Raw genomic sequence first — 95,822 nt, forward strand, 5'->3', positions numbered from 1 at the left:
ATTCGGGCGCACGCCTCCTTGCCTTTATCGAGCGTGCGCGCCGTACCAATGACATGCGCGCCGCACAAGGCGAGCACGCGCATGGTCTCGAATCCGATGCCGGAGTTGCATCCAGTCACGACCGCAACCTTGCCTGTGAGCTCCAGACCCTTCGTGACTTCCTCGGCCGTTGAATCGCGATTGCATCGAGCTGGCGCCGTGGTTGCCTGCGTCGTGAAAGGCAGGTGAGCCGCGACGCCAGCAATCGCGACTTGTCGAATGAAAGCGCGTCGATGCATGCAATCTTCCTTGGGATCCGGCGGATTCAGGGGATGTCGTACGATACAACGCGCCGGGCTGGCGAGCGAGCAACATACGACGCAAGCATCGTGCGTATCTGAAACTCCTGTCAGGCGCGCTTCTTACCAAGCTTGCGCGCAAGCTTGGGTTTGGTCGCGAAGATGCTGCGTTTCTCGGGCTGGGTCTCCGGCGGCGTCTTTGCTTCGTATTCGCACAGATCGAGAATCACGCACTCGGGACATTTCGGTTTGCGAGCGATGCATGTGTAGCGGCCGTGAAGGATCAGCCAGTGATGCGCGTCGTGCGCGTACTTCGGTGGCACGACCTTCAGCAAGTGATCTTCAACCATGCGCACGTTGTCGCCTGGCGCGAGGCCGGTGCGATTCGAGACGCGGAAGATGTGCGTGTCGACCGCGATGGTGGGATGACCGAAGGCGGTGTTCAAAATCACATTGGCGGTCTTGCGGCCGACGCCGGGCAGGGCTTCCAAGGCTTCGCGCGACTCGGGAACCTGGCCGCCGTGCTGTTCCACCAGGATCTTGCAGGTTGCGATCACGTTCTTGGCTTTGGTGTTGAACAAACCGATGGTCTTGATATAGCGCGACAGTCCTTCCACGCCCAGTGCCAGGATGGCCTGCGGCGTATTGGCATGTTTGTACAGTTCGCGCGTGGCGAGATTGACGCTCTTGTCGGTGGCTTGAGCGGACAGGATCACGGCGATCAGCAACTCGAACGGCGTGGAATATTCCAGCTCGGTGGTCGGCTTGGGATTGGCGGCTTTGAGGCGCTCGAAGATCGCGGAGATTTTCTTTCGGTTCATGCGTCGAGCCAGCTTCAGGTCGGCGATTCATCATGTCCATTCATCATGCCGACTCATCATATAGAGAAGAGACAATCCGAGCGAGCGGCTCGCGAGTCATGCAATCTCGTCGAAGAGCTGGTTGCGCGCCGATGTTTGATCCCGAAATGGAATGTACGCGTCACGCGCCGCTGTTATGTCCGTTCAGTGAAAATTGAGCTCGATGGGTTGGCGCAGTGCGCAATTTCTACTATCATGTCTCCAGACGGCTGCAGAATCGTGGCCATAACACACGAGCGGCCGGATTATGCATCCGGCACGCCGATCTGTGACCGCACGCAGCGAGTACGCGCGCGGCGGCACTAACAACAATCTGGTGGCATGCTCACCCCGAATTGCGGGTATGCCTTAGCCGAAGCGGCGTCGATCCTCTTATCGGCGGTGGTTCGTTGACAACTCAAAGTCCGCTGGCGCGCGCCTGACCGCACGCGCATCGAGCAGTGGGCCTTCCGAGTGGACTTGCCGAAGTCCCGAATCCTGAACAAGGAGGCTTGTCGATGACAATGAGCAAACGGCTGCTCGCGCTGAGCGTGGGTTTGGCCTCGATTTTCACGGCGTGGGCCAGCGCCGATACGCTGACCATCGCCACCGTGAACAACGGTGACATGATCCGCATGCAACGCCTGGCGGTTGAATTCACGCGCCAGTACCCCGAGATCGAGCTGCGCTGGGTCACGCTGGAAGAGAACCTGCTGCGTCAGCGCGTCACCGTCGATGTGGCCACCCAGGGCGGCCAGTACGATGTGATGACGGTCGGCAACTATGAAGTGCCGATCTGGGCTGCGCAGAATTGGCTGGTGCCGCTCGAGGATCTCGGCGAGGACTTCGCGAGCGACGACCTGCTGCCTGCCATCGCCGATTCTCTGTCCTATGAAGGCAAGCTCTACGCGGCGCCTTTCTACGCCGAGAGCGCGCTCACCATGTATCGCACCGATCTGTTCGAGCAGGCCGGTCTGACGATGCCGAAGCATCCGACCTGGAGTTTCATTCGCGAGGCCGCCGAGAGAATCACCGATCGCGACAACGGCATGTATGGCATTTGTCTGCGCGGCAAAGCCGGGTGGGGCGAGAACATGGCGTTTGTTTCTTCGCTGGCGCACTCCTGGGGCGGTCGCTGGTTCGATATGAACTGGCAGCCGCAGCTGCAATCCACGGCCTGGCGCGACGCCGTGTCCTTCTATGTGGGTCTGTTGAGGGAGTACGGCCCGCCGGGCGCGTCGACCAACGGTTTCAACGAAAACCTGGCGCTGTTTCAGGGCGGCAAGTGCGGCATCTGGATCGACGCTTCGGTGGCCGCGTCCTTCGTTTCGGATCCGCGGCAATCCTCGGTTCACGATCGAGTGGACTTCGCATTGTTTCCTTCGCGCGTCCAAGTGCAGAACCATGGCAACTGGCTGTGGGCCTGGAGCTTCGCCATTCCAGCGGCCTCGCAAAACATCGATGCCGCCAAGCGCTTCGTCGCCTGGGCGACCGGCAAGTCCTATCTGCGCTTGGTTGCGGCTGAATCCGGCTGGGCGGACGCGCCGCCTGGAACGCGTCAGTCGCTGTATGCGAGCGCGGAGTATCAGCAGGCCGCGCCGTTCGCAGACATCGTATTGCAAGCCATCGAAGCGGCCGATACCCACAGCCCTTCGGTGCTCGAGACGCCGTACGTCGGCGGCAATTTTGTTTCCATCGCGCCCTATCAGGGGATCGGCACCGTGGTCGGTCAGCAGCTCTCGGCCGCGGTGGCGGGGCAGATAACCACGCGCGAGGCGTTGGCCAACGCGCAGTACGTCGCCGAGCGTGAGATGGCTCGCGCCCGTTATATCGACTAGCCCGCTGTCGGGCCCCCCTTTCGAGGAGAGACATGGCTAGCATCCACTCCCGGGCCACGGCCCGCCTCATGCTTTCGCCAGCGGTGATCCTGCTGCTGGTCTGGATGGCCGCTCCCCTGGTCATGACGCTCTGGTACTCGTTGCACGACTATCAGCTGCTCATGCCGCGTGGCAATCCGTTCCTCGGACTGGAGAACTACGCCTACTTCCTGAGCGACCCGGGGTTCCTGCAATCGATCGGCAATACTTTCATGTTGGTGATGGGCGTGTTGTTGATCACTGTGGTCTGCGGCGTTGGGCTCGCGCTGTTGCTCGATCAGCCCATGTACGGCCGAGGCGTCGTGCGCGTGCTGGTGGTGGCGCCATTCTTTGTCATGCCCACGGTCTCGGCGCTGGTGTGGAAGAACATGTTCATGAATCCGGTGAACGGACTGTTCGCGTGGATGGCGCAAATGTTCGGAGCGGACGCCATCGACTGGCTGGCGCAGGTGCCGCTGCTGTCGCTCACCTTGATCGTCGCATGGGGCTGGTTGCCGTTCGCAACGCTGATTCTGCTCACGGCGCTTCAATCACTCGATACGGAGCAGAAGGAAGCGGCGGAGATGGACGGTGCGAACGCATGGGCCCGATTCCTTCACATCACGCTGCCGCATCTGTCGCGCGCGATCACTGTGGTGATTCTGATCCAGACCATCTTTCTGCTGTCGCTGTTCGCCGAGATCTTTGTCACCACCAATGGCGGGCCGGGCACTCAGAGCAGCAACCTGGCCTATCTGGTGTATTCGCATGCGCTGCTGCGTTTCGACGTCGGCAGCGCGTCGGCCGGTGGCGTGATCGCGGTGGTGGCGGCGAACATCCTGGCGCTGTTGCTCATGCGCCTGGTGGGCAAGAGTCTGGAGGTCTGAAGTGACGGCGCGCGCAACCGACCGCCAGCGCAAGCTGGCCTTCACCTTCGTTGCCTGGGCCGTGGCGACGTTGATCTTCTTTCCCATTCTGTGGACCGTGCTCACGTCGTTCAAAACCGAAGCCGACGCCGTGGCGATCCCGCCGAAGTTCCTTTTCTTCGACTGGACCACCGACAACTATGCGGAAGTGTGGGAGCGCACCGACTATCTGCGGCACTTTCGCAATTCCGTGATCATTTCACTTGGTTCCTCGCTGATCGGTCTGTGCATCGCCATTCCCGCCGCGTGGGCCCTGGCGTTCTCGCCAACGCGGCGCACGCGCGGCGTGCTGATGTGGATGCTGTCGACCAAGATGTTGCCGGCCGTCGGCGTGCTCGTGCCGATCTATCTGCTGTTCAAGCGCGCCGGTCTGCTCGACACCCGCACCGGCCTGGTGATCGTGCTCATGCTCAGCAATCTGCCCATCATGGTCTGGATGCTGTTCACGTACTTCAAGGAGATTCCTCGGGACATCCTCGAAGCGGCGCGCATGGATGGGGCGACGCCCGGCCGCGAACTGCTGCATATTTTGACGCCCATGGCGTTGCCTGGCATCGCCTCGACGCTGCTGCTCAATGTCATCCTGGCGTGGAACGAATCCTTCTGGACGTTGAATCTCACCGCGGCCAGCACCGGCCCGCTGACCGCATTCATCGCTTCGTTCTCGGCGCCCGAAGGGCTGTTCTACGCGAAGCTGTCCGCGGCCTCGACGCTGGCGATCGCGCCCATCGTGATCCTTGGCTGGCTGTCGCAGAAACAACTGGTGCGCGGCCTGACGTTCGGCGCGGTGAAATAGGGGAGCCACGATGACCAGCATTGCACTGAAGAATGTTTCCAAGCGCTATGGCGCACACGAGGTCATTCCGGGACTCGACCTCGAGATCGAGGCGGGCGAACTGGTGGTGTTCGTCGGCCCTTCGGGCTGCGGCAAGTCGACGTTGCTGCGGTTGATCGCGGGGCTGGAGGATGTGAGTTCCGGTCAGTTGCTCATCGACGGTCGCGACGCCACCCGGCTGCCGCCGGCGCAGCGCGGCCTCTCCATGGTGTTCCAATCGTATGCGCTGTATCCGCACATGAGCGTGCGCGACAACATCGCGTTCCCGCTGAAGATGGCGCGCCGGAGCAAATCTGTGATCGAGCGCAAGGTGAACGATGCCGCGCGCGTGCTGAACCTGCAGGAATATCTGGATCGCAAGCCGCGGGAGCTTTCAGGCGGTCAGCGCCAGCGTGTGGCCATCGGTCGCGCCATCGTGCGCGAGCCGGTCGCATTCCTGTTCGACGAGCCGCTGTCGAATCTCGACGCCGCTCTGCGCGTCAACATGCGCATGGAGATCGCCGGGCTGCACCAGCAACTCGGCGCGACCATGATCTACGTAACACACGACCAGGTCGAAGCGATGACACTCGCCGACCGTATCGTGGTGTTGAACGCCGGCAGAGTGGAGCAGGTCGGCACGCCGTTGGAACTCTATCGCAGTCCCGCCACGCTGTTCGTCGCGGGCTTCATTGGCTCGCCGCGCATGAATCTGCTCGGCGGCTTCGAGGCGCGCCAGTATGGCGCAGCCACGATCGGCATACGCCCCGAGCACGTGGCGCTCTCGAGCAGCGAGGGTCGCTGGCGCGGCAAGGTGAGTCTCGCCGAGCATCTCGGTTCCGACACGTTTGTTTATGTGGATGTCGACGGTTTGGGAACGATCACCGTTCGCACCACCGGCGATGTCGATGTGCGACCTGGCGATTCACTCTGGGTGACGCCTGAGGAGACCTGCCTGCATCGTTTCGACGAGCACGGCCGGGCCATCCGCCAAGGACCCCCTCAACGCCACTGAAGGCATCAACCCACAGAGGTGACGAATCCTGATGATCAATTTTCTCGGCAAGCGAATCGAAAGCGCCATCTTCGACATGGATGGCACCATGTTCGACACGGAGCGGTTGCGTTTCCAAACCATCCGCCAGGCTTCAGTGGAGCTGGCGGGCCGGCCGATCGAGGATCGCACGCTGATCGGCTCCCTGGGGCTGAGCGCGGTGCGGGCCGAGGCTCTCGCGAAAGAGCATTACGGCGAGGACTATCCCTATCGCGAGATCCGCCGTCGCGCCGATGAGCTGGAGCTCGAGCACGTGCGAACTCACGGTGTACCGGTGAAGGTCGGTCTGTTGCAGGTGCTGGAGCGGCTTCGCCGCAGCGGTCTCACCATGGCCGTGGCGACTTCCAGTCGCCGCGCCATCGCCGAGGAATATCTGATCAATGCCAATGTTCTGAAGTACTTCGACATCACCGTGTGCGGCGATGAAGTGCAACGGGGCAAGCCCAACCCGGAGATCTTCCTGCGCGCCGCCGCCGAGCTGAGCCGCTCGCCGGAACATTGCCTGATGGTGGAGGACTCGGAGAACGGCCTGCTGTCGGCCAGCGACGCCGGTGGCCAGCCGATCCTGATTCACGACATCAAGCCGCCGCGTCCGGAGATCGAAGCGCGTGCGTTCCGCAGCTATCCGAGCATGTTGGACTTCCTGTCCGATCTCGCGGGCTGCGTGCCGAAGCTCGGCGTGCCGGCGGTGACTGATCCGTTTCCGCAAGCGATCAATCAGATGCGCGTCGGCATCCACGGTTTCGGCGCGATGGGCGGCGGTTATCTCACGCAAGTGTTCTCACATTGGGATGGCTATACGCGCCCGTGCGAAATCGTCGGTGTGACCGGGGATCGCTTGCTGCACGATGCGGTCAATGCTTTCGGCAAGATCAGTGTGCGCTATGGCAAGTATGCGTTCGATCAGACCATCGATCGGCTGCGGCTGATTCACATGGCCGACGAGGACGCCATCGTGAAGATGTATTGCGACTCGTTGATTGTCGGTCTCGCGTTGCCAGAGCAGGCCATCCGGCAACAAGCGCGCTTGATTGCGCGCGGCTTGCTGCGCAGGTTCGAGCAAGGCTTGGGCGAGTTGACCATCCTAGTGGTGCTCAACAAAGTCGGCGGCGCGAGCTTCGTCCGTAGGCACATCGAGGCGGCGCTGCTCGGGCTGACCAGCTCGGCGGAATGCGCGAAGATTCTGTCGAACACGCATTTCTCGGAGTCGGTGGTGAGTCGCATCGTCACGCGCCTCGGGCGTGAGTCGCTGCTGCGGCAGTTGCGGATCAAGACCGAGCTGTTCGAAAAGAATCTGGCCGAGGCGCACAAGGCCGATGACGCGGCTGCGCAGGCGCCGGGCGATGTGGCGCATCCGGAGATCGAGCGGCGCGTCAGTCTGTTGCGAGACGCGTCGCGTCCGGCGCAGGCGCTCAGCGATCTGCACCTGATCCTGTTCAATAGCGAACCCGACATGCTGCTGTATGCGCAAGGCGGCGGGGCGGTGCTGCGCCAGTTACGGCAGGTGAAGACGGTCGAGGATATTGCCCAGATCCAGACGATCAAGAATCGCCTCTGGAACGGCACGCATGCCATCGTGGCCTGGTATTCGAGCCTGCTCGGCTACTCGACCATCGGACGTGGCATGGGCGATGAACGGGTCGTGGCGCTGGTCCAGCAGCTGATCGAAAACGAGATCAAGCCGGCGCTGCTGCGAGAGACGCCGGAGCTCGAAGGCGTGATCACCATGCTGATGCGACCGTTCATCGAGCGTTGCCGCTCCTCGTTCAAGGACCCGTGCAAGCGGGTGGGACGCGATCCGTTACGCAAGCTGCGGCGGAGCGAGCGCATCCTCGGCAGCATCGCGCTTGCGCGCAAACACGGCATTGCCACGCCGGGGCTGGAGTTCGCCATTGCGCTTGCGATTCGTTATGCGTTGAGCGATGAGGCCCACGAGGATCTGGAATGCGAACTGATCCGGGGGATCTACTCGCGTACGCCGAGCGTCGAGGCGGTGCTGACCTATCGTGGCAGCTACAACGGTCATCCGTATCAAGGTCTCGATCCGGTGGCGGATGCTTCGTTGATCGCAGCAGTGACGGATCATTTCGAGAAGCTCGCTGATCGGAACAGTCCGCATTGGCAATGGCCGCTGGCGGCCAGGCGACGCTTCACGGATAATCGCGACCTCGAATCCACCGCGGCGGCGAACGACGCCATCATTCCCGTGACCGCGTGCGCCTCGTGATCCACTGACTGGTATTTCAATCCTGCTGACGTAGCGGCGTTGCTTCGCATCGCCGCCGCGTCAATTCTCCAAACTCTCACATACGCGTTGACGCGCGTCCACCCGGCGCGTCCATACATCCCCGTTTATCTCATGTTGAAATCTCTGCACCAGGAGTGGTTCGCCAATGTTCGCGGCGATCTGCTCTCCGGCACCGTCGTCGCACTCGCGCTCATTCCCGAAGCGATTGCATTCTCACTGATCGCGGGCGTCGACCCTAAAGTGGGACTGTATGCCTCATTCGCCATCGCCGTCGTCATTGCGTTTGCGGGCGGTCGGCCCGCCATGATCTCGGCGGCAACCGGCGCAATGGCGCTGGTGATGGTGACGCTGGTGAAGGAGCACGGATTGCAGTACCTGCTGTTCGCCACGCTGCTGACGGGCGTATTGCAGATCATCGCCGGTGTGCTCCGCCTGGGCTCGCTGATGCGCTTCGTGTCGCGGTCGGTGATCACGGGTTTCGTCAACGCGCTCGCCATCCTGATCTTCATGGCGCAACTACCCGAGCTGGCCGGAGGCAACTGGATGGTCTACGCGATGGTCGCGGCCGGGCTCGCCATCATCTATTTATTTCCATACCTCACGCGTTCCATACCCTCGCCCCTGGTGTGCATCGTCGTACTCACCAGCATCGCCATCTGGCTGGATGTAGACGTGCGTCGCGTCGGCGACATGGGAGAGCTGCCGGATGCCTTGCCGATCTTCCTGTTGCCGCAAGTGCCGCTCAACTGGGAGACCTTGCTGATCGTGCTGCCCTATTCGGTGACGCTTGCCGTGGTGGGCTTGCTCGAGTCGCTCATGACCGCCGCCATCGTCGATGACTTCACCGACACGCCGAGCAACAAGAACCGCGAGTGCGCCGGCCAGGGCGTCGCGAACATCGCCTCCGGCCTGTTGGGCGGCATGGCTGGCTGCGCCATGATCGGCCAGTCGGTGATCAACGTGAAGTCTGGCGGTCGCGGCCGGCTGTCGACCCTGACGGCGGGCGTGTTTCTGCTGGTGCTGATCGTGTTCCTGAGCGACTGGGTGGAGCGCATCCCGATGGCCGCGCTGGTGGCCGTCATGATCATGGTTTCGATCGGCACGTTCCGGTGGGACTCGCTGCGCAATCTGCGCGTGCATCCGAAGAGCTCGAGCATCGTGATGATCGCCACGGTCGTGGTGGTAGTGTTCACCCACGATCTGGCCAAGGGCGTGCTGGTCGGGGTCCTGCTGAGCGGCGTGTTCTTCGCTCGCAAGGTCGGGCAGGTGCTGCATGTGGATTCCAGCACCGCCGATGCGGGCAAGGCCCGCAGCTATGTGGTCGCCGGTCAGGTGTTCTTCGCGTCGGCCGATGCGTTTGTCAAAGCGTTCGATTTCAAAGAAGCGATCGAGCGAGTGCGCATCGATGTGTCGCGCGCGCATTTCTGGGATATCACTGCGATCACCGCGCTTGACCGGGTCGTGCTGAAGTTCCGCCGTGAGGGCACGACAGTCGACATCGTCGGCATGAATGAAGCGAGCGCGACGCTGGTCGGCAAACTTGCGGTGCATGACAAACCCGATGCCGAGCGCCTGGTGGGGCACTGACGGGTAAGCGGCGTGTCTCAGGCGCTGTCTTGCTTTCGGCGAGACAGCCAGTTACGAGCGGCGATCAGCAGCCCGAGCGAAATGAATGCGCCGGGCGGCAGCATGGCGAGCAGGAAGCCCATGTCGACGCTGAAGACCGCGAGCTCCATGCGTTCCGCCCAGCTTCCCAACAGCGCGCTCGCGCCATTTAACAGCGAGCCGCGGCCGACGAGTTCACGAGCGAAGCCGAGCGCGAGCAGACTGAGCGCGATGCCGATGGCGATTTGCACGCTGCGTGCGATGGCTTCGCCGCGGGTTCGGTCGGGCGCCTGTATGTCGTCGATCACGACGATGTTCACGGCCAGCAAGGACAGGAAGACGCCGAACGACTGTCCCAGGTCGTGAAAGAAAGCCCGCATCAACAACTCGGCCGCGGTCACCAGGCCGGCGGTGATGAGCAGGCTCGCCGGCAGCACGATGCGATCGTCGACCCAGCGGCGAATGCCGCCCATGAGCAGGGTCGCGAGCGGAAGCAGAATCAGAACGACGCCGCTGAAGCCCACGGCCTTGACGACCGTGTCGCTGACGGCGAGTAAAGGACACAGCGCGAGCAACTGGATCGTGCTGTTGAATGCGACGGGGCTGCGATCCATGTGAGCTCTGCGCTCGGCGCCGCCGCCCGGCGCAACATGGGTGACCATGTTCGGATCCGGCGTGCTCATTGCGGCTTGCCGTCCTGATACAAGCGATCCTCGTTGCCCCGGTAGTACTCCAACGTGCGACGCACTGCTTTTACGATTGCGCGCGGGGTGATGGTGGCGCCAGTGAACGCGTCAAAGTCGCCGCCATCGCGACGCACGCTCCAGCGCTGCTGTGGCGGATTGCTCAGCGACAATCCGCGGAAGCGATCGAGCCAGCCGGCGTCGCGATTTTCGAACGCATCGCCCAAGCCCGGGGTTTCATTGTGGCGGATCACCTGCACGCCGAGCAGCTGGCCGCCCGGCGCGATCGCCACCAGCAGTTCCAGCGGACCGCGATAACCGTCCGGTGCGATCGAGCGGAGGGCGACTGCAACCGGCGCTCCTGCCTTGCGCATGCGATAGGCCGTCACCGGGCCCGCCGTGCCGAGCAAGTCGGGCGCGCTGACTTCAGTCGTATCGGTCAGCGGATCGTTGTCGTAGTTCTGAGGCGCAACGAGCGCGTCCAGATGTTCCTTGATCCACGCTTCCTGATTGCGCGCGATGCGCTCGCGGGTGACGTTTGCGATCACGACCAGCCCAATCGTAAACACCGCGGCGATGATGGCCAGGGTCGCCGCGGGGCCGGCGATGTTGCGCTTGTCAGCGGGCGTGGCCATAGATGCGAGGAATCGTATAACGATCGATCAGCGGCACGGATAGGTTCATCAGCAGCACGGCGAACGCGACGCCGTCCGGATAGCCGCCCCACGTCCGAATGACGTAGGTCAGCAGGCCGATGCCTGCACCATAGATCAGCCGACCGCGATCGCTGGTCGCCGCCGAGATCGGATCGGTGGCGATGAAAAACGCGCCGAGCACGCTCGCGCCCGAGGTGAGATGAAAGATAGGGCCCGCGTAGGCGCCGGGATCGACGACGTACATGAACGAGGCGCACACGACGATGGCGCTCAACATGGCGACCGGAATGTGCCAGCGAATGACCCGAAGCGCGAGCAGCGCGATGCCGCCCGCGAGCGTCGCAAGATTGATCCATTCCCAACCACGCCCGCCCCACGTGCCGAAGATCGGCGCCGCCTGCGCTTCGGCCATGGTCATGCCCATGTTCAAATTCGTGCGTAGTGCATCGAGCGGCGTCGGCGAGGTGACTGCATCCCACGTCAAGCGCGATGGCAGCGAGCCGGTGAGAATGGTGCTCAATGTTTCACCGACTGTGAGTTTGACCTGCTCGATCTCCATGCCCGCCGGCGGCAGCCATTGCAGCAGTTGCACAGGAAACGAAACCAGCAGCACGGCGTAACCCACCATCGCGGGATTGAACGGGTTCGCGCCCAGGCCGCCATACAAATGTTTGGCGAGCAGGATGGCGAACGCCGTGCCGCTCACGATGAGCCACCAAGGCGCAAGCGGCGGCAAGCACAGCGCCAGCAAAATCGCTGTGAGAATGGCGCTGCCGTCTGTCAGGAACGGCGCCACGGGTTTGCGCCTCAGTCGCAACGCCACCGCTTCGGCGATCAGCGCAGTCACCGATCCCAGCGCAATCTGCACCAACAGCCCGACACCGAAGAACGCAACGTGCAGAACCACCGTCGGCACAAGTGCATAGATGACGATGCGCATGACGCGCGCCACGCCCGTGTGCGCGACGACGTGCGGTGCGGGTGCGGTGCCGAAGGTCATGATGAGGACGGTCCGATCTTCGGGCGTCGCTTCTCAGCGAGCTTCGCACGATGCTCCGCTTCCAGGCGCTCAAGACGAGCATTGCGAGCGTGGAAACGGGCGCGAGCGGCGTCGGCATCGCGGCGGCTGTCGAGCTCGCGGATCAGCACTGGCTTGGTTTCGCGAAAGCGCTCGGCGAGTGGGATCTGGCTCGGACACACGAAGTCGCAGCAGCCGCATTCGATGCAATCGAGCAGGCCATGGCGCTGCAACTGCTCGCTGTCGTATGGATGCAAGTACCAATGCAACTGTTGCGGAAGCAGATAAGCCGGGCAGACATACGAGCAGGCGCCACAACGAATGCACGGCATCTCGGCGCCGCGTGGCTGCAGATCGAGCGCCGAGGCGGCGACGATGCAGTTGGTCGCTTTGATCACGGGCAGATCGTCATGAGGCAGCGGTGCGCCCATCATGGATCCACCCATGATCAGACGTGACATCCGCTCCGTATAACCGCCGCCGTCTGCGATAAGGCTCGCAAACGGTGTGCCGATGCGTGTCTCGAGATTGGCCGCGTCACGTACGCCGTCACCGGTGACGGTGACGATGCGACTGATCAACGGCTGACGATCGCGAATCCAGCGCGCGATGGCCGCGGCCGTGCCGACGTTCTGGCACACGACGCCGATGTCGGCGGGCAGGCCATCGTGCGGCACCTCGACGCCAAACACGGTCGAGATCAATTGTCGCTCGCCGCCCGCTGGATAGATGGCGGGCACGACCTTCAGGCGGATTCGCGAATCGCAGGCTTTCTCGATGGCGGCGCTCAGCGCTTTCTGCGCTTCGGGAACGTCGTCCTCGATGGCGATGGTGCAATGAGTTGCGCACAGCGCATGTAACAAGGCGCGCGCGCCAAACACGATGTCATCGGCGCGCTCGCGCATCAGCACTTCATCGCAGCTGATGTACGGCTCGCATTCTGCGCCGTTGAGCAACAACTGCGGGCCATTCTCGCACAGCGAGCTTTCGAGCTTGTTCGCGGTCGGAAATGCAGCTCCACCGAGCCCGACAATGCCGCCACGCGCGATGTGCTCGCAGGCTTCCTTGGGCGAGATCTGTTCAAAGTCGGATACAGCCGCTGCATTGTCGAACGGCTCATCACGGCCATCGTTCGAAATCACGATGCTCAGCGTGGGCGCACCGAGCCGATGAGGCGCCGGCCGGGGCTCGATGGCGATCACTTCGCCGGAGGCGGGCGCATGCAGCCATGCGCTGATCCCCGGCGCAGGCTGCGCGATGGGCTGAAACATCCGAACCCGGTCGCCCACCTTCACCAGCGGCAGGGCGGGCAGGCCCGAATGCTGATCGAGCGGCAGCACGTAGTGTGCGCTCAGGCTGGCCGCGCGGATCGGATGTTTGGTGGATCGCGCCTTGTGAGCTTCGATGCGCAGGCCGCCGCGGATTGCCTGCCTCGGGATCATTGCACGACGCCCGGTGCGGGGCGCATGACGATGCAGTCGACAGGGCAGGGCGGAATGCACAATTCACATCCCGTGCAGTCGGCGGCGATGACCGTATGCATGTGACGTGACGCGCCGACGATCGCATCGACGGGGCAGGCCTGAATGCACTTGGTGCAACCGATGCACACGCTCTCATCGATGAACGCCACGGCGGGATAGTCCGGCACCGTGCCGAACTCCTTGCCGACCGGCTTGGGCTCGACGCCCATCAATCGCGCGAGCGCTTTGGCGGTGCGCTCACCGCCGGGCGGGCATTGATTGATATCTGCCGCGCCTTGCGCGATCGCTTCAGCGTAGGGGCGGCAACCGGCAAACGTACAACGCCGACACTGCGTCTGCGGCAGCAGCGCGTCGATGCGCTCAACCAGCGACGGCTCGCTAGCGTTGCTTGCGGTCGCCACTGTGGCGATACCCGCGAGGGCGGCCAGCACGGCGATTGTGACGAGCGCAGTGATCATCGCGAGCGCATTATTCCTGGATCAGTCCAGTGAAGCCCATGAACGCCAGCGCCATGATGCCGGCGCTCACCAGCGCCAGCGGCGCGTCCCGAAACACGCCCGGCACGTCGGCATGTTGCAATCGTTCATGCATGGCGGCGAATGCCAGCAACAAAAAGCCCAAGGCGGCCGCGGCCACGATGGAGAATCCCACGGCGTCGATGATGTTTTGCATGCGTGAATCCACCATCAGGGCCACGCCGAGCACCGCGGCGTTGGTCGACAGCAGCAACGTGAAGCCGGGACGCTGCGGGCGCAGGCGACCGTCCCGTCGCAGCAGCCACTCGACGAGCGGCACTACGGTGAGCGTGATGGCGACGAAAACCAGGGTCCGCAAATAGCCCAGCCCGTTCGGCTCCAGCAGCGCTGTCGAGAGTGACCAGGTGATCGCCGCAACGGTCGGCACAGCGATCAGCGATGCCACGGCCAGCGCTTGCGCACCCTTGTATGTGCCCGTGATCGCTTCGAACGGCCGCCACGCAGGCATGCGCGTCAACGCCATCACGTTTACGAGCACGGCGCTGAGCAGGATGAGCAGGAGCGCGGACATGGTGTGAGCGATGCCACCGCGAGGGCTATTTCACCTTCATGCCTGCGGTCGCGCCAGAATCTGGCGAGAGCAGGAAGATCTCTTTGCCGCCCGGGCCGGCGGAGAGCACCATGCCCTCGGAGGTGCCGAAGCGCATCTTCCTGGGCTTGAGATTCGCCAGCACCAGCGTGAAACGCCCGACCAGTTGCTCCGGCGCGTAGGCCGAACGAATGCCGGAGAAGATCGTGCGCTGGCTGTCGCCGATATCCAGCGTGAGCTTGATGAGCTTGTCCGAGCCTTCCACCGCTTCGGCCGCGAGCACCTTGGCGATGCGCAGGTCGAGCTTGGTGAAATCTTCAATCGCGATTTCGGCCGCTGGAGCATCGGCCTGCGCCTTGGCTTCAGCCTGGGCCGGCGTCTTCGACGCGATCGTTGTGACCTTTGCCGTCGGCTTCACTTCCGGCTCGCCGGTATCGAACAGCGCCACCAGCTGCTTCGGATCCACGCGCTGGAGCAAATGTTCGTAAGCGCCGATCTCATGCCCAGCCGCAAGCCAGCTGTGCTGGCCCCAGCGCATCTGCGCATCGTCCAGCCGCAGGAAGCCTTGCACCTTGCGGGCCGTTTCCGGCAGCACGGGCGACAGCAGCACGGTCAAGTACCAGAAGAAGTTCAGGCTGGTCGAGCACACCTGATGCAGGCGTTGCTCTTCACCCGCCACCTTGGCCAGTTCCCACGGCTTGGCCGCATCGATGTATTGATTGACGCGATCGAGCAGCGTGCCAATCTCGCGCATGGCCTTGCCGAACTCGCGGCCCTCATACAACTCGCCAATCCGCTTCCAGCATTCGCTGTCGCTGGTGAAATCCTGCTGCAGCTGTTGCGCCGCCGGATCGAGTGCGCCGAGCTTGCCGCCGAAACGTTTGGTGATGAAACCTGCGCAGCGGCTGGCGATGTTGACGTACTTGCCCACCAGGTCCGAGTTCACCCGCGCGACGAAGTCGTCCGGGTTGAAGTCGATGTCCTCGACGTAGGCATTCAGCTTGGCGGCGAGGTAGTAGCGCAGCCACTCAGGATTCATGCCGAGGTCCAGATAACGCACCGGGCTCAAGCCCGTGCCGCGCGACTTGGACATCTTGGCGCCGCCCACCTGGATGAAGCCGTGCACGAACACATTGTCCGGAATCTTGCGGCCCGCGAACTTGAGCATGGCCGGCCAGAACAGCGTGTGGAAATAGATGATGTCCTTGCCGATGAAATGGATCTGCTGCACGTCCCCGGCCTGTAGAAACTCCTCGAAACTGCGCGGCTCGCCGTTGGCCTTGGCCTTGCCGCTCGAGAAATAGTGCTTGAGCGAGGCCAGGTAGCCGACCGGCGCGTCCAGCCACACGTAGAAATATTTGCCCGGCGCATCCGGAATGGGGATGCCGAAGTAGGGCGCATCGCGCGAGATGTCCCAGTCGCCCAGCTCCTGATCGCCCTTGCCGCTGAGCCATTCGCTGGCCTTGTTGGCCACCGAGGGTTGCAAGCGTCGGGTCCACTCCTTGAGAAACTCCACGCAGCGCGGATCGGACAGCTTGAAAAAGAAATGATCCGAGCTCTTGCGCACCGGCTTGGCGCCGGACAGGGTCGAGTAGGGATCGATCAGGTCGGTCGGCGCATACACCGAGCTGCACACCTCGCAGGCGTCGCCGTACTGATCCTTGGAATGACAGTTGGGGCACTCGCCCTTGATGTAACGATCGGCCAGGAACATGTTCTTCACCGGGTCGAAGAACTGTTCCACCGGCTTGTGATAGATCAGCCCGTTGGCCTTGAGCGCGCGATAGATGTCCTGCGACAGCTCGATGTTTTCGGGCGAGTGGGTCGAGTGCCAGTGATCGAAGCTCAGCAGAAAGCCGTTCAACGAGCGCGGCCGACCGGCGGCGATGCGGCCGACCAGTTCCTCCGGGGTGACGCCTTCGGCTTCGGCCTTGAGCATGATGGGCGCGCCGTGCGCGTCGTCCGCACCCACCCAGTGGACCTTGTGTCCCTGCAGGCGCTGGAACCGCACCCAGATGTCGGCCTGGATGTACTCCATGATGTGGCCGATGTGGAATGGGCCATTGGCGTACGGCAGGGCCGTGGTCACGAAATAATTACGAGGTGCGGCAGTCATTTAGGCGCGGGAGGACGGCGGCAAAGGACCGAAATTATGCCACGAAGCCCACCACTAGCGGTGATTGCTCGGGCTACCACGGGCTGTGGTTATTGTCGGCAGCCGGCGCGCTGACTGGCGTTTTCCGGCCAGTCAGTACTCACTAGTCAGCAGTCGCTTCTCAACCCATGTCCTTGTACTGCTCGAACTTGGCCTTGTTGATGGCCTTCAGGTACGCCGATTTGCCGCTGATGATGGCTTTGTCGAGCAGGTCCTGGATGGCGCTGTCCATGAGCCGCATGCCGTAGGCGGCGCCGCTTTGCATGGCGTTCTCGAGCTGGTCGAGCTTGCCCTGGCGGATCAGGTTGGCCACCGCCGGAGTGTTCACCAGGATCTCGTGGGCAGCGACGCGGCCGGGCTTGCCGGCGCGGGGAATCAGCTGCTGGGAAATCACACCGCGCAGCGAGGTCGAAAGCATCGCGCGTACGTGCGATTGCTTATCGGCTGGGAAGGCGTTCACGATGCGGTCGACCGTCGGCGCGGCGCCGTTGGTGTGCAACGTGCCCATCACCAGGATGCCCATCTCGGCCGCCGTGACGGCGATGCTCATGGTCTCGTAGTCGCGCAACTCGCCGACCAGAATCACGTCCGGATCCTCACGCAACGCCGAGTGCAGCGCTTCGGCGAATGACGGGCTGTGCGTGCCGATCTCGCGCTGGCTCACCAGACAGTTCTTGCGTTGATGCACGAACTCGATGGGATCTTCAATCGTGAGGATGTGACCCTTCAGGCGCATGTTCATGTCGTCGATCATCGCCGCCAGCGTGGTCGACTTGCCCGAGCCGGTCTTGCCCGTGACCAGGATCAAGCCGTTGTTCACCTTGCACAGGTTGCGGATCGCATCGGGCACGTTGAGCTGATCCAGCGTCAGCGCCTTGGACGGAATGGCGCGGCACACGCAACCCAGGCCGTACAGGTGACGCATCACGTTGACGCGGAAGCGCGAGACGCCCGGGATGATGTAAGCGAAGTCGGCGCCATGCTTTTCTTCCAGACGCATCTGCGCCGCGCGCGGCATGATCTCCCGCAATGTTTCTTCGACGAACTGCGCGGTGAGCGGCTCCGGCCGCAGATTGTGCAACTCGCCATACAAACGAATGCGCGGCGGATCGCCGGCGATGAAATGCAGGTCCGAGCCGTTCTTGCTCAGCACTTCCTTGAGGAATTCATCGATACGACGCGGCGCATAGCTGTTCTGCGCGGCTGCGATTGTTTGAGATTCAGTGGTGCTCACTGGGGTCAACTCGGGGCCAGGTCGAGCTTGGGCAACACGCTGGTGTCGGTGACGAAGCGCGCGAACACCTTCTTGTCGTTCGCGTACACATAGGCGTCGTCGGGATCGATTTCCTTTGCCTGCACGTTGGCCAGCAGCGACTGATCGAGCAGCTGCATCCCCAGATCCTTGCCCATCTGCAGCTGCGAGGGAATCTGGTGGGTCTGGTCGGTCATGATCAGTTTGCCGATGGCGCGCGTCACCACCATGATTTCGCAGATCGCCTTGCGGCCGCGTTGATCGGCGGTCTTCACCAGCACCTGGGTGATCACCGCGATCAGGCTGTTCGCAAGAAACGCCTTGGTCTGTTCGCGCTCGTCCGCCGGCAGCGCATCGACGATGCGGTCGATGGTCTTCACGGCGCCAGTCGTATGCAACGTGCCGAGCACCAGGTGCCCGGTTTCCGCGGCCGTCATCGCCCAGCGAATGGTGTCCGCGTCTCGCAATTCGCCGACCAGGATCACGTCGGGGTCTTCACGCATGGCCGCGCGCACGCCTTCGGAGAAGGACGGCAGGTGCGTGTTCAGCTCGCGCTGGATGACCTGGCTTTGTTTGCTCTTGTGCACGAACTCGATCGGATCTTCCAGGCTGATGATGTTCAGCCGCCGCGTCGAGTTCAGGTAATCGATCATCGCCGCGAGCGTGGTCGACTTGCCCGTGCCGGTGGAGCCGGTCACCAGGATCATGCCCTGATGGTTGTCGCACAGCTTCTTGACGATGGGCGGCAGGGACAGGCGGTCGATGGTCGGCACATCGGAAGGAATCGCGCGGAAGGTCGCGCCGACGCCGGTCTCCTTGCGGAATACGTTGACGCGAAACCGCCCACCGGTGGCCGAGACATAGGAGAAGTCCACGTCGTGACCCCGCCGCAGCATGTCCTGATTGGCGCGGCTCATGATCTCGACGATGTAGCCTTCCAGTTCTGCCTGGCTCAGGTCACGGAACTTGATGGGCAACAGGTCGCCATGCATGCGCAACATCGGCGGCAGGCCGACCGCGAAGTGGATATCGGAACAGCCCTGGTCGGTGCCGAGCTTGAGAAAGGCGTCTATTCGGGCCATGCAAGGGACATGCAATCTGACGAAGAAACTCTCACGAATCGGGCGCGAGGCGCAGCCTACCGTGTAGGAGTGGGTCGCCGCCACTCGGATTCGGACTAGTGGGGCAGGAGCGGCGATCAGTGGTCGCGGTGAGACAAACCCCTAAACGTCGCTAAGGTCGTCGCCGATGGGCGAGGGCGGCCGGGCGATGGCGAGCAGTGGGCGCTCAGCGCAGCGCCTGTTCCAGCGCCACGCGCAACTCGTCCATGCTCTGGAAGCGCTTGGCCTTGTCCACGGCCATGGCCTTGGCGACCAGATCGGACAGGTGTTTGGGCAGCTGCGGGTTGACCTCGATGGCCGACTTCGCCTTGCCCTGCACGTGCTGGTACATGACCGACATGTGATCGCCGCGGCTGTACGGCGGCACGCCCGTCAACATCTCGTAAAGAATCACGCCCACGCTGTAGATGTCGGCGCGATCGTCGACCTTCTTGCCCAGGATCTGCTCGGGCGCCATGTACTTCGGCGAGCCGATGACATAGCCGGTCTTGGTCAGCTGGGTATCGCCTTCCTTCTGCGCAGCGGCCACGCCGAAGTCCACGATCTTCAGCAGCCCTTCGTTGTTGATCAGGATGTTGGCCGGCTTCAGGTCACGATGCACGATGCCGGCCTGGTGCGCGATGGTCATGCCGGTGCAGATATCGATGCCGTACTTGATGGCGCGCGGCAGCGGCAGCGGTTTTTCGTTGACGATTTCGCTGCCGAGGGTGTGCGACGGGAAATACTCCATCGAGATGGCGTAGTTGCCGCGCATATAAAGAAAGTCATAAATGCGGATGACGTTCCGGTGCGTGATCTTGCGCGAGTAGCGCAGCTCGTGCACGAAACGTTTCATCATCTCTTCGTCCTGCGCCACGTTCGGGTTCAGGAACTTCAGGATCAGCCGCTCCTCGACCACCGTGTCTTCCATCAGCAGCACGGTGCCGAACGCGCCCTTGCCGATCTTCTCGATAAACTTGTATCGGCCTTCGACCACATCGCCCGGCTTGAGCGAGCCGATGTCGAGCTTGGCCGTGGCGGCGGCCGCTTCTTCGGCCTTCTTGATCACCTGATCGACATCGCCGCGATCGATGAGCAGGGTGCGCGCCGGCTCGCCGGCCAGGGTCTTGCCGCTGCGAGTCGGTTCGATATGAGTGCGGCCGGCCTTGATGGCTGCGGCCACCGCGGTGCTCGAATAGCGCAGGTCGATGTCTTCGATGGCGCGGACCGCGGCGTGCTCGATGGTGGGATCGTTGGTGTTCGATCCCGCCGATTGAATGTGGGCGCGCACCGCGTCGGCGCGCTTCTCGTCGGCGAGGCGGGCGAGCGCGTTGATGACTTCGACCTTGATTTCCTTTTCCGGCCGGTCGAGCAGGGTCACCAATGGTTCGATGACGCGCGTGTCGCCGAGTTTGCCCAGCGCGCGCGCCACCGTGGGCAGCGAGCGGGTGTTATCGGTCTTCAACAGCTCGACCAGCGCGGGCACGGCTTTCTTGCTGCCGATTTCCGCCAGCGCATCGACGGCGCGCTCGCTGACCCACCAGTCCTTGTCCTTGGTGGCTTCGATCAGGAAGTTGACGGCGCGCTCGTCCTTGGTCTGGTTCAGGATCTCGATGGCGGCGCGGCGCACGTCCTCGTCGTCGTCACGAATCAGCTCGATGACGGCGTCCACCACGCGCGGGCCGCCAATCTTGCCGAGCGCGTCCGCGGCGCGTGTGCGCACCCACCAGTCGTCATCTTTGATGACCTGGAGCAAATGTTTGATGTCGTTGGCAGTGCCCAGATGATTCAGCACTTCCACGCCGGCGCGCCGCGCGTATTCGTTCTCGTCCTTGAGCACGTCGATGAGGTGACTCATCGTGTCCGGATCCTTGGCGCGCACCACCACGTCGATGGCGCGGTTGGCCACCTCCAGGTCGGGATCGCGCAGCAGCTGGCAGATCGGGCCGATGTTCACCGGGCCGTCCATCTTGGACAGCGCATTGAGCGCGGCCTGCCGGATCATCTTGTTCGGATCGCGCAGCTGGGTCTGGATGGCCTGCGATACCTCGGGGCGGTTGTAGCGCGCCAGGATGTTGATGATGTGAATGCGAGCGCTCGCGTCCTTGCCCTCGATGCGGCTGATCAGCTCGGGCAGGGCGGCCTCGTCGGCCAGCTCGCCGACCAGGCGGAACAGCGCCGCCTTTTCGTTGGGCTCCTGGCTGTAGGCATGCTGGAGCAGGTCGCGCACCGTGAAGCGGCCTTTCTGGGCGGCGATCACCTCGAGAATGGTCGGCTTGGGCATGTCGTCCCGGCCGAGCAGCTCGATCAGCAGATTGGCGCTGTAGTTGCGGCTGGCGATCAGCGCCTGGCCGATGGCCGAGATAGTGCGGGGGCTGGCGTCGACCATGCCCTGCACCAGGATGGGAAAGCTCTTGTTGTCGATCAGCTGGGCCAGGATGTCCACATACGAGGCGGTCTCCTTGCGGTCCGCCACCGCCAGCGCGTCCAGGATCTTGGGAATCGCGCCCGGGCCGACCCTCATGAGCTTTTGTAGCGCTTTTTGCGAGTCCGGATGCAGCGGGTCCCCAATCCCGCGGATCTCGGCAATCAGGCGCTCGGCTCTGAGATCGGAAAAAAAACTCATCGAGTATTCCGGTATCCGTTTCTTAGTGGCGCAGCTGCCGTGCGCATCGAATATTGCCGCGCATTATGCCACGGCTGACGCGCAGCAAGTTCAGGTCGGGCATTTCCCCTCCAAGGGACCCGCTCAATCCTCGGTCGGAACCGCAATGGAGGCAATCTAATCCGTTACAATCCGCGCCCCACGCCGATGCCCGTGTTGGCGCATCGGCCGCTCCCTGAACGGCACGCCGATGAGTTCCGACACTACTTTGCACGAAACCGAGCTGCGCCAGCTGCTGGGCAGCTACGAAGACCCTTATCTCGGACTGACGCTCGAGCGCGCCGGAAGCCTCAAGATCGTGCGCCTCGCCGACGGCGATGCGGCAGTGAGTGTCGAGCTGGGCTTTCCCGCCCGCCAGTACGCGGCCGAGCTCAGCGCGGAGCTCGAGCGCCGCGCACGCTCGCTCAACTGGCTGAAGCAGGTCAAGATCGATGTGAACTGGCGGGTCGACTCGCATACCGTTCAGAACAATCTCAAACCCATCCAGGGCATTCGTAACATCATTGCCGTCGCCTCCGGCAAGGGCGGCGTGGGCAAGAGCACGACCGCGGCCAATCTGGCCCTGGCGCTGGCGCACGAGGGCGCGGCCGTCGGCCTGCTGGATGCGGACATCTACGGGCCCAGTCAGCCGCAGATGATGGGACTCAGTCAGGAGAAACCGACCAGCCCCGATCAGCGGACCATGATTGCCCCCGAGGCGTTCGGGCTCAAGGTGATGTCGATCGGCTTTCTGGTCGATGTCGAGCAGCCCATGGTGTGGCGCGGGCCGATGGTGACCCAGGCGCTGGTGCAATTGCTCGAGACCACCCGGTGGGGCGAGCTCGATTATCTGGTGGTGGACATGCCCCCGGGCACGGGCGATACGCAGCTCACGTTGTCACAACGCGTGCCGGTTAGCGGCGCGGTGATCGTGACCACGCCGCAGGACATTGCGTTGCTGGATGCCCGCAAGGGCTTGCGGATGTTTCAGAAGGTCGCGGTGCCGGTGCTCGGCGTCGTGGAGAACATGAGCACGCATGTGTGCTCGAACTGCGGCTTCGAAGAGCACATCTTCGGCGCCGGCGGCGGTCGCCGCATGGCCGAGCAATATGGCGTGGAGTTGCTGGGCGAGCTGCCGCTCGATATCCGTATTCGCGAACAGGCCGATAGCGGTCGGCCGACGGTGGCCGCCGAGCCGGACAGCAAACTCGGCCGGGCTTATATCGACTTCGCCCGGCGCACGGCCGCCCGTCTGGTCGTGGCCGGTCTGCAACCGACGGCCGCGTTCCCCAACATTTCAACCGAAGATACCTGAGCGACGCTCAAGTCCACTCCGGTCCCAGTCATCAGTCACCAGTCATCAGTCACCAGTCATCAGTCACTTCAAATTCATGAGCATCAAATCCGATCGCTGGATCCGTCGCATGGCCGCCCAGGGCATGATCGAGCCGTTCGAGGCCGGGCAGGTGCGTCATACGCACAATGGCAAGATCATCTCGTACGGCACTTCCAGCTACGGCTACGACGTGCGCTGCGCGAACGAATTCAAAATCTTCACCAACATCAATTCCACCATCGTGGATCCGAAGGACTTCGACTCCAAGAGCTTCGTCGATGTGACCTCGGATGTTTGTATCATCCCGCCGAACTCCTTCGCCCTGGCGCGCACCGTCGAGTACTTCCGCATCCCGCGCAACGTACTCACGATCTGCCTCGGCAAATCCACGTACGCCCGCTGCGGCATCATCGTGAACGTGACGCCGCTCGAGCCCGAGTGGGAAGGCCACGTCACCCTCGAGTTCTCCAACACCACGACCCTGCCCGCCAAGATCTACGCCAACGAGGGCGTCGCGCAGATGCTGTTCCTCGAGTCCGACGAGGTCTGCGAAACCTCATACAAGGATCGCGGCGGCAAATACCAGGGCCAGAAAGGCGTCACCCTGCCTCGCGCCTGATTCAGCGCCGCGAAATTCCCAGGGACGGGCGTCGGCTGTGATGACGAACCACAAGGACTCTCAAGTCCTCGTCAACGACTCGAAACAGGATGTGATACGGAAAGCGCGGCAGGTTGATCCGCCGCAAGCCGCGCTCCTGGACGCGATAGCTGAGGGGCGCTTCGAGCGCCTTCAGGAAGGTTGCGCGCAGCTCGGCATGAAACTCAGCGGCGAGATTCGGGCCGCCGAGCCCTTCGTAGTGAGAAATTATTCGAATGATGTCCGAGGCTACGTGGGGATGAAACGTCAGCCTCATCAGTCACGGCGGCGATTATGGATGGCGGCGTCCAGCTCTTCGAGCGACATCGCACGTTGAGACCCGTTGTTCAGATCGGCATCGCGCCGCAGCGCCTCGGCGACGCCTTCATCCTGGTCTATCAGCACGCTTGGCAGCGAAGCCAGCAAATTGGCAATGAGCTGCGCTCGCTGCCGCTCGGGCAGTTGCATGACCATGTTCGTCAACTCGTGCATGGAGAGAGCCATGGCTCGAGTATAGACCAGACGAAGGCGAGCGCCAGCGGTGGCATGACCACATCATAGTAGCGCTTCCGCGAAGCCTCACACGGCGCAGCGCGCGGAAGGATTTACTGGACTGACTGCAGCACCATCACCGTCTCGACCTTGCCTTTGCGGATTTGTTCGGCGCGGGCGGCGAGGTATTCGCGGTCGGGGACGAGCCAGAAGCGGGATTGCCGGCTCGAGCCCTGGCGGGTGCTTTCGTAGACGATGGCGTCGAGCTTGCCGAGCTTGGTGTCGATCGAGGTTGTTTCTTTTTTGACGTAGCTGTAACGCTTTACGCGATTGTCGTCGATCAACGGAATGAGACCGGGCTCCTCGCCGCGTAGCAAAGAAGTGACGACGTCGATCTGGATGGACAGGCGGTCCTGCAGGCCGGGCTCCAGAGGCAGCTCGATCTTCTCGCCCTCGATGACGCCGGTCACGAGCTTCTTATTCCAGTCGAACTGCAGCTGACCGTCTCTGGCCGTGCCGGGCTTGCCATCATCGAGCGACCACTCGAGCGGGCGCACGCCGTTCGGGCCGATCTCCATCACGCTGCGCTCGACCGCGGCGTTGCTGATCACGATGCGGGCGAGAAAGGAAGGATCGGCCGTCGTTTCATACGTGTAACGGCCGGTGGCGTCATCGCGCGTCAGCTTGAATGTGATCTGCCCCGCGCGCATGCCGCGATAAGTCACTTCATAGGTCGCGGTGAAAGGCTTGGGAAGGATGGCGTCCGCAGCCGCTGCGGCCCCGAACAGCAGCGTCCCCAGTAAACACGTGATCAACTGTGTCAGCCGCTGCATCCAGTACCTCGTCAGTCGAGCGCGTTGCCGGGATCATCGTCCAAGGGCGCTTGGATCACCGGCGTATGCAGCGGCCGGCCATCGAGCCACGCGCGCTGCTCTCGCAACTGCAGGCGCCCGCGCGCAAACCAGTCGATCGCCTGCGAATAAATCCTGTGTTCCTGCCGCTGAACTCGCGCTGAAAGCGTGCTTTCACTGTCACCGGGCCGTACTTTCACCTGCGCTTGAATAACGAGCGGCCCACCGTCAAGTTCCTCGGTGACGAAGTGCACGCTGCAGCCATGCAGCGCATCGCCGGCCTCCAGCGCACGACGGTGCGTGTGCAGCCCGCGATACAGCGGCAGCAGTGAAGGATGGATGTTCAGGATGCGATCCGAGAATGCGGCGATGAAGCCGGGGCTCAGGATGCGCATGAAGCCGGCGAGCACGACCAGGCGCGGCTGGAAACTTTCCACCAGCGCGGCCAGCGCCTGGTCATAACTGGCTCGATCGGCAAACTCGCGCGCCGACAGCGAGCGAGTAGGAATATTCATCGAAGCGGCCGTCGCAAGTCCGGCTGCCTCGGCTTTGTCGCTCACTACAGCACGGATCTCGACCGGAAGATCGCCGCACGCCGCCCGCTCGGCGATCGCGTGCATGTTGCTGCCGCGACCCGAGATCAGGATGACGATGGGCAGTCTGGTGTGCGGTGAGCCGCTGGCTAGAACCGTCATTCCAGATCAGCTGCGAATCACGACGCCGCCGTCGCCACGTCGCACTTCGCCGATGACCAGCGGCTTCTCGCCATGCTCGTTGAGCAGGCGCATCGCCTTGTCGCAATGTTCGGCCGCCACGCACACCGTCATGCCGATGCCGCAGTTGAAGGTCTTGTACATCTCCGCTGCCGGAATGCTGCCGGCCTTCTGCAACCAGTCGAACACCGGCGGCTGCTTCCAGGTCTGCGAGCTCAACATCACTTCGAGCCCGTGCGGAATCACGCGCGGAATGTTTTCAGTCAGGCCGCCGCCGGTGATGTGCGCGAAGCTGCGCACCGGCACGGCTTTGGCCAGTTCGAGCAACGGCTTGACGTAAATGCGAGTGGGCGCAAGCAGCGCGTCGTACAGCAAGCCGCCTTCGATCTTGGTCGCGGGGGTCGCCTTGCTGGTCTTGATCAGCTTGCGGATCAGCGAGTAGCCGTTGGAATGCGGGCCGGAGGAGGGCAGGCCGATGAGCACATCGCCGGGCCGGGTATTGCGGCCGTCGATCACCGCGTCCTTCTCGACGATGCCGACGCAGAAGCCGGCCAGATCGTAGTCGCCTTCGGCGTACATGCCGGGCATTTCGGCGGTCTCGCCGCCGATCAGGGCCGCGCCCGCCTGAACGCAGCCTTCGACGATGCCTTTGATCACGGTCTCGGCCACATCGACGCTGAGCTTGCCGGTGGCGTAGTAGTCGAGGAAGAACAACGGCTCGGCGCCCTGCACGACGACGTCGTTGGCGCACATCGCGACCAGATCGATGCCGATGGTGGCGTGCCGGCCGGTTTCGATGGCCAGGCGCAGCTTGGTGCCGACGCCGTCGGTGCCTGACACCAGCACCGGCTTCTTGTAGCGGTCCAGCGGAATCTCGAACAGCGCGCCGAAGCCGCCCAGGCCGCCCAGCACCTCCTTGCGCATCGAGCGTTTGACCGCGGGCTTGATGCGTTCGACCAGTTCGTCGCCGGCTTCGATATCGACGCCAGCGTCCTTGTAGGTGATCGGCTCGGAGGGTTGCATAGTCTGGCGCGGGCTCGGCGGGGCTAGGGGTAGGCTGTGGTATTTTACACGCGGTCGACCGGCGGTGGGACGCCACCTTGGGCGAGCGTTAAAAGGATGGGTTGCGAGCGATGATCGGGACAAAGGCGTTGATCCGCTGGGTTTCGTTTTGCATGTCGTGGCTGTTGGCCGCGACAGCGCTGCCGGTGGGCGCGGTGACGCTCGACTATCTCTACGAAGCCGATCAGCCGGTGCTGAACGACGCGCGGGAGGCGGCGTTTGTCGACGCGCTCAAAACGGTGGTGGTGCGAGTCAGCGGCCAGCGCGACGCTCCGGCGCGCCTGGGCTCGGCCTTGAACGATCCACGCAAATACGTGCAACGCTTCGGCTTCACCGCCGACAACGTGCTGCAAGTCGGATTCGACAGCGTGTCGGTGGATCGGCTGCTGCAGGAGGCGGGTCTGCCGATCTGGGGGCGCGAGCGGCCCGCGACGCTGGTGTTGCTGAACGTCACCGAACCCAATGGCTACACTCACTGGATCAGCGGCGATCAGCCGAACGTGCAGCGAGACATTCTGGATAAGGTCGCGCGCGAGCGGGGCCTGCCGCTCAAGTGGCCGGCGGTCGATCCGCAGGGCATCGACGAGTCGAATGCGCTTCAGGAAGCGGACCGCTATGGCGCCAACGCGGCGCTGGTCGGCCGCGCGCAGGGCGGAATGGTCCGCTGGACGCTGGTCACGGTGGAAGGCTCCTCGCAAACCAGTGGCGGCATGGAGCAGGGCGTTCATCTTGCGGCCGATACGTTTGCTCGAGTGTTCGCCGCTTCGGGCTCGTCGCTGGGCAACGTGGTGGTGGAAGTGTCCGGCATCGGCGATCTCGATGCGTACGCCAGCACGCTGAATTATCTGGAAGGCATGACCCTGGTGCGTGCGGTCTCGTTGGAACAGGTGTCGGGCGACACCATGCGATTCAAGCTCGCCGTGCGCGGCGATGCTTCGACTCTGCGTCGCGCGATCGCGCTCGACAGCCGGTTGGTGTCCCAGGACGACGCGGCGGCGCCCGGCGCCGAGCGACTCACATTCCGTTATCGCCCCTGAAGCCCGATCCAGCGCGCCTATGCGGCATATTCCCAATGCCCTGTGCATTCTGCGCATGCTGCTGGTCGTGCCGATCGCCTGGCTGCTGACGGCCGGCGAGTACAAGGCCACGCTGTGGGTGTTTGCCTTCGCCGGCTTCACCGATGGCCTGGACGGCTTTCTCGCCAAGCGCTGCGGCTGGATGTCGGAGCTGGGCAAGATCCTCGATCCGCTCGCGGACAAGATCCTGCTGGTGAGCGTGTTCATCACGCTGGCGGTGATCGGCGTGGTGCCCGTGTGGCTGGCGGCCACGGCGGTGTTGCGTGATGTGACCATCACCATCGGGGCCATCACCTATAACGCGCTCTATGGCTATCCCCATGGCAACCCGACGGTCATCAGCAAGATCAACACGCTGTGCCAGATCGTGTATCTGCTGCTCGCGGTGGCGGCCAAGGCCGGCGAGTGGGCGCCGGACACCGCGCTGCTGATTCTGGGCGCCATGGTGTTCGTGACCACTGTGGTGAGCGGCATCGATTACGTGGTGACTTACACACGTAAGGCGATCGCCGCGAGCCGGGCAAAACACGGGCTGGCGTGATGTTGCCGTCTCACGGGCAGCTGCCGCTCGGCATCCGCTTGCCCGACAGCTCGGTGTTCGAAAGCTATCTCGCCGGACGCAATCAGCCGGCGGTCGATGCCTTGCTCGCCTTGCATGCCGCAGATCGTCGCCGCGCGCCCACCTGCATCTGGCTTCACGGCGCGCACGGCACCGGCAAGACGCATCTGCTTCAGGCCGTGTGCGCGAGAGCCAGTCGTGACGGGCGCACCGCCGCCTATCTGCCGCTGCCCGACGTCATCGATCTTGGCGAAGAGCTGCTGGCCGGATTCGGTGAGCTTGCCATCGTCTGTCTCGACGATGCGCAGGTGGTGGCCGGTCGTGAACAGTGGGAGCGCGCTTTGTTTCGGCTGCATCAAGAGCTCGATGAGCGCGGCGGGCGATTGCTGGTCGCGGGTTCTGCGCCGCCCGCCGCGCTCCCTTTCAAGTTGCGTGACCTGGGCTCGCGCTTGAACGGCGGCCTGGTGCTGACGCTGCAGCCCCTCGATGAGTCCGAACAGATGGCGGCGTTGCAGTTGAGAGCGCAGCTGCGCGGCCTGGAATTGCCGGATGAAACCGCTCAATACATGTTGCGTCGGTTACCGCGTGACATGACACATCTGTACGCGGTGCTCGACGAGCTCGATGCGGCATCGCTGGTGGCGCAACGTCGCTTGACGGTGCCGTTCGTCAAAGAAGTGCTGGAACGGCGCCTCACGCCTTAGCTAGCGGCCGCGTTACGCGCAGATACGCGATCAGCAACACAAACAACACGAAGGCCAGCATCAGACAAATGCCGGCCCAGATCCGCTGGGCGGGATTCGCCACCGCTTCGGTGAGCGCGACGATCAGAAACGGAGTGACGGCCAACGTCATCCACGCATAGGTGCGTCGATGACCCCTCATCAGGCGAGGCAGCGCGAACAGCACAGGCAAGGTCAATACAACGACCAGCACTACATCGCCGGTGGTGATGCCATCGCTTGCACGCCAGGCGATCAGGCCCGCGATCAACAAGCCGATGGCTGACAGCACGGCGAATCGGGTCCGCTGCGCGATCGAGCTTTCCGTTGGAACCATCGCGTCGGTGTTCGACATACGCGAGTCGCTCGGTCTCTCACTGGGCATCGGGCTCACTTGTCCTTGCCGAGACGAACGGCGAGCTCGGCGACGCGCTTGCCCAACAGCGCCGCGAGCAAACGTTCGTCGTCGGTGAGTTTGCCCTGCGGGCTGATGCCCGCCACGTGACTCGCGCCATAGGGAGAGCCGCCGGAGCGAGTGTGAGTGAGCGCAGGTTCCGTGTAAGGCACGCCTACGATGTACATCCCATGATGGATCAGCGGCAGCATCATGCTGACCAGCGTGGTCTCCTGGCCGCCGTGCATGGTCTGCGTGGAAGTAAACACCCCGGCGGGCTTGCCGGCCAATCCGCCACTGGCCCACAACGCGCTGGTGCCATCCAGGAAATACTTCAACGGCGCGGCCATGTTTCCGAAGCGCGTCGGGCTGCCCATCACCAGACCGTCACATTCGCGCAGGTCCTCATGGGTTGCGAACGGTGGACCTTCGTTCGGCACCGGCGGCTGCGGTTGTTCTATCACCGTGGTGACTTGCGGGACCGTGCGCAATTTGGCCTTCGCGCCGCTCACCGACTCGACGCCGCGGCACACTTGCCTGGCCAGCTCGGCGGTGCTGCCTTTGCGTGAATAAAACAAAACCAGGATTTCAGCCATGCGCGCGGATGCTCCGAAAAATCATTGCCGCGCGCCCGATGTGGGATGAATGCAACGCGAGGCGGGCAGTCAAGGCGCGTGCATTGTATGCAGGCGCTCCTTGACGGTGTAGATTGCGATTGCTACGGTCGATTGAAAAAATCGCCATGGTAAGCCAGTCATCCCTTCGTTGTTTGACGCTACTCATGCTTGCAATGAGCATGGGCCTGGCTGCGTGCGCCGGCGCTCCCGTGCAGGAGATGAGCAACGCCCGGCAGGCCATCAAGGCCGCACGCGAAGCCGCCAGCGAATCGGTCACCGCACCTCCCTCCCTGGTCGAAGCCGAAGCTTTGTTGAATCGCGCCGAAGTCAGCCTGCAGCGGCGCGCCTACAAACAAGCCCGACGCGACGCCATCGCCGCTCGCGGCAAGGCCGCCGAGGCGCTCAGCTCCACTCGCACCGCCGACGATCGGAACGGCGCCAGCTGAGCGCGCATTCAACCCGAGCACGCATTCATCTGGATAAGGTGTCGATCTTGATAGCACGCCGTTGCTTCATCTCCGGGCGGGTGCAGGGCGTGTTCTTTCGCGCCTCGACTCGTCAAAAAGCCACCGAGCTCGGTTGCGCCGGCTATGCCCGCAATCTGCCCGACGGGCGCGTGGAAGTGCTGGCCGTGGGCGAGCCTCAGGCCGTGCAGTCTCTAGTCGATTGGTTGTGGCAAGGCCCGCCGGCCGCCGATGTGAAACAGGTGGACGTGCAGGAGCTGTCGCCGGACGAACTGCTGGATCTGCCGGTCGGCTTCGCGCAGCGCTAGCGGTACTGCCAGCGGTTCGCCAGGCGCGTCAGCACCAGGTCCGCATAGTTGCGGCGGCCGACGCTGCCGTTGTAGCGCGCCAGCGCCTTGGTGTAGTCGCCCTTTTCCCGGTCGAGATAGAACTTGAGGATGGTGCAGCCCATGCGCACGTTCTGCGGAATGCGCACCAGCTCGGAATTGGTCATGCCCAGCTGATTCGGCCAGAACGGCATCACCTGCATCAGCCCGACCGCGCCGGCCGAGGACACGGCCCAGCGATCGAAACGACTTTCTACATCGATGACCGCCATCACCAGCCCCGGCGGCAACTGCAGACGACGCGCCTCGCAGAACACGTGATGCAGGATCTCGGCGCGCTCCTGCTCGTCCTTCACCAGCTTGAGCAGCTTCGGCTCCATGGTGGCGAGCCACACCTTCTGCTCGAACTCGTCTTCGAAGCAGGGGGCTTCCTTCAAGGTTTTTTGCAGGAACCGGCCGAGCGCCGGGTCCTGCTGGCGGTCGGCCAGGGCAGGCGGGGGCGCGGCCAGGCTGGCCAGCGCTACCAGAAACAGGCAGCGCAGTGCAATCGCGATACGACGATCCATGCTCGAGTGATTGGGCGGGTTAGAACACTGAACGGTGGCCTGACCATGTATGTTGTGCGTGTTGCGGGCCGCACAATATCATGCGGCCAAGCAGCGAGACCTGGAGCGCGTCACAGCAGGGCCCCTGGCCGGAACCTGAGGCGCGGCGACACATTCATTCTGAATCGGCGCCTGGCGCCGTTTCAGTGCCCACCCGACCGGACCTTGAGCCACCGCGATTCGCATGAGCGCCGAATATCACAGCAGCGATCTTGAGCCGGTGGACACCCGGCGGCCGAGCCGCGGCGTGTATTGGCTGCCCAACCTGTTCACCACCGGCACGCTGTTCGGCGGCTTCTACGCCATCGTCGCGGCCATCGACGGCAACTTCTCGCATGCCGGCATCGCGATCTTCGTGGCCATGCTGGCCGACGGCCTGGATGGACGCGTGGCCCGCTGGACCAACACCCAGAGCGATTTCGGCAAGGAGTACGACAGCCTTTGCGACATGGTGGCCTTCGGGGTCGCGCCGGCCATCGTGGTGTACCAGTGGGGCATCGAGCGCATCTACGGCTATGGCCCGTTCTGGGTCCGCTTCGGCTGGCTCGCGTGCTTTTTCTATGCCGTGGCGGCGGCCCTGCGCCTGGCCCGATTCAATTCCCGGGCCGCGACCGCGGACAAGCGCTACTTCGAAGGTCTGCCGAGCCCGTCGGCGGCGGCCGCGGTCGCAAGCTTCATCTGGCTGGTCAGCGAATTCCCGGTCACCGGGTTTTCGGCCCTGGTGCTGGCCTTCAGCATCACCCTGTGCATCGGCGCCTTGATGGTCAGCAAGTTCTCCTATTGGAGCGGCAAGGAGCTGAACATGCGGGGCCGCATCCCCTGGGTGTATGCGGCGCTGATCCCGTTGATCTATGTGATCGTGTCGCTGGCGCCGGTGTCGCTGTTCACCTTGTTCGGTCTGTATGCCGCCTCGGCGCCGCTCCACTGGGTCTGGCGCAAAGTGACTCGCAAGAAGCGCCCCGCTGAAACTGCCCCTTGAAGGGCAGGGCGTGGGGTGAGGTTTGCCGATGGTCTCGCGCGGCCGGTGCCGGTAAGCTTCCACGCATAACCATTCAGCAGTGCACCGTCTCGCATGGATTCCCGCCGCCTGGCCTATCTGAAGGCACTCGACATCGACGTCTGGGAACGTCGGGACCCGAGCGCGCGCGCGTCCGCCGCCCAGCCGAGTGCCCAGCCGAGTGCCCAAGCGGATGCCCAGCCGGCCGTCCGGGTCGAAGCGGCCCCGGCGCCGATGGCGCCTGTCATTCCCATTCGCACCGAGCCGGCCGTTCAGGCCCGCGTCGTTCAGTCGCCCGGCATCGACACCAAGGTCGATCTGGCCGACGCGGATGCGAGCGTCGCCAACCTGGGTTGGGACGAGCTTGCAACCGCCGTGCGTTCCTGCACGAAGTGCCCCCTGCATGCCACGCGCACCAACGGGGTGTTCGGCGTTGGCGATCGCCGCGCCCGCTGGATGATCATCGGCGAGGCGCCTGGCGCCGACGAGGACAAGCAGGGCGAGCCGTTTGTCGGCCGCGCCGGCATGCTGCTCAACGCCATGTTGAAAGCCGTGGGTCTGGGCAGGGAACAGGTTTTCATCGCAAACATTCTGAAATCGCGACCGCCCAACAACCGCGATCCGAAACCCGAAGAAGTGCGCGCCTGCATTCCTTATCTGTATCGGCAGATCGAGCTGGTGAACCCGGCGCTGATCCTGTGCGTCGGTCGGATTGCCGCGCAGACGCTGCTGGAGGTGGACACGCCCATCGGCAAGCTGCGGGGCGCGGTGCATCGGATCGCGGGCAATCGCCCGATGGTGGTGACCTACCATCCGGCCTATCTGTTACGCAGCCCGGTGGAGAAACGCAAATCATGGGCCGATCTGTTGTTGGCCATGCGTACCTTCGAGACATTGCAAAGTGGGGCAACGGCGTGAGCGCCGAGCTCGACCGTAGCGCGCTGTATCAAGCGGTTCGCTTTCGGCCGATGACGCTCGTCGATGTGCCCGCCGTGGTCACGGTGGAGCGGGCCTCCTACCTGTTTCCCTGGAGCGAGGGCGTGTTTCGCGACTGCGTGCGCGTGGGCTATTTGTGCCGCGTGGTCGAGTTCGAAGGACAGGTGGCCGGTTACGGCATCATGTCGTACGGCGCCGGCGAGGCCCACATCCTCAATATTTGTATTCGCAACGACCTGCGCGGCGTCGGCGTCGGTCGGCGTCTGATGGATTTTCTGCTGAGTCGCGCCAAGGAAGCGGAAATGCAGGATGTGTTCCTGGAAGTGCGCCCGTCCAATCCGGTAGCCATCAAACTCTACGAATCGCTGGGCTTCGTCAAAGTCGGCGTGCGCAAGGCCTATTACCAGGCCGCCGGCGGTCGCGAGGACGCGCTCGTCTACAAGCGCGTGCTCACCAGCTCCTGAGCCCGCTTACTGCTTGCCCGGCCATCCCTTGGGGAAGCTGATGTTCCCCGAGATGCCGACCTTCTGGCCTTCGTCCTTGGGCGCCTCCGGCTTGGCGTCGCCGCCGATGGCTTTGCGAGTGAACAGGGCCGTTTTGTCGATGACGGTCGAAAACTCCAGCGGTTGTTTTGGAGCAAGCGGCGTGGCGCTGGGTTGGGTCGACAAGGTGTATTCGTAACCAATCTCTTCGAGCGCCAGGGACAGCGTCGTCACCAGGCGCTGATTGGCGGGCATGGTCGCCGGCGCCTGCGACTTGAGAATCCCCTGCAGCGATTTCACCTGCGCCTCGGTGCTGCTGCCCTTGGAGGCGGCTTCGCTCGCCGGCTTCACGAACTCGCCCGTCAGATACTCCTTGAAGGGGATCAGCGTACTCAGCGCGTCCGCGAGTTTGGTGTCTGGGGCTGAGGCCACCTCCTGAAGCGTGCCGTTGTCGGCGAGCTTCTGAGTCAGACTGCCCGAGCCAAACCAGGGCAGTGGCGCATTCAGAAAATAGGTTCGGGTCCGGTCCACCACCCACGCGGATTCGACGGCGTTGCTGCTGAGCTCGGGGACCGGAATGTTACTTTTGAGATCGATCGCGGGCAGGCGGTTGAAGCGCGCGATGAGTGCGGGAATGTCGGCGTCGGGATCCAGGTTGGCGGCCAGCAATTCACGTTTGAACTCGGCCAGTTCGTCTTTCGTGCCGGGCGCGAGATCCTGAGCCTTGAGCAGGTCGCGCGTGAACGCCTGCGCGCCCTTGTCGGTCGTGACCTCCTTGCCCTCCTTGATATCGATCAGCTTGTGGGCGACCGACAGTCGGGCGCGCAGCCAGGTCTGGCGGTACACGGTGACCTGCTGGAAGGTTTGCGTCTTCACGTAGAAGGGAATGCCCTTCACGGCCTTTGCTTTGGGGGCCTTCTCCTTCTGCTCGTTGACCCTGACGACGTTCACGCAAGCGGCCAGCAGGGTGGCGATCCCTGCGAAGGCAATTGCTGTTGTTATTCTCATGGCGCTCCGTCCGATGAATTCGGCGCTTGCCGACATCTGTCACGCCCGCTGTCGTTATCTCAGCGTCCGATCCGAGCGACGGGGCGGCCCGGGCGAGCGGGGCGTTTCTGGGCTATCATGCCGCCCCCCTGAATTCGTGAATTCGTGCACCCGACGCGCGTGCAGTCTGAGGATCCGTCCCGATGCCGAATGGCCCCACCCCCGAGGAAATCAGCAAAAGACGAACTTTTGCCATCATCAGCCACCCGGACGCCGGCAAGACCACGCTGACCGAGAAGCTGCTGCTGTTCGGCGGCGCCATTCAGCTGGCCGGCACCGTCAAGGGCCGCAAGGCCGCCCGGCATGCCACCTCCGACTGGATGGCGCTGGAACAGCAGCGCGGCATTTCGGTCACCTCCTCGGTGATGCAGTTTCCCTACGATGGCCGCATGGTGAACCTGCTGGACACGCCGGGCCACGAAGACTTCTCCGAGGACACCTACCGCACCTTGACGGCGGTCGATTCGGCGCTGATGGTGATCGACTGCGCCAAGGGCGTCGAAGAGCGCACCATCAAACTGATGGAGGTGACCCGCCTGCGCGCCACGCCCATCATGACGTTCATCAACAAGCTCGACCGCGAAGGCCGCGAGCCCATGGAGCTGTTGGATGAAATCGAAAAGGTGCTGAAGATCTCCTGCGCGCCCATCACCTGGCCGATCGGCATGGGCCGGGATCTGCAGGGCATCTATCATCTGATCGAAGATCGCATCTATATCTATCAGGCGGGCGAGAAAGGCCGGGCGGGCACGCACGCCACCATCGACAAGCTGGACAGCGATGCGGCGACGGAATTTCTCGGCGCGCGCGCGCAGACGTTTCGCGACGAAGTCGAGTTGGTGCGCGGCGCCGCGCCCGAGTTCGACACCAAGGAGTATCTGGCCGCGCGCCAGACGCCGGTGTTCTTCGGCTCGGCCATCAACAACTTCGGCGTGACGGAGCTGCTTGGGTCGTTCGTGAGACATGCGCCGGGTCCGCAGCCGCGCGAGACCACTGGCCGCATCGTGGAGCCGATGGAGGAGAAACTCAGCGGCTTCGTGTTCAAGATTCAGGCGAACATGGATCCTGGGCATCGCGATCGCATCGCGTTCATGCGCATCTGCTCGGGTAAATATTCGCGCGGCATGCGTTTGTTTCATGTCCGGCTCGGCAAGGAGATGCGCATCAACGACGCGCTGACGTTCCTTGCCGCCGACCGTCAGCACACCGACGAAGCCTTCGCCGGCGACATCCTCGGTCTGCACAACCACGGCACGATCAACATCGGCGACACCTTCACCGAGGGCGAGTCGCTGATGTTCACCGGCATTCCCAACTTCGCGCCGGAGATGTTCCGTCGCGTGGTGTTGCGCGATCCGCTACGCATGAAGGCGCTGCAGAAGGGCCTGGATCAGTTGTGCGAAGAGGGCGCGACGCAGGTGTTCCGGCCGCTGCGTAACAACGATCTGATTCTCGGCGCGGTCGGTCAGCTGCAGTTCGACGTAGTGGCGTTTCGTCTGCAGGACGAATATTCAGTACAGGCCTCGTTCGACAACGTCAACGTGTTCACCGCGCGCTGGGTGTACGGCAAGGACGCGAAGAAGCTGGACGAGTTTCGCACCAAGGCGTACGAGAACCTGGCGTTGGATCATTCCGGCGCGCTGGTGTATCTCGCGCCCACCCGCGTCAACCTGCAACTCACCCTGGAACGCTGGCCCGACCTGGATTTCCGCGAAACGCGCGAACATCTGGCTGCGGCCGCCTGATCCTCCGCGCCGGCCAGTCCCAAGTCACCAGTCACGAGTCACTTCCACGACATGAAGTCGCCGCTGATCACCAAGAAGGTTTTCGCCTGGGCGTTGTACGACTGGGCGAACTCGTCGTTCGCGACCACGGTGATGGTCGTGTTCTTTCCACTGTTCTTCAAGCAGTACCTGACGGCGGATCAGGATGCGACCACCAGCACCTTCTGGCTCGGCATCGCCAACGGCGTCTCGAGCTTCGTGCTGGCGGTGATGGCGCCGTGGCTCGGCGCCATGGCCGATCGCGGCAGCGCGCATCTGCGTTTTCTCGCGGCGTTCACGGCCATCGGCGTCATCCCCACGGCGATGCTCGCATTCGTGGGCGTCGGTCAATGGCAGGCGGCGGCGCTGTTGTTTGCTGTGGCATCGCTGGGCTTCTGGGGCGGATTGATCTTTTACGATTCGATGCTGGTGAAGGTCGCGCCGCCCAAGCGCATCGACTCGGTGTCCGGCTTCGGTTACGCGCTCGGGTATCTGGGCGGCGCGCTGCTGCTCACCGTCAACGTGCTGATGTTCGCCAAGCCGGCGATGTTCGGTCTTGCCAGCCCGGAACAGGCGATTCGCGTGTCGTTTGTTTCTGTAGCGGTGTGGTGGAGCTTGTTTGCGATCCCGATCTTCCGTGCGTTCCCTCGAACAGAAGATCGTGCGCCGATCGGCGCGGGCCGCGCGCTGCGCGAAGGCTTCCAGGAGCTGGTGCGCACCTTCAAGGAGATCCGCAAGTTTCGCGCGGTGATTCTGTTCCTGCTGGCGTACTGGATGTACATCGACGGCGTGAACACCATCATGAAGATGGCGGTGGATTATGGCCTGGCGCTCGGCTTTCCGGCGGACAGCCTGATCTCGGGCATTCTCATGATTCAGTTCATCGGCTTCCCGGCGACGCTGCTGTTTGGCGCACTGGGCGATCGAATCAGTCCACTGGTGGGGATTTTCGTCGGCATCGGCGTGTACGCCGCCGTGACCTTCTACGCGGTCTTCATGACCAGCGTGTCGGAGTTCTACGTGATGGCCGCCGCGATCGGTTGCGTGCAGGGCGCCGTTCAGGCGATGAGCCGCTCGTACTACGGAAGGCTGGTTCCGGCGGGCCGAGCCGGCGAGTTCTTCGGCTTTTACAACATGATGGGTAAGTTCGCCGCGGTGTTGGGTCCCTTCCTGATGGGCTTCACGGCGCTGTTGACCGGCAATTCGCGCATGGCGATTCTGTCGGTCGCATTGTTGTTTGCAGGCGGCGCGATCGTGCTCGTGTTCGCCGCTCGCGCGACGCGCGGGGCTACGCCTGCAACTGGTTTACCAGAAACTTCAGTCGGCTGAGCTGGGTGGGCAGCGGCGCCGGTCCGTAGCGCAATCCCACATACACCGAGCGAACTTCGGCGAGCTGCGCCGCCAACTCGGGGCGGGCCTCGGCGGCGCGAGCGACGTAGTCGTTGGGTCCTTCATGCGGCAAGCGTGGCACGCCAAGCTTCGCGAGCTTGCGGCACAACTGCTCATATACGTGCGCCACAGGATCACGCGACCGCGGCCGGAATCTCCACGCCAGGTATGCGGACAGCACCGCGAAAAATCCGAGCAACGCCAGGATCATCGCAACGCCAAGATATTCCCAACGCGGATGGTCGATGTTGAACTTCGCCAGCAGCCAGCCTTGCTGGGCGGTTCCAAACTGCACCACCTGATCGTTCCAGAAAGTATTGGCGGCGTCCCAGGCCATGCGCAGCTTGGACAGGGCGGCGTTCTGGCGCAGCGCTCGGCCCGGTACGTCTTCGGATGCGGCGATGGCCGCATCCAGGCCACGCTCGATGCGTTGTGGGGCGATCGCGGCGGTGGGATCGATGCGCTGCCAGCCACGACCATCCAGCCAGACTTCCGACCACGCATGCGCGTCCGACTGACGCACGATGAAATAGTCGCCCATCGGGTTGTATTCGCCGCCCTGGTAGCCCGTCACGACGCGCGCCGGAATGCCGGCCGCGCGCGCCATCACCGTGAACGCAGAAGCGAAGTGCTCGCAAAAGCCGAGCTTGGTGTTGAACAGAAAATCGTCGACCGCGTTCAGATCGAGCGCCGGCGGCTGCAACGTGTAATAGAACTCTTCGCTGGCGAATTTGGTCAGCACGGACTGGATGAATGCTTCGTCGCTGCCGGCGCTCGCGCGCATTTGCCTGGCGAGCGCGACGGTGCGCACGTTGCGGTTGGCGGGCAGCGCGGTGTCGAAGTGCCGCAGATCCCGGTGCAACTCGGTGGCCGTGACGTAGGTCGGCGAGGACTCCAGATCGAAGGAGGTGAGCACCGCGATCTGCTGCTGGCGGGCGAACAATTGAAAGTCGCCGGTGCGGAATGCGCGATCCCGATTCCAGCCGGTGACCATGTCGAGCGGGAACACCCAGTTGTACTCCTGGGGCTCGATCGAGATGCGATAGCGATAGGTCGCCCCCGACGAGACGATCTCTTGCTGCGAGAAGGGCGTGCCGACGCGGCGCCACGTGCGGCCATCGAACTGATGCAACACCGGCCCGCGCCAGTAGCGCTCTCGCGCAGGCGGTGGATCGCCTTCGAACTTCACGCGAAACGCGATGGCGCTGGACAGACTGAGCTCGGACACGTCGCCGGGCGTCATCTCCTCGCTCAATCCGCTGAGCGCCTTTTCGCGCGGCGGCACGGCCCAGAACTGGCCGGGCAGGCGCGGGAAGAACAAAAACAACAGCACGGCCAGTGGCAGCGCCTGCAAAAACATCTTCGCGGTGGTGCCGGCCGCTTCCCGCACGGACATCGCTTCCGTCTGATGGATGCGCATCAACGTCGCAGTCAGCAGCCACGCTGTGACGATCATGTACGGCAGCAAGACAATGTTCTGGTTGTAGAGAAACGCGGCGAACAGCGCGAAGTACGAAAGAAACACCACGACGGTCAGATCGCGGATGGAGTGCGTCTCCAGCAGCTTCATGCCCGCCATGACGATGAGCAGCGAGGTGCCTGCATCGATGCCGTTGAGCGTGCGGAAGTTCAAGAGCACGCCAATGAGCGCGCCGAATGCAATGGCGCTGCGGATCCACTTCGGCGGCAGCGGCCAGCGCTTGACTTCGATGACCAGTCGGATGGCCGCAGCGATGGCGGCGATCAGCAGCGTCCAGATCGGAATGTGAGTTGCGTGCGGCAGCACGGACAGTGCGAGTCCCGCGGTGACCCACGGCAGCCGCTTTCCGAGCGGGGTCAATTGCTCCAGCCGTGCGGTGAGTGCGACGCTCATGGCTCGAACAACGCCAACGCCGTGAGGCAGCGTTGCCGGTGCGCCGGCCCGATGTTCGCCGGGATCTCGAGGTCCGGCAGCTTCAATGCGAAAGCGCGCCCTTCGGCGTAGGCGTCTTCGATCCAGCGCGCGAGTTGCGACAGCCGCGCTTCGGTGCTCAGCCCACCAAGCACATCCCAATCGAAAACGTGCGATGTGACGGCCGTGCCAGCGTACAGCTTCACATGCAGGCCTTGCTCGCGTGCATACGCCTTCCATGCGATACGACGAGGTGAGTCGCCCGGATGAAACGGCCGTGTGCCGGCGAATTCCTCATCGCCTCGCGTCGAGTCCTGTGCGCCGCCCGTATCGGTTTCGACCGGCGGCGCGGACAGTCCGCGAGGGCTCGGTTTGGGATAGACGACGCAGTTCAACTTCATGTGCACATGAGACCACGCCCGAAACAGTCCGAACGGATGTTTGGTGACGATCTCGAAATGATCCAGCGTCAGCAGACCACGCCTCGGCGCCGGCAATTGCAGCTCGAATACGCCGCGCCCATTCGCGGGCACGCGCAAGGGCGCAGCGGCGCCATGATCATTGGCCAACGTGAGCTCGTGACGCGCCAATGGCGCGGCGTTCTCCAACGCGATATGGAATCTCGCCATGTCGCCCGCGAAGACCGGCTCACTGATGGCCGAGCGCACGATCAAACCCGACAGGTTGCGGTGGGCGTAGTGCATGGCGGTCAGCGCGAGCGAGCCGAGCAGGAAGGTCAGGCCGAGCGCGAGATTGTTTGCATAGTTCATCGCGCCGATGAACATCGCGAACAGCATCGCCGCGAACGCGACCCCCAGTCCTGTGGGAATGATGTAGATGCGCCGGCCGGGCAGCGTCAGCGGATCGGGGTCGACGCCGTGACGCTTGAACGCCCAACGCCGCGACCACTGGCGCAGCCGGCGTACGATGCCGAAATCGAGATTGATGGCCACCATGGCGGCAGCGCCGGTCAGGGTACCGGCACTTCCTTGAGCACGAACTGGCCCACCTCGGTCGGCGTTTTCGGCGCGGAGTCGTCACGCGGTTTGAGGCGATGGCCGACGACCCCCGCCAGCACGGCCTGCACATCTTCGGGCACGACGCCCTGATGACCGTGGATCAGCGCCCAGGCCTGCGCGGCGCGAAGCAAGCCGATGGAAGCGCGCGGCGAGATGCCAGATTCGAACAGTGGCGACTCGCGCGTGTAGCGAACGATGGCTTGCACGTAATCGAGCAAGGCATCGGACACGTGGACTTTGGGCACCATCGTCTGCATCAACAGCAGTTGCTGGGGCGATAGCGTCGGCGCCAGTGTCGCCACCAGATCGCGACGATCCTGGCCGAGCAGCAGCTGGCGTTCCAGCGTGGGATCGGGATAGCCGAGCTCGATGCGCATCAGGAAACGGTCCAGCTGCGACTCGGGCAACGGATAGGTGCCGATTTGATACACCGGATTCTGAGTCGCGATCACGAAGAAGGGCGCGGCGAGCGGATAAGTGGCGCCATCGACGGTGACCTGGTGCTCTTCCATCGCTTCGAGCAGCGCGCTCTGCGCCTTGGGCGTGGCGCGATTCACCTCGTCGGCGAGCACCAGTTGCGAGAACACCGGGCCTTTGTGGAACTGAAACGTGCTGGTCTCACGATCGAAGACGGACACGCCGATGATGTCCGCGGGCAGCAGGTCGCTGGTGAACTGGATGCGTTGATACGACAGACCCAGCGACTCGGCGAGCGCGTGCGCCAGCGTGGTCTTGCCGACGCCCGGAATGTCCTCGATCAACAAATGGCCGCGCGCGAGCAGGCACGAGATGCACAGTCGCACCTGGTGCTCCTTGCCCAGGATCACCCGATTGAGCTGCGCCGTGGTGGCGGTGATCAGCTCCAGTGGGTCGGCTTGCGTGATCAGAGTGGGGATGGCGGAATTCATGCGCTCTCCGGCTTCGGTCGCCGGCCAGTGTGTTTAGTACGCCGCGAAATGCAAGTAGGTAGTTCGCATTCGCGGCAATACGTTCAGCAGATTCGCCACGCAGCGACCGCAGGCCTGCGCCGCCGTACCTCGTTCCGGATTACAGGCTGCCGACCATCTGTTCCTGCTCATCGAGCTGCGCAATCTGGCGTTTGAACTCGGCGATGCGCTCGTGGACTTCGGCGACCACTTCGGGCTTGGCGTTGGCGGCGAAGTTGGGGTTCGCGAGCTTGGCGTCTTCGCGCTTGAGGTCCTGTTCGACCTTTGCTTTGCGCTTGCGCAGGCGCGCGAGCTCGGCTTGCGGGTCGGAGATCAGGCCGGTGAGCGGCGAGGAGATGGTGCGGCGATCGATGCTGGCGGTGGCCGACGGCGGCAGCGCCGAATCGCTGGGAAGAATTTGCAGCTCGCTGATCTTGCCGACGCCGCGAACCACGGCGAGGTTCGCCGAAAGCGAAGCTTCGTCAGTGGCTTCAGGCGTTTGAAACGCGACCGCGATTTCACGAGCCTGCGGAATATCCAGCTGACCGCGAATCTGTCGCGCGCCGAGAATCACGGCCTTGATCGGCGCAATCGCCGCCTCAGCCGCGGCATCGCGGGGGAACTCCGCAGCGCTCGGATACGACTGCAACATGATCGTCTCGCCTTTGCGTCCGGCGAGCGGCGCCACCGACTGCCAGATCTCTTCGGTGATGAAAGGCATCAGCGGATGTAACAGACGCAGGTATGCCTCCAGCACCGACGCCAGCGTCTCGCGTGTGCCGCGCTTCTGCGCATCGCTCGACTGATCCGATTGCAGCGTCGGCTTCGACAACTCGAGATACCAATCGCAGTACTCGTACCAGGCGAATTCGTACAAAGCCTGCGAAGCAAGATCGAAGCGATACTCGGCGAGCCGCGCACGCACTTCTTCGATGGTTGCGCCGAGCCGCGAGCGGATCCACGAATCGGCCGCGGAATATTCCACAGGACCGGACGCGGAGGCGGGCGGCGCATTCTCCAGATTCATCAGCACATAGCGCGCAGCGTTCCACAGCTTGTTACAAAAGTTGCGGTAGCCTTCGATGCGCCCCAAGTCGAAACGAATGTCCCGCCCCATGGTCGCGAGCGCGCAGAAGGTGAAACGCAACGCGTCGGCGCCATACGAGGGCATGCCCTTGGGAAACTGCTTGCGCGTGTTCTTCTCGATCTTGTCCTTCATCTGCGGCTGCATCAGGCCGGTGGTGCGCTTGGCGACCAGCGACTCCAGATCGATGCCGTCGATCAGATCCAGCGGATCGATGATGTTGCCCTTGGACTTGGACATCTTGTCGCCGTTCTCGTCGCGGATCAGGCCGGTGATGTACACCTCCCGGAACGGCACGTCGCCGGCGAACTTCAGGCCCATCATGATCATGCGGGCCACCCAGAAGAAAATGATGTCGAAGCCGGTCACCAGCACGCTGGTGGGATAGAGCGACTTCAGCTCGGCGGTCTGCTCCGGCCAGCCCAACGTGGAGAACGGCCACAGCGCCGAGGAGAACCAGGTGTCGAGCACGTCTTCGTCGCGGGTGAGTTGCACGTCACGGCCCAGCTTGAGACGCGCCAGCTGTTGCGCCAGCTCTTCCGAGCGCGCGACGTAGCAGTTGCCTTGATCGTCGTACCACGCCGGAATGCGATGGCCCCACCACAGCTGGCGGCTGATGCACCAGTCCTGGATGTTCTCCATCCACTGGAAATACGTCTTGGCCCAGTTCTCCGGCACGAAGCGGATGCGGCCGTCCTTGACGCATTCGATCGCAGGCTGCGCGAGCGGCGCGATGCGCACGTACCATTGATCGGTGAGCCATGGCTCGAGCACCGCGTTGCTGCGGTCACCGCGCGGCACTTTCAGCGCGTGCGGTTCGATCTTCTCGACGAGCCCCAGCGCATCGAGATCGGCGACGACCTGCTTGCGCGCGACGAAGCGATCCAGTCCGCGATATTTCTCGGGCACCTGCTCGTTGAGCGCGGCGTTGGCGTCGAAGATGTTGATCAGCGGCAGCGAGTGGCGCCGGCCGATCTCATAGTCGTTGAAGTCATGGCCCGGAGTGATCTTGACGCAGCCGGAGCCGAACGTCGGATCGACGTAGTCGTCGCCGATGATCGGAATCAAACGATCGGTCAGCGGCAGGCGGATCTGTTTGCCGATGAGATGCCGGTAACGCTCATCCTCGGGATGCACGGCCACTGCGGTATCGCCGAGCATCGTTTCCGGGCGCGTGGTCGCGACCACGATGTGTTCGTTGCCGCCCTCGATGGGATAACGGAAATGCCACAGCGAGCCTTGCTCATCGACCGGCAGCACTTCCAGATCCGACAGCGCGGTGTGCAGTACCGGATCCCAGTTCACCAGGCGCTTGCCGCGATAGATCAAGCCTTCCTCGTGAAGGCGCACGAACACTTCGGTGACGGCCTGCGACAGCCCTTCATCCATGGTGAAACGATCGCGCGACCAGTCCACCGAGTTGCCGATGCGACGCTCCTGACGGGAGATCGTATCGCCGGACTGCGCTTTCCAATCCCACACGCGCTTGACGAAGGCCTCGCGGCCGATATCACGACGGTGCACGCCTTCGGCGTTCAACTGCCGCTCGACCACCATCTGGGTCGCGATGCCGGCGTGGTCGGTGCCCGGCTGCCACAAGGTGTTCTCGCCCTGCATGCGATGCTGGCGGGTGAGCACGTCCATCAGCGTGTGCTGAAAGGCATGACCCATGTGCAGCGTGCCGGTGACGTTGGGCGGCGGAATCACGATCGAGTAGGGGCTGCCCTGGCCCGAAGGCTGGAACCAGCCGTTCGCTTCCCATCGCTGGTAGATGCGCTGCTCGAGGTCCTTGGGATCGTAGGTCTTCTGCATTCTTGGTCGGCCGGAAAGCGGAGAAATAGCGGGCAAGTATAGCCGCCATGCTCCAAATGCGGGGCTTGCCGCTGGCCGGACGCGGGCCGGCTGGCGCCGGCCGCGTGGACGTGATGGCTCGGTGGCGCGGCTGTCATTGCCGCCGCCCGGTGACCGACTACAGAAACATGCCGCCGGAGGCTTCGATGCGCTGGGCGTTGATCCAGCGGTTCTCCGGCGACAGCAGCGAGGCCACGACACCGCCGATGTCGTCGGGCAGGCCGACGCGGCCGAGCGCGGTTACCGAGGCGACGAAGTTGTTCAGTTCCTTGTTGTCGCGGACTGCGCCGCCGCCGAAGTCGGTCTCGATGGCGCCGGGGGCGACCACGTTCACCGCGATGCCTCGGCCACCGAGCTCCTTGGCTTGATAGCGAGTCAGCACCTCGATGGCGCCCTTCATGGCGGCGTACGCCGCATACCCGGGCAGCGCAAAGCGGGCCAGGCCCGAGGAAATGTTTACGATGCGGCCACCGTCGGCGAGCAGGGGCAACAGCTTCTGAGTCAGGAAAAACGGCCCTTTCAGGTGGATGTTCATGAGCTCATCGAACTGCGCTTCGGTGGTTTCGGCAAAGCTCGCATGCGCGCCGACGCCGGCGTTGTTCACCAGGAAATCGAAGCGTTCGCGCTGCCACTGATTCTTCAGCACGGCGCGCACCTGCTCGATGAATGCGTCGAAGGAGGAAGCGACGCTCACGTCGAGCTGCAGCGCTGCGGCTTGCCGGCCGGACTGCTCGATCTCGGCGACCACGGCTTCGGCTTCCTTCCGATTGCTCCGGTAGGTCAGCAGCACATCGATGCCGCGCCGGGCGGCCTGCAAGGCCATGTTCCTGCCGAGTCCGCGGCTGCCGCCGGTGATGATGGCGATGGGGGTGGTGGTCGGGTGGTTCATGGCTGCTCCTTGTGAGTGACATCGGCGGTTGAATGGGAGTCAGCTTATTGGTCGGTATCAAGTGGATAAATCAGGCAGATTTGAGTGTAGTGTTCGTATAATCTGAACAATCTCGGCGGGGACGCTCATGAACCAACTCGAAGCCATGCAGATCTTCGTCCGGGTGGCGGAGCTGGGCAGTTTCACTCGCGCGGCGGAAAGCCTCGGCATGCCCAAGGCCAGCATGTCCACAGCCGTGCAGCAGCTCGAAAGCGAATTCGGCACGCAGCTGCTGCATCGGACCACACGTAAGGTGCAGATGACCTTGGACGGGCGCGCCTGTTACGAGCGCTGCAAGGATCTGCTGGCGGACATGGATGAGCTGCGCTCGATGTTCCAGCACGGGCCGCAGTCGCTGCGTGGACGACTGCGCGTGGACATGCCGACGCTGGTCGCGCGCTCCACGGTCATTCCGAGTCTGCCGGCGTTTCTGAGTCAGCATCCCTTGTTACAGATCGAGCTCAGTTGCACCGATCGCAAAGTGGATCTGGTGCGGGAAGGCTTCGATTGCGTGATGCGGGTCGGCTCGGTGGAGGACCCCAGTGTGGTCGCGCGGCCGCTCGGGGCATATGACATCGGCAATTACGCCAGCCCCGAGTACGTGCGCGCGCATAGCATGCCGAGGACTGTCGAGGATCTCGCGCATCATCAGTTGATTCACTATGTCGGCACGCTGGGTGCGAAGTCGATGGGGTTCGAATATCACGATGGCGTCGCCTATCGCACCGTCGACATGCCGGGCGTCATCACCGTGAACAGCGCCGAGGCATATCAGGAAAGTTGCATCGCCGGGCTGGGCATCATCCAGGCGCCGAGGTCTGGCGTGCGACATCTGATCGAGCAGGGCCGGCTCGTGGAAGTCGCGCCCGATCTGCGCGCCGAGCCCATGCCGGTCTGGCTGGTGTATGCGCACCGGCGCAACCTCTCACGGCGCGTGCAGGTGTTCATGACCTGGATCGCGGAGCTGATGAAGCCGCATCTGATAGCTTTGCCCGGCGCCTGAGCGGCGCTGCGCTATTATTTTTCGATGGAAAGTCGAGGAGCGACCATGAGCCGGTTCCGTTATTACCTGCGCACGCGTTACAACGAATGCGACGCGCAGAAGGTCGTGTTCAACTCGCGCTACGGCGATTACACCGACTTGGCCACGGCCGAGTTCTTCCGCGCGCTCGGCTATGAGAAAGAAATGCAGACGGGTGAGCTCGACTTCCAGCTCGTGAAACAAACCACCGAATGGCGCGCTCCGGCCAGATACGACCAGGTGCTGGAGATCTCGGTGTCCACCAAACATCTCGGCAACACGTCATTCACGCTTGCGACAGAGTTTCGCCTTGCGGGAGATGAGCGGGTGATCGTCAACGTGGAGACGGTATATGTGCACGTGGATCACCACACCTTGACCAAATCGCCGCTGCCGCCGGCGTTGCGGGCTGCGATGGAGCGGGGCGCATCGAATGTAACGATCGATCACGCCGCGTACCTGGGCTGACGAGAGCGCGCACCGAACGCGCTTTGCGCAGCGGCGAGCCCGCGGCCTTCGACAATCTCAAAGGTTGTGCGACTCCAGCGTGCAGCCCTGTTCGCGATACACCTTGTATCTCTCCCGGGCGCTGCGCTTGCGTTCCGGATCGACGTCGACGATCTCGGCGATGCGCTCGTAGGCATTCACGTCGGCAGGCATGGCGTCCATCAGGTTGATGAGCAGCGAGCGATGTGACGCCGGCCCGATGTCCGAGCCGACCATCACCATCACTCGCTCATGCGCCGCCGCCTGGCCTCGATAGATTTCGTGAGGCAGGAAACTGCCGTCGCTGAACGTCCACAGCATGTCGTCGACTCGCTGCACATCCGGCGTCTGGATGTACACGTGACAACCCTGCTCCACGGCGCGCTCGGCCAGCCTGCACGCATAGCGCAGGCGGGCGTCGGGCGCTTCCGCAGACAGGACGTAGAAGTCCACGCGGCTCATGACGTAGCGATCGATTATTTCTTGTTGAGCAGATAATCGACCAGCAACGGCACCGGCCGGCCCGTGCTGCCCTTGTTGGCGCCGGCCTGATACGCGACGCCCGCAATGTCCAGGTGCGCCCAACGCAGGCCTTCGGCGAACTTGGCGAGGAAGCAGGCCGCGGTGATGGCGCCGCCTTCGCGACCGGCGACGTTGGCGAAGTCCGCGAAGTTGCTCTTCAACTGTTCGCTGTACTCCTCGCCGATAGGCATGTGCCACGCGCGATCGTCCGCACGATCGCCGGCAGCCTTGAGCTCCGCCGCCAGGTCGTCGTCGTTGCTGAACAGGCCCGCCAGATGATTGCCCAGCGCGATCACGCACGCGCCGGTGAGCGTGGCCAGATCGATCACCACGTCCGGCTTGTAGCGTCGCGAGTAGGTGATGGCGTCGCACAGGATCAAGCGGCCTTCCGCATCCGTGTTGAGCACTTCGATGGTCTGGCCCGACATGCTCTTGACGATGTCGCCCGGCTTGGTGGCCCGGCCGCTCGGCATGTTCTCGCACGCCGGCACCAGGCCGATCACGTTGATGGGCAGCTCGAGCTCGACCACCGCCTTCATGACGCCGAACACGCTCGCGCCGCCGCTCATGTCGAACTTCATTTCATCCATCGCCGCGGGCGGCTTGAGAGAAATGCCGCCGGTGTCGAACGTCACGGCCTTGCCGACCAGCACCGTCGGCGCCTCGCTGCGCGGTGCGCCGTAATACTCGAATACAATGAATGCCGCGGGCTCTTCGGTGCCGTTGGTCACCGACAGGAACGAGCCCATGCCCAGACGCTTGCATTCGGCTTCGTTCAACACGCGAACGTTGAGCTTCTTGTAATCCTTCGCCAGATTCTTGGCCGCGCGGGCCAGATAGCTCGGCGTGCAAACATTGGCGGGTTGATTGGCCAGATCGCGCATGAATGCCATGCCGCCGACGATGGCCTGACCATGCATCAAGCCACGCTCGGCCTGGCCCTTCTCGCCGCGCTCGGCAACCGCGATGCCGAACTTGATCAAGCTCGGCTTGGGACGCTTGTTGGCAGTCTTGTGATCGGGAATGCGGTAATGCGAAGCCGCGACGGCTTCGACCGCGATGCGCGCCTGCGAATAGGCGTCGGCGTCGGGTAGCTCGTCGAGGCCCAGATAGCTGATCGCATCTTTGGCGCCCGTCTTGGACAGCACGGCCAGGGCGCTCGCGAGCGCCTTGCGATACTGCTTGCGTTTGAAGCCGCTGCGATTGCCGAGACCGAGCACGATGACGCGCTCGACCGGCGCGCCACTTAAATCCGATAGCAGCACCGCATCACCTGTCTTGCCGCGCAGGTCGCCGCGCTTGACCAGCTTGGCGATGCGGCCGCCGATGCGGGCATCCAGATCCTCGGCCGCCGCGGACAGAACGCCCTTGTCGTACACGCCGACGATGGCGCAATCGGTGCGCTGACGAGAGGGGGAGGCAGTGCTGACAAAAAATTCCATGAACCTTCCTCGCACAAGGGCGCCAAAAAGACGGTAGTCTACTCCATTCCCGGCGCGGGGCCGCCGCGGAAACCATCCCCAGCTGCGGGAAAAAACCACTGCCGTAAACAACTGCGGAACGAGCCTTGCGGACCTTGGATCGATACCTCCTGAAGGAGGTGACGGAAACCTGGCTGGCGGTCACCGGCGTGCTGCTGGTCATCCTGCTGTCGAATCAGCTGGCCCGCGTGCTGTCGCAAGCGGCCGCCAACGATTTCCCGCGCAGCGTGGTGTTATCTCTGATCGGCCTGACCTCCGCCGGCTATCTCACCGTGATCGTGCCGATCGGCTTTTTTCTCGCCATCATGCTGGCGCTCGGGCGCATGTATCACGAAAGCGAGATGGCGGCGATCCAGTCGTGCGGCGTCGGGCCGTCGGGTTTGTATCGGCCGATCGGCTATCTGGCGGCGTTGATCACGGCGTTGCTGGTCTGGCTTTCATTCTGGGCCATTCCGCAGGCCTCCGCGCGCGCTCAGCAGATTCGCACCGAGGCCTTGCAGGATGCCCAGTTCGGGCTGCTCGAGCCGGGCAGGTTTCGCACCTTCGGCGGCGGCAACGTGGTGTTCTACGCCGAGCGGGTCGACGACAACGGCATCCTTCACAACGTGAACGTGTTCGTCGACCGTAGCCAGGAAGAGGAAAGCGAGGGCGAGCTGGAGATCTGGGTCGCGACGCGTGCCGAGCAGCGCGGCGCGGGGCAGGCCGATCAGATGTTCGTGCTGTACGACGGCGAACATTACAAGGGCGTGCCGGGTCGGGGCGACTGGCAGATCACTCAGTTCGCCGAGGGTGGCTATCCGATCCGGCTGGGCGAGATCAACGGCCGGGCCGGCAAGGCCGGCATGAAGCCGACCCGCGACTTGTTGCAATCCACCGACCCGCGCGATCGCGCCGAATTGCAGTGGCGGATCTCGACACCGGTGATGGCGCTGATCCTGATGTTGATCGCCGTGCCGCTCGCACGGCTTCGACCTCGCCAGGGACGCTTCGGCCGCATCGGCTTCGCCATCCTGGTCTATTTCCTGTATTCGCAACTGCTGGCCGCCGGCCGCGCCTGGATCGAAGGCGGCGCCGTTCCGGAATGGTTCGGCATGTCCTGGGTGCATGCGGTGGCCATCGGGCTGGGGCTCTGGTTGCTCTCGCGCGAAGCGCCGTTCAGAGCGCGCACCGTGACGGTGCCGGCATGACCTCGATCCTCTCCCGGTATGTGATCAAGGCCGTGCTGGGCAACACCGCGCTGGTGATGCTGGTGCTGCTGGCGTTGAGCGGTTTGTATCTATTCATCACCCAGCAGGACGACATCGGCGTGGGTACGTTCTCGGTCGAGGACGCCTTCATGTTCGTCGGCCTGACGTTGCCGAAATATGCGTTCGATCTGCTGCCCATCGCCGCGCTCATCGGCTCCTTGCTGGCGCTGGGCAATCTGGGGCGAACGCTGGAACTCGTGGTGGTGCGCGCCGCGGGTGTGTCGACCATGCGCATCGCGCTTTGGACCTTCATGGCCGGGCTCATTCTGATGATCTTCACCGCCGTGATCGGCGAGCTGGTTGCGCCGCCGATGGAGCAGTACGGCCGCAAGCTGAAGACATTCGCCAAGTTCAACGACTACAGCATGGCCGGCAACAACAGCGCCTGGGCCAAGGATGGGGACATGATGATCTCCGTACGCCAGCAGTCGGCGGACAATCGCTACGGCGGCGTGTACGTGTTCCACTTCGATGCGCAGCGCCGGTTGCGCAGCGTGGGTCACGCCAACAACGCCAGCATCGATGAGAACAACAAATGGCAGCTGGAGAATTACGTCGAGTCGAGCATCAACGACGAATTCGTCACGACGCGCAAGGAACCCGAAACGGAGCTGCAGACGCACCTGTCGCCGGAATTCCTGGGGCTCGCGGTGCTCGAGGCGGATGCGCTCACCGGGCGTGGCCTGCGCACCTACATTCAGCACTTGAGATCGAACGGGCTCGACTCACGCACTTATGAGACGGCGTTCTGGGCGAGGATTGCTCGCACGGTGGCTGTGTCCATCATCGTGGTGCTCGCCGTGCCGTTCGCATTCGGGCCGATGCGCTCGACCGGCACCGGTGCGCGCACCGTCGTCGGCATCATGATCGGCGTGGTGTTCTTCCTGCTGGCGAGGATGCTGGAAAGCGGTGGCGAAGTGTTCAACATGCCGCCGGTGATGGTCGCCTGGCTGCCTACGTTGTTGCTGGCGATCATTACCACCATCGCGGTGTCACGCGTTCGATGAATCATGACTGACGTTGCTTCGACAGATCGCCTGCCCAGCGCCGGCGTGCTGCGCCGCTTGGGCGCGATGTTCTACGACCTGCTGGCGATCCTGGCGCTGATGATGGTGGTCACAGCGGCGCTGTTGCCGATCACCGGCGGCGAGGCGATCACGAGCGATCGCTACGGCGCGTGGGAATACGCGTACCAGGCGTTGCTGGTGGCGATCGTCATCGCGTTCTTCGGTTTGTTCTGGACGCGTCGCGGCCAGACGCTCGGCATGCTGGCGTGGCGGCTGCGCGTGGAACGGGAGGACGGCAGCCTGCTGAGCTGGAGCGATGTGTTCAAACGACTTGCTGCCGCGACGGTGTCGCTGACGCTGGCGTTCGCGGGCTACCTGTGGATCTGGATCGATCGCGATCGGCAGGCCTGGCCGGATCGCTGGACGCGCACTCGCGTGGTGGTGCTGCCCAAGCGGGGCTGAACGGTGAACTCGGCCGCGCCGCACGACGCGGCCGAGTCGAACGCTGCTTATTTCTTGATCAGCTCGTCCACGGGTTTGAAGATCGACTCGTACTTCCAGGCCGGGATCTCATAAACCCAGCCGGTGAGCTGCGCGTTGGCCTTGCTCGCTTCTTCCTCGACGTTGCGAGCCGCGGGCTTGGCGGTCTCCTCGGCCGGCTTGTCGGCCGCAGGCGGTGCGCCTTCGGTGCCTTTGTCGGCAGCGTCTTTGTCCTCCGCGGCTTTGTCGCCTTCCGCCGCGGCGTCCTTCTTCTCGGTCTCCGCGGTCGCCACTTTGAATTTCTCGGCGAGCGCGGCATCGTAAGAAGTCTTCAAAGCGACGTAGTGTTTGTCGTCCTTCTTCCAGCCGGTCAGTTCCGTCACCAACCCGTCGAATGTACGGATGGTGGTCGTGGCGCTCGGCTTGTCGGTGACGGCGCTCGCGGGCTGAACGTCGCTGAGCTGCAGGCCCGACAGCGCGCTCGCGAAACTGTCGGCGGCGGAGGGGGAGCTCAGCTCCTTGCCTTTCGGTAGGCCTTCGACGGTGAAGTCCGCATCAGCGCGCGTTTTCTTCACCGCGGAGTAGGGCTTCGCCGTGCCGACGCGCACTTCAGCCGACTGCACCCGATCTGCGGAGACATCGATGATTTCCTTGCGCAGCCATTGATCGGCCGAGGCGGAGGTGTCGATGCTCTTGTTGATCTGCCAGCTCTTCGGCTCGCCGGCGCGGCGCACGTAATGTGATTGAGCGCCGGAGGCTTGCTTGCCGACGATGAGCTTCACCGGCTGCTTGGGCCCGTCGAGCTCGAGCTGCATGCCACCGGCCGCCGCGTCGCTCACATCCTCCACGCCCAGCGTTTTATAACTTTCGGGATTGGAGGTTTTTTCTTCGACCAGCTTGGCTTCAGCCACGCTGCTGATGAGCTTGCGCAGCTTGGCGTCGTCCGCCGGATAGTTGTTGCGCTCGGTAACGGTCCAGCCGGCTTCGCCACGCTTCAACTCAACCGCCGGCGTGCCGCCCGCCTTGACGATGCGCACGGTGGTCACTGCATCGAGCTGTTTGCTCAGCTCCGGATACAGCAGCGCCGATTCTTGCGCCGGCGAGGATGTTTGCCGGCCCGCCAGCCAGATGCCGGCGACCACGGCGATGACTGCAACCAGTCCCAGGATGGAAAGATTTCGCGAAGTCATGAGCTAACCTCAACCCGTGTGAGCCGCGGCGCGGCCGGCGCGCAGCCGGCGACGACGCATGATTTCCAGGAAGATGGCGCCGAGCGCCAACAGCGACGGCACCAGTGCGATGTTGATCGCTTTGAGCCGCGTGCCGAGCGCTTCGATCTCCACGTCGAGGCTGCGACGCGTCTCGCGCAGTTCCTTACGAATGCGCACGCGCTGCTGCTGGAAGCGCTCGAGCTCGGCCTGCTGTTCGGGCGAGAGCGACAGCGAGCCCGGATCGCCGCTCGCCGATTCCAGCGCGGTCAGCTTCTGTTCGGTCTCGCGCAGCTCCTGGTCCAGCTCCTTCTCCTTGGCGCGCAGCTGATCGCCCGCCTGGCGACGCAGCTCTTCGACCTTGGTGAACGGACGGAAGAAGCTCTGCCGGCCGCGCACGCTGATCAGATCGGCGCTGCCCGCGAGGTTGTCGACCGAGTTGGCGAGGAAATCGCCGTTGTTGGCCCAGGCCACGGCGAAACGCTGGCCGAACACGTTCTGGGTGCGCACCCACAGCGGATCGGCGAGCACGTCGGCGTCGGCCACCAGGATGATGTTGGCGTCTTCCTTCGACTCGGTGAGATGCTCGCCGGCGGCGCCTTCGGCGTTCGGCTTGCCGTTCGGGAACGCGGATTTCAACTTGCCATGAATGCGGGCCGCGATGGTGTAGCGCTCGCCGGTGGGCGTGAAGCCCTCGAGCAGCGACTCGCTGTCCGGCAGGAACATCAGCTTCGAGGCGGGCAACAGCGCCGCGTTGGCGCTCGACTGGATCAGCGGCTCGAACTCGATGGTCGCGCCTTCCTTCTTGGACAGCGCGCCGGCGGTCATCACGTTGATGGTGTCGAGCGCCGAGACCGTCACGTCCTTCGGATTCATGCTGTCACGATTCAAGCCGATGATGGCGATGTGCTGCGAAGGCGCCTGGCCCTGGCGCAGCGACACGGTCAGACCCAGCTCGCGATCGCCGACGATCTGAGTGGTGTCGAACTGCACGCCCCACGCATCGAGCAGCGGGCCGAGCGTGGAGGAGCGGTTGCCCATCGGCGGCATGCCCGGCTGCGCGCCGGCGTTGTCGTTCTCCGACTGCGGATCCATGAAAGCGATCAGCTTGCCGCCACGCATGACGAACTGATCGATGGCGTACTGCGCCTGCGGGCTCAGATCCTTCGGATGCACCAGCATCAGCACGCCGATGTCCTCGGGGATGGGATTGCCGTCGGCTTGCAGCGTGCGCACTTCGAGCGTCTCGCGCAGTTGCTGGATGCTGGCCCAGCCCGGCGCCATCTGGCCGCTCATCTGATCGAAGCGCGCATCCACCGGCAGGCTCGAGATCAAGCCGACGTTGGCGCGCTTGGCGTTGCTCAGACGATAGATCAAGCTCGCGACGTCGTATTCCAGGAACTCTTCCTTATCGGGCTGGAACAGACCGATGATCTCGCGACCGTCGGTGGAGTTGGTGCCGGCCAGGCCGAAGTACACCGGCTCGCCGCCCGGCGTGAGCGACACGGGCGAGATGCCGAACTCACCGGCGCGATCTTCCTCTTCCGAGAACGGCTTCGGATCGATCACGCTCAGGCGCAGCTTGCCGTCGGAGTGCTGGGTCATCTCCTCCAGCAGCTCTCGAACGCGTTGCGCATAGGCGCGCAGCTGCGGCGACTGCGCGCTCGCCTCCTGGGAGAAGAAGAAATACAGGTTCACCGGCTCCGTGAGCGAGCTGACGATCTTCTCGGTGCCCGGCGCGAGCGAATAGAGCTTGCTCTCGGTGAGATCGATGCGTGCCCCTCGCAGCACGAACGTGATGAGGATGGTCACGCCGATGAATAACAAGGCGAGCGCCACGAGCGCGGTCGCGCCATAGGTCTTGCGTGTAGCTGTAGTCATGTCAGTCGGCCTTCTTCATGTCGAGCACGATGGCGTTGGCGGCGAGCCACACACCGATCACGGTCGCGAAATACAACAGGTCGCGCAGATCGATCACGCCTTTGGAGATGGACTGGAAGTGCGTCAGGAACGACAGCGAGGCAATCGCATCGACCACCGGCTGCGGCGCCCAGCCTTCGAACAACGCCAGCACCACCGGAAAGCCCGACAGCAGAAACGCGAAGCAGATGCCGATGGTGAAGATGAAGGCGATCACTTGATTGCGAGTGGCGGCCGACAGGCACGCGCCGATCGCGAGGAAGCCGCCCGCCATCAGCAGGCTGCCGATGTAGGCGGCGAAGATCGCGCCGTTGTCCGGATCGCCCAGGTAGTTGACCGTGATCCACATCGGAAAGGTCAGCGCCAGCGCTACGCCGGCGAACGCCCAGGCGGCTAGAAACTTGCCGATCACCGCCTGCCAGGTGGTGACGGGCAGCGTCATCAGCAGCTCGATGCTGCCGGACTTGCGCTCTTCGGCCCACAGCCGCATCGAGATCGCCGGGATCAGGAACAGATACAGCCACGGGTGGTAGCTGAAGAACGGCGCGAGGTCCGACTGGCCGCGGTCGTAGAAATTGCCGAACTGGAACGCGAAGGCCGCGGCCAGCACCAGGAAGAACACGATGAAGACCAGCGCGAGCGGCGTGGCGAAGTAGCTGCCGAACTCGCGGCGGAAGATGGTGGAGATGTTATGCATGGCGCACCTTACGCTGCGTTCTTCTGGCCGGTGGTGATTTCCCGGAACACGTCGTCGAGCCGGCCGCTCGGCGCGCGCGCCGCCAGTTCCTTGGGCGTGGCGTCCGCCAGCAGTCTGCCGCCGGCGATGATGATCGCGCGGTTACACACCGCATCCACCTCTTCGAGGATGTGGGTGGAGATCACGATGATCTTGTCCTTGGCCATGTCGTTGATGAGGGTGCGCACGTGGTGCTTCTGGTTCGGGTCGAGACCGTCGGTGGGCTCGTCGAGGATCAGCACCTGCGGATCGTGCAGCAGCGACTGCGCCAGCCCGACGCGGCGTTTGAAGCCCTTGGAAAGCGTTTCGATCATTTGCTCCAGCACGCTGCCGAGTTGCAGTCGGCCGACCACGTCGTCGAGGCGGGCGCGACGGCGGTCGCCGGTGAGTCCGCGCACATTCGCGATGAACTCGAGAAAGCCGCGCACGGTCATCTCGCCGTAACTGGGCGCGCCTTCGGGCAGATAGCCCATCACGGCCTTGGCCGCGAGCGGATCGTTCTCCACGTCGTGGCCGCAGACGCTGATGCTGCCCGAAGTGGGCGTGAGAAAGCCGGTGATCATCTTCATGGTGGTCGACTTGCCGGCGCCGTTCGGGCCGAGGAAGCCGAGCACTTCGCCCGGGCGGACCGTGAAGGAGATGTCGTTGACGGCAGTCAGCGCGCCGTAGCGTTTCGAGAGGTTTTTGATCTCAATCATGCGAGGGCCCCGTTTGCCAACGTGTGCAAAGTGACAATGGTTGTAGTGAGGTCGGATGGTCCATGCTCGACAATCGGCCTACTAAAATTTTTCCCTTCAGACTGCGTCGGCTGCCTCGGGTTCCTGCGCGGACCGGCCAGGCGCCTCGTGGGCGGGGCGCCTCGTTGGAGTTATCGCGAGCGCGCGACGCAAAGAGGCCGGCGATTTTTTCGAGACCCGCCGCGATTTTCAAGTCGCGGCCGGAATCGCCGGCATGACGATCTCGTAATGAACGACTCGTAATGAAGGATGGCGAGCGTGGGCTGAACTAATTCCCGCGGCGCGGTCCAACTCACCTGCAAGACGGTGACGGGCTCGCGCAAGTGTGAACGGTACCGGTTTGTTGGAATTTTTGCAGCGCGGTAGTTGTGTTGCAGTGCGATCTAGGGTATCTTTGGCATCGCAAAATAAATGCGATAAATGATCCACGGCGCGCAGCGCGCCAGGTTCATCGACTCGAAACGACGGCCCTTGAAAGCCGGTAAAGAGTCCGCAGTTAGGTTGCAACGAATTTGTAAACCACGCCTGAGACAATGGCGCGGTTGGTAGAATCCCCCTGTTGGCCGGATCGCTTTAATTAGTATCCGGCCTCTTTTTTTGTCCGCGATTTTGTCGCCCAGGCGGTCACCGCCGTTCAGTCGGGGATTCGAGTGATTCAGACCTGCGCAGCTTTCTCTATCTCGGCCTTGTGAGCGCGCAATACCTTCCTGATTTCCGCCGCCGAGGGCCGCTCGGCAATGCGGGCAATCAACTCCGCCAGTTCGTGCCAGGGCTTGCCCCATTTCAGCAGGCGCACCGCGTCCGCGATGATCTTGCCTTTCAGATCGGTGGGCGGCGCGAGCTTCGGGGTCTCGGCGGGCGCAGCCGGACGAGACGGTTTGGCAGGCTGAACGGCGGCCGGATTGATCTTGGGCGCGGGTCGATTGGAGGGAATCGAGCGGGCAGGCACGGCCACCGGCGCGATCAGTTCCTCCGTCGAAAGCGCGTCGCTTGGCTCCAGCAGCGGCACCTCGTCCGGCTTGATCCGAACGGCTTTGAGCTGCGGCATTTCGCGCGTGGGTTCTTCGGCCGCCGCGCGCGGGCGCGGGCCTGCGCGAATCACGGTCGGCGCCTCCACGGTCTGGCTCGTGCCTGCGGCGGCATCGGCCTTGGCCGGATCGGCGAGCGGAATGAAGCGCTGAATGTGCTGAATGCCGACCAGGTTGGCCAGAAACGCCATCAGCTCCAGCGACTCGGAGAACTTGCTGTCCCCCATGGCCTGGCGGGTCTCGCAGTGCTGTTTCAGCTCCAGCACCTTCTGCCGCGCCACTTCGAGCACCCAGCGGGTCGGCCGGTCGTGCTTCTGCCAGGGCTGCACGCGCGCGTAAGCGGCGTCACTCAGCTCGACGTACTGCAGATGCAGGTCGATGCTGGTGAGCCACTTATCGATCAGCTCGGTGATGCGGCGGTCCGCTGGCGTCATGTCCACTCCGGGTGAGGTGGGCGCATTATGCACAAGGAGTCCGCGCGGACGGGCTGAATGCCCCGCAGCACTGCGCGTTTCTGTGCGCTGTTACCGATTGTCGCGACCTGACGCCGGCCGATCGCCGCGTGCCAGGAAACCCGACGCGAAGAAGGGGTGGCGCTCCCACGGGGATTCGAACCCCGGTTTAGGCCTTGAGAGGGCCCCGTCCTAGGCCTCTAGACGATGGGAGCGTATTAGAAGGCTGGCACGATGTGCCGAGAAGACGCGGTATTATACGGGCCGTTTTTTGCCACTCAAGTTTTTAAGTTCCGACGGACGGTTCGCTGCTATTGAACGATAACAATTTCCCCGCCGAGATCATCGATGAGGCGAGCGCTCCCCACGTCGTGGCGCGCGAACACCACCCGATCTCGCGCGCCAACATCTCCTCGAATGCGCTGAAGGTCCTGTACCGGCTCAAGGAGGCCGGTTACCAGGCGTTTCTGGTGGGTGGCGCCGTGCGCGACCTGCTGCTGGGCCTGCAGCCCAAGGATTTCGACGTCGCCACCAACGCGCATCCCGACCAGGTGAAGCAACTGTTTCGCAATTGCCGCCTGATCGGCCGGCGCTTCCACCTGGCGCATGTGCGCTTCGGCTACGAGATCATCGAAGTCGCCACGTTCCGCGCGGCCCATACGACCATCGATGAGGACAACAGCGTCGATGAAGCCGGGCATCGCGTGCTCGATGAGCGCGGCCGCATCCTGCGCGACAATCTGTACGGCACCATCGAAGAAGATGTGTGGCGGCGGGATTTCACCGCCAATGCGCTCTACTACAACATCAGCGACTTCTCGGTTTGGGATTACGTCGGCGGTTATGAAGACGCGCAGGCGCGCGTGCTGCGTCTGATTGGCGATCCGGAAACGCGCTATCGCGAAGATCCCGTGCGCATGTTGCGCGCGGTTCGATTCGCGGCGAAGCTCAACTTCGGCATTCACATCGATACGGCGACGCCGATTCCGAAGCTTGCGTGGATGCTCGACGGAGTGCCGCCGGCGCGGCTGTTCGATGAAGTGAACAAGATGTTTCTCGCCGGCTATGCAATCCGCTCGTTCGAGCTGCTGTGGGACCTGGGTCTGCTCGAGCATCTGTTCCCCGATCTGGCCGCGGCCCTGAACGCGGATCGAAACAGCCTGGCCGCGCGCGTGTTGCGATTGGGTTTGGAAGGAACCGATGAGCGCGTGCGCGCCGACAAGTCGGTCACGCCGACCTTTCTGTTCGCCGTGTTGCTGTGGCCGTCCATTCAGCAGGCGTTTGCCAAATTGAAGCCGGAGCAGGGCGCGGATCTGCAAGCGCTGCTGGCGGCTTGCGATCAGGTGACGGCGCGTCAGCAGGCGCGAGTGGCGGTACCGAAGCGTTTTACCTTGCCGCTGCGGGAGATCGTGGGTCTGCAGCCGCGCTTTGCGTATCGCGAAGGCCGCCGGGCGTTGCGTCTGCTCGATCATCCGCGATTCCGCGCAGCCTATGATTTTCTTCTGCTGCGTGCGGCCGCTGGCGAAGTCGATCAAGAGCTCGCGCAGTGGTGGACGGACATTCAGACGATGTCGGTCGAGCAGCGCACGGCCATGGTCGAACAAGGCGGCAGTGGTGCGCCCGAAGGCGGGCAGCGTCGCCGCCGTCGTCGACGCCGTCCCCGGCCGCCCGCTGCTTGAACGCCAGCACTTTCACAGCGTCCGCAGTGTGGTTTCCGGCGTATGTCGCACTCGGCAGCAATCTAGATCAGCCGTGCGTGCAGATCGAGCTTGCGTTCGCAGCGCTTGCGCGCCTGACGAAGTGCCGCCTCGTCGCGCGTTCCCTTCTGTATCGGACGCAGCCGCTCGGCCCACAGGATCAACCTGAATTCGTCAATGCCGCGGCAGGTCTGTTAACGCAGCTGACGGCGCGCGAGCTGTTGATGGAGTTGAAAAGACTGGAGCGCGCATTGGGTCGCGAGCTGCCGGTGGTGCGCTGGGGCCCGCGACGGATCGATCTCGATTTGCTGGTCTATGCCGATGCGCAGATTTCGGAAAGCGATCTGACGGTGCCGCATCGTGGTCTGCCTGAGCGCAACTTCGTCCTGTATCCTTTGCGGGATATCGCCCCCGAGCTGCTCGTTCCCGGTCACGGGCGTGTCCGGCAGCTTGCGGCGCGCGTCGGAGGCGCCGGCTTGGCGCCGCTCGCCGACGCTCCAGGCGTTCAATGAACAATCCAGCGGTGGACATGACCGAGCAGTCTCTCATTCCAACGCCGCATCGCTTGATCGTGGTCGAAGGACCGATCGGCGTCGGCAAGACCAGTCTCGCCCGACGGCTGGCGCGCAGCTTCGGCAGCGAGCTGATCCTGGAGCAGGCCGACGAGAATCCGTTCCTCGAGCGTTTCTACAAGAACCCGCGTTCGGCCGCGCTGCAGACCCAATTGTTCTTTTTATTCCAGCGTACGCGCCAGCTCGAGGACATCCGCCAGCACGACCTGTTCGACACGGTGCGCGTCGCCGACTATCTGCTCGATAAGGACAGGCTGTTCGCGCAACTGACGCTGGATGAAGAAGAGTTCTCGCTCTACGAGCAGGTCTACGCACGGCTCGCCGTCGATGCGCCTGCGCCGGATCTGGTGATCTATCTGCAAGCGCCGGTCGATGTTCTGCGCGAGCGCATCGAGCGGCGCGGGATCAAGTACGAGCAGAACATCGAGAGGAACTATCTCGAGCGCCTGCAGGAAACGTACGCACGATTCTTCCACGAATACGACGCCTCGCCGCTGTTGATCGTGAACGCCGCCCAGGCGGACTTCGTCAACAACGATCACGACTATGGGCAGTTGCTGGAGCAGGTGATTCGCACCCGTCGCGGCCGGCACTATTACAACCCCCTGACGAGCGCCGTCTGACGCCCGCGGTGTGGGTCCCGCCGGGCGGATTCTTGACCTGACGCGACAGTCGGCGTACCCGTAGCCCACTTGATAAGGCTGTCATGACCCTCAGTTTGACTGTCGGGACCGCCCTGGGCATTCTTCCCGCCCCGCCGTAGCTCACCGCCATGTACAAGCACCTTCAAGAGCGTTACGCGCCACGACCCCCGGTCAACGTCGGCACTCTCGTCAAGATGAAGGCGGAGGGCGAGAAAATCGCCGCCATCACCGCCTATGACGCCAGCTTCGCCACGATGGTGGACGATGCCGGCGTGGACGTGGTGCTGGTCGGCGACTCCCTCGGCATGGTCATCCAGGGTCACGACACCACGGTGCCGGTGACCCTCAACGACATCATCTATCACACCCGCGCCGTGGCCAAAGGGCTGTACCGGCCGTTCCTGATCGCGGACATGCCGTTCATGACCTATGCCTCGCGCGAGCAGGCATTGGAAAACGCGGTGCGCCTGATGCAGGAGGGCGGCGCCAAGATGGTGAAGCTCGAAGGCGGCGCGGGTCAGGTCGAGATCGTCGAATTTCTCGCCAGTCACGACATCGCCGTGTGTGCGCATCTGGGGCTCAAGCCTCAGTCGGTGCACAAGGTCGGCGGCTTTCGCGTCCAGGGGCGCGAAGAACAGGCGGCCGAACAGATGTTGAAGGATGCGCAGGCGCTGGAGGCGGCGGGCGCGGACATCGTGCTGCTCGAATGCATTCCCGCGGCGCTGGGCAAGCACATCACCGAACAATTGCACGTGCCGGTCATCGGCATCGGCGCAGGCCCGGATACCGACGGGCAGATCCTCGTGCTGTACGACGTGCTGGATATCACGTCGGGCCGCAAACCCAAGTTCTCGAAAAATTTCCTGGCCGGCCGCGACAGCGCCCTGGAAGCCATCAAGGCGTACACGCAGGCCGTGAAGAGCAAGGAATATCCCGGCCCCGAGCATTGTTTCTAAGCAATGGCTAAAACCTTAGATGTGGTGGCTCGTCCACACGAGTTGCGCGAGCGCGTGTCGCAGTGGCGCCGCAAGGGCGAGCGCATCGCTTTCGTGCCCACCATGGGCAATCTGCATGCGGGCCACGGCAGCCTGGTGAGTCGCGCCTCCGAGCTCGCCGAGCACGTCATCGTCAGTATCTTCGTCAACCCGCTGCAGTTCGGGCCGAACGAAGACTTCGCCGCGTATCCGCGCACTCCAGAGGACGATCGACAGCTGCTGCAGTCGTTGAACGTGGAGGTGTTGTTCGCTCCGGAGGTCGACGACATCTATCCGCGCGGGCAGGAAGCGACGGCGCGAGTGCACGTGCCGGGTCTCGAAGACATTCTGTGTGGCGCGTTCCGCCCTGGCCATTTCATGGGCGTGGCGACGGTCGTGACCAAGTTGCTGAACCTGGTGCAGCCCGACGTGGCGTTGTTCGGCGAGAAAGATTTTCAGCAGCTGATGATCATTCGCCGCGCGGCGGTCGATCTCTGCATGCCGATTGATATCGTCGGAGTGCAGACCACGCGAGAAAAAGATGGCCTCGCGATGAGCTCGCGCAATCGTTATCTGCTGCCCGAGCAGCGGGCCGTAGCGCCGCAGATCTTTGCCGCGCTGGAAAGCGCGCGAGTGGCGATCGAATCGGGCGCCACCGACTACCCAAGCCTGGAACGCGCTGGCGCCGAGGCTCTGCAGAAGGCGGGCTTCCGCCCGGACTATTTCGCGATTCGCGATGCGAATACGTTGCAACTTCCCGAGGCCGGATCGAGCGATCTGGTGGTCCTCACCGCCGCGCGCATCGGGCGCGCCCGCCTCATCGACAACGTCCGCGCCAAAAAGAAGTGACTAGTAACTAGTGACTGGTGACTTGTCAGAGGCGCGGCGGTGCTGGGCGAGCGCCCAGTCCACATGCTCGCGTACCAGAGCTGAGGGATCACCTTTGCGGGATTCGAGCGAGCGTACGACTTCCTCGCTCGTCGGCGCGTTGCCCAACGCGACTGCAATGTTTCTAAGCCAGCATTCGTAGCCGATGCGTCGGATCGCGCTACCCTCGGTGCGCCCCAGAAATTCCTCTTCGGTCCACGCGAACAGTTCGACCAGCTTGCTGCCATCCAGCGCGTGACGCGCCACGAAATCCGCCTCGCTGGTGAAGCGTGCGAATTTGTTCCAGGGGCACACCAACTGACAATCATCGCAGCCATAAATACGGTTGCCCATGGCTTTGCGAAACTGCTCCGGGATGGCCTCGCGAAGCTCGATGGTCAGATACGAAATGCATCGAGTGGCGTCCAGCTCGTACGGCCCGACGATGGCCTGCGTCGGGCACACATCGATGCAGGCCCGACAGGTGCCGCAATGATTGGTCTCCGGCTCGTCCACCGGCAACGGCAGATCGGTGAGGATCTCGCCCAGAAAAAAGTATGAGCCGGCGCGGCGATTGATGAGATTGGTGTGCTTGCCGATCCAGCCGAGGCCGGCGTTGCGCGCGAAGGCTTTCTCCAGCACCGGGCCGCTATCGACGAATACGCGATGCGATTGCGACGCGCTGTGCGCCTGAATTTTCTCCGCGAGCCTGGCGAGTCGACGCCGCAGTACCTTGTGATAATCGCGGCCGAGCGCGTAGCGCGAGACATAACCCCGCTCTGGATCTTCCAGAATCTGCTCCGCGCCCTGCGAATTCGGAGGCAAGTAGTCCATGCGCACCGAGATTACGCGCAGCGTGCCGGGCACCAGCTCATGGGGACGCGCGCGCCGGGCACCGTGGCGCTCCATATATTCCATCGCGCCATGGCGGCCTTTCTCGAGCCAGCGCATCAGCCGCGCTTCATCCTCGGGCAAGTCGATGCCGGCGATGCCGAGCTGCTGAAAGCCGAGGTCGCGACTCCACTGGCGAATCGAGCTGACGAGCTCGCTGTAATCGGGCGGGGCGGGCAGGGACATGGCGCAATTCTGGCAGAACCGCGCTCATTCATTCCCGGCTTCTGCATCGAGGCGAGGCCTTGCAGGCGATTCAAGGGGTTTTCGGTAGGGGGTTTTTGGTAGGCTTCAGCCATGAAGCCGTTGCCGTTGGCAGTCCATACCGCCGCAGAAGTGCGCGCGCTCGATCGCCACGCGATCGACGATCTGCACATTCCTTCCTACACGCTGATGACGCAGGCGGGTGAGGCCGCGGTACTGGCCCTACGCAGTTGCTGGCCGTCGAAGCAACGGATCGTGGTGATCTGCGGGCCCGGCAACAACGGCGGCGATGGCTATGTCGCTGCGCGCCTGGCGCGCTCGATGCGCATCGATGTCTCTCTGATCTCACTGGTAGATCCCGCCAAGCTGCGAGGCGATGCGCGACGTGCCCACGATGACTTCGTGGCCGCAGGCGGTATCGTTCAGCCATGGAGCGAAGACTGTCTTGCGAATGCAGAGGTCGTCATCGACGCCATCTTCGGCACCGGCCTGTCGCGTTCGCTGGATGCGGCGATGATCGAGCGCATCCATGCGATCAACGACTGTGGCGCGCCGATTCTGTCGCTCGATATTCCAAGCGGCCTCGACGCCGACACCGGCGCGGTGTGGGGCGCGGCCATCATGGCCGAGCGCACTCTGTCGTTCATCGGCCTGAAACTGGGGTTCTATCTGGGCGAAGGGCCGAATCACACCGGCATCGTGCTGTTCGACGATCTGGACTTGCCGGCCGGCGCCACTGAGTTCATTGCGCCCTCGGCGTTGCGCATCGATGAAAACGCGGTCGCTCAGCTGTTGCCGCGGCGACGTCGGACGACTCACAAAGGTCAGCAAGGCAGTGTGCTCGTCATCGGTGGCGGCATCGGCATGGCCGGCGCCGCGCGAATGGCGGGCGAGGCGGCCCTGCGCGCCGGCGCGGGGCTCGTCACCGTGGCGACCTGGCCGGAAAACGTCGCTTCCATCACGGCGAGCCGTCCCGAGCTGATGTGTCGCGGCGTCGAGGGGGCGAGCGAGCTTGCGCCCATGATCGAGCGCGCCGATGTGCTCGCGATCGGTCCAGGCCTCGGGACCGGCGAATGGGGCAGGGCGCTGCTCGACATCGCGCTCGAGAGCGACAAGCCCACGGTCATCGATGCCGACGCGCTCAACCTGCTGGCGCAGGAGCCGTGCGCGAATTGCAAATGGATTCTGACGCCGCATCCCGGCGAGGCGGGCCGTCTGCTGGGCATCGGGACCGCCGACGTTCAAAGCAATCGCCTGCAGGCGGCGCGAGACATCGCCGCCCGCTACGGCGGCACGGTGGTGTTGAAGGGCGCGGGAACCCTGGTCGTCAGCGGCGATTCATTGCCGTACATTTGCGACCAGGGCAATCCAGGCATGGCATCGCCCGGCATGGGCGATGTGCTCACCGGCGTGATCGCCGGGATCGCCGCTCAAACCGCCGATCTGCCGGGCGCCGCTCGGGCCGGCGTGCTCGTTCATGCCATGGCTGGAGACATGGCCGCCCGGCGTGGCGAGCGCGGACTGCTCGCTACCGATCTATTTGGATATCTGCCCACGTGCGTGAACCCGGCACAGCGATTCTGAACGTTCCTTCCGCGGAGCAGATGCAAGCGGTGGGGCACGCCATCGGTCGAGCGATCGATGCGCTTGACGCGCCGTTCATCATTGCGCTCGAAGGCGAGCTCGGCGCGGGCAAGACGACGCTGGTCGGCGGCCTGCTGCGTGCGTACGGCATCACCGGTCCGGTTCGCAGTCCCACCTACACCTTGATCGAACCCTACGAGGCCACGTCGCGACCGCTCTACCACCTGGATCTTTATCGGCTGACGGATCCGGATGAAATGGAGCCGCTTGGCGTTCGAGACCTCCTGATCGGCCGAGCGGTGTTGCTGATCGAGTGGCCATCGCGGGCCGGCGCGGCGCTTCCCGCCGCCGACCTGTGGATCGAAATCAGCTATCCCGCTGCGGGGATCGACGGCCGGCAGGTCAGGCTAACCCCGCATTCCTCGAACGGCGCTGCGGTAATGCGACAGATGGTTGCAGCAATACCGGAATTGCGTCTGCTATCTCCATAATTTCGTTGAATACTTGAATCGCGGCGGGGTAGATTACCTGCCCTATGCGAGGCTCCAGGCGAAGCGCGTTTTATGTCACGTGGGCAGGCTGCCTGGGCCTGCTCGTGGCTGCGTTGAGCGCATTCGCGGCTCAGCCGGTCACGATCAAGGATGTGCGTTTGTGGGCTGGTCCCGATGGCACGCGACTGGTGTTCGATCTGAGCGCGCCGGTCGAGCACTCGCTGTTCACCCTCGACAATCCCGATCGCATCGTGGTGGATATTCCTGCCGCGAGTCTGCAAAGCGAGCGTGTGTTGCCCGAAGGCCAGGGCTTCGTGAAGCAGCTGCGCGCCGGCGCTCAAGCCAACGGCGATTTGCGCGTGGTCGTCGATCTCACCGCGCCCGCCGAACCCAAGACGTTCGCGGTCGGCCCACAAGAGTCTTATGGTCATCGCCTGGTGTTGGATCTCACGCCTTCGAAGGGCGCCGCCGCTGCGGCCCCGGCGCCGCTGTCGGTGGTGAAGGCGGCCGCCGATCTGCACGGTCGAGATATCGTGGTCGCCATCGATGCAGGTCACGGCGGCGTCGATCCGGGTTCGATCGGCAAGCGCGGCACTTATGAGAAGCATCTGACGCTTGCGATCGCGCGCCGCTTGAAGGATCGCATCGATAAAGAGCCGGGCATGCGCGCCGTGCTGACGCGCGACAACGACACGTTTGTCGAGCTGCGCGATCGCATCCGCCGCGCGCGTCGTCAGCAGGCGGACATGTTTGTTTCCATCCATGCCGACTCCTACACCAATCGCTCGGTCGCGGGCTCGTCGGTGTACGTGCTGTCGGCTCGTGGCGCGAGCGATGAGTCGGCCCGGTGGCTGGCCGATCGCGAGAACGCCGCCGACCTCATTGGTGGCGTGACGCTGGACGATAAGGACAGTGTGCTCGCCTCGGTGCTGCTGGATCTTTCGCAAAGCGCCAGCATGAGCGCCAGCATCGACGCCGCCGAGCTCGTGATGCAGGAGCTTTATTCGATTGGCAACATCACCAATCGCGGCGTCAAGCACGCGGGCTTCCTCGTGCTCAAGTCTCCGGACATTCCGTCGCTGCTGGTGGAGACCGGGTTCATCTCCAATCCGGCCGAGGAATCGCGCCTGCTGGACGCCAAGCACCAGCAGAAACTGGCCGAGGCCATCCACAAGGGCGTGCGCGCGTATTTCTACAGAAACCCGCCGCCGGGCACGATCATCGCCGAGTTGCGCGCCAAGCAGTCGAGCCCGACGGTGGTGGCCAGCAGCGCGGACACCGAAAAGGCTGCTGGCACAGCGCACTAAGCCAGTGGTTGGTTATCAGTAGTTAGCAGTTAGTGAAGAACGAGCGTTCACGCGATAATCTCGCGCGACCATGGTGCTTCCTTCACTGATCCCTAGCCACTGACCTCCTGATGCCGATTCGCGTACTTCCCGAGCAACTCATCCACCAGATCGCCGCGGGCGAGGTGATCGAACGGCCGGCCTCGGTGCTCAAGGAGCTGATCGAGAACAGCCTGGATGCGGGCGCCGACCGCGTCGATATCGAGATCGAAGAGGGCGGCGCGAAGCTGTGCCGTGTTCGCGATGACGGTTGCGGCATCGAGCGCGAAGAGCTCGCGCTCGCGCTGTCGCGGCACGCGACGAGCAAGATCGCGAGCATCGACGACCTGGAGCGCGTCGGCACGCTGGGGTTTCGTGGCGAAGCGCTGCCGAGCATCGCCTCGGTCTCGCGAACCAAGATCACCTCGCGCAGCGCCAACCACTCCGTCGGGTACAGCATCAGTTCCGACAACGGAATATTGAGCGAGCTCGAGCCGGCGCCGCATGCCATCGGCACGACGGTGGAAGTGCGCGATCTGTTTTTCAACGTGCCGGCGCGTCGCAAATTTCTCAAAGCCGAGCGTACCGAGACACAGCACATCGCACGCATGGTCGAGCGCCTGGCGCTCTCCAAATTCGAAACGGCGTTCTCGTTGAGCGCCGCGCGTCGTTCGCTGGGCGATTTCCCGGCGGCGAAAACGCAGATCGAGCGCGAGCGCCGCGTGGCTCGGATCGTCGGCGATGAGTTTATGGCGAATGCGCTGTATGTCGTACACGAATCGTCGGGCTGTCGTCTCACCGGCTGGTTGTGTCAGCCCACCTACGCGCGCGCTCAGCCCGATCTGCAACATTTCTATTTGAACGGCCGCATGCTGCGCGACCGTCTGATCACCAGCGCCATCCGGCTCGGCTATCGCGACGTCATGTTTCATGGCCGGCATCCGGCGTTCGTGCTGTTCATGGAAATCGATCCTCGACAGGTCGATGTGAACGCGCATCCTGCGAAGCTGGAAGTGCGCTTTCGCGATGGACGTCATGTGCACAACTTCCTGTTCAAGACCGTGGAGCGAGTCCTGCAGGAAACATTCGCGGGTGCGGCGAGCGCCGCGGCTCCGCCGACGGACGCCAATTCACTGATACCTGCCACCGACCCGGTATCGATGTGGCCGATGCGCGGTCCGAATCAGGCATCGCTCGGGTTGCGCCTGTCCGAGCCGCCACCGCCGGCCTACTTCCGCCAGCCGATGTCCTCATACACGCCGCCCTTGCCATACCGGTCAGCCGATGAAGTTCAATCCTCCGGCAGCGAACTTCAGCCGGCCGTGCCGGAATCGCAGCCCGAAACGCCGCCGCTGGGCTTCGCGCTGGCGCAGTTGCACGGCATCTATATCCTTTCGCAGGCGCCCGATGGCCTGATCCTGGTGGACATGCATGCCGCGCACGAGCGTACGACATACGAGCGAATGAAAGCGGCGCTCGCCAATGGCGGCGTGGCGAGCCAACCCTTGCTCGTGCCGATCTCCGTTTCAGTCGCGGCCGCCGAGGCCGATGTGCTCGAAGAGCATGCGCCCTCGTTACACCGGCTCGGACTCGATGTCTCACGTTCGGGACCGACGAGCGTGCAGATTCGTGCGGTGCCTGCGTTCCTGGCGCAAAAAGATCTGGACGAGTTGTTACGCCGGATCAGTGCCGACCTGTCGGCGGACGGCGCCACTCGCGGCATCGAAGAAGCGCTCAACGAGGTGTTGGGCACAATGGCCTGTCACGGCGCGGTCCGAGCGCATCGCAATCTTGCCGTGCCTGAAATGAATGCATTGCTGCGTGAGATGGAGCGCACCGTGCGCAGCGATCAATGCAATCACGGTCGCCCCACCTGGACGTATGTGAGCTTGAGCGATCTGGATCGCATGTTTCTTCGCGGCCGATGAGCGACACCGACCACCGCTTCGCGACGGCGCCCGTGCCATTGATCATGGGTCCCACCGGTGCGGGCAAAACCGATCTGGCGCTGCGCCTTGCCGCGCGCTATCCCATCGAGATCGTCAGCGTCGATTCGGCGCTGGTATATCGAGGCATGGACATCGGCACCGGCAAGCCCACGCGCGAACAGCTCGAACGCTTTCCCCATCACCTGGTGGACATCCTCGATCCGTCGCAAGCGTACTCGGCGGGACAATTCGTCCGCGACGCCTTGCAGGCCATCGCCGCCATCCGTGCTCGTGGCCATTTGCCGCTGTTGGTCGGCGGCACGATGTTGTACTTCCGTGCGTTGCGGCGTGGCATCGCGCAGATGCCGTCGGCGGATCCACAGGTGCGACAGGAAATTGACGCGGAGGCGGCGCGTGTCGGTTGGCCCGCATTGCATGCGCAGTTGACCTTGCTGGATCCTGTCACTGCACAGCGAATCCAACCGAACGACGGACAACGAATACAGCGGGCGCTCGAAGTGCATCGGCTCACCGGTAAAACGCTAAGCGAGCTGCACGCGCAGACCCGACCGGCAGATCCCTCGTTGAACTTCGTGGCGTTCGCCTGGGCGCCGAGCGATCGCGACCGCCTGTATGCGGCGATCGAACGGCGTTTCGAACAGATGATGCAGGCGGGCCTGCTGGATGAAGTACGCAGGTTGCAGCAGCGCGGCGATCTGCATGCCGATCTGCCGGCGATCCGATCTGTCGGCTATCGGCAACTATGGGAACATTTGTGCGGCAAAGAGTCTTTAGCTACTTCGGTGCAGCGAGCGATTTTCGCTACCCGACAGCTGGCGCGACGACAATTAATCTGGTTACGCGCGGAGAATGACATCCGGTGGTACAACGCCCTTGATTCCGCCGCGGCCGACCAAATTGAGCAAGCCATTGCGCAGTGCTAGACAACATTTTGTTCGAGGCAGACAGTGTGCTGAGCGATTCGCTGTGGGCGGGCACAGTGGGTCACTCATGACACTGGTGCAGCTGCGTATTGAATCAAAGGCAAGTTCGACGGGAACATCGCTGTGCTAAACTGCGGCATCGCAGCGGTTACCGGATGGTGCCCGTCGGCTGTCGTGCAGCTGCAGGGAAGCGGCATTCGTCGGCAAAGCTCAACCAAAGAATTCGAAGGCATAACAAGGAGATAAATGATGGCCAGAGGGCAATCATTACAGGATCCGTTCCTGAACACATTGCGCAAGGAGCGCGTCCCGGTCTCCATTTACCTGGTGAACGGCATCAAACTGCAAGGTCAGATCGACTCGTTCGATCAGTTCGTCGTCTTGCTGAAGAACAGCGTCAGCCAGATGGTCTACAAACACGCGATTTCCACAGTCGTTCCGGCGCGGGCCATCCGTTTGCCGACGAGCGAAGAAGAAGGCGCGGAGTCGGCTGTCACAACCGAGTGATGACCATGTCTGCGTGGGAGTTCGTTGTTGTTTGAAAGACCCCGCAGCGGCGAACGTGCGCTCCTGGTCCGGATCGGACTGGGAGGTCCTCCCGGTAACGATGAACTGAGCGAGTTCGAGGCGCTGGCGCGTTCCGCCGGCGCCGAAGTCCTTGCGCTGATCACCGGCACCCGCAAGGTGCCGGATCCACGCCTGTACATCGGCAGCGGCAAAGCCGACGAGATCCGCACCAGCGTCAAGCAGCTGGGGGCGGACCTGGTGGTTTTCGACCACGCCTTGTCGCCCAGCCAGGAGCGCAATCTCGAAAGACTGTTCGAGTGTCGCGTCCTGGACCGGACTGGGTTGATCCTGGACATTTTCGCGCAACGGGCGCGCAGCTTCGAAGGCCAACTGCAGGTCGAGCTGGCGCAGCTCAAACACATCGCCACGCGATTGGTGCGAGGCTGGACCCACCTTGAGCGTCAGAAGGGCGGTATCGGCCTGCGCGGTCCTGGCGAAACCCAGCTGGAAACCGACCGCCGACTGCTTGCCGCGCGCATTCGTACTTTGAATTCGCGGCTCGATAAGGTGCTCACGCAGCGCGCGACCACCCGGCGCGAGCGCAAGCGGGCTGAAATCCCGACGGTCGCCTTGGTGGGTTACACCAATGCGGGCAAGTCCACTCTATTTAATAGGCTGACCGGCGCGGGCGCTTATGCTGCCGATCAGTTGTTCGCAACGCTCGATCCCACCGTGCGCCGCCTGGAATTGCCGGATGCGCGCTATGCCTTGCTCGCCGATACAGTCGGTTTCGTCCGCGATCTGCCGCATGAACTGGTGGCGGCGTTTCGCTCCACGCTGCAGGAAGCGCGGGAGTCCACGCTGTTGCTGCATGTCATCGACGCGGCCGATCCGAATCGCAGCGAGCGCATCGCCCAGGTCAACCAGGTGTTGAGCGAGGTCGGCGCGGGCGATCTGCCGCAGATCGAGATCTTCAACAAAGCGGACCTGGTGGGTGAGCCGGCGCAAGTGGAACGCGCCGAGGATGGCTCGGTACGACGAGTGTGGCTGTCCGCCCAGACGGGCGAGGGCACGGACCTGTTGATCGCGGCCATCGGGGAATTCCTCGGGCCCGAGCTGGTTCACCGGCACATCGTGCTCAAGCCGGAAGCGGGTCGGGCCCGGGCCCGGTTCTTTGCGGCCGGCGCGGTGCTGGCCGAGCAAGCATTGCCCAGTGGCGCGGTGGACCTCGAAGTGTCCATGCCGCGTCGGGCGTTCGAGCATCTGTGCCGGTCCGAAGGGCTGGCCGAAGCGCTCGCAGACAGCTAAAGGGACGGTAAAGCTTGTGCCGGTGGGGAGCGGTTCCTAAAATCGGCCGTTTGGAGTTCGGCGAGCCTTGCCGGTCCCACGGGCGCGACGAGCGCTGGTATTCCCATTTTCTTGGCCTCAAGACACATAAAGTCATCCAACATGGCGTGGAACGAACCCGGCGGTAATTCCGGCGGCAAACGCAACAACCCCTGGGGAAGCGGCAACAAGCCCGAGCAGGGACCGCCCGATCTCGACGAAGTCCTGCGCAATCTGCAGCGTCGTCTGGCCGGTCTGTTCGGCGGGGGCGGCGGCGGCAATCGCACCGTCGGCGCCGGCGGCCCGGGCCGTGGTTTCGGCATCGGCACCATTGCGCTGGTGCTGGCGGCGATCTGGTTGTTCAGCGGCCTGTACACGGTGGACGCCGCCGAGCGCGGCATCATCCTGCGCTTCGGCAAACACGTCGCCACCACCGAGCCGGGCCTGCGCTGGCATCTGCCCTGGCCGATCGAGACCAAGCAGATCGTCAACATCCAGAGCATCGAGAGCTTCAGCGAACAGACGCGCATGCTCACGGCCGACGAGAACATGGTCGATATCAACCTGGAAGTGCAGTTCCGCCGCGCCAATCCGCTGGACTACGCCTTCAATGTGACTCGTCCCGAGGACACGCTGAAAGAAGTCAGCGAAAGCGCCATCCGCGAGATCATCGGCCGCAGCAAGCTGGACTCGGTGCTCGAGTCGGGTCGTCAGGAAATCGTGGCCCGGACCAAGGATCTGATCCAGCGCACGCTGGAGGCCTACAAGGTCGGCCTGGAAGTCACCGCCGTCAACCTGCAGGACGTGAAGGTGCCGAACGAAGTGGCGCCGGCCCAGCAGGATGCGATCAAGGCTCGCGAAGACCGTGATCGTCTGTCGCTCGCCGCGCAGGCGTATTCGAACGACCTGATTCCGCGCGCTCGAGGCGCCGCAGTTCGTCAAGTGCAGGAGGCGCAGGCTTATCGCGCTCGCAAGATCGCCAACGCCGAGGGTGAAGCGAATCGCTTCCTCGCGCTGCTCGATGAATACGAGCAGGCGCCGGGCGTCACGCGCGAACGTTTGTATCTCGAAACGATCGAGCGCGTGCTGGCCTCCAGCAAAAAGGTCGTGCTCGATACCCAGAACGGCAGCGGCAATCTGATCTATCTGCCCATCGACAAGCTGCTCGAACAGAGCCGGCGTGTGCCGCGCGTCGCGACCAGCGAGCCGAGCATGACTGTGGAAAGCGCCGACCACCCTGATTCGACGACCGTCACCGGCGATCGCCGCACGCGAGGAACCCGCTAATGGCCAGCCGCGGATTTCTAGTTCTCATCCTGGCGGCGGTCGTGGCCTTCACGCTCGCCATGTCGACCTTCACCGTGCGCGAGACCGAGCTTGCGATCAAGTTCCGGTTCGGCGAAATCGTGCGCGCCGATTACGCCCCGGGCCTGCATTTCATGGTCCCGATGGTCAACAACATCCGTAAGTTCGAGCGTCGCATCGTCACCAAGAACTATCCGTCCGAGCAGTTCCTGACCAGCGAAGGCAAGATCCTGCGCATCGACTTCTACATCAAGTGGCGCATCTCCGATGTCGGCACCTATTACCAGGCGACCGGCGGTGACATCGAAGTGGCAGCGGGTCGTCTGGGCAGCATCGTGAAGGACGGCATCAAGGGCACGATCGCCCGTCGCACCATTCAACAGGTGGTGGCGGCCGAGCGCGCCGAGTTCACCGGCGAGATCCTGAAGCTGGCCGAAGACAGCACCAAGGGACTCGGTCTGCAGCTGGTGGACGTGCGCGTGAAAAAGATCGATCTGCCCGAGGAAGTGAGCGAATCGGTGTTCAGCCGCATGCGCCAGGACTTCGATCGCCAGGCCAAGCGGCTGCGCGCCGAGGGCGAGGAGAACGCGGAGAAGCTGCGTTCGGAAGCCGATCGTCAGCGCACCGAAATCCTGGCCGAGGCCTATCGCGAGTCGGAAATCATCCGCGGTGAAGGCGACGCGAAATCGGCCGATATCTATGCGCGCGCCTACAGTCGCAATGCCGAGTTCTACTCGTTCCATCGCAGTCTGCAGGCCTATCGGGAAGCCATCGGCACCGACAACGACGTGCTGGTGATCTCCCCGGACAGCGAGTTCTTCAAGTACCTGAATCGCGCAAACCGGCGCTGACGCCGCCGTGGACTGGTCGGATCTGCTCGCGGCGGTGGCGCTGTACTTCGTGCTGGAAGGCGTGATGCCATTTCTGAATCCGCAATGGCTCAAGCGCATGATGACGGCGCTGGCCGCGAGCCCCGACTGGTACTTGCGCGCGTGGGGTCTGCTCAGCATGAGCATCGGCGTGGGATTGCTGTACTTCGTGCGCGCCTAGCAATTTTTCTTTCCGAGCCGAGTTCGTAATGAGTAGCCATCGCAATGTTGTCGTCATCGGCGCCCAGTGGGGCGATGAGGGCAAGGGCAAGATCGTCGATTTGCTGACCAACCGGGTCGCCGGGGTGGTGAGGTTCCAGGGCGGTCACAACGCCGGCCACACGCTGGTGATCAACGGCCGCAAGACCATCCTGCGCCTGATCCCCTCGGGCATCCTGCACGACTCGGTCACTTGCTTCATCGGCAACGGCGTAGTGCTCTCGCCCAAGGCGCTGTTCGATGAAATGGCGGAGCTGCAACAGGCCGGCATCGATGTGCCAAAACGTTTGCGCATCTCCGAGGCGTGTCCACTGATCCTGCCGTATCACATCGCGCTCGATAAGGCGCGCGAGGAAGCGGCCGGCGCTGCGAAGATCGGTACCACCGGGCGCGGCATCGGTCCGGCGTACGAGGACAAGGTGGCTCGTCGCGCCATCCGCGTGCAGGACTTGTTCGCCCGTGAGCGCTTCGCCGCCAAGCTCGGTGAAGTGCTCGATTATCACAACTTCGTGCTGCGCAATTACTTCAAGGCGCCGGTCATCGATTTCCAACAGACCTTGGACGAAGCACTGGCGTTGGCCGAGCGCTTGCAGCCCATGGTCGCCGACGTTTCCGGTGAAGTGAACGCGCTGATTCGCGCTGGCAAGTCGCTGCTGTTCGAAGGCGCGCAGGCAGCGTTGCTCGACATCGATCACGGCACGTATCCATTCGTGACTTCCAGCAACTGCATCGCCGGCCAGGCCAGCGCCGGTGTAGGCGTCGGCCCGCAACAATTGCACTACGTGCTCGGCGTGGCGAAAGCCTATGCGACGCGCGTTGGCAGCGGTCCGTTCCCCACCGAGCTCGACGATGAAGTCGGCGAACACCTGCGCGTGAAGGGCAACGAATACGGCTCTGTCACCGGGCGCCCGCGACGCTGCGGCTGGTTCGACGCTGCGAGCCTGCGGCGCGCTGTCGAGATCAATGGCATCTCGGGCCTGTGCATCACCAAGCTGGACGTGCTCGACGGTCTGGACACGGTGCGCGTTGCGGTCGGTTACAAAGTTCGTGGCGAGCGCCGCGATCTGCTGCCCGTCGGCGCCGAAGCATTGTCGATCTGCGCGCCGATCTACGAAGAGCATCCCGGTTGGAAAGAAAGCACCGCCGGCGTGAAGAGCTTCGATGAGCTGCCCAAGAATGCACAGTCCTACCTGCGCCGCCTCGAAGTGCTGGCGGGCGCGCCCATCGCGATCATTTCGACCGGCCCGGATCGGCTCGAGACCATCGTGATGAAGCATCCCTTCGACTAACCAGCGCACCGGGCGCCGACCGTCAGTCGGCGCTCATCCCTTGTAAGAAACAAACGCATGCAGGCCACGTTGCCGGCATGCCTTGCACGCCCCGCAGCAGCGCAGCGCGTGCGCTCGTGAAATGCCCGTGACGACTCTCCTGCGCGCGGAACTCCGGATGCCATGAGGAATTGATTTCGCACGCCAGCGCGCAATTCGCTGCATTCCCCTCGATTGCCATCGCCCTCTTAAGCAGCGCGCGTGCTGACGCGTACCGGTTTCCGATGCTTAGGAGATGAAGAAATGGCTTACAGCAATTACCGAAGTGACTGGAATCGCGACAGCCAGGAGCGCGGACGCTCCGGCCCTCGCGATGAGCGCGAGCAGCGGCAGTTCTCACATCGCGATCATGACGAGGAAGAGTTGCGCCGCTCTCGTGAATCGATGCGGCGTGATTACTACGGCAACGAATTGGGTGGTCGCGGTCGTGGCGGTTACGGTGGCCGCGATCAGGAAGATCTGGGTCCGCGCTACGGTCGTGAATTCAACCGCGGCTATGGTCAGGGCGACTACGATCAGTATTACGGCGACTATGGCCAGGGTGGCAGCATGGGCGGGCGCTCCAGCCAGAGCGCTTACGGTCGCGGCCGCGAACATCTAGGCGGCGAAGCAGGGCGCCACTGGGGCAATGAAGAAGGCGGCTGGGAAGGTCGCGAGAACGAGCAATGGCGCAATCGCGATGTGCACGGTCAATACGATCGCGACGCCAACTACGGCGGCTTCAGCAGCAGCGGCACGGGTAACTATCAGGGTTACGGCGGCAGCGGCGGCAGCTATCAAGGCGGTCGAGGTCGTTCCCAGGGCGGTCGCAGCTGGGGCTACCAGGGCAGCCAGGGTTACACCGGCGGCGGCTCTCAATTCGGTGAAGACCAGGGCGGCAGCTATCAAGGTGGACAGGGTCGCTGGGGCGAGGCAGGCACGCAGTACAGCGCCAGCGAATACGGCGGACATGAGCAGGGGCGCTACGGACAGCGCGGCGACTACGGGTATGGCGGCTCCGAGCGTTCGCGTCAGGGGCAGGGCTTCGGCCAGGGTCGTAATCCGAGCGACTACCGGCCAGGACAAGGCGGCTATGGTCAAGGCGGATTCGGCCAGCGCGGCTACAGCCAGGGTGGTCATAGCCAGAGCAGCGCCGGTCGACCCAGCGGCGGCCGCGCGTACGGCGAGTACAGCGGCACACCGAGCGGCTACTTCGGCGAAGATCAGCGTCGCGGCGGCCAGGGCCGCAGCGAATGGGGTTCGCAAGGACAAGAGCAGCAATCCGGCCTGTTCCGTGGCCGCGGTCCGAAAGGCTACAAACGTTCCGACGATCGCATTCGCGAAGAGGTGTGCGATTGCCTCACCGATGACGATGAGCTCGACGCGAGCAACATCGATGTGAGTGTGAAGGACGGGGAAGTCACATTGAGTGGCTTTGTCACTTCGCGCGAAGACAAGCGTCGCGCCGAAATGCTCGCCGAACGCCTGTCCGGAGTGAAGGAGGTTCAGAACAGCATTCGCGTGCAGGATCAGCAGCGCATGCAGACGGGCGCTCAGAGTGGTGGTCAGGGCGGCGCTCAGGCCGGGTCTCAGAGTGGAAGCCAGAGCGGGGCTCAGGCGGGCACGTCGAGCTCGCAGTCGGGAACGACCACCGGTCGAGGAGACAAAGGCGACAAAGGCAAGGAGTCCAACGTTCAGCATTGACGCTGATCGCAGACGCCGTCTCACCTCGAGGAACAGTCTGTCGAAGCGCTGCGGCGCTTCGGCAGACTTCGCTCACATCTGCCTCGAAACTCAGCAAAAGTCTTAGCAGCGAAGCGTCGACCGGTTCACGTATTGCGCTCGCTGCGCACCCTAAAGTGCCGCTCAGGCATTCAGGGTTATGTCACCAGCATGAGCGATTCGTCCCCGTCGGGCGGACCGGCCGCATCCAAAATTCGCGGCGGCGTTTTTTACCTCTACCAGCATCTTTGGGCGCAATCGCAGGGCCGCCGCCGGCAGTTGCTCGGCGCCGTCGTGCTGCTGCTGACAGCTCAATGCGTGTTGTTGATCGTGCCGTATTTCGCGGGGCGCGCCATCAACACTCTGCAAGCGGACGGCGCCGCAGGGCTCGGCTCCGCTGGCCTGTGGCTGTCGCTGGTCGTGGTGGCGACGGCGATCAGCTGGCTGTTTCATGGTCCCGGTCGATTGCTCGAACGTAATGTCGCACTGGAGATCCGGCGACGCATCTCCGGCGGCCTGTTCGATCGGCTGCTGTCGCTGCCCTTGTCATGGCACGAGGCGAATCATTCCGGCGTGACGACGCATCGCTTGCAGCAGAGCAGTTCGGCGCTCTCCGCTTTCACCCAGAGCCAGTTCATCTACTTGAGCAGCGCGGTGCGTCTGGTGGGGCCCATCGTGGCGCTGTGGTTGCTGCAGCCGATCGTCGGCATGAGCGCCATCGTCGGCTTCGTGATCATCTGTGTTTCGGTAGTCACCTTCGATCGAGCGATGATTCGTCTTGCTCATCGTGAGAACGACGCCGAGCGTCGTTACAACGCGGCGCTGCTCGATGCGCTCGGTAACATCACGAGCGTGTTCGCGCTCCGACAAACGCGCGCCATCACCGAGTTGCTGCAGCGACGACTGGAGGCCGTGTTCGCGCCGCTGCGTCGTTCTATCGTGCTGAACGAAGCGAAGTGGTGCACCGTCGACGTTTGCAGCAAGGCGCTCAGCTGCAGTCTCGTCGCGCTGTTCGCCTGGCTTGCGGTTCGCCACACGAGCACCGGCATTGGCCAGACCACCATCATGCTCGGCAGCCTGTACATGGTTTGGGAATATGCGTCGCAGGCGGGCGGCGTGATCTCTGCGTTCGCCTCGCATTTCCAAACATTCGCACGGCAGCACGCGGACTTTGCGAGTGCCGACACGATTCGCGACGCCGAGCTGAAGGCGCCGGAGCCGATGAGCCCCGAGCTGTTGCAGCCGAGCTCTGCGGATTCGGAGTACTACATGGTGCGCGATCTGGTGTTCAGTCACCCGGGCGCACGCAGCGAGCGACCGACTCTGAACGGTGTGTCGCTCTCGCTGCAGCAGGGGCGTCGTTACGCGCTGATCGGCGGCAGCGGCTCGGGCAAGAGCACATTGCTACGCGTGCTGTCCGGCCTGTATGAAGCGGATCGGATCGCCGTCGATCGACGCAACGGACCTGCGCTCGTGACGCCTTCCGCGGTGGCTCAGATGTTACGCGCCAACGCGACGCTCGTTCCGCAAGACGCTGAGGTGCTGGAGGGAACGCTGGCGGAGAACCTCGCGCTGTGTGCGACTCATGCGGGCGCGCCGACCGAGCAACGATATTCCGAGGCGATGAACATTGCCTGTGTCAGCGACTTCGTGCCGGCCGATGCCAGCGGCCTGAACACGGCGGTCGTCGAACGCGGCGCGAATTGGTCCGGCGGTCAACGCGCTCGCATCGCGCTCGCCAGAGGCGTGCTGGCGGCGGCCGACAGCAACCTGGTGTTGTTCGATGAGCCGACCGCGAGCCTGGATTCGCGCACCGAGGCGCGCGTCTATGACAATCTGTTCGCGGCCTTGCCGAACTCCTGCATTGTCTCGTCCATTCATCGGCTGCATCTGTTGGAGCGCTTCGATGAAGTCATCGTGATGCACGAGGGCCGCGTGGTGGCGCAAGGCCCGGCGCCGTTGCTGGCGGCGACCTCGCCAGACTTCCGTCAGCTGCTCGCGATGTATCGTCAGGACGATCGCAGTCAGCAGAGCCGGATCGAAGGCGCGCCGGCGGCCCAGGCTTCAGCGGCTGCTTGAAGCGGCGGGCCTGGTCTTTAACCAGGCCCGCAGCACTTCGGCGACGCTCCACGCCTGGGCGACGCAGCCGCCCGGTGCGAACGGTTCTTCGGCATCGAAGATCTCGCTGATGCTGCCCACCCCCGCGTCGTGCAGATGATCTGGAAAGGCTTCCAGCAGCCCCCGAGCGCCGGCGGGATCCGGATACACGCGCAGGTAGGCGTCGACGTAATGACCGATCAGCCATGGCCACACCGTGCCCTGGTGATAAGCCGCATCGCGCGCTCGCAAGTTGCCCCGATAATGCGATTTGTAATCGGGATGATCGGCGCTCAACGTGCGCAGCCCATAGGCGGTCAGCAGCTTGTCTCTGACCACGTCCACCACTTGTTTCCAATGTCGCTGGTAGAGCACCGGATGCTGCAGCGAGAGGGTGAAGATCTGATTGGGGCGGATCGCGTCGTCATCGCCGTCCGGGCCGTCGATCACGTCATAGAGACAGCCGCGCTGCTCGTTCCAATAGCGCTGATTGAACGAATCGCGCACTTGGGCGGCCAGCGTTTGATATTGCTCGTGCGGCTGGCGCAGCTCGCTCGCCCAGTGCGCCATCAACTGTAACGCGTTGTGCCATAGCGCCTGGATCTCGACCGGCTTGCCGCGCCGGGGCGTGACGACCCAACCGTCGACCTTGGCGTCCATCCAGGTCAACTGGTAACCCTCCGCGGCTGCGGAGATCAAGCCGTCTGTCGGATCGACGCGAATATTGAAATGCGTGCCCTTCAGATGTTGCTGGATGATGGACTGAAGCACTGGAAACAGATTTCTGACCAGCGCACGGTCGGCGGTTTTTTCCACGTAGCGTGAGATCGCATGGAAATACCAGAGCGTGGCGTCCACCGTGTGATATAGCGCCTGGCGCTCGCCCTCCGGGAACAGATTGGGCAGCAGTCCGTCCTTCACGTAATGCGAGAAGGTGGTCAGAATCGCGCCCGCCTCGCGATAGCGCCCGGTGGCGAGCGTCAAGCCTTCGAGGCTGATCATGGTGTCGCGACCCCAGTCACCGAACCAGTGATAACCGGCGTACACGCTGCGCAACTCGCTGCCGCTTGCCTGGGCCAGCACGCTTTCATCCAGCCGACTGCCCGGCAGCACGATGAACTGATCGGCGGCCATCGCCAGTTGCGCGGCCACCGGATCGTCCTGCACGGCCGGGGCCAGGCTCAGCAGATGTTTCAGGCGCTGACGCTCGGCGTCGAATACCGCGGTCGCATCGAACTCCAGATGCTCCCAGGCATGGGTCGAGGCGACGAACACAGCCGGCTGATCGGGCCGCAGACGGGCCAGCAGGTAACCGGGGCTGAAGGCGCTTTCGAATTCCGGATCGCCGCGATCGCGCTCGATGCGATACATGAAATTGCTCTCTTCGAGCTCCTCGGTGACGAACGCGGTCGGCCCCGGGCGCAATAGAAATCGCAGCACGATATCGGAATCGCTGTGGCAGACCTCGTGTCGCCCACGCCGCACCTCCAGGATGAACATCCCCGGCTCGCCGAGCGGCGACTCATCGTGCCGCCGAAAAGAAACATAGGGCCGCACCTGCAGGTCGAGCGCCTCGCCTTTCAGGAGCCGGTATTGCACGCACACGGTGTTCTGGTTGTGAACCATGGCGATCGACTTTTCGAACACCACGCCCTCGTGCTCGAAGGTCCACACGGCGATGCGATGATCCAGACGGAACTCGCGAAGAAACAAATGCGACTCGCCGACGAAGTGCTCGGCCTCGTACTCGGCGCCGCCCAGATGCATCTCGCGCCCGTTGATCGTGACGCACTCGTCGCACCGGGAGATCAGAATGTGCCGGCCTTTGGGGGAGGCCAGATTGGGAACGAACAGGCCGTGATACTTGCGTGCCGGAATGCCGGCCAGCGTGCCGGAGGAGTAGCCGCCCAGTCCGTTGGTGAGCAGCCATTCGCGGCTGCGCAGGAAGGTGGGATCGCTGCTGCGATCCCAGCTCAGAACGATCTGTCGATCGTGAATCATGCAGGTACCTCGGGAGTGACAATCCGTGGCGTCGCTGCCAACAACACCGCGCATTGCGCTTGAATGCGCCAGGCGCCGCGTCCGTGATCGGCCACCGGGTCGAACGATCCCAATCCTCCATACTCGGGCGCTTCGCTATGCCACAGGACCTGCCAGCCATTGCCGGGCGGCGGAGCGAGCAGCGGCTCGGCGATCGAGGCGGACGGTGTCTCCGCCTCCAGATTGACGATCAGCAGTCGATCGCCGTGATTCGCATCGAACCAGCGCAGCGCGAAGCTGTGTTCGCTCAACGTCGCGCCGTCGATGGCGCTTGCGTCCTGTCGCGAGATGACCGGATCGTGGGCGCGCAAACGCAGGAGGTCACGATGCAGTTCCAGCATGGCGCGATTGCGCTCGCGCTCCGACCAGTCGAGCTTGGAGTCTAGGAAAGTGCGCTGCGCGCTGGGATCCGGAATCAACGCCTGCAATCGCGCATCCGCGTAGCTCTGAAACTGACCGACGAACTCGCGTCGGCCGCTATGCACCTGTTGCGCAAGTTTTTCGGTGTGGTCGGCGAAGAACGTAAATCCAGTCGAAGCGCCGAACTCCTGTCCCATGAACAGCATCGGCGTCTGTGGCGCGAGCAATGTCAGCGCCGCCATCGCGCGATACTTCGGCGGGGCGCAACTGGCATGGATGCGCACGCCCGTTGCAGTGTTGCCGACCTGATCGTGATTCTGCAGAAACACGATACACGCGCATGCGCCACGATCGCGCAGTGGCGAGCCGCGCGCTTTTTTCTGCCACTCGTACCATTGCCCCTGATACAAGAAACCGCGGCGAACGCACGATATGAATTCCTGCGCGCGCCCGGTGTAATCGTGAAAGTAACCATCGCGAACGCCGGTCAGCGCCACGCGGGCGCTGTGATGGAAGTCGTCGTTCCACATCGCATCGAAGCCGAAGCCGCCCGCGGCGACGGGCAGCAGTTGCTCGCCGCATTGGGGCTCGTTCTCGGCGACGATGATGATTCGGCGGGGCTGCGCGGCCGCCCGCGCGCGCTGCGTGAGTTCCGCTAGAACGTGAGTCTTGCTGGCGTCGAAGATGGATTGCGTGGCGTCGATGCGAAAGCCGTCGAGATGAAACTCTCGCACCCAGTAACAAGCATTGCCGATGATGAAGTCCCGCACCCCGGCGTTGTGCTCGCCGTCGAAGTTGAACGGCTCGCCCCAGTCGGTGCGATAGCGCTTGCTGAAATAATGCGGGCTGAAGCAGTGCAGATAGTTTCCGTCCGGGCCGACGTGGTTGTAGACCACATCCAGAATGACGGCGAGGCCCAGCGCGTGCGCGCGATCGACGAATCGCTTCAGCGCTTCATGATCGCCATACATATGATACGGCGCGTAGAACTGCACGCCGTCATAGCCCCAGTTCCAGCGTCCGGGGCATTCGGCCACCGGCATGATCTCCAGCACGGTGACGCCCAGCTCGCGCAGGTGCTCGAGCTTGCTCGCGGCCGCATCGAATGTGCCTTCGGGCGTGAACGTGCCGATGTGCAATTCATAAATGACTTGCCGCTCGATCTCCACGCCGCGCCAGTTCGCATCGGTCCAGCCAAATGCGCTCGGATCGACCAGCATGGACGGGCCATGCACGCCTTGCGGCTGAAACCGAGAACACGGATCGGGCCACGGCCCGGTGTCATCGACCCGATATTTGTACAGCCGGGCAGCGGTGGCCGAGCTACCGGAAAAATAACCACTCGAATCTCGAGTCAGCGACAGCGGCTTGCCATCGCCGTCTTCGAACGCCACTTCGACATGGTTGGCCTCCGGCGCCCACACGCGAAAGCGCGCAACGCCGTCCAGAAAAACTGCACCTAGCAGTTCAGGATGCGGTGACAGCGACATGTGAACCTTCGGAGCACAGCGGTGAATGACAGCAATGCGGCGAGCACATGCAGTCAAGCGCCGGGCCGCACCCGGGGTTCCGTCGCGAATGCCGCTTACCCGGATGGGGTTTACGGCAGCGATCGGTTAGTATGGCCGTCTTGAAAGCCGCACCGACCGATCCGTTGTTGTTCTTCTCGGCGGGTCGGGTGGCTGAAAGATGGTGCCCAGGAGAGGACTCGAACCTCCACGGATCGCTCCACTGGTACCTGAAACCAGCGCGTCTACCAGTTCCGCCACCTGGGCAAGGAAGGGAACGCGGGGCAGCCCCCGCAAGAGGCGCGCAATGTACCGATGACATTTAGGGCTGTCAATGACAAGCCGCCCTATCCCAGACGAATTTTTCCGATCCCTATTTCAACTCTCATGAAGCTAAGAAAAAAAACCCGAAAACCCAAAAAACCCTCGACTCGCCCGGCCACTCGGGCCGCCCACCGACCCCGAGCCTCCGGCAATCAACCGGCGATCCCTCAGGTCCTGCAGGCCGCCGGGCGCCCCTTGGATTTCGACGAACTGGCGCAGCGCGCCCAGCGCAGCGGCGCCTCGGCCCGCAAACGACTGACCAAGGAGCTCGAAGAGCTGCTCCAGTCGGGCGCCATCATCCGCAACCGACGCGATGAATACTGCCTGCGCGAGCGGCTGTCGCTCATCGTGGGAACGGTGAACGCGCACAAAGACGGGCATGGCTTTCTGCTGCCCGAAGATCGCTCGGCGCCGATCTATCTCGCGCCACGACAGATGCAGGAAACCATGCATGGCGACCGCCTCGCCGTGCGGCTCAGCGGCGTCGATCACCGCGGCCGGCCTGAAGGGGTGATCGTCGAAGTCCTGGAGCGCAACACCAAGGAGATCGTCGGCCGGCTGTACGATGAATCCAGCATTTGTTTCGTCGTGCCCGACAACCCGCGCATCGGCCATCGCGTGCTCGTGCCCCGCCAGCATTTGAATGGCGCGCGGCCCGGCCAGGTCGTGCTGGTCAAGTTGGTGGAGCAGCCTTCGAAGACGGCGCAGCCATTGGGTCACATCACGCGCGTGCTCGGTGAGCATGCGGCGCCCGGCATGGAGACCGATATCGCGATCCATTCGCACGGTCTGCCGTTTGAATTTCCTCCCGAGGTGATTGCCGAGGCTGAAGCGTTTGGCAGCTCGGTGCCCGCCGCGGCTAAGCGTGGGCGAGAGGATTTGCGCGAACTGCCGTTGGTCACCATCGACGGCGAGGATGCTCGCGATTTCGACGACGCCGTGTATTGCGAGCCGTTACGCGGCGGCAGCTGGCGCTTGCTGGTCGCGATCGCCGATGTCGCAAGCTACGTCGAGCAGAATCGTGCGCTGGATCGTGAAGCGCAGCTGCGTGGCACCTCCGTGTACTTCCCCAATCGTGTGCTGCCGATGTTGCCCGAAGCGCTGTCCAACGGGTTGTGTTCGCTCAATCCTCACGTCGACCGGTTGTGCATGGTTTGTGAGATGCGCGTGAATGCCGAAGGCAAAGTCACCCGTGCGCAGTTCTTCGAAGGTTTGATGCGATCGGCGGCGCGATTGACGTACACCAAGGTGGCGGCCTATCTGGCGAACCCGGCCGCCGTCCATGAGCCCGAAGTGACGGCGTTGGGCGCACAGCTGGACAGCCTGTACGGCGTGTTCAAAGCTTTGCACAAGCAGCGTCTGCAGCGCGGTGCGCTCGACTTCGATGCGCCGGAATTGAAAGTGAAGTTCGACGAGCAGGGTCGCATCGCGACTTTCGTGGAGTACACGCGCAACGACGCGCACCGTCTGATCGAAGAGTGCATGATCGCCGCGAACGTGCAGGCCGCGCGTTTTCTGAAGAAACATCGCATCCCGACGTTGTACCGCGTGCATGGCCAGCCCGAAGAGGATCGCCTGGAACAGCTGCGGCAGTTCCTGCAGGGCTTCAACATCCATCTGCCCACGGATCGCGAGCTGGAGCCCCACGATCTGAGCCAGGTATTGCAGCGCTCGGTGGGCCACGAAGAAGCGCACCTGATCCAGACCGTCGTGATCCGCTCGATGCCCCAGGCGGTGTACCAACCCGAGAACATCGGCCACTTCGGCCTGGCCTTGTCCGAGTATGCGCACTTCACGTCGCCGATCCGGCGCTACCCGGACTTGATGGTCCATCGCGGCATTCGTCACATCCTGCGCGGTGGCAATGCCGACACATTCCCATGGACCCCGGGCATCATGTCCACGCTGGGCCAGTCGTGCTCGCACACGGAGCGGCGCGCCGATGAAGCAACGCGCGATGCGATGTCCTGGTTGAAGTGCCAATTCATGCGCGACAAGATCGGCGAGGAATTCGACACCCTGGTCACCGGCGTGGTCGACTTCGGCCTGTTCGTGCAGATCAAGGGCATGCAGATCGACGGGCTCGTGCATGTCAGCGCGCTCGGCGCCGACTATTTTTCGAGAGACAAGACGGGCTATCGCATGGTGGGCGCTCGCAGCGGACGGATCTTCCGCCTGGGCGATCATTTGCGCGTGCGCTTGATCAACGTGGTCATCGATGAACGTAAAATCGACTTCGAGCTGGCCGAGGCGGGCGGCGGTCAACGCATGGTGCGCGGACCGTGGCAGCGTCGACGCGGCCCGCATCGAGGAAGACGATGAGCGAGACCACAGTCATTTTCGGGCTGCATGCCGTACGCACACTGCTGCGGCAACGGCCCGAGCGCGCGGCGCTGCTGATCCTGCAGAAAGGCAGGGAAGACGCGCGCATCAACGAGCTGGTGCAACTGGCTCAAAGCAAGTCGATCAAGACCGAGTGGCGCGATACGCGCGAGCTGGATCGACTCGCTGGCGACGAGCGCCATCAAGGCGCTTGCCTGCAGATTCGCAGCGTCGGGGCGCTGGGCGAGGGCGCGCTCGATGATTTGCTCGATGCGGCGACAACGCCGCCGCTATTGCTGGTCCTGGACGGGGTCCAGGATCCTCACAATCTCGGCGCCTGCCTGAGAACGGCGGACGCGGCCGGCGTAACGGCGGTCATCGTGCCGAAAGATCGAGCGGCGGGCTTGTCGGCTACAGTGAGAAAAGTGGCGTCGGGCGCGGCGGAGACAGTGCCGCTGATTCAAGTGACCAATCTCGCGCGCACGCTGCGCTGGTTGAAAGAACGAGAGGTCTGGATCGTCGGCACGGATGACCAGGCCGAGCATTCGCTCTATTCGAGCAAGCTCACCGGTCCGCTCGCGATCGTGCTTGGCGCGGAAGGCTCGGGGATGCGCCGCCTCACGCGGGAGAACTGCGACGCGCTGGTCAGCATTCCCATGAGCGGCGTGGTGGAAAGCTTGAATGTTTCCGTCGCCGCCGGCGTATTGCTCTACGAAGCGGTCCGCCAGCGCAGTTGAGTTACGAAGCCTTGCGCCTGTGAGCCGGCACATACAACCGGCTCATGGTCGCCAATGGATCGAACTTGCCGACGTTCTGGTCCTGCATCATCTCTGCGAACCGGTCGGCCGTCATGGCTGGGCTGCAGAAAAAACCCTGGTACTGATCGCAGCCGAGGCCGCGCAGGAATTGCAGTTGCTGCTCGGTCTCGACCCCTTCGGCGATCACCTTCAGTCGCAGACTGTGCGCCAGTGAAATGATGGCGTGCACGATGGCGGCGTCTTCGGGATTGGCCACCACGTCCTTGATGAAGCTGCGGTCGATCTTCAGCTTGTCGAGCGGGAAGCGGCGCAGATAGTTCAAGCTGGAATAACCGGTGCCGAAGTCGTCGATGGAAATGTGCACGCCCAGCCGGCTCAACTGTTCCAGAATCGCGGTCGACGTCGCGGCGTTGTGCATGACCGCGCTTTCGGTCAGCTCGATCTCCAGATAGGTCGGCTCGAGGTTGGCGTCTTCGAGCGCCGACTGCACGACGCTCACCAGATTCTTCTGGCGAAACTGCTGCGCCGACATGTTGATGGCCACGCGCACCGGCGCCACGTTGTTGACCTGCCACTGGCGCGCTTGCCGGCAGGCCTCGCGCAACACCCATTCACCGATCTGCAGGATCAGTCCGGTCTCTTCCGCCAGCGGGATGAAATCGCCCGGCGGCACCAGACCGCGCTCCGGATGACGCCAGCGGATCAACGCTTCGGTGCTGCTGATGCGACCGGTGGTGATATCCACTTTCGGCTGATAGTGCAGCTCGAGCTCGCCATTCACCAGCGCGCGCCGCAGCCCGTTCTCCATCTTCAGGCGCTGCTGCGCGAATGCGTTCATCGACGGCGTGAAGAACGAATAGGTGTTGCCGCCGATCTTCTTGGAGTGATACATCGCCGCGTCGGCATTCACCATCAGCTCATCGGCGCGGCTGCCGTCGTCCGGATACATGCTGATGCCGATGCTCGGCGCGGTGTGAATGTCCACACCGAGGATGTGGAACGGCTCGGCAAAGCATGCGACCAGGCGCTGGGCCAGGTGCTCGACATCCGCCTGGCTTTCGACCTCGCCGGCGATCAGCACGAACTCATCGCCGCCGGTGCGCGCCAGCGTATCGCTCTTGCGCAGCACGCCTCGCAAGCGGTCGGCCACTTCTTTCAACAGCTCATCGCCGCCGTGATGACCGAGCGAGTCGTTGATCAATTTGAAACGATCCAGATCGATCACCAGCACCGCGATTCGAGCCGGGTGTCGCTCGGCATAAGAGATGGCCTGCGACAAACGGTCGTCGAGCAGCAAACGGTTGGGCAGCTCGGTGAGCGAATCGTGAGTCGCCAGATGCTGCAGGCGTGCGTTCACATCCTGCAAGGCCACCGCATGCTGGCGCGAGCGCGATTCCAGATGCGAGTCGTACATCAGCAGGATCATCGTGATCAGCAGCACGCCGAGCGCGAACCCGCCGATCAGGATCGCCAGCCAGCCGCTGCTGGTGGCGGTCGCTCCCACGCAGTACGAGTTGGGCGCGAACTGCGAAGCGAACATGCCGGTGTAATGCATGCCGGCGATGGCCGCACCCATCACGACCGAGGCCAGGCTCCGTTGCAAACGAATGCGCCATGAAGCGCCGGCTCGCAGGCGGAAGAACAGCCACAGCGCGGCGAACGATGCCACGATCGCGATGACGATCGAAGCGATCAGCAGTTTCGGCTCATAGGTAATAAAGGGCACGATGCGGATCGCGCCCATGCCCGAGTAATGCATGGCCGCGATGCCCAGACCCATGATCACGGCGCCGCCGGCGAGCCGACCCCATCCGCCCACGTCGCGGCTGGCGATGTTCAGCGCGAAGCCCGACACCAGGATCGCAACCGCCAGCGAGGCGAGCGTCATCGGTACGTCGTAGGCGAGCGGGATGGGCAGCGAGAAGGCCAGCATGCCGATGAAGTGCATCGACCAGATGCCCACGCCCATAGCCAGCGCGCCGCCGGCCAGCCACAGTCGCATGTGCTCGCGCTGGGCCGTGGCCACTCTCGATGCGAGGTTCAGCGCCGTGTACGACACACACACCGCAACCACGAACGATAGCGTGACCAACCAGGGATTGTAGGAGCCGTTCACAATGTGACGTCCGTCATGTAATAGCCTGAGCGGCGAGGGAAAACGTCGCCGTTAGCTGTAGCGGCGGTTGCCGTTTCGTCTTGATGCAGCCCAGCACGAATTCAGTGGCCTGCTGGCAGCCGCAATAGGGCTAAACCCTAATACTTAACCGAAGCTGGCGGCCGCGAGCCCGTTCGGCAGGCCCATCCAGCCGTTGCGCTATACCGGGGGCTCGGCTAGTATCCGCGGCCCTGTTGCGCCCGGGTCCTTCCGAGCGCGGCGGTTCCTCTAACTCCTTGCCGCACCGACTCTCGACCGGGCGGCATCTCCACAAGGAGCAGCAATGCGACACTACGAGATCGTTTTTCTGGTGCACCCCGACCAGAGTGAACAGGTTCCGGCCATGCTGGAACGCTACAAGACCATGATCGCGGCCGGTAACGGCACCGTGCATCGCCTGGAAGACTGGGGCCGTCGGCAACTCACGTTCCCGATCGCCAAGGTCCACAAAGCCCACTACGTGCTGATGAACATCGAGGTCGACGGCAAGACGCTGGCCGAGCTCACCGGCGCGTTCCGCTTCAGCGATGCAGTGCTGCGCCACCTGGTCATCAAGATGGACAAGGCCGTCACCGAACCCTCGCCGATGGCGAAGGGCGAGGAGGAGCGCGACGAGCGCTTCTCGCGTGACGACGAGGAAGAAGGCGCTTCCGCGGCGTCTTGATGTTCCGCCATCCGTTCACCGATTCGAGGGTATAAGCCATGTCCCGTTTTTTCCGCCGCCGCAAGTTCTGCCGCTTCACTGCCGAAGGCATCGAGCAGATCGACTATAAGGATCTCGGCATCCTGAAGAGCTACATCACCGAGACCGGCAAGATCGTGCCGAGCCGCATCACCGGCACCAAGTCGCACTATCAGCGTCAGCTGGCGATTGCCGTGAAGCGCGCTCGCTACCTGGCGCTGCTGCCGTACACCGACCAGCACTAAAGAGTTCGCGTCCGACGCCTCGCCCCGGGGCATAACTGGGGCGGGCACATACATGCACCGTGCAATTGCTGTCTGGCTGACCGGGCATCCATGGCGCGCCGCCTTAGCGGCCACCGTGAGCGGAGCGCTTTCGCTTCAAATGCCCTTGCCGTTTCTGGTCGTTGCCGGCGCCATCGCGGTGCTGGTGGCGCTGCGCTTTGAAACGAGACACGCCGTGACCATGGCGGTCGCGGCGGGCGCCGCGGCGAGCTGGGTGGTGTTGTCGGTGGCGGTGGTGCCGCTCGGCTGGCTGCTGCTCGGCGTAGGCGCGCTGTTTTTCGGCCCGGTGCTGCTGGGCTCGCTGCTGAGGAAGACGGGTTCGCTGAATCTGACGTTCCAGGTCATGTTGCTGGGCGTCGCGGTGCTGCTGATCGGCGTGTTCGTCGTGCTGCCCGATCCGGTCGGCATCTGGCGCGAGCAGATCGAGCTGATCATGCCTACCATGGAGCGGGCTGGCTGGCAGATCCCGCCAGGTGAGCGCGACGTGATCCTTGCCGCCTGGGCCCGCAGCATGTGGGGCAGCATGGCGGCGCTGTCGCTGAGCGCGGTGTTCGGCGCGGTGTTGCTGGGCCGGTGGTGGCAGTCGCTGCTGGACAGCCCGGGTTCATTTGGTGCCGAGTACCGGCAGTTGCGTCTCGGGCTCGCGCTCGGCATCGCGGTGACAGTGCTGTTCATCGTGGCGCTGCTGAGCGACTCGGCGCTGGCGGCCTCGTTGGCCTGGGTGGCATTCGCCGCGCTGGTCTTTCAGGGGCTGGCGGCCGCGCATCGGAGCAAGGCGGTGGGACGGTTGAATCGGGGCTGGCTGGTCGGGATTTATGTATTGCTGATCGTGTTGCCGGTCGCCTCCGTCGTGATATTCATGCTCGCGGTGTGGGGCTTTTTGGATAATTGGCTGCGGCCACGGACGCAGCACGTTTAACTCAGGCCTCTTTTCATGAGGATAGGCTGATGGAAATCATTCTGATGCAGAAGGTTGCCAACCTCGGCAACATCGGTGACAAGGTCAAGGTGAAGGCCGGCTACGGCCGCAACTACCTGCTGCCCCAGGGCAAGGCCACGCTGGCCACCCCGGAGAACGTCGCCAAGTTCGAAGCGCGCCGCGCCGAATTCGAGAAGGCGGCCAAGGAAGAGATGGCCAGCGCCCAGGCGCGCGCCGCCAAGCTCGAAGGCTTCAAGCTGACGTTGACGGCCAAGGCCGGCGGCGAAGGCAAGCTGTTCGGCTCGGTGGGCAACAGCGACATCGTCGAGGCGCTGCGCAAGGCCGGTCACACGGTCGAGCGCGCCGAAGTGCGCATGCCGAACGGCCCGATCCGTCAGGCCGGCGAGCACACCGTGCAGCTGCACCTGCACACCGACGTGAACGTCGATCTGCCGGTCGTCATCGTCGGCGAAGAATAATCTTCACCGCCACCGATGGCCGAAGCCGATAACAAGGTTTCGTTCGCGGGCGCGCGTCGCGTCCGCGATAAAGCGGTGGATGACATTCGGGTCCCGCCTCACAACATCGAGGCGGAACAGGCGGTGCTCGGCGGCCTGATGCTGGACAACCGCGCCTGGGACCAGATCGCGGACCGCATCGTCGCCGACGATTTCTATCGCCGCGATCATCAGATCATCTTCGAGGCCATCGCCGAGCGCGGCGCGCTGGGCGAGCCTTCCGACGCCGTCACGCTGTCCGAGTGGCTGGAGCGTAAAGGTCTCACGGCGGATACCGGCGGCCTGCCTTATCTTGCGCAGCTGGTTCGTGACACGCCGAGCGCGGCCAACGTTCGCGCCTATGCCGACGCGGTTCGTGAGCGCTCGACGCTTCGTCAGCTGATCTCCGTTGGCGGCGAGATCGCCAACGGGGCTTACGATCCGCAAGGGCGCGACGCGGCCGAGATCCTCGACGAAGCCGAACGCCGCGTGTTCGAAATCGCCGAGAGCCGCAACAAGACCGGCTCGGGCTTCGTGCCGCTGCGAAACGAAGTCGGCAAGATCATCGATCTGATCGACACGCTGGCGCAAAACCCCGGCGCCATCACCGGTCTGTCCACCGGCTTCAAGAAGCTGGATGAAATGACCGCCGGCTTGCAGAAGGGCGATCTGATCATCGTCGCCGCGCGTCCTTCCATGGGTAAGACCACGTTCAGTCTGAACATGGCGGAGAACGCCGCCTTCGGCCCCAAGCAGGCCAAGGTGGGCGTGTTCAGTATGGAAATGGGCCGCGAGCAGCTGGCGTTTCGTATGGTGTCGTCCTTGGGCCGTGTCGATCAGACCAAGCTGCGCACCGGTCAGCTCGACGATGACGATTGGTCGCGCGTGCAGATGGCCATTTCGATGATGAAGTCGTCGAACATCTATATCGACGACACGCCGGCGTTGTCTCCCACCGAAGTGCGCGCCCGCGCGCGGCGTTTGAAACGCGAGCATGGGCTCGATCTGATCGTGGTCGACTACCTGCAGCTGATGCAGGTGCCCGGCAACAAAGAAAACCGCACCGCCGAGATTTCCGAGATCTCGCGCTCGTTGAAGGCGCTCGCCAAGGAGCTGTCGGTGCCGGTGATCGCGCTGTCGCAGCTCAATCGCAGCGTCGAGCAGCGCACCGACAAGCGGCCGGTGAGCTCGGACCTGCGTGAATCGGGCGCTATCGAGCAGGACGCGGACGTGATCATGATGATCTACCGTGAAGAAGTTTATAACCCCGATACGCCGCGCAAAGGCATCGCGGACATCATCATCACCAAACAACGTAACGGCCCGACCGGCGACGTCGAGCTGACCTTCCTCGGCAAGTTCACCAAGTTCGAGAACTACACGCCCGAGATGCCCTACGGCGACGGCCCGTTCTAATGGGCTCGGGATCGGGCATCCTGCCACGACCCTCGCGCGAGATGGCAACAGGCGTGACCTTTGCCACTCGCTCGCCGCCTGAGGCGGCGGGGTATATCCCTGTACCCAGGGGGTGATTGTGAGCTTTCCGGTTGCCACCATCGACGCCTCGGCGCTGCGGAACAATCTCGCAGTCGTGCGTCGGATGGCGCCTCGATCTCGGGTCATCGCCGTCGTCAAAGCGAACGGCTATGGCCACGGCATGATCCGCGTCGCTCGCGCGCTTGCCGATGCTGACGGGTTGGGCGTCGCGCGATTGGCTGACGCGGTAGCTTTGCGCGAGGCGGGCATCACACAGCGCATCCTTCTTCTCGAAGGCGTGTTCGGCGCCGAGCAGTTCGCGCTTGCCGCCAAGGAGCAATGTGAAATCGTCGTGCACTCCCCCGAACAGCTCGACGTTCTGGAGCAGTTCTCCGGCTCGCATCGCTTCGTCGTCTGGCTGAAGCTCAACAGCGGCATGAACCGGCTCGGCTTCCGCGTGTCCGATTTCGCCGCCGCCCACGCGCGGCTGCGGCGCTGCTCGTCGGTGAGTTTGATTCGCGTGATGACGCATCTGTCCTCTTCCGAGGAGCGCGATGATCCAGATTCTTGGTCGCCCCACTCGACTTCGGTCCAGCATGAGTCGGCTGCGGCAGATCGTGGCGCGCGCGCTCACGTCGCAGCGACGAGCCGCCGTGGCGAGATCACCGTAACTCAGTTGCAAATATTCGACGACGCGGTCGCGCCGCTTGGCCATGAGCGTAGCGTGGCCAATTCGGCCGCCGTCATCGCCTGGCCGGAGTCGCATCAGGATTGGGTGCGACCGGGGCTGATGCTCTATGGCATGTCTCCCATGCCCGGCAAAACCGCGGCCGATTTCGGGCTGCGCCCGGCGATGACTTTGTCGACTCAGTTGATCGCCATTCAAAACATCGGCGCCGGCGAATCCGTTGGCTACAACGGCATCTGGCGCGCTTCGCGCGCGTCTCGAATCGGCATCGCTGCCATCGGCTATGGCGACGGCTTCCCTCGCAGCACCCGCAACGGCGCTCCGGTGTTAGTGGCTGGCCGCGAGGCTTCGATCGCCGGCCGCGTATCCATGGATATGATCGGCATCGACGTCACCGACCTTCCCAATGCAAAGCCCGGCGACGAAGTGATCGTCTGGGGCTCCGGCCTGCCCGCCGAGCGCCTGGCGCCTTACGCCGATACCACTTGCTATGAACTCGTCTGCCGCGTGACCTCTCGCGTACCGCTGCTCTGGCGGGAGTAGCCGCGCGAAGCGCGTCGCAAAGTGTTGGCGTCTCATCATCACACGGCCGTCGAAGGCGGTTAGCTACGCAATCGATGTAACAGTGCTCCGATCGCCATCCCTTGGTCATAAGATTCGCCGTCTCAGCGAGTCGGGCGGTGCGGTGATCGATGGTGTAGTGCCGGCGGGATGGTTCGTGTCGTCCGGCCTACATTGAGCGGCTCGCCATCCGCGTCTTCGACCTTCGGATCGATGCTGCAATCACACGCCAAGCGCCGGGCCCTTTCGCAGAAACGCTTGGCCCGTGTTCGAAGTTACAACGACCGGCTGCGCTGTCGCGCAGCGTCCACGTGAACTATGGCGTGGTGGCGATCGCCACCTTTGAGGGCGGCAGGTCCGTGGGCCAGAAACGTTTCTCAGTTGATTTAGATCGGCTGAGGGCCGCTCGAAAAGTATAGGAGGGTATCGGGCGGAGATCGGTGTGCTGGGATCAGGCGCAGGAACGATCTTATTCGGCGTGACTTTGCTGTCTAAGCACAGTCCAAGATAGGAGGAAAATGTTTCTCCGCTCCGCGCGCTTCGCGCGGGCGGCGGCGACCAGTCAATCCGCGTGCGCGCCTGCGTGTCTGCTTTCGGCAAGAGCTGCATTCGGCGAGGGCGCGAATGGATTGAGGTGCGTCCCAATCCTGAATCGTCGCCAAGCATCGACAAAACGAACTCCGCCGAATCGGCCGCTCAGAGATTTCGATCCTTCCTCGAAGCCAGAGCGAGTTTCTCAACGAGCCCGTCTGGGATCGGCCGGCTCGGCGAGAAGGTGATACCAGTCTTGGTAGCCTTGAGTCCGGCCGCGGCAATGTCGTCCGCATACGACTTGATGGCGGAAGGAGAGAGATAGAGGCCGCACTGCTTACTGAACGCCGCATAGCCCGCGATGATGGATTGTCCGATCCTGAAGCCCGGCATTTTATAGGCGATGACTTCTTCGGCGTCAGGCAGCGCCCGCGAAAGTTGGGAGCGCAATCGAACCAGCAGAGGGCGGAGGTCTTCAGGAGCCTTGGCAATGTAGGCGTCGTGATCAGCGAACATTGTTAGGTAAGACCTCCGCTGGCGTGATATGCAAGGCAAGCGCCCGCCATCCCAGTTTCAACCAGTTGGATGACTGAATCAAGCTGAGCAGAAGAAAGGTCCACATGGGCCAAACAGCCGCCCCGGACCTTCCCTTGTGCCAGGTGGAGTCAGACGATGTGAATCACTATCGCTGAGTTACTGATGTCCGCTTCGGGTCGGGACAAAAGTCAGTCAGCTCCCGGTCAGGAGCAGATAGTTGCAACGTGAGCTCGCGAGCGCCTTCCGAATCTGCAGTGGCGAATCCTTCGCGCCGTGTGGCGGCATGATCGCTCGACTCCTGCGCCACTATACGAGCGGCCGAACTTGTGCGATCGGCAATGGCTGTCGAGCACATGTTCGCAATGCGGCCAGGACCACCAGGGTTGGAGATCTATCGGAGCCTCAGCCGGCCGTTCGCCCTGTGGATCGGCAGGATTATACTGCCCAAGCTGTCCTGCGAGCCGGTGACAGGCATAGACGACTTACAGGAGATGCGCACAATGCTGGCGGACCGGATCCAGGAATGGGGCGAAGAGTT

General features: G+C 63.4%; 86 protein-coding genes, 2 tRNA genes and 2 pseudogenes (1 of these 90 running past the window's edge). 50 read left to right on the forward strand and 40 right to left on the reverse strand.

Annotated elements, in window-relative coordinates; genetic code table 11:
- Nucleotides 1-278 carry the start of an SDR family NAD(P)-dependent oxidoreductase gene (locus JM946_RS28540; protein WP_203170863.1) on the reverse strand. Its footprint begins 673 nt before the window's first position, so only the first 278 of its 951 coding nucleotides appear in the window; the start codon lies at nucleotides 276-278; the stop codon falls past the left edge of the window.
- A gap of 110 nt (nucleotides 279-388) precedes the next feature.
- Nucleotides 389-1,099: an endonuclease III gene (gene nth, locus JM946_RS28545; protein ID WP_203170864.1), complete on the reverse strand. Its 711-nt coding sequence runs from the start codon at nucleotides 1,097-1,099 to the stop codon at nucleotides 389-391.
- 542 nt (nucleotides 1,100-1,641) lie between these two features.
- Between nth and JM946_RS28550 the strand changes: the two genes are divergently transcribed.
- From JM946_RS28550 to JM946_RS28575, 6 genes are all read left to right on the forward strand, one after another.
- Nucleotides 1,642-2,955, forward strand: coding sequence for an ABC transporter substrate-binding protein (locus JM946_RS28550; RefSeq protein WP_407700614.1), 1,314 nt, complete (start codon nucleotides 1,642-1,644; stop codon nucleotides 2,953-2,955).
- A gap of 32 nt (nucleotides 2,956-2,987) precedes the next feature.
- The gene (locus tag JM946_RS28555) at nucleotides 2,988-3,860 is read left to right on the forward strand and encodes a carbohydrate ABC transporter permease (protein WP_203170866.1); all 873 of its coding nucleotides are present in this window, start codon (nucleotides 2,988-2,990) and stop codon (nucleotides 3,858-3,860) included.
- A 1-nt stretch (nucleotide 3,861) separates the two neighbouring features.
- Nucleotides 3,862-4,695 carry a carbohydrate ABC transporter permease gene (locus JM946_RS30810; protein WP_203170867.1) on the forward strand — a complete coding sequence of 278 codons (834 nt, stop codon included), beginning with the start codon at nucleotides 3,862-3,864 and terminating at the stop codon, nucleotides 4,693-4,695.
- 10 nt (nucleotides 4,696-4,705) lie between these two features.
- Nucleotides 4,706-5,728 carry an ABC transporter ATP-binding protein gene (locus JM946_RS28565; protein WP_203170868.1) on the forward strand — a complete coding sequence of 341 codons (1,023 nt, stop codon included), beginning with the start codon at nucleotides 4,706-4,708 and terminating at the stop codon, nucleotides 5,726-5,728.
- Between the two features lie 31 nt (nucleotides 5,729-5,759).
- The gene (gene mtlD / locus JM946_RS28570; protein WP_203170869.1) at nucleotides 5,760-7,994 is read left to right on the forward strand and encodes a bifunctional mannitol-1-phosphate dehydrogenase/phosphatase; all 2,235 of its coding nucleotides are present in this window, start codon (nucleotides 5,760-5,762) and stop codon (nucleotides 7,992-7,994) included.
- 132 nt (nucleotides 7,995-8,126) lie between these two features.
- Entirely contained in the window at nucleotides 8,127-9,602 is a 1,476-nt protein-coding gene (locus JM946_RS28575; RefSeq protein ID WP_203170870.1) for a SulP family inorganic anion transporter, read from the forward strand.
- 17 nt (nucleotides 9,603-9,619) lie between these two features.
- Here JM946_RS28575 and JM946_RS28580 read toward each other — a convergent pair whose 3' ends face one another.
- From JM946_RS28580 to JM946_RS28625, 10 genes are all read right to left on the reverse strand, one after another.
- Nucleotides 9,620-10,303 carry an Rnf-Nqr domain containing protein gene (locus tag JM946_RS28580; RefSeq protein WP_218043170.1) on the reverse strand — a complete coding sequence of 228 codons (684 nt, stop codon included), beginning with the start codon at nucleotides 10,301-10,303 and terminating at the stop codon, nucleotides 9,620-9,622.
- Complete coding sequence (rsxG, locus tag JM946_RS28585; protein WP_203170872.1) at nucleotides 10,300-10,938, reverse strand: electron transport complex subunit RsxG; 639 nt, start codon at nucleotides 10,936-10,938, stop codon at nucleotides 10,300-10,302. The genes JM946_RS28580 and rsxG overlap by 4 nt, the downstream gene beginning before the upstream one ends.
- Nucleotides 10,922-11,959: an electron transport complex subunit RsxD gene (rsxD, locus tag JM946_RS28590; RefSeq protein ID WP_203170873.1), complete on the reverse strand. Its 1,038-nt coding sequence runs from the start codon at nucleotides 11,957-11,959 to the stop codon at nucleotides 10,922-10,924. Before rsxD ends, rsxG begins: the two co-directional genes overlap by 17 nt.
- Nucleotides 11,956-13,419, reverse strand: coding sequence for an electron transport complex subunit RsxC (gene rsxC, locus JM946_RS28595; protein WP_203170874.1), 1,464 nt, complete (start codon nucleotides 13,417-13,419; stop codon nucleotides 11,956-11,958). The genes rsxD and rsxC overlap by 4 nt, the downstream gene beginning before the upstream one ends.
- On the reverse strand, nucleotides 13,416-13,919 hold the full coding sequence (gene rsxB / locus JM946_RS28600) for an electron transport complex subunit RsxB (protein ID WP_203170875.1): 504 nt from the start codon (nucleotides 13,917-13,919) through the stop codon (nucleotides 13,416-13,418). The genes rsxC and rsxB overlap by 4 nt, the downstream gene beginning before the upstream one ends.
- 10 nt (nucleotides 13,920-13,929) lie before the next feature.
- Complete coding sequence (locus tag JM946_RS28605; RefSeq protein ID WP_203170876.1) at nucleotides 13,930-14,508, reverse strand: Rnf-Nqr domain containing protein; 579 nt, start codon at nucleotides 14,506-14,508, stop codon at nucleotides 13,930-13,932.
- A gap of 25 nt (nucleotides 14,509-14,533) precedes the next feature.
- Complete coding sequence (metG, locus tag JM946_RS28610) at nucleotides 14,534-16,642, reverse strand: methionine--tRNA ligase (RefSeq protein WP_203170877.1); 2,109 nt, start codon at nucleotides 16,640-16,642, stop codon at nucleotides 14,534-14,536.
- 160 nt (nucleotides 16,643-16,802) lie between these two features.
- Nucleotides 16,803-17,915 carry a type IV pilus twitching motility protein PilT gene (locus JM946_RS28615; RefSeq protein ID WP_322110996.1) on the reverse strand — a complete coding sequence of 371 codons (1,113 nt, stop codon included), beginning with the start codon at nucleotides 17,913-17,915 and terminating at the stop codon, nucleotides 16,803-16,805.
- Between the two features lie 5 nt (nucleotides 17,916-17,920).
- The gene (locus JM946_RS28620) at nucleotides 17,921-19,015 is read right to left on the reverse strand and encodes a type IV pilus twitching motility protein PilT (RefSeq protein ID WP_203170878.1); all 1,095 of its coding nucleotides are present in this window, start codon (nucleotides 19,013-19,015) and stop codon (nucleotides 17,921-17,923) included.
- A gap of 205 nt (nucleotides 19,016-19,220) precedes the next feature.
- Nucleotides 19,221-21,659: a HEAT repeat domain-containing protein gene (locus JM946_RS28625; RefSeq protein ID WP_203170879.1), complete on the reverse strand. Its 2,439-nt coding sequence runs from the start codon at nucleotides 21,657-21,659 to the stop codon at nucleotides 19,221-19,223.
- 229 nt (nucleotides 21,660-21,888) lie between these two features.
- On the opposite strand from JM946_RS28625, the gene apbC reads away from it, so the two are divergent.
- Nucleotides 21,889-22,992: an iron-sulfur cluster carrier protein ApbC gene (gene apbC / locus JM946_RS28630; RefSeq protein ID WP_203170880.1), complete on the forward strand. Its 1,104-nt coding sequence runs from the start codon at nucleotides 21,889-21,891 to the stop codon at nucleotides 22,990-22,992.
- Between the two features lie 76 nt (nucleotides 22,993-23,068).
- Nucleotides 23,069-23,632, forward strand: a complete 564-nt coding sequence (dcd, locus tag JM946_RS28635; protein WP_203170881.1) for a dCTP deaminase — start codon at nucleotides 23,069-23,071, stop codon at nucleotides 23,630-23,632.
- Between the two features lies 1 nt (nucleotide 23,633).
- On the opposite strand, the gene JM946_RS28640 is transcribed toward dcd, so the two are convergent.
- From JM946_RS28640 to purM, 5 genes are all read right to left on the reverse strand, one after another.
- Nucleotides 23,634-23,927, reverse strand: a complete 294-nt coding sequence (locus tag JM946_RS28640; protein WP_203170882.1) for a type II toxin-antitoxin system RelE/ParE family toxin — start codon at nucleotides 23,925-23,927, stop codon at nucleotides 23,634-23,636.
- Nucleotides 23,927-24,154: an addiction module protein gene (locus JM946_RS28645; protein WP_218043173.1), complete on the reverse strand. Its 228-nt coding sequence runs from the start codon at nucleotides 24,152-24,154 to the stop codon at nucleotides 23,927-23,929. Before JM946_RS28645 ends, JM946_RS28640 begins: the two co-directional genes overlap by 1 nt.
- 101 nt (nucleotides 24,155-24,255) lie before the next feature.
- Nucleotides 24,256-24,975 (reverse strand): DUF3108 domain-containing protein, encoded by a 720-nt coding sequence (locus JM946_RS28650; RefSeq protein ID WP_203170884.1) that lies wholly within the window; start codon nucleotides 24,973-24,975, stop codon nucleotides 24,256-24,258.
- Between the two features lie 11 nt (nucleotides 24,976-24,986).
- The gene (purN, locus tag JM946_RS28655) at nucleotides 24,987-25,688 is read right to left on the reverse strand and encodes a phosphoribosylglycinamide formyltransferase (protein WP_203170885.1); all 702 of its coding nucleotides are present in this window, start codon (nucleotides 25,686-25,688) and stop codon (nucleotides 24,987-24,989) included.
- A 6-nt stretch (nucleotides 25,689-25,694) separates the two neighbouring features.
- Complete coding sequence (gene purM, locus JM946_RS28660; protein ID WP_203170886.1) at nucleotides 25,695-26,729, reverse strand: phosphoribosylformylglycinamidine cyclo-ligase; 1,035 nt, start codon at nucleotides 26,727-26,729, stop codon at nucleotides 25,695-25,697.
- A 152-nt stretch (nucleotides 26,730-26,881) separates the two neighbouring features.
- Between purM and JM946_RS28665 the strand changes: the two genes are divergently transcribed.
- Genes JM946_RS28665 through hda form a run of 3 tightly spaced genes read left to right on the forward strand, consistent with a single transcriptional unit; the run spans nucleotide 26,882 to nucleotide 29,107 of the window.
- Complete coding sequence (locus JM946_RS28665) at nucleotides 26,882-27,805, forward strand: DUF2066 domain-containing protein (RefSeq protein ID WP_203170887.1); 924 nt, start codon at nucleotides 26,882-26,884, stop codon at nucleotides 27,803-27,805.
- A 19-nt stretch (nucleotides 27,806-27,824) separates the two neighbouring features.
- Nucleotides 27,825-28,385, forward strand: coding sequence for a CDP-alcohol phosphatidyltransferase family protein (locus tag JM946_RS28670; protein WP_203170888.1), 561 nt, complete (start codon nucleotides 27,825-27,827; stop codon nucleotides 28,383-28,385).
- Complete coding sequence (gene hda / locus JM946_RS28675; protein ID WP_218043175.1) at nucleotides 28,385-29,107, forward strand: DnaA regulatory inactivator Hda; 723 nt, start codon at nucleotides 28,385-28,387, stop codon at nucleotides 29,105-29,107. Before JM946_RS28670 ends, hda begins: the two co-directional genes overlap by 1 nt.
- Here hda and JM946_RS28680 read toward each other — a convergent pair.
- Both JM946_RS28680 and wrbA read right to left on the reverse strand, forming a co-directional pair.
- Nucleotides 29,097-29,510 (reverse strand): DUF2069 domain-containing protein, encoded by a 414-nt coding sequence (locus tag JM946_RS28680; RefSeq protein WP_218043176.1) that lies wholly within the window; start codon nucleotides 29,508-29,510, stop codon nucleotides 29,097-29,099. The two genes, hda and JM946_RS28680, sit on opposite strands and share 11 nt — an antisense overlap.
- A gap of 5 nt (nucleotides 29,511-29,515) precedes the next feature.
- Nucleotides 29,516-30,115: an NAD(P)H:quinone oxidoreductase gene (wrbA, locus tag JM946_RS28685; protein ID WP_203170891.1), complete on the reverse strand. Its 600-nt coding sequence runs from the start codon at nucleotides 30,113-30,115 to the stop codon at nucleotides 29,516-29,518.
- A gap of 194 nt (nucleotides 30,116-30,309) precedes the next feature.
- On the opposite strand from wrbA, the gene JM946_RS28690 reads away from it, so the two are divergent.
- Together JM946_RS28690 and JM946_RS28695 are read left to right on the forward strand one after the other, a co-directional pair.
- Nucleotides 30,310-30,582, forward strand: coding sequence for a DUF4398 domain-containing protein (locus JM946_RS28690; RefSeq protein WP_203170892.1), 273 nt, complete (start codon nucleotides 30,310-30,312; stop codon nucleotides 30,580-30,582).
- A 44-nt stretch (nucleotides 30,583-30,626) separates the two neighbouring features.
- Entirely contained in the window at nucleotides 30,627-30,908 is a 282-nt protein-coding gene (locus JM946_RS28695) for an acylphosphatase (RefSeq protein ID WP_407700615.1), read from the forward strand.
- On the opposite strand, the gene JM946_RS28700 is transcribed toward JM946_RS28695, so the two are convergent.
- Nucleotides 30,905-31,492 (reverse strand): lytic transglycosylase domain-containing protein, encoded by a 588-nt coding sequence (locus JM946_RS28700; protein WP_203170893.1) that lies wholly within the window; start codon nucleotides 31,490-31,492, stop codon nucleotides 30,905-30,907. The two genes, JM946_RS28695 and JM946_RS28700, sit on opposite strands and share 4 nt — an antisense overlap.
- Before the next feature lie 223 nt (nucleotides 31,493-31,715).
- Here JM946_RS28700 and pssA point away from each other — a divergent pair, with 223 nt between their 5' ends.
- The 3 genes from pssA (at nucleotide 31,716) to rimI (ending at nucleotide 33,928) form a co-directional block, all read left to right on the forward strand.
- Nucleotides 31,716-32,510, forward strand: a complete 795-nt coding sequence (gene pssA, locus JM946_RS28705; protein WP_203170894.1) for a CDP-diacylglycerol--serine O-phosphatidyltransferase — start codon at nucleotides 31,716-31,718, stop codon at nucleotides 32,508-32,510.
- A 93-nt stretch (nucleotides 32,511-32,603) separates the two neighbouring features.
- Entirely contained in the window at nucleotides 32,604-33,446 is an 843-nt protein-coding gene (locus JM946_RS28710) for a uracil-DNA glycosylase (protein WP_203170895.1), read from the forward strand.
- Complete coding sequence (gene rimI, locus JM946_RS28715) at nucleotides 33,443-33,928, forward strand: ribosomal protein S18-alanine N-acetyltransferase (RefSeq protein ID WP_203170896.1); 486 nt, start codon at nucleotides 33,443-33,445, stop codon at nucleotides 33,926-33,928. Before JM946_RS28710 ends, rimI begins: the two co-directional genes overlap by 4 nt.
- Nucleotides 33,929-33,934: 6 nt before the next feature.
- Here the strand turns inward: rimI and JM946_RS28720 are convergent, their stop codons facing one another.
- The gene (locus JM946_RS28720; protein ID WP_203170897.1) at nucleotides 33,935-34,954 is read right to left on the reverse strand and encodes a hypothetical protein; all 1,020 of its coding nucleotides are present in this window, start codon (nucleotides 34,952-34,954) and stop codon (nucleotides 33,935-33,937) included.
- Nucleotides 34,955-35,136: 182 nt separating this feature from the next.
- On the opposite strand from JM946_RS28720, the gene JM946_RS28725 reads away from it, so the two are divergent.
- Nucleotides 35,137-36,738, forward strand: coding sequence for a peptide chain release factor 3 (locus JM946_RS28725; protein WP_203170898.1), 1,602 nt, complete (start codon nucleotides 35,137-35,139; stop codon nucleotides 36,736-36,738).
- Between the two features lie 51 nt (nucleotides 36,739-36,789).
- Entirely contained in the window at nucleotides 36,790-38,085 is a 1,296-nt protein-coding gene (locus JM946_RS28730) for an MFS transporter (RefSeq protein ID WP_203170899.1), read from the forward strand.
- On the opposite strand, the gene JM946_RS28735 is transcribed toward JM946_RS28730, so the two are convergent.
- The 5 genes from JM946_RS28735 to JM946_RS28755 all read right to left on the reverse strand — a co-directional run bounded on the left by JM946_RS28735 (nucleotide 38,045) and on the right by JM946_RS28755 (nucleotide 45,805).
- The gene (locus JM946_RS28735) at nucleotides 38,045-40,018 is read right to left on the reverse strand and encodes a transglutaminase TgpA family protein (RefSeq protein ID WP_203170900.1); all 1,974 of its coding nucleotides are present in this window, start codon (nucleotides 40,016-40,018) and stop codon (nucleotides 38,045-38,047) included. The two genes, JM946_RS28730 and JM946_RS28735, sit on opposite strands and share 41 nt — an antisense overlap.
- Nucleotides 40,015-40,992 (reverse strand): DUF58 domain-containing protein, encoded by a 978-nt coding sequence (locus tag JM946_RS28740; protein WP_203170901.1) that lies wholly within the window; start codon nucleotides 40,990-40,992, stop codon nucleotides 40,015-40,017. Before JM946_RS28740 ends, JM946_RS28735 begins: the two co-directional genes overlap by 4 nt.
- A 14-nt stretch (nucleotides 40,993-41,006) precedes the next feature.
- Nucleotides 41,007-41,963 carry an AAA family ATPase gene (locus tag JM946_RS28745; RefSeq protein ID WP_203170902.1) on the reverse strand — a complete coding sequence of 319 codons (957 nt, stop codon included), beginning with the start codon at nucleotides 41,961-41,963 and terminating at the stop codon, nucleotides 41,007-41,009.
- Nucleotides 41,964-42,102: 139 nt separating this feature from the next.
- Nucleotides 42,103-44,877: a valine--tRNA ligase gene (locus JM946_RS28750; protein WP_203170903.1), complete on the reverse strand. Its 2,775-nt coding sequence runs from the start codon at nucleotides 44,875-44,877 to the stop codon at nucleotides 42,103-42,105.
- Nucleotides 44,878-45,034: 157 nt separating this feature from the next.
- Nucleotides 45,035-45,805 carry an SDR family NAD(P)-dependent oxidoreductase gene (locus JM946_RS28755; protein WP_203170904.1) on the reverse strand — a complete coding sequence of 257 codons (771 nt, stop codon included), beginning with the start codon at nucleotides 45,803-45,805 and terminating at the stop codon, nucleotides 45,035-45,037.
- Nucleotides 45,806-45,932: 127 nt separating this feature from the next.
- On the opposite strand from JM946_RS28755, the gene JM946_RS28760 reads away from it, so the two are divergent.
- Complete coding sequence (locus tag JM946_RS28760) at nucleotides 45,933-46,847, forward strand: LysR family transcriptional regulator (protein ID WP_203170905.1); 915 nt, start codon at nucleotides 45,933-45,935, stop codon at nucleotides 46,845-46,847.
- 45 nt (nucleotides 46,848-46,892) lie between these two features.
- A complete protein-coding gene (locus JM946_RS28765; RefSeq protein WP_203170906.1) occupies nucleotides 46,893-47,333 on the forward strand; it encodes an acyl-CoA thioesterase in 441 nt (146 codons plus the stop codon).
- Nucleotides 47,334-47,390: 57 nt separating this feature from the next.
- Here JM946_RS28765 and JM946_RS28770 read toward each other — a convergent pair whose 3' ends face one another.
- Nucleotides 47,391-47,813, reverse strand: coding sequence for a DNA polymerase III subunit chi (locus JM946_RS28770; protein ID WP_203170907.1), 423 nt, complete (start codon nucleotides 47,811-47,813; stop codon nucleotides 47,391-47,393).
- 14 nt (nucleotides 47,814-47,827) lie between these two features.
- Complete coding sequence (locus JM946_RS28775) at nucleotides 47,828-49,315, reverse strand: leucyl aminopeptidase (protein ID WP_203170908.1); 1,488 nt, start codon at nucleotides 49,313-49,315, stop codon at nucleotides 47,828-47,830.
- Nucleotides 49,316-49,449: 134 nt separating this feature from the next.
- On the opposite strand from JM946_RS28775, the gene lptF reads away from it, so the two are divergent.
- The 3 genes from lptF to JM946_RS28790 are packed head-to-tail and all read left to right on the forward strand — an operon-like array spanning nucleotide 49,450 to nucleotide 52,070.
- On the forward strand, nucleotides 49,450-50,541 hold the full coding sequence (gene lptF, locus JM946_RS28780) for an LPS export ABC transporter permease LptF (RefSeq protein WP_203170909.1): 1,092 nt from the start codon (nucleotides 49,450-49,452) through the stop codon (nucleotides 50,539-50,541).
- The gene (gene lptG, locus JM946_RS28785) at nucleotides 50,538-51,608 is read left to right on the forward strand and encodes an LPS export ABC transporter permease LptG (RefSeq protein WP_203170910.1); all 1,071 of its coding nucleotides are present in this window, start codon (nucleotides 50,538-50,540) and stop codon (nucleotides 51,606-51,608) included. The genes lptF and lptG overlap by 4 nt, the downstream gene beginning before the upstream one ends.
- A gap of 3 nt (nucleotides 51,609-51,611) precedes the next feature.
- Nucleotides 51,612-52,070 (forward strand): RDD family protein, encoded by a 459-nt coding sequence (locus JM946_RS28790; protein WP_203170911.1) that lies wholly within the window; start codon nucleotides 51,612-51,614, stop codon nucleotides 52,068-52,070.
- Between the two features lie 47 nt (nucleotides 52,071-52,117).
- Here JM946_RS28790 and JM946_RS28795 read toward each other — a convergent pair whose 3' ends face one another.
- The 6 genes and pseudogenes from JM946_RS28795 to JM946_RS28820 all read right to left on the reverse strand — a co-directional run bounded on the left by JM946_RS28795 (nucleotide 52,118) and on the right by JM946_RS28820 (nucleotide 58,384).
- Entirely contained in the window at nucleotides 52,118-53,278 is a 1,161-nt protein-coding gene (locus tag JM946_RS28795) for a DUF4340 domain-containing protein (RefSeq protein WP_203170912.1), read from the reverse strand.
- A 9-nt stretch (nucleotides 53,279-53,287) separates the two neighbouring features.
- The gene (locus JM946_RS28800; protein WP_203170913.1) at nucleotides 53,288-55,177 is read right to left on the reverse strand and encodes a GldG family protein; all 1,890 of its coding nucleotides are present in this window, start codon (nucleotides 55,175-55,177) and stop codon (nucleotides 53,288-53,290) included.
- 1 nt (nucleotide 55,178) lies between these two features.
- A complete protein-coding gene (locus JM946_RS28805) occupies nucleotides 55,179-55,913 on the reverse strand; it encodes an ABC transporter permease subunit (protein ID WP_203170914.1) in 735 nt (244 codons plus the stop codon).
- A 71-nt stretch (nucleotides 55,914-55,984) separates the two neighbouring features.
- Nucleotides 55,985-56,650: pseudogene (locus JM946_RS28810) on the reverse strand (ABC transporter ATP-binding protein); the annotation flags it as partial.
- A gap of 694 nt (nucleotides 56,651-57,344) precedes the next feature.
- Nucleotides 57,345-58,151 carry a hypothetical protein gene (locus tag JM946_RS28815; RefSeq protein ID WP_203170916.1) on the reverse strand — a complete coding sequence of 269 codons (807 nt, stop codon included), beginning with the start codon at nucleotides 58,149-58,151 and terminating at the stop codon, nucleotides 57,345-57,347.
- 157 nt (nucleotides 58,152-58,308) lie between these two features.
- Nucleotides 58,309-58,384, reverse strand: a tRNA-Glu gene (locus JM946_RS28820).
- 99 nt (nucleotides 58,385-58,483) lie between these two features.
- Between JM946_RS28820 and pcnB the strand changes: the two genes are divergently transcribed.
- From pcnB to panC, 5 genes are all read left to right on the forward strand, one after another.
- Nucleotides 58,484-59,848 (forward strand): polynucleotide adenylyltransferase PcnB, encoded by a 1,365-nt coding sequence (pcnB, locus tag JM946_RS28825; protein WP_203170917.1) that lies wholly within the window; start codon nucleotides 58,484-58,486, stop codon nucleotides 59,846-59,848.
- A complete protein-coding gene (folK, locus tag JM946_RS28830; protein WP_203170918.1) occupies nucleotides 59,845-60,378 on the forward strand; it encodes a 2-amino-4-hydroxy-6-hydroxymethyldihydropteridine diphosphokinase in 534 nt (177 codons plus the stop codon). The genes pcnB and folK overlap by 4 nt, the downstream gene beginning before the upstream one ends.
- Entirely contained in the window at nucleotides 60,375-61,061 is a 687-nt protein-coding gene (locus JM946_RS28835; RefSeq protein ID WP_230980059.1) for a deoxynucleoside kinase, read from the forward strand. Before folK ends, JM946_RS28835 begins: the two co-directional genes overlap by 4 nt.
- A gap of 149 nt (nucleotides 61,062-61,210) precedes the next feature.
- Complete coding sequence (gene panB / locus JM946_RS28840; protein WP_203170919.1) at nucleotides 61,211-62,038, forward strand: 3-methyl-2-oxobutanoate hydroxymethyltransferase; 828 nt, start codon at nucleotides 61,211-61,213, stop codon at nucleotides 62,036-62,038.
- A 3-nt stretch (nucleotides 62,039-62,041) separates the two neighbouring features.
- Nucleotides 62,042-62,905, forward strand: coding sequence for a pantoate--beta-alanine ligase (gene panC, locus JM946_RS28845; protein ID WP_203170920.1), 864 nt, complete (start codon nucleotides 62,042-62,044; stop codon nucleotides 62,903-62,905).
- On the opposite strand, the gene queG is transcribed toward panC, so the two are convergent.
- Nucleotides 62,906-64,000, reverse strand: coding sequence for a tRNA epoxyqueuosine(34) reductase QueG (gene queG / locus JM946_RS28850; protein ID WP_218043179.1), 1,095 nt, complete (start codon nucleotides 63,998-64,000; stop codon nucleotides 62,906-62,908).
- Between the two features lie 111 nt (nucleotides 64,001-64,111).
- On the opposite strand from queG, the gene JM946_RS28855 reads away from it, so the two are divergent.
- From JM946_RS28855 to JM946_RS28915, 13 genes are all read left to right on the forward strand, one after another.
- On the forward strand, nucleotides 64,112-65,602 hold the full coding sequence (locus JM946_RS28855) for an NAD(P)H-hydrate dehydratase (protein ID WP_203170921.1): 1,491 nt from the start codon (nucleotides 64,112-64,114) through the stop codon (nucleotides 65,600-65,602).
- Nucleotides 65,575-66,093, forward strand: coding sequence for a tRNA (adenosine(37)-N6)-threonylcarbamoyltransferase complex ATPase subunit type 1 TsaE (tsaE, locus tag JM946_RS28860; protein WP_203170922.1), 519 nt, complete (start codon nucleotides 65,575-65,577; stop codon nucleotides 66,091-66,093). Before JM946_RS28855 ends, tsaE begins: the two co-directional genes overlap by 28 nt.
- A 104-nt stretch (nucleotides 66,094-66,197) precedes the next feature.
- Nucleotides 66,198-67,400 carry an N-acetylmuramoyl-L-alanine amidase gene (locus JM946_RS28865; RefSeq protein WP_203170923.1) on the forward strand — a complete coding sequence of 401 codons (1,203 nt, stop codon included), beginning with the start codon at nucleotides 66,198-66,200 and terminating at the stop codon, nucleotides 67,398-67,400.
- A 110-nt stretch (nucleotides 67,401-67,510) separates the two neighbouring features.
- Nucleotides 67,511-69,346 (forward strand): DNA mismatch repair endonuclease MutL, encoded by a 1,836-nt coding sequence (gene mutL / locus JM946_RS28870; RefSeq protein WP_203170924.1) that lies wholly within the window; start codon nucleotides 67,511-67,513, stop codon nucleotides 69,344-69,346.
- Nucleotides 69,343-70,290 carry a tRNA (adenosine(37)-N6)-dimethylallyltransferase MiaA gene (miaA, locus tag JM946_RS28875; protein ID WP_230980060.1) on the forward strand — a complete coding sequence of 316 codons (948 nt, stop codon included), beginning with the start codon at nucleotides 69,343-69,345 and terminating at the stop codon, nucleotides 70,288-70,290. Before mutL ends, miaA begins: the two co-directional genes overlap by 4 nt.
- Before the next feature lie 249 nt (nucleotides 70,291-70,539).
- A complete protein-coding gene (gene hfq / locus JM946_RS28880; RefSeq protein ID WP_203170925.1) occupies nucleotides 70,540-70,797 on the forward strand; it encodes an RNA chaperone Hfq in 258 nt (85 codons plus the stop codon).
- 27 nt (nucleotides 70,798-70,824) lie between these two features.
- Nucleotides 70,825-72,105 carry a ribosome rescue GTPase HflX gene (hflX, locus tag JM946_RS28885; RefSeq protein WP_218043180.1) on the forward strand — a complete coding sequence of 427 codons (1,281 nt, stop codon included), beginning with the start codon at nucleotides 70,825-70,827 and terminating at the stop codon, nucleotides 72,103-72,105.
- Between the two features lie 141 nt (nucleotides 72,106-72,246).
- The gene (gene hflK, locus JM946_RS28890; RefSeq protein ID WP_203170927.1) at nucleotides 72,247-73,410 is read left to right on the forward strand and encodes an FtsH protease activity modulator HflK; all 1,164 of its coding nucleotides are present in this window, start codon (nucleotides 72,247-72,249) and stop codon (nucleotides 73,408-73,410) included.
- Nucleotides 73,410-74,279, forward strand: coding sequence for a protease modulator HflC (gene hflC / locus JM946_RS28895; RefSeq protein ID WP_203170928.1), 870 nt, complete (start codon nucleotides 73,410-73,412; stop codon nucleotides 74,277-74,279). Before hflK ends, hflC begins: the two co-directional genes overlap by 1 nt.
- Nucleotides 74,280-74,286: 7 nt before the next feature.
- A complete protein-coding gene (locus JM946_RS28900) occupies nucleotides 74,287-74,478 on the forward strand; it encodes a DUF2065 domain-containing protein (RefSeq protein WP_203170929.1) in 192 nt (63 codons plus the stop codon).
- 28 nt (nucleotides 74,479-74,506) lie between these two features.
- The gene (locus tag JM946_RS28905) at nucleotides 74,507-75,805 is read left to right on the forward strand and encodes an adenylosuccinate synthase (RefSeq protein ID WP_203170930.1); all 1,299 of its coding nucleotides are present in this window, start codon (nucleotides 74,507-74,509) and stop codon (nucleotides 75,803-75,805) included.
- Nucleotides 75,806-76,087: 282 nt separating this feature from the next.
- Nucleotides 76,088-77,527, forward strand: a complete 1,440-nt coding sequence (locus JM946_RS28910; protein WP_203170931.1) for a BON domain-containing protein — start codon at nucleotides 76,088-76,090, stop codon at nucleotides 77,525-77,527.
- 189 nt (nucleotides 77,528-77,716) lie between these two features.
- A complete protein-coding gene (locus JM946_RS28915) occupies nucleotides 77,717-79,624 on the forward strand; it encodes an ABC transporter ATP-binding protein (protein WP_203170932.1) in 1,908 nt (635 codons plus the stop codon).
- Here JM946_RS28915 and JM946_RS28920 read toward each other — a convergent pair.
- From JM946_RS28920 to JM946_RS28930, 3 genes are all read right to left on the reverse strand, one after another.
- A complete protein-coding gene (locus JM946_RS28920; RefSeq protein WP_203170933.1) occupies nucleotides 79,610-81,643 on the reverse strand; it encodes an amylo-alpha-1,6-glucosidase in 2,034 nt (677 codons plus the stop codon). The two genes, JM946_RS28915 and JM946_RS28920, sit on opposite strands and share 15 nt — an antisense overlap.
- Nucleotides 81,640-83,532, reverse strand: a complete 1,893-nt coding sequence (gene treZ / locus JM946_RS28925) for a malto-oligosyltrehalose trehalohydrolase (RefSeq protein WP_203170934.1) — start codon at nucleotides 83,530-83,532, stop codon at nucleotides 81,640-81,642. Before treZ ends, JM946_RS28920 begins: the two co-directional genes overlap by 4 nt.
- Nucleotides 83,533-83,732: 200 nt before the next feature.
- Nucleotides 83,733-83,817 (reverse strand) — tRNA-Leu (locus tag JM946_RS28930).
- Between the two features lie 120 nt (nucleotides 83,818-83,937).
- Here JM946_RS28930 and rnr point away from each other — a divergent pair.
- Nucleotides 83,938-86,196: a ribonuclease R gene (gene rnr / locus JM946_RS28935; RefSeq protein WP_269141144.1), complete on the forward strand. Its 2,259-nt coding sequence runs from the start codon at nucleotides 83,938-83,940 to the stop codon at nucleotides 86,194-86,196.
- Complete coding sequence (gene rlmB, locus JM946_RS28940; RefSeq protein ID WP_203170936.1) at nucleotides 86,193-86,933, forward strand: 23S rRNA (guanosine(2251)-2'-O)-methyltransferase RlmB; 741 nt, start codon at nucleotides 86,193-86,195, stop codon at nucleotides 86,931-86,933. The genes rnr and rlmB overlap by 4 nt, the downstream gene beginning before the upstream one ends.
- Nucleotide 86,934: 1 nt before the next feature.
- Here the strand turns inward: rlmB and JM946_RS28945 are convergent, their stop codons facing one another.
- Nucleotides 86,935-89,073 (reverse strand): putative bifunctional diguanylate cyclase/phosphodiesterase, encoded by a 2,139-nt coding sequence (locus JM946_RS28945; RefSeq protein WP_407700616.1) that lies wholly within the window; start codon nucleotides 89,071-89,073, stop codon nucleotides 86,935-86,937.
- A 319-nt stretch (nucleotides 89,074-89,392) separates the two neighbouring features.
- Between JM946_RS28945 and rpsF the strand changes: the two genes are divergently transcribed.
- From rpsF to alr, 6 genes are all read left to right on the forward strand, one after another.
- Nucleotides 89,393-89,773: a 30S ribosomal protein S6 gene (rpsF, locus tag JM946_RS28950; RefSeq protein WP_203170938.1), complete on the forward strand. Its 381-nt coding sequence runs from the start codon at nucleotides 89,393-89,395 to the stop codon at nucleotides 89,771-89,773.
- Nucleotides 89,774-89,811: 38 nt separating this feature from the next.
- Nucleotides 89,812-90,036, forward strand: coding sequence for a 30S ribosomal protein S18 (rpsR, locus tag JM946_RS28955; protein WP_129642833.1), 225 nt, complete (start codon nucleotides 89,812-89,814; stop codon nucleotides 90,034-90,036).
- Nucleotides 90,037-90,175: 139 nt separating this feature from the next.
- Complete coding sequence (locus tag JM946_RS28960) at nucleotides 90,176-90,994, forward strand: hypothetical protein (RefSeq protein WP_203170939.1); 819 nt, start codon at nucleotides 90,176-90,178, stop codon at nucleotides 90,992-90,994.
- Nucleotides 90,995-91,023: 29 nt separating this feature from the next.
- A complete protein-coding gene (gene rplI, locus JM946_RS28965; protein ID WP_203170940.1) occupies nucleotides 91,024-91,473 on the forward strand; it encodes a 50S ribosomal protein L9 in 450 nt (149 codons plus the stop codon).
- Nucleotides 91,474-91,488: 15 nt separating this feature from the next.
- The gene (dnaB, locus tag JM946_RS28970; RefSeq protein ID WP_203170941.1) at nucleotides 91,489-92,907 is read left to right on the forward strand and encodes a replicative DNA helicase; all 1,419 of its coding nucleotides are present in this window, start codon (nucleotides 91,489-91,491) and stop codon (nucleotides 92,905-92,907) included.
- Between the two features lie 118 nt (nucleotides 92,908-93,025).
- Entirely contained in the window at nucleotides 93,026-94,198 is a 1,173-nt protein-coding gene (alr, locus tag JM946_RS28975) for an alanine racemase (protein ID WP_203170942.1), read from the forward strand.
- Between the two features lie 714 nt (nucleotides 94,199-94,912).
- Here alr and JM946_RS28980 read toward each other — a convergent pair.
- Nucleotides 94,913-95,263: an iron chaperone gene (locus JM946_RS28980; RefSeq protein WP_203170943.1), complete on the reverse strand. Its 351-nt coding sequence runs from the start codon at nucleotides 95,261-95,263 to the stop codon at nucleotides 94,913-94,915.
- A gap of 359 nt (nucleotides 95,264-95,622) precedes the next feature.
- Here JM946_RS28980 and JM946_RS30070 point away from each other — a divergent pair.
- Nucleotides 95,623-95,822, forward strand: a pseudogene (locus tag JM946_RS30070) (hypothetical protein); the annotation flags it as partial.

This window comes from Steroidobacter gossypii (assembly GCF_016801985.1).
Taxonomy (GTDB): domain Bacteria; phylum Pseudomonadota; class Gammaproteobacteria; order Steroidobacterales; family Steroidobacteraceae; genus Steroidobacter; species Steroidobacter gossypii.

Excerpts from the sequence above, each read along its gene's own strand:
- JM946_RS28620 (WP_203170878.1), bottom strand. The coding sequence starts at position 19,015 with ATGGCCCGAATAGACGCCTTTCTCAAGCTCGGCACCGACCAGGGCTGT.
- JM946_RS28550 (WP_407700614.1), top strand. The coding sequence starts at position 1,642 with ATGAGCAAACGGCTGCTCGCGCTGAGCGTGGGTTTGGCCTCGATTTTC.
- mtlD (WP_203170869.1), top strand. The coding sequence starts at position 5,760 with ATGATCAATTTTCTCGGCAAGCGAATCGAAAGCGCCATCTTCGACATG.
- hda (WP_218043175.1), top strand. The coding sequence starts at position 28,385 with ATGTTGCCGTCTCACGGGCAGCTGCCGCTCGGCATCCGCTTGCCCGAC.
- mutL (WP_203170924.1), top strand. The coding sequence starts at position 67,511 with ATGCCGATTCGCGTACTTCCCGAGCAACTCATCCACCAGATCGCCGCG.
- hflK (WP_203170927.1), top strand. The coding sequence starts at position 72,247 with ATGGCGTGGAACGAACCCGGCGGTAATTCCGGCGGCAAACGCAACAAC.
- JM946_RS28720 (WP_203170897.1), bottom strand. The coding sequence starts at position 34,954 with ATGAGAATAACAACAGCAATTGCCTTCGCAGGGATCGCCACCCTGCTG.
- JM946_RS28960 (WP_203170939.1), top strand. The coding sequence starts at position 90,176 with ATGCCCTTGCCGTTTCTGGTCGTTGCCGGCGCCATCGCGGTGCTGGTG.
- wrbA (WP_203170891.1), bottom strand. The coding sequence starts at position 30,115 with ATGGCTGAAATCCTGGTTTTGTTTTATTCACGCAAAGGCAGCACCGCC.
- queG (WP_218043179.1), bottom strand. The coding sequence starts at position 64,000 with ATGTCCCTGCCCGCCCCGCCCGATTACAGCGAGCTCGTCAGCTCGATT.
- panB (WP_203170919.1), top strand. The coding sequence starts at position 61,211 with ATGTACAAGCACCTTCAAGAGCGTTACGCGCCACGACCCCCGGTCAAC.
- metG (WP_203170877.1), bottom strand. The coding sequence starts at position 16,642 with ATGACTGCCGCACCTCGTAATTATTTCGTGACCACGGCCCTGCCGTAC.
- JM946_RS28760 (WP_203170905.1), top strand. The coding sequence starts at position 45,933 with ATGAACCAACTCGAAGCCATGCAGATCTTCGTCCGGGTGGCGGAGCTG.
- JM946_RS28805 (WP_203170914.1), bottom strand. The coding sequence starts at position 55,913 with ATGCATAACATCTCCACCATCTTCCGCCGCGAGTTCGGCAGCTACTTC.
- JM946_RS28915 (WP_203170932.1), top strand. The coding sequence starts at position 77,717 with ATGAGCGATTCGTCCCCGTCGGGCGGACCGGCCGCATCCAAAATTCGC.
- hfq (WP_203170925.1), top strand. The coding sequence starts at position 70,540 with ATGGCCAGAGGGCAATCATTACAGGATCCGTTCCTGAACACATTGCGC.
- rpsR (WP_129642833.1), top strand. The coding sequence starts at position 89,812 with ATGTCCCGTTTTTTCCGCCGCCGCAAGTTCTGCCGCTTCACTGCCGAA.
- JM946_RS28790 (WP_203170911.1), top strand. The coding sequence starts at position 51,612 with ATGACTGACGTTGCTTCGACAGATCGCCTGCCCAGCGCCGGCGTGCTG.
- apbC (WP_203170880.1), top strand. The coding sequence starts at position 21,889 with ATGAGTTCCGACACTACTTTGCACGAAACCGAGCTGCGCCAGCTGCTG.
- JM946_RS28565 (WP_203170868.1), top strand. The coding sequence starts at position 4,706 with ATGACCAGCATTGCACTGAAGAATGTTTCCAAGCGCTATGGCGCACAC.
- JM946_RS28680 (WP_218043176.1), bottom strand. The coding sequence starts at position 29,510 with ATGCCCAGTGAGAGACCGAGCGACTCGCGTATGTCGAACACCGACGCG.
- JM946_RS28980 (WP_203170943.1), bottom strand. The coding sequence starts at position 95,263 with ATGTTCGCTGATCACGACGCCTACATTGCCAAGGCTCCTGAAGACCTC.
- rsxB (WP_203170875.1), bottom strand. The coding sequence starts at position 13,919 with ATGATCACTGCGCTCGTCACAATCGCCGTGCTGGCCGCCCTCGCGGGT.
- JM946_RS28555 (WP_203170866.1), top strand. The coding sequence starts at position 2,988 with ATGGCTAGCATCCACTCCCGGGCCACGGCCCGCCTCATGCTTTCGCCA.
- JM946_RS28855 (WP_203170921.1), top strand. The coding sequence starts at position 64,112 with ATGAAGCCGTTGCCGTTGGCAGTCCATACCGCCGCAGAAGTGCGCGCG.
- miaA (WP_230980060.1), top strand. The coding sequence starts at position 69,343 with ATGAGCGACACCGACCACCGCTTCGCGACGGCGCCCGTGCCATTGATC.
- JM946_RS28775 (WP_203170908.1), bottom strand. The coding sequence starts at position 49,315 with ATGGAATTTTTTGTCAGCACTGCCTCCCCCTCTCGTCAGCGCACCGAT.
- rsxD (WP_203170873.1), bottom strand. The coding sequence starts at position 11,959 with ATGACCTTCGGCACCGCACCCGCACCGCACGTCGTCGCGCACACGGGC.
- purM (WP_203170886.1), bottom strand. The coding sequence starts at position 26,729 with ATGCAACCCTCCGAGCCGATCACCTACAAGGACGCTGGCGTCGATATC.
- JM946_RS28795 (WP_203170912.1), bottom strand. The coding sequence starts at position 53,278 with ATGACTTCGCGAAATCTTTCCATCCTGGGACTGGTTGCAGTCATCGCC.
- JM946_RS28745 (WP_203170902.1), bottom strand. The coding sequence starts at position 41,963 with ATGAATTCCGCCATCCCCACTCTGATCACGCAAGCCGACCCACTGGAG.
- JM946_RS28835 (WP_230980059.1), top strand. The coding sequence starts at position 60,375 with ATGAACAATCCAGCGGTGGACATGACCGAGCAGTCTCTCATTCCAACG.
- hflC (WP_203170928.1), top strand. The coding sequence starts at position 73,410 with ATGGCCAGCCGCGGATTTCTAGTTCTCATCCTGGCGGCGGTCGTGGCC.
- lptG (WP_203170910.1), top strand. The coding sequence starts at position 50,538 with ATGACCTCGATCCTCTCCCGGTATGTGATCAAGGCCGTGCTGGGCAAC.
- JM946_RS28575 (WP_203170870.1), top strand. The coding sequence starts at position 8,127 with ATGTTGAAATCTCTGCACCAGGAGTGGTTCGCCAATGTTCGCGGCGAT.
- treZ (WP_203170934.1), bottom strand. The coding sequence starts at position 83,532 with ATGTCGCTGTCACCGCATCCTGAACTGCTAGGTGCAGTTTTTCTGGAC.
- JM946_RS28800 (WP_203170913.1), bottom strand. The coding sequence starts at position 55,177 with ATGACTACAGCTACACGCAAGACCTATGGCGCGACCGCGCTCGTGGCG.
- rpsF (WP_203170938.1), top strand. The coding sequence starts at position 89,393 with ATGCGACACTACGAGATCGTTTTTCTGGTGCACCCCGACCAGAGTGAA.
- JM946_RS28765 (WP_203170906.1), top strand. The coding sequence starts at position 46,893 with ATGAGCCGGTTCCGTTATTACCTGCGCACGCGTTACAACGAATGCGAC.
- JM946_RS28920 (WP_203170933.1), bottom strand. The coding sequence starts at position 81,643 with ATGATTCACGATCGACAGATCGTTCTGAGCTGGGATCGCAGCAGCGAT.
- JM946_RS28605 (WP_203170876.1), bottom strand. The coding sequence starts at position 14,508 with ATGTCCGCGCTCCTGCTCATCCTGCTCAGCGCCGTGCTCGTAAACGTG.
- rsxG (WP_203170872.1), bottom strand. The coding sequence starts at position 10,938 with ATGGCCACGCCCGCTGACAAGCGCAACATCGCCGGCCCCGCGGCGACC.
- JM946_RS28580 (WP_218043170.1), bottom strand. The coding sequence starts at position 10,303 with ATGAGCACGCCGGATCCGAACATGGTCACCCATGTTGCGCCGGGCGGC.
- rlmB (WP_203170936.1), top strand. The coding sequence starts at position 86,193 with ATGAGCGAGACCACAGTCATTTTCGGGCTGCATGCCGTACGCACACTG.
- JM946_RS28700 (WP_203170893.1), bottom strand. The coding sequence starts at position 31,492 with ATGGATCGTCGTATCGCGATTGCACTGCGCTGCCTGTTTCTGGTAGCG.
- purN (WP_203170885.1), bottom strand. The coding sequence starts at position 25,688 with ATGACGGTTCTAGCCAGCGGCTCACCGCACACCAGACTGCCCATCGTC.
- JM946_RS28730 (WP_203170899.1), top strand. The coding sequence starts at position 36,790 with ATGAAGTCGCCGCTGATCACCAAGAAGGTTTTCGCCTGGGCGTTGTAC.
- JM946_RS28905 (WP_203170930.1), top strand. The coding sequence starts at position 74,507 with ATGAGTAGCCATCGCAATGTTGTCGTCATCGGCGCCCAGTGGGGCGAT.
- JM946_RS28725 (WP_203170898.1), top strand. The coding sequence starts at position 35,137 with ATGCCGAATGGCCCCACCCCCGAGGAAATCAGCAAAAGACGAACTTTT.
- JM946_RS28670 (WP_203170888.1), top strand. The coding sequence starts at position 27,825 with ATGCGGCATATTCCCAATGCCCTGTGCATTCTGCGCATGCTGCTGGTC.
- JM946_RS28710 (WP_203170895.1), top strand. The coding sequence starts at position 32,604 with ATGGATTCCCGCCGCCTGGCCTATCTGAAGGCACTCGACATCGACGTC.
- rsxC (WP_203170874.1), bottom strand. The coding sequence starts at position 13,419 with ATGATCCCGAGGCAGGCAATCCGCGGCGGCCTGCGCATCGAAGCTCAC.
- nth (WP_203170864.1), bottom strand. The coding sequence starts at position 1,099 with ATGAACCGAAAGAAAATCTCCGCGATCTTCGAGCGCCTCAAAGCCGCC.
- JM946_RS28750 (WP_203170903.1), bottom strand. The coding sequence starts at position 44,877 with ATGCAGAAGACCTACGATCCCAAGGACCTCGAGCAGCGCATCTACCAG.
- JM946_RS28645 (WP_218043173.1), bottom strand. The coding sequence starts at position 24,154 with ATGGCTCTCTCCATGCACGAGTTGACGAACATGGTCATGCAACTGCCC.
- rnr (WP_269141144.1), top strand. The coding sequence starts at position 83,938 with ATGAAGCTAAGAAAAAAAACCCGAAAACCCAAAAAACCCTCGACTCGC.
- JM946_RS28740 (WP_203170901.1), bottom strand. The coding sequence starts at position 40,992 with ATGGTGGCCATCAATCTCGATTTCGGCATCGTACGCCGGCTGCGCCAG.
- JM946_RS28690 (WP_203170892.1), top strand. The coding sequence starts at position 30,310 with ATGAGCATGGGCCTGGCTGCGTGCGCCGGCGCTCCCGTGCAGGAGATG.
- JM946_RS28735 (WP_203170900.1), bottom strand. The coding sequence starts at position 40,018 with ATGAGCGTCGCACTCACCGCACGGCTGGAGCAATTGACCCCGCTCGGA.
- JM946_RS28625 (WP_203170879.1), bottom strand. The coding sequence starts at position 21,659 with ATGAGTTTTTTTTCCGATCTCAGAGCCGAGCGCCTGATTGCCGAGATC.
- JM946_RS28640 (WP_203170882.1), bottom strand. The coding sequence starts at position 23,927 with ATGAGGCTGACGTTTCATCCCCACGTAGCCTCGGACATCATTCGAATA.
- dcd (WP_203170881.1), top strand. The coding sequence starts at position 23,069 with ATGAGCATCAAATCCGATCGCTGGATCCGTCGCATGGCCGCCCAGGGC.
- JM946_RS28815 (WP_203170916.1), bottom strand. The coding sequence starts at position 58,151 with ATGACGCCAGCGGACCGCCGCATCACCGAGCTGATCGATAAGTGGCTC.
- rplI (WP_203170940.1), top strand. The coding sequence starts at position 91,024 with ATGGAAATCATTCTGATGCAGAAGGTTGCCAACCTCGGCAACATCGGT.
- JM946_RS28650 (WP_203170884.1), bottom strand. The coding sequence starts at position 24,975 with ATGCAGCGGCTGACACAGTTGATCACGTGTTTACTGGGGACGCTGCTG.
- panC (WP_203170920.1), top strand. The coding sequence starts at position 62,042 with ATGGCTAAAACCTTAGATGTGGTGGCTCGTCCACACGAGTTGCGCGAG.
- JM946_RS28910 (WP_203170931.1), top strand. The coding sequence starts at position 76,088 with ATGGCTTACAGCAATTACCGAAGTGACTGGAATCGCGACAGCCAGGAG.
- dnaB (WP_203170941.1), top strand. The coding sequence starts at position 91,489 with ATGGCCGAAGCCGATAACAAGGTTTCGTTCGCGGGCGCGCGTCGCGTC.
- JM946_RS28665 (WP_203170887.1), top strand. The coding sequence starts at position 26,882 with ATGTCGTGGCTGTTGGCCGCGACAGCGCTGCCGGTGGGCGCGGTGACG.
- JM946_RS28770 (WP_203170907.1), bottom strand. The coding sequence starts at position 47,813 with ATGAGCCGCGTGGACTTCTACGTCCTGTCTGCGGAAGCGCCCGACGCC.
- JM946_RS28755 (WP_203170904.1), bottom strand. The coding sequence starts at position 45,805 with ATGAACCACCCGACCACCACCCCCATCGCCATCATCACCGGCGGCAGC.
- pssA (WP_203170894.1), top strand. The coding sequence starts at position 31,716 with ATGAGCGCCGAATATCACAGCAGCGATCTTGAGCCGGTGGACACCCGG.